Genomic DNA, 113,190 nt, shown 5'->3' with positions numbered 1-113,190 from the left:
GGCCGAGGTGGCGACCGCTGAGGGGACGGGCCGCGGGTCGTTCTGGACGGAGCCCTGGACGGCGGCCCGGACCGGAGACCCGGTGGCACGCGGTACCGCGGAGCGGCGCGGAGCCGCACGCTCCCTGGACACCTTGGGACGGCTCCTGGCCGTGGCGGGCTGGGATCGGATGTCCGCCCAGGCCCGGTGGCTGCGGGACGACCTGCTGGCCGACCACCCGTCGGAGCGGCTCACCGCACGATTCGAACGGCTGTCGGACTCCGTCGGACGTTCCCGGACGCTGCGCTGGATGCTGCGCGACCTGGGGCCGGTAACCGCGCCGCCCGCCCGGCTCGCAGGAGACGCCGCGGACCGGTTGCACGCGCTGCTCGCGGAGGCCGGAACGGCCATGGGGCTGCTCGACGATCCCACTCCCCTGGACCCGGGCAACGAGGCACATGATGCGCCGGACACGGCGCCGGTGTCGCTGCTGCCGGACCTGCTGGCGGGCGCCGATCTGGGTGCGGCCCGGCTGATCGTGGCGAGTCTGGACCCTGATCTCGACCGACCCGCGGCGTCGGCGACCCATGGGTGAGCCGGGGGCGGTGTGGGCGGTCGCCGTGCTGCCGCCGGTGGTGGCCGGGCTGGCGCTGGGGGCGGCCGGGTGGGATTCCGTTCTGGCCGCGCGGGACGCCGGTCGCGGCCGTGCGCTGCGGGCCGCCGCCGATCCGCTGCGGGAGGCGGCACGGCTGCTGCTGCGTCCCCCGCGCACCGTGGCGGCCGCCGACCGGCTGCTGCTGAGAGCAGGTGTGGTGCTGCTTCCGGCCGTCGCGCTGCTGGCCGCCATGGTGGTGCCGCTCGGGAACGCGATGGTGATGGATCCGGCGGTCGGCGTGGTGTGGTTCAACGCCGTGGAGGTGGCCGTCTGGGCGGCGGTGTGGCTGGTCGGCTGGGGTTCGAACTCGGCGTTCGGCCTGGTCGGCGGGTACCGGTTCCTGGCGCAGGGGCTGGCGTACGAACTGCCGCACATGTTCGCGCTCACCACCGTGGGGCTGGGCGCGCAGTCGTTGCGGGTCGGCGAGATCGTGCAGGCGCAGCAGGGGTTGTGGTTCGTGGTGTGGATGCCGGTGGCCTTCGCCGTCTACCTGCTGTCGGTGCTGGCCATGGCGTTCTGGGGGCCGCTGGCCCATCCCGTCGCGGACGACGCCGCGGGCGGCGCGGCGGTGGAGCTGTCGGGGCCGGACCGGCTGTTCTTCCTGGCCGGACGGTACGCGCTGCTGGCGGTGGCGGCGGCGTTCGCGGTGCCGCTCTTCCTGGGCGGCGGTGCCGGTCCGCTGCTGCCCGCCTGGGCGTGGTCGCTGGTCAAGACGGCCGTGGTGCTGGGCGGGCTGGTCTGGGCGGGCCGCCGTTTCCCGGTGGTGCGGATGGACAGGTTCGCCGAGGCGGCGTGGACGGTGCTGATCCCCGCCGTGCTGGTGCAGATGCTCGTGGTGGGGATCGCCGTTCTGTGAGGAGCCGCCGGTGGGCGTCGTGGTGTTCTGGGTGCTGGCGGCGGGTGCCGTGGCGGGCGGGATCGCGGTGTTCGCCGTCGATTCCATGGCCCGCGCCACCTTCGCGCTGCTGCTGTCGTTCCTGTGCGTCGGCGCGGAACTGCTGCTGATCGGCCTGCCCTACCTGGGCCTGCTGGTGGTGCTGATGATGATCATGGAGATGCTGATCATGGCGGTGTTCATGGTCATGTACATGATGAACCCGGCGGGGCTGATGCCGATGACGATGGTGCACAACCGCCGCGGCTCGGCGGCCGTCTCCGCCGCGGTCTTCGCCGCGCTGGCCGCCGGGGCGCTCCTGACGCCCTGGCCGGAGCGCAGGGGGGTCCCCGCGCACGACACGACCTTCGCCCTCGGCGAGGCGGTCATGGGGCCGAAGATGGCGGTGATGATGCTGGTCGGCGTCGCCATCCTGGCCACCATGATCACCTCGGTCGTGCTCGCGACCGGCCGGGGCCGCTACGACCGCCACGGCGACCGGCTGGACGCGCGCCGCCCCGCCGATCCCGGCAGGGGTGCGCCGTGACCCTGCAGGCGTTCCTCCTGACCGCCTCCGCGCTGTTCGCGACCGGCCTGTACGGGGCGCTGTCCCAGCAGTCGATCGTGATGGTGATGATGGGCCTGGAGCTCATGGTCAACGCGATCGTGCTGGCGGGCGCGGCGTTCTGGTACCACGTGACGCCCGGAACCGCCGACGGGCAGGTCCTCGTCCTGGTGGCGATCACCGTGATGGCGCTGGAGATGGCGACGGGCTTCGCCGTCGTCACCGCTTTGTTCCGCGCCCAGGAGGTCGACATGACCGAGGGCGCGGGAGAACTGAAGGAGTGAGCGGCGCGCTGGGGTGGGCCCTTCCCGCACTGCCGACGGTGGCGGGCGGGCTGCTGGCGGTGGGCGGGAGACGGGCCGACCGCCCGGCTCCCGCGGTGGCGGTGGCGGTGGCCGCCGTCACGGCGGGGCTGGCGGTCGCGGCGGCGCTGCTGCGGCCCTCGGTCGAGGCTCCGATGCTCGCCGGGCTGCCGGTCGGCATGGCCGTGGACGGGATGTCGTCGGTGCTGGTGGTGACGGTGTCGGCGGTGACCCTGGCCGTCCTGGTCTTCGCCGCCGGGGAGATGCCGCCGAGCGCCCGCTTCCACGGTCTGATGCTGGTGTTCTCCGGCGCGATGCTGGTCACCGTCACCGCGACCGACCTGCTGCTGCTCCTCATGGCCTGGGAGGTCATGGGCGCGATGTCGTACGCGCTGATCGGCTTCTGGTGGCGCGAGGACGGCAGGGTGCGCTCGGCGGACACCGCGTTCCTCACCACCCGGACCGGGGATCTCGGCCTGTACCTGGCCGCGGGCGCCGCCTTCGCCGGAGCCGGGACGCTGTCTCTCGACGGGCTGGAAGCGACCGCCGGGCCCTGGCGGAACGTGGTGGCCGCGGGCCTGCTCGCAGCTGCGCTCGGCAAGTCGGCGCAGCTGCCGTTCTCGTTCTGGTTGTCGCGCGCGATGGCGGGCCCCAGCCCGGTCTCCGCGCTGCTGCACTCGGCGACCATGGTCGCCGCCGGTGCCTACCTCCTGCTGCGGACGCAGCCTCTGCTCGCCGCCACGGGATGGGCGGCGCCGGCGGCCGCCTGGGCGGGGGCGGCCACGGCACTGCTGCTGGGCACCGTGGCCCTGGCCCAGTCCGACCTCAAGCAGCTGCTGGCGGCCTCGACCTCGGCGCAGCTCGGTTTCATGGTGCTGGCGGCGGGGACCGGCGCGGTGGCCGGAGGCACGGCGCACCTGGTCGCGCACGCGGCGGTCAAGAGCCTGCTGTTCCTGGTGGCAGGGGCGTGGCTGGCCGCGCTCGGCACCAAGGACCTGGGCAGGCTGCACGGCGTCGCCCGCCGGCATCCCTTCGTCGGCGCCATGTTCACGGTGGGGGCGCTGGCCCTGGCCGGAATTCCGCCGCTGTCCCTGTGGATCACCAAGGACACCGTGCTGGACGCCGCCCTCCGCACCTCATGGCCGCTGTACGCGGTCGGCCTGGCGGCCACGGTGCTGTCGGCGGCGTACGCGGCCAAGGCGATGCTCCTCGTCTGGCTGCCCGCCGACGACGAGACCTCCGCCACCACGCGTGCCATCTCACCGCTGGAGAAGGCACCGCTGCCCCCGCTCGCCCTGGTCGCCGCGGGTTTCGGGCTGGTCGTGGTGTTCTGGACGCCCTGGCACCGGCTGGTCGGCGGCCCGCCCGAACCCCCGCCGGCGCTGACGGGGCTCGCCGCCTCGGCCGTCCTGGTGCTCATGACGTTCTCCTGGGCGGTGCGCCGCTACGTTCGCGGGTCCCTCCAGCCCGTCGTCATGACGGGTCCGCGGTGGGCGTCATCGACCGCCGTGAACTGGCTGCACCTGGAACGGGCGGTGTCGGCCGTGATCGTGCGGCCCGTCCTGGCGCTGGCCGGAGCGCTCGCCCGTTTCGACGACCGGATCGTCGACGGCGCCGTCCGGGCGTCGGCCGCGGCCGCGCTGCGCGCCTCCTCCCCCGTCGCCCGGCGGATCGAGGCCGGGGTGGACGGCGCGGTGCACGCGATCGCCGCCTCGGGGATCCGGGCGGCCGCGTTCAGCGTGCGCCGGGCGGAGAGCCCGGTCGACTCCGTGGTGCGGGGCGTCGGCTCGGCGGCCAGGCGGCTCGGCCGGCTGGCGCGCCGCCCGCAGACCGGGCAGGTGCACATCTACTACGTCCAGGCCGTCGTCCTGCTGTTCGCGCTGGCCGCCGTCCTCGTCCTGCTGGGGTGACCGTGCTGAACCTGGTGATCTTCCTGCCGCTGGCCGGCACGCTGGCCCTGCTCGTCCTGCCCCGCCTGGGCGAGCGCGCCGCCGGCGCGTTCTGGATCACGGTCACCGCCCTCGACCTGGCGCTGGTCCTGGTGTTGTGGGCCACCTACGGCGGCGGCATGGACCACGAGACGCGAGTGCGCTGGATCCCCTCGGTCAACGCCTCCTACCATGTGGGCGTCGACGGGCTGTCGCTGCCGATGCTGGCGCTCACCTCCCTGCTGTTCCTGGTCTGCGCCGTCTACTCCCTCGGCCGCGGAAGGGCGTTCGCCGCGCTGTTCCTCTTCCTGCAGAGCGTCTGCCTGGGCCTGTTCTCGGCGCTCGACCTGCTGCTGTTCTTCGTCTTCTTCGACCTGTCGATCGTCGGCATGTACTTCGTCATCGCGGGCTGGGGGCACGGCGACCGGCTGCGGTCGGCGCTGAAGTTCTTCCTCTACACCTTCCTCGGCTCACTGGCCCTGCTGCTGGGCTTCATCGGCCTCTACCTGGGATCCGAGCCGCACACCTTCGACATCGTCGACCTGACGGCCGAGCCGCCGCTGAAGGACTCGCCCGGCACCGCAGCGCTGGTGCTGCTGGCGGTCGGGATCGGGCTGGCCGTCAAGACGCCCACCGTGCCGGTGCACACCTGGCTGCCGCCCGCGCACACCGACGCCCCCGCGGCGGGCTCGGCGATCCTGGCCGGTGTCCTGCTGAAGATGGGCGTCTACGGCATGCTGCGCATCGCGATGCCGATGCTGCCGGAGGCCTGGCGCCGCTACGCGGGGGTGATCCTCGTGATCGGCCTGGTCGGCGCCGTCTACGGGGCGCTGGTGGCGCTCGCCCAGGAGAACGTCAAACGGATGATCGCCTACACCTCGGTCAGCCACATGGGCTACATCGTGCTCGGCCTGGGCGCCGCCGGGATGGCGGGCGACGCCGCCGCCCACCGGCTGGCGGTGGCGGGCGGCGTGACCCAGATGGTCAGCCACGGGCTGCTCACCGGTGCGCTGTTCCTGCTGTCCGGGGTGTTCTACGACCGCGCCGGCGCCTACGACATGGGCCGCTACGGAGGGATCGCCCGCAACGCCCCGGTGTTCGCGGGCCTCACCGCGATCGCCGCGTTCGGCGCCTTCGGGCTGCCCGGCCTGTCGGGCTTCATCGCCGAGTTCCAGATCTTCACCGGCACGATCGGCGGCGGCGGTACGGCGACCGCGGTCGCCGGGGCGCTGGCGCTGCCGGGCATCCTGCTCACCGCCGCCCTGTTCCTGCGGATGCTGCACCGCACGATGCTCGGCGGTCCCGGCCCGGACACCGGCAGGGTCACCGACCTGCGCGCCGCCGAGACCACCGCGGTCGTGCCGCTGCTGGCGCTCTCCCTGCTCATCGGCATCGCCCCCCGGTTCCTGCTGGACGTGATCGAGCCCGCCTCCGCCGTCCTGGTGTCGCTGGTGTCGCGATGATGCGGGAGAACCCGGCCGACCTGCTGCCCGAGCTGCTCTTCCTGGGCGCCGCGGTGTGCGGGCTCGTGGCGGGGCTCTGGCTGCCGCGCGACCGGCAGCGGATCGTCGCCGCCGTCTGCGCCGCCGGGCTGGCGGGAGCGCTGGCCGCCACGGCGCTGGCGGCGCGCGGCCCGGAGATGACGGCGTTCGAGGCCTTCGCGCTCGACCCGGTCACCCACGCCGTACGCGCCGTCGTGGCGGTCTCGGCGCTGCTGGTGCTCGGCCTGGCCGGGCCGCTGCGCGGGCACCCCCGGGAGACCGAGCTGTACGTGCTGGTGCTGCTGGCCTCGCTGGGATCGGTCATGATGGCCGCCGCCTCGGACCTGCTGGTCCTGATGGCCGCCTACCTGCTGGCGAGCATCCCCGGGTACGCCCTCGCCGGGTTCGCCAAGGACGCCCGCGGCACCGAGGCCGCGCTGAAGTACTTCCTGATGGGTGCGCTGCTGGGCATCTCGATGCTGACCGGGATGACGATGCTGTACGGCGCCGGGCGCGGCACCGCCTACCCGGTGCTGGCCGACGGCCTGGCCGCCGCACCGGGGGGCGTGGTGGCCGCCGGGACCGTGGCGCTGCTCGCCGGGCTCCTGTTCAAGGCCGGAGCGGTGCCCGCCCAGTACTGGGTGCCCGACGTGACCGAGGGCGCGCCTCCCGTCGTCGCGGCGTTCGTCACCACCGTTCCCAAGATCGGCGGGCTCGCCGCCGTGTTCCGGCTGGCCTCGGAGGTGCTGGACCGCACGGCGGCCGACTGGCGGGTCCTGGTCGCGGTGCTGGCCGCCGCCACCATGACGCTGGGCAACCTCGCCGCCTTCGGGCAGGACAACGTGCGGAGGCTGCTGGCGTACTCGACGGTCAGCCAGGCCGGCTACCTGCTGGTGCCGGTCGTGGTGGCGGGCGACAGCGGCCTGGCCGAACCCGCGCTGCTGTTCTACCTGGCCGCCTACGCCGTCACGAACCTCGGCGCCTTCGCCGTGGTCATCGCCTGGGGCGCCGACGACCTGACCGGCTACACCGGCCTGGCCCGCCGCGCCCCCTGGCTGGCCCTCTCCCTGGTGGTCTGCCTGCTCGGGCTGATCGGCACCCCGCCCACCGCCGTGTTCGTCGGCAAGCTCCTGGTCTTCGGAGCGGCCCTGGACGGCGGCTACGCCTGGCTCGCCGTGGTCATGGCCGTCAACACCGTCGCCAGCGTCTTCTACTACCTGCGCTGGGTCGTCCCCCTCTACCGCGCGCGGTCCCCCTTCCCCCGTACTCCGCACCGCACAGCCACATCACTCGCCATCACGGCCGCGGGACTCTCCCTCGCCCTGGGCGTCGCCAGCGGAGCCGCGCTCGCCCTGTGACGGTGCGGCGGCGCCGTCCTGGCCGAGGCCCTCCAGGAACCGCCGCTGGTCTTCCAGGAATCCGTCAGCGAAGAGCCGGCGAGGCGAGAAGAGCGCGGTGAGCACGGTCCTGACGTCCGACCGCTCGATGGACCACCTGAGCAGCGAGTGCGCCGCGTCCGGGTAGCGTTCGACCTTCAACGGGCCTTCCCCGGCCAGCACCTCGCGGTAGACGCGCTCGGTGTCGGCCGTGTCCACGTTCATGTCGTGGCCCGCGAGGGCGAGCAGCACCGGTACGCCGCGCAGCTCGCGAAGGTCCCGCGTCGCGTCCGCGGTGTGGTTCTTGGAGATGAAATTCCAGCGGGCGGAGGTCATGCCGTCCGTGTCGCCGTCCATGGCCTCGACGTACTCCTCGAAGGTCGCGCGGCGTTCCAGCAGCCGGCGGATGGCGTCGCTCTTCGCGGTCTCGGTCTTGATGCGTGCCGGGGAGGCGCCGTCGGCGCGCAGCTCGGCGAGGAGGTTGTAGCGGCCCTGCCGGAGCCAGTTGACCGCGGGCGAGACGGCGATGGCGAAGCGCACGGGCGTCCTTGCCGCGATCTTCGGCAGGACCCAGCCCGCCTGGCTGGCGCCCCAGAGCCCGATCCGGTCCCCGTCGATGTCGGGGCGGGCGCGGGCCCAGGCGATGGCGGCGGCCGCCTCGTCCGCCCGGTCGTCCATGGACTGGTCGAGCCAGTCGCCGGGAGCGCCCGCGACGCCGGGCTTGTCCCAGGACAGGGAGGCGTACCCGGCCCTGGCGTTCGCCTCCCACAGGGGCCGGTAGCCGCCTTCGTGAGCGGCGTCGACGGGACCGTCACCGTGGACGTACACGACCAGGCCGTGGCGTGCGCGGCCGTCCTCGGGGACGGTCAGCACGCCGTTGAGCGTGTGGCCGCCGTGGCGGATCGAGACGCGCCGCTCGTCCATGTCGTAGGTGTTCTGCCACAGCACCACGCCGCCGAGACCGCAGACCGCGGCCAGGACCGTGATGAGCGGCCGCACGGCGACGCGGAGCCCGCGACGCCGGGTCCCTGCCTGTTCCGGCTCGGTGCCGGGTGCCTCTGGACGGGTTCGCATGGCGGCGAAACTATCATTGGATGTACGATCGTGTGCAATACGATAGTTTTGGACTTGAGAGCTGGCGAAAGGTCACGGCATGGGAGGCGACACGGCGGACCTCGGACCGGTCGTGGTCCGGCGGGGTGTTCCGGCGGGATCCGAACGGCGGGCGGCCGAGCTGTACTGGGAGGCCTTCGGCCGCAAACTCGGACCCGCTCTGAACCCGCCGGACAAGGCGGTGCCCTTCATCGCCGCCCATCTCCACGCCGACCGCGCGGTCTGCGCGCTTCTCGGCGGACGGCTCGTCGGTCTCGCCGGATACCAGCTCGACGGCCGGTCGCTGACCGGCGGATCGGCCTCCGCCGTGCTGCGCGCGTACGGCCGCGTGCGAGGGCTGCACCGGCTCCTGATCCTCGCCCTGTTCGAACGCCGCCCGGCGCCCCGGCAGCTCGTCATGGACGGCATCGCCGTGGACCCGGACATGCGCGGCCGCGGCGTCGGCGGCCTGCTCCTCGAAGAGGTGGCGGCCCTCGCGGCGGAGCGGAGCTGCCGTGAGGTGAGGCTGGACGTGATCGACACCAACCCGCGGGCCAGGGCCCTGTACGAGCGGCGCGGCTTCACGGCCGTACGGACCGAGCAGACGCCCTGCCTGCGCGGGCTGCTGGGCTTCGGCGCGGTGACCACCATGCGCCGCGCCGTCGCGGCGAGCGGGCGGTGAACGCCGTGACCGACCGGGTCGAGGTCCCCACCCGCATGCTCGTCCACGCGCTCATCCGCGAGGACGGCACGGTCGACGCCGACGAGCTCTACACCGTCGCCGCCACCCTGGGCATGAGCGACCAGCAGGTGCGGCTCTGCGTCAAACGCCTGGTCGCCGAGGGCCGCTTCACCCATGAGGGCCGCGGCCGCAAAGCGCTGCTGCACGCCACCGAGGCCACCACGCGGGCCCTCGTTCCCAACGCGGACTTCCTCCGGCACGCGTTCCGCCAGGACGCCGGGCACTCCCCCTGGGACGGCGTCTGGCACCTGGCGGCCTTCGCGGTGCCCGAATCGGCGCGCACCACCCGGGACGCCCTGCGCGAGACCCTCGTCCGCCTCGGCGGCTCCGCGCTCCAAGGCGGCCTGTACGTCTGCGCCAACGCCTGGGAGCCGTACGTCGAGGACGCGGCCCGCCGCCTCGACGCCCACGGCTCGCTCGCCCTCCTCACCACGACGGACCTGCGCAGAGGCGACACCCGCGACCCCGTCGAGCTCGCCCGCGACCTGTGGCCCCTGCCGGAGATCGCCGCCCGCTACAACCGCCTCGTCCACGTCGCCCGCCACCGCCTCGACCGGCTCACCGCCCCCGACGGCCTCGCCCCGTCCGAACGGCTCACCATCGCCGTGGAGCTGGCCGCCGAACTCACCCGCGCCATGGAACCCGACCCGCTGCTGCCGCCCCAGCTCCTCCCCCGGCCCTGGCCCGGCTCCCTGGCACGGGAGCTCGCCGCCCGGTGCTGGACGGCGCTGCACGAACGAGAACACGGCGAGACCCACCCGGCCGTCTTCCGCATCTACGCCGACATCACCCGCGAAGCGGCGGACCAGGCCGGACCCTGAAGGCAGAGCGGACGGCGCAGTTCATACGCCGGTCCGCGCGAGAGGCGGCCTGGACCACCCGTGTCCCAGGCCGCTTCTCCCGCTCAGCTCACCAGGCCTTGCCGGCCTGCTCCCGGTTCGTGTGGTTGATCCGGTTGAAGAAGTTGGTCAGCGCGATGTTCAGGGTGATCGCGCCCAGCTGCCTCTCGTCGAAGCAGGCGGAGGCGGCGTCCCAGATCTCGTCGGTCACGCCCGGAGCGCCGTCCTGGATGCGAGTGGCGGCCTCGGTCAGGGCGAGCGCCGCCCGCTCCCCCTCGGTGAAGAAGGGGGTCTCCCGCCAGGCGACCACGTTGTGCAGCCGCTCGTCGGTCTCGCCGTGCTTCCGAGCCGCGGCGGCCCCGGCGAACACACACGGGCTGCAGCCGTTGATCTGGCTGGCCCGCAGGTGGACCAGGTCCAGCACGAGCGGGTCGACGCCACCGGCGTACATCACCTTGTAGAGCTGCTGGATCGCGGTGAGCACCTCGGGACTCGCCGGGCTCTTCATACGTGCTTCCATCGGTTCTGCTCCTTCGTCGGTTACCTGCGCCCTTCCGGGCCCGTCATCACCCATGACGGAGCAGAACCGAGGAAGGTAACAACATGTCCGACACCGACCAGACCGATCCGATGGCCGAGGCGTTCGAGGGCCAGCGCGGGCGGTTGCGCGCGGTCGCCTACCGCATGCTCGGATCGCACGCCGACGCCGAGGACGTGGTCCAGGAGGCCTGGCTGCGGCTCTCCCGCCAGGACACGGCGGCCATCCACAACCTTTCCGGCTGGCTGACCACGGTCGTCGGCCGGATCAGCCTCGACGTCCTGCGGTCGCGCCAGACCCGCCCCGAGGCGTCCTACGACGACCGGCTGCCCGAGTTCGTGGTGACGGCCGACGACGGCCCCGCGCCGGAGGACGACGTGGCGCTCGCCGACTCGGTCGGGCTCGCGCTCCTCGTCGTCCTGGACTCGCTCAAGCCGGGCGAACGGCTGGCGTTCGTGCTGCACGACCTGTTCGCGGTGCCGTTCGACGAGATCGGCCGGATCCTCGGCAGGTCCGCCGACGCCGCCAAGATGCTCGCCAGCCGCGCCCGCAGGAAGGTGCGGGCGGCCGAGCGGCCCTCGTCCGCCGGACGGGAGCAGCGGCAGGTGGTCCAGGCCTTCCTGGCGGCGGCCCGCCACGGCGACTTCGAAGGGCTGCTGCGCGTGCTCGACCCCGAGGTGAGGCTGACCGTCGAGGCGCCCGACGGCGTCGCCGTCGCCCTCGGCGCCACCAAGGTCGCCGCCGGAGCACGGCTGTCCGCCGGAGCGGCCGCCCAGGGACGAGCGGTGCTCGTCAACGGCCTCCCCGGAATCCTCTCCTGGCACGAGGACGGCACCCCGCTCTCGGTCATCGCGTTCACCGTCGCCGACGACCGGATCACCGACATCACGATCGTGATCGACCCCGCCAAACTCGCATCGATGGACCTGCCGTCCCCCGACCGCATCACCACCGCGACGAGCACACGGCCCCCATCGGCCGACCGGCCGCGCTGAAGCCGACGGGCGTCACGCAGAACCTCGGACTTTGCAAGGATCCCGCCCATGAGTTCTCCAGCCTGGAGCACGCACGGAATCGTGTCGTCCTCCCGCAGCGTGACCAAACGTTTCCCGGAAGGCGGACGGGAGGCGTGTGAGCGGGAGTGGCGAGCCCTGGAGCTACTGGCCACCCACGCACCGGGGCTGGCCCCCGAACCCCTGCGCCTGGACCTGGCGGCCGAGCAGCCGACCGTGGTGATGTCACGGCTGCCCGGCGAACCGCTGCGCGGTGCTCCATTGACCGAGCAGAAGGTCAAGGCGCTGGCGGCGGCGGTGCGCAGGTTGCACGGCGCGGTGCCGCCGGACGTCCTGGCCGGTCTTCCGCTGCGGCCCGGCCACCAACGGGAGATCCTGGCATGGCTCCGAGACCGGGCGTCCGCGGCCTCCGGCGTCTCTCTTCCCGGCACCGTGCGACGGGCCCTGGATCGCGGGCTGGCGTGGTTGGACCGTTCGGGCCTGCGGGCCGCGGAAGTGCCGGACGTCGCACCGGTCTTCGGGCCCGGAGACGGCAACATCGCCAACTACCTGTGGGACGGGCGCCGCGTCCAGGTGGTGGACTTCGAGGAATCCGGCCGCAGCGACCGGGCCTTCGAGCTGGCCGAGATCACCGAGCACGTGGCCGCCTGGGTGGAGCACCCCTTGGACGTCCCGCTCTTCCTGGCGCAGTTCGACCTCACACCGGCCGAGACCGCCCGGCTGCGGGACTGCCGCAGGCTCCTGGCACTCGTCTGGCTGCTCCTGCTCGCCTTCGACCAGGGGAGGAACCCCGCCGGCACCGCCGAACGCCAGGCCGAACGCCTGACCCGGCTGCTCGCCTGAGCCGACCGCCTGCGAGGGGCCGACCCCGGTCCGGGCGCCGACGCGCTCCTGAGCCGCGAGATGCCGCAGGCCGTGCCGCTGCGGGGGATCAACGAGATAACGTACGGCGGCATGGGCACGACTGTGGAGAAACGCCTCGAGTCCGGATTGCCGGACGTACGGCGGCGGCGGCTCGCGGGTCTGGGCGCGCTGGTGGCGGGTCTCGTGGTCGCGGCGGTGATGTCGCTGGCCGTCGGTACGCGCGCGCTGAGTCCCGCCGAGGTGTGGCATGGATTGTTCGCCGCACCGGACCCCGACCAGCGGCTCACCGAGATCCGGCTCATCGTGCAGACGGTGCGGGTGCCGCGGACCGTGCTCGCCATCGTGGCGGGCATCGCCCTGGGGGTCAGCGGGGCGCTGATCCAGGGGCACACGCGCAACCCGATCGCCGACACGGGGCTGCTGGGGATCAACACCGGCGCCTCGTTCGCCGTGGTGTCGGTGATCGCCCTCTTCGGGTTCACCGACCCGTTCCAGTACGTCTGGTTCGCCTTCCTCGGCGCGGCGGGCGCCGGTGCCGTGGTGTTCGGGCTGGCGAGCATCGGCCGGGGGGCGGGCAACCCGCTGACGCTCGCGCTGGCCGGGCAGGGGGTCACGGTGTTCCTGCTCGCGATGACCACGGCGGTCGCGCTGTCGGACCAGGCGTCCCTGAACGCGCTGCGGTTCTGGAACGCGGGCTCGGTGGCCGGAGCGGGGTTCGACGTCATCTGGCCGGTGACGGGGTTCATCGTGGTCGGGCTGGTGCTGGCACTGGCCACGCTGCCCGCCGTCAACCTGCTCAACCTGGGCGACGACGTGGCCCGGGGGCTGGGCGTGAACATCGCGCTGAGCCGGACCGTCGGCATCGCCGCCATCACCCTGCTGGCCGGCGCGGCGACGGCGGCGTGCGGCCCCATCGCGTTCCTGGGGCTCATGGTGGCCCACGTGTCACGGTCCATCACCGGGCCGGACTACCGCTGGTCGGTGCCGTACGCGGGTCTGCTCGGCGCCCTCATCCTGCTGGCCTGCGACATCCTCGGGCGCGTGGTGGCGCGGCCGGGCGAGCTGCAGTCCGGCATCGTCGTCGCCCTCGTCGGCGCCCCGTTCTTCGCGGTGCTGGTGTGGCGCGGGAAGTTGAAGAAGGCATGAGCGGGACAACTGTGAAGAGGCCGGTCGCACCGGGAGTGCGGCTCGGCCCCGTGTCGTTCGTGTGGCGCCCCTGGATGGTCTCCTCCGTGCTGCTGCTGTCGGCGGCGACCTTCCTGGTGTTCTGCGTGTCCATCGGCGTCGGGGACTTCCCCATCGGACTGCCCCAGGTGATCGCCACGATCTTCGGGCGGGGCGAGCAGGTCGACGAGTTCGTGATCATGGATCTGCGGATGCCGCGCGCCCTGGTCGGGCTCATCGTGGGCGTCGCGCTGGGGATGTCCGGGGCGATCACGCAGTCCATCGCGCGCAACCCCCTGGCCAGCCCGGACATCCTGGGGATCATCCCGGGCTCGAGCGCGGCCGCGGTGTTCCTGGTGACGGCGTCGGGCGGGGCCGCCGCGGCGATCGCCGGCTCGGTGAGCCTGACCGCGGCGGCGCTCGCGGGCGGGCTCGGCACCGGGCTGCTGGTGTACTTCCTGGCGTGGCGGCGCGGGATCGACGGCTTCCGCCTCATCCTCATCGGCATCTCGGTGAGCGCGGTGATGGAGGCGATCACGACCTGGCTGCTGGTCAGGGCCGACATCCATGACGTGACCCGGGCGCAGGTGTGGCTGGTCGGCTCGCTGGACGCCCGTTCGTGGAGCGAGGTCTGGATGGCGCTGTGGGGCACGCTCGCCCTGCTGGCCGTCATGGCGTACGTCGCGTTCCAGCTCAGGCCGATGCACTTCGGCGACGAGATAGCGGCGGGCCTGGGCGTGCGGTACTCGCCGGTGCGGGCGGTCCTGCTGCTGTGCGCGGTGCTGCTGGCCGGGGTGGCGGTGAGCACGGCGGGCCCCATCCCGTTCGTCGCGCTGGTGGCCCCGCAGGTGGCGATGCGCCTGACGAGGTATCCGACACCGCCGCTGGTGGCCTCCGGGCTGGTGGGCGCGCTGCTGCTGATCGGCGCGGACCTGGTGGCGCGCACGGCGCTTCCGGTGGCCCTGCCCGTCGGCATCGTCACCGCCGCGGTCGGCGGCCCCTTCCTGGTCTACCTGCTGGTACGGGCGAACCTCAGGAAAGGGATGTGAAGGGTAGGCTAGCCTAAGTAAAGTAGATCTCGTGACCCCTCAGCGCAGCACCACCGAGGTCGAACTCGGGCTCAAGGACGTCTCGCGGCTTTCGGCCAGGGGCGTCACCGTCGGATACGGCGGCCGTGTCGTCATCGACGACCTCGACGTGGCGATCCCGCCAGGGGTGATCACCACGATCATCGGCCCCAACGGCTGTGGGAAGTCCACCCTGCTGCGGACCTTGTCGCGGCTGCTCAAACCGGCCAGGGGAACGGTCGTGCTGGACGGCGAGGACATCGCCCGGCTCAGGACCAGGGACGTGGCCAAGAAGCTCGGCCTGCTGCCGCAGGCCCCCGTCGCGCCGGAGGGGCTGACGGTGGCCGACCTGGTCGCCCGGGGCCGCCATCCGCACCAGAGCTGGCTGCGGCAGTGGTCGTCGGACGACGCCGACGTCGTGGAGCGCGCGCTGGCGATGACCGGGGTGTCCGACCTGGCCGACCGCCCGGTCGACGCGTTGTCCGGCGGGCAGCGCCAGCGCGTCTGGATCTCGATGACGCTGGCCCAGGGCACCGACCTGCTGCTGCTGGACGAGCCGACCACCTACCTCGACCTGGCGCACGCGCTCGACGTGATCGACCTGGTGGACGACCTGCACGAGTCGGGGTGCACCGTGGTCATGGTGCTGCACGACCTCAACCTCGCCGTCCGCTACAGCGACAACCTGATCGTGATGAAGTCGGGCGCGATCCTGGCGCAGGGCCACCCGCGAGAGGTGGTCACCGCCGAGCTGCTGCACGAGGCGTTCGGGCTGCGTGCCCGGGTGATCGACGACCCGGTGAGCGACCGTCCGCTCATCGTGCCGATCGGCCGCGCCCACGTTCACGCCCCCCTCGACAAAAAGTAAGGTTAGCCTTGCCTAATCTCTGCGTGTTAGGGTTTGCCTGCCCTGGGGGCTGGGCTGCCAAATGAACAGGACGAGAGCAAGGGATTCCGCATGTTTCTGCAGAGAAAGACAATGACGACGACCTTGCGAAGGGTCGCGGCGGCGTTGTCGGCGGCCACCCTCAGCGTCGGCCTCCTCGCCGGATGCGGTTCCGACTCGACGGACAAGACCGCCGAGAGCGCTCCGACCGCCACCGGCGGCACGTTCCCCGTCACCGTGGAGCACGCGTTCGGGTCCACGGAGGTCACCAAGGAGCCCCAGCGGGTCGTCTCCGTCGGCTACACCGACGACCAGAACATCCTGGCGTTCGGCATCAAGCCGGTCGGCATGGTCGACCAGTACCCGAACCCGGCGGGCCAGTCCCCCGACATCAACACCCAGTGGCCCTGGGTGAAGGACAAGTGGGGCGACACCCGCCCCGAGGTCATCATGAACAACGGCGACCCCGGCCCGAACTACGAGAAGATCGCCGCCCTGCGTCCCGACCTGATCATCGCGGTCTACTCCGAGATCGACCAGGCCGCCTACGACAAGCTCTCCAAGATCGCCCCGACGGTGGGCCGCACCAAGGGCGAGGCCGAGCCGTTCAGCGCGCCGTGGCAGGACAACACGGTGCACATCGCCAAGGCGCTCGGCCGGGAGGCCGAGGGCGCCAAGCTGGTGCAGGGCATCCAGGACAAGCTCGACGCGGTCCGCAAGGAGCACCCGGAGTTCGCCGACCAGACCGCCGTCGCGCTGTCGTGGTACAAGAACGCCATCTCGCCGTTCACCACCACCGACGTCCGCGGGCAGATGCTGACGGGCATGGGCTTCAAGGGCGCGACGGAGATCGACGAGATCGCGGGCGGCAGCTTCTCCACCACGCTGTCCCCCGAGCGCATCGACCTGATCGACGTGGACCGCATCTTCGTCATCAACGACCAGGCGGACCAGGACGCGCTGAAGAAGTTCGAGCTGTTCGCCAACCTGTCCGCGGTCAAGGACGGCAAGGTGTCGTACCTGCTGGACAGCGAGGGGCCGGCGATCGGCGCGGCCGTGTCGCAGAGCACCCTGCTGTCCCTTCCGTACGCGATCGACGAGATCGTCAAGTCGGTCGGCTAGAGAGGTCCGTGACGTGTCCCATCCCCGAAACCCCGCGGTCCGAGCGTGAACGGCACCGCGACACGCGAGGCGCCGGCCATCCTGCGCACGGCGACCGGACGCGAGGCCACCCGGTGGGTGGCGGCGCACTGCCGCGAAAGGCCTGGGCTGACGGCCTCCACCGTGCTCACCACGGTGGCCGGGGCGGCGCTCCAGGTGCTGCCGGTGCTCCTGCTCGGCCGGGTGGTCGACGGGGTGGTCGGGGGCGAGTCACGTTCGATCCTGGTCACGGTCGGGGTCCTGATGGTGGCCGCCGCGCTGCTCGGCGCGGCGGCCACCGCCGCTTCCACGTACCTGATCGGACGGCTCGGCGCGGACCTGCTCGCACGGCTGCGCGAAGGCGCCGTCCGGGCGGTGCTGGGCATGCCGAGCGCGCGGATCGAGCAGGTCGGCCGGGGCGACGTGCTGTCCCGGGTCGGCGACGACGTGGCGGTCATCTCCAAGGGCATCCGGACGGCCGTCCCCACGGTGTTCTCGGCCGGGGTGCTGGTCGCCATCGCCACGGTCGGCATGTTCGGGCTGGACTGGCGGCTCGGCCTGGCCGGCGCCGGCGCGCTGCCCGCGTACGCGCTGGCCCTGCGCTGGTACCTCCCCCGGTCCGCCCCGCTGTACCAGCGGCAGCGGGAGGCACAGGCCGACCGCGCGCAGGCGCTGATCAGCGGCCTGAACGGCATCGACACGGTCCGCGCCTACCGCCTCGAGGACTCCTTCCGCGAGAAGGTCACCACCGAGTCGTGGCGGGTGCGCGACCTCGGCATCGAGGTGTTCCGGTTCTTCGGCCGGTTCGTCGGCAGGGAGAACCGCGCCGAGTTCATCGGCCTCGTCCTGATCATCGTGACGGGGTACTTCCTGCTGGAGGCCGACGCCGCCACGCTGGGCGACGTGTCGGCGGCCCCGCTGCTGTTCCACCGGCTGTTCACGCCGCTGGGCTCCATCATGTTCACCTTCGACGAGGCGCAGAAGTCGGGCGCGAGCCTGACCCGGCTGGTCGGTGTGCTGGGCGAGGCCACGGAGGAACGGCTGGTGGGCGACGCCGCCGTCGCTCCGGCCGCGGCAGGGGCGTACCCGGTGACGGTGGAGGGGCTGACGTTCGGCTACCCCGGCTCCGAGGAGCCGGTCCTGCGGAACGTCGACCTGGCGATCCCGGCGGGCGGTTCGCTCGCGCTGGTGGGCGCGACGGGCGCGGGCAAGTCGACGCTGGCCGCGCTGATCGCGGGCATCGGCACTCCGCAGGCCGGGTCGGTGCGCATCGGGCGGACCGACCTCGCCGGGCTGGACGAGGCCGAGGCGCGGGCGCTGGTGAGCATCCTGACGCAGGAGACGCACGTGTTCTCCGGCCCGCTCGCCGACGACCTGCGGCTGGCCGCGCCGGAGGCGACCGACGCCGAGCTGATGGACGCGTTGCACACCGTCGGCGCCGGCACGTGGGTCGCGGAGCTGCCCGACGGGCTGGACACCGTGGTCGGCGAGGGCGGCGAGCGCCTGGACGGCACCAAGGTCGCCCAGATCGCGCTGGCCCGGCTGGTGCTGGGCCGGTCGCCGGTGGTGGTGCTGGACGAGTCGACCGCGGAGGCCGGCAGCCAGGGCGCCGCCGAGCTGGAGCGGGCCGTGCTGGCCGCGTGCCGGGGCCGCACCACGCTGTTCGTGGCGCACCGGCTGACCCAGGCGATGGCGGCGGACCGCATCGCCGTGCTCGACGCGGGACGCGTCGTGGAGCAGGGGACGCACGAGGAGCTGGTGGCGCTGGAGGGCGGGTACGCCCGGCTGTGGAGCGCGTGGCGAGAGGGTAGTGCGGAAAGGTCAACTTAGGTTAGGCTAACCTTCATTACTTGAAGGGTGGTTGAGTCTTCGATGGTGGAACCGAGCGCTCGTCTCCTGCGGCTCTCCCCCTCGCGCCTGGCCGGCGCGCGCCGGCGGACCGGCGGCCACTCCGACGGGACCGTCCTCGCAGCGTGCGCCGTCGGACTGGCGTACTGGGCGACGGGCCGCGGCCCCGAGGGCCTGGACCTCACCCCCGACACCCGCTTCGCCGACGTCCTCGACTGGATCGACGGCGGCGGACGCGGGGTCGCCGGCTGGGAGGCCCACCGGACCGGCGGAGCCGGGTGGGGCGTCACCGTCCCCGAGGGCGTCGACCTGGCCGAGGCGCGGCTCGCGCTGGACGACCTCGCCGACTTCCCGGACCGGCCCGTGGGCACCATCGGCCCGTCCAGCGTGGCGGCGCGGCTGGAGGCACTGGCCGGATGGCACGGCGACGAGGTCGACCGGGCCCGCCCGACCATCATGGAGATGTTCCGCGAACAGGCGCGGACCAGGCCGGACGCCGTCGCCATCGTCGACGAGCACCGCTCTCTGACCTACCGCGAGGCGGCCGAGCTGTCCGGCCAGCTGGCCCACCACCTGATCGAGCGGGGGCTCACCGCCGAACAGGTGGTCGGCGTCTCGCTGGACCGCTCCGCCGAGATGGTGATCGGCCTGCTCGGCGTGCTCCAGGCGGGGTGCGCCTTCGTGCCTCTCGATCCGCAGTGGCCCGCCGCGCGCCGTGCCGTCGTCATCGACGACGCCCGGGTCGTGCTCCAGCTCAACGGCTCCGGTGAACACGACCCGGACGAACCGGAAGCCGTGGCCGTCGACCTCGGCGACTGGCGGTTCGGCTCCTACCCCCGGCAGGGCCCCGACGTCGCCGTCCCCGGCCCCGCCCTGGCGTACGTGATCTTCACGTCCGGTTCGACCGGGCGGCCCAAGGGCGCGATGATCCGGCACGAGGCGATCAGCGAGCGCCTGCTGTGGCAGGTGAACGAGATCCTGGGCTTCGGCCACGACGACGCGTCGCTGTTCAAGGCACCGCTGTCGTTCGACATCTCCATCAACGAGATCTTCCTGCCGCTGGTGTGCGGCGGCAGGCTGGTCATCCTGCGGCCCGGCGGCGAACGCGACCCGCACCATCTGCTGGGCGTCATCGCCGAGCAGCGCGTCACCTTCGCCTACCTGGTGTCGTCCATGCTGGACGTGCTGCTGGAGATCGCGGGCGACTCCGGGCGGCTGGACAGCCTGCGGCACGTGTGGTGCGGTGGGGAGGTGCTGACCCCGGAGCTGTACGAACGGTTCCGCGCCCGGCTCGACATCCCCCTGTACCACGGATACGGCCCGGCCGAGACGACGATCGGCGTCTCCCACGTCATCTACCGGGGGGCGGCGGAGCGCCTGTCGACGTCGATCGGCAGGGCGAACCCCAACACCCAGCTGTACGTGCTGGACGAGGAGCTGCGCCCCGTCCCAGTCGGTGTCGGCGGCGAGCTGTACGTGGGCGGGTTCCTGCTGGGACGCGGGTACGTCAACGCGCCCGGCCTGACGGCGTCCCGCTTCGTGGCGAACCCCTTCGCCGGGGACGGCTCGCGGCTGTACCGCACCGGCGACCTCGCGCGGTTCGCCCCCGACGGGACGCTGGACTTCCTCGGCCGTGCCGACAACCAGATCAAGATCCGCGGTATGCGGCTGGAGATCGAGGACGTCGAGGTCGGCCTCGCCGAGCACCCCGGGGTCCGGCACACCTGCGCCGTCGCGAAGAAGAACGCGGCGGGCGGCACGTACCTGGTGGGGTACGTGATCCCGGCGGCCGGGAGCGAGGACCTGCGCGCGGACGAGGTCAAGGACTGGGCCTCCCGGCACATGGTCGAGTACATGGTGCCCGCGCACATCGTGGTGATGAAGGAGTTCCCGCTCACCCCGAACGGCAAGCTGGACCGGCGCGCGCTGCCGGAGCCGGAGATCGGGACGGGCGCGTTCGTCCCGCCCGCCACCGAGGACGAGCGCGCGGTGTGCGCGGCGGTCGCGTCGGTGCTGCGGCTGGACGAGGTCGGCGTCGACCAGAACTTCTTCGCCCTCGGCGGAGACAGCATCCTGGCGATCTCGCTGCTGAGCGCGCTGCGCGACACGGGCCTCTACGTCACGGCCAGGCAGATCTTCGCCAGCGACACCGTGGGGGCTCTGGCGGCGGTGGCGAGCCGCGACGACATCTCCACCGTGGACCACGGCGACGCCGCGACCGGTTCCGTCGCGGGTTCGCCCATCGTGCAGTGGCTCGGCGAGACCACGGACGCGATCGACGGCTTCGTGCAGTCCGTGGTGCTGAACACCCCTGAGGAACTGACCGCCGACGCCCTCGACGAGATGCTCACCGCCGTGGTCAGGCGGCACGACATGCTGCGCGCCAGGCTGGTGCGCGGCGACCGCTGGGGCTTCGACATCCCGGAGGCGGACGGAGCCGTCGCGGAATGGCAGGAGAGCGACCTGCCGCTCGACGAGTGCGTCGCGCTCGCCGCCGGCGGGCTGGACCCGGACGGCGGCGTGATGTTGCGCGCCGTCTGGCGGCGCGAGGCACGGCAGCTGGTCGTGGTCGTCCACCACGTGGTGATCGACGGCGTGTCGTGGCGGATCCTGACGGAGGACCTGGCCACGGCCTGGCGGCAGCTCACCTCGGGCGCACCGGTCGAGCCGCCCCCGGTGGGCACGTCGTTCCGGCGCTGGACGCAGTTGCTGGAGCGCGCGGCACTCGACGCGGACCCCGCCTACTTCCAGCGCCCTCTCCCGGAGGCGGACGGACCGGTGGGCAGACGCCCGCTGACCGAAGCCGACACCGTCGCGCGGGAGAAGGTCCGGACCGTCTCCGTCGGCCCCGAGGCCACGGCCGCCCTGCTGGGAGAGATCCCCGCAAAGTTCCACGCGGGCGTCAACGACGTGCTGCTGACCGCGCTCGCCGTCGCCCTCGCCCGGTGGCGCCGCGACCTCGGCCAAAAGCAGACGTTCGCGCACATCGAACTCGAAGGCCACGGCCGCGAAGGGCGGTTCGTCGCGGACACCGCCGGTTTCGAGCCGGAGCTGTCGCGGACGGTGGGCTGGTTCACCACCCTGTTCCCGGTGGTCGTGGACCCCGGCGCGACTGCCGATTTCACCGCCCCCGGCTACCTGTCCGCCGCGCTCAAGGCGGTCAAGGAGGACCTCGCCCGGGTGCCGGACAACGGCGTGTCCTACGGCGCCCTGCGCTACCTGGCCGGCACCGGGTTCGACGCGCCCGCGCCGCAGGTGCTCTTCAACTACCTGGGCCGCTTCGACGCGGGTACGTCCGGGGACTGGCGGCTCGCGGGCACCACGGGGCAGCTGGGCGAGAAGCGCGACCCGAGGATGCGCCTGCCGCGCGCCCTGGAGTTCAACGCCATCGCCGAACCGGGCACGAGCGGCGAGTACGAGCTGGTCACCACCATCTCGTGGCCGGACGGGGTGTTCACCGACGACGACATCGCGACGATCGGCGGCTACTTCCAAGCGGCCCTGACGGGGCTGGCGGCCCTCGAGCGAGGCGGCCACTCCCCCAGCGACTTCGGACTGCTCTCCCTCACCCAGGACGACGTCGACGCCCTGGACGGTCCCGCACTGCGTGACATCCTGCCGCTGACCCCGCTGCAGGAGGGCCTGTACTTCCACTCGGTCTTCGACGACGACGCGGCGGGCAGCTACGTCGAGCAGCAGCTCCTGACGCTGGACGGCGACGTGGACGCCGACAGGCTCGCGGCGGCGGCCACCCGGCTGCTCGCGCTGCACCCGAACCTGGCCGCGCGGTTCACCGCGCTCGCCGACGGCCGCGTCGTCTCGGTGCTGGAGAGCGGGGCGGCGGCGCCGTTCACCACACTGGACCGTCCGGGAATCACCGACGAGGAGATCCGCGACCACGCCGAGCGGGACCGGCGCGCCGGATTCGACCTGGCCACCGGACCGCTGATGCGGTACACGCTCATCCGCGCGGGTTCCGGCCGGAACGTCCTGGTGCAGACCGTGCACCACATCATCGCCGACGGCTGGTCGGTGCCGCCGATGCTGCGCGCGCTGCTGGCCGAGTACCACGCGCCGGGGAGCGTGTACCCGCGCGGCGGCTTCTCCGACTACGTGCGCTGGCTCGCCGGACGCGACGACGACGAGAGCGACCGGGTGTGGCGCGGGCAGCTCGCCGGGCTGCCCGGCCCCTCGCTGGTCGCCGAGGGGCACACCCCCTCCGACCGGTTCGCCGACACCGCCGCCGAGCCGGACGGGGACGTCGACGCGGCCGCGCGGTCGGCGGGCGTCCCGCTGAGCGTGGCCGTGCACAGCGCGTGGGCGGCGACGCTGGGCGGCATCCTGCACTCCGGGGACGTGGTGTTCGGTTCCACGGTGTCCGGACGTGACGCGGACGTGTCCGGTATCGAGGACATGGTGGGCCTGTTCATCAACACGATCCCCGTGCGCGCCCGCTGGGACGGCACCACCACGGCGCGCGGCCTGCTCGCCTCGATGCGGGAGCACCAGAGCGCGGTGCTCGCCCACCAGCACGTCTCGCTGGCCCGGATCGGCCGCCAGGCCGGTGTGGGCAACCTGTTCGACACCCTGGTGGTCTTCGACGTCGCGACCGACGTCGAGAGCCTGCGGGGACCGGACGACGAGTTCGCCGTCACCGGCATCGTGAACGAGGGCGCCCCGCACTACCCGCTGACCCTCGTGGTGGAGCGCTCGCTCGACGGGCGTCCGCGCTTCAACCTGATCTACGACGGCGAGCTGCTGCGGGAGGCGGGCGCCCAGGCGATCCTGCGCACGTTCACCCGGGCCCTGTCCAGGCTGCTCGCCGGGCCGCAAGACCTGGTCCGCGACATCGTCGACCAGGCGCCCGACGGTGCCCGCAGCCCCGCTCGGATCGTCCCGACGACCTTGGGCGAGCTGTTCGACGCCGCCGCGCACCGCGACCCGGCCGCCACCGCCGTCACTCAGTGCGGCCTCGACGGCGGCACCCGTTCACTGACCTACGGCGAACTGGCGGACGCGAAGGACACGCTCGCCTCGATGCTGCGCGCGGCCGGTGTCGGGCGGGGCAAGCGGGTCGCCGTCGCCGTCCCGCGCTCCCTCGAACAGGTCGTCGCCCTGGTCGCGATCGTCACCGCGGGCGGCGCGTACGTGCCGCTGGACCTGGCGTACCCGGACGAACGGCTGGAGTACGTCCTCGCCGACGCCGCCCCGCAGGTCGTCCTCGTGGACCGGGACCAGCGGGAGCGCTTCACGGAGCTGCTGGCCAGGGCGGGCGTGCCGGCCCGCGTGCTCGTGCAGGGGGACGGAGCGCCGCCGGACGGCACCGCGCCCGGCGCGTCCGCGGCCGACGTCTCCGCGGCGGGCTGGCACGACCCGGCGTACGTGATCTACACGTCCGGCTCGACCGGCAGGCCCAAGGGCGTCGTCGTCCCGCACTCCAGCGTGGTGGCCCTGCTCGCCAACACCCGGCCCGACATGGACTTCGGCCCGCACGACGTGTGGGTCCAGTTCCACTCCTACTCGTTCGACTTCGCGGTGTGGGAGTTGTGGGGCGCGCTGGCGCACGGCGGTGAGCTGCTGGTGCCGGAGTACGGGCTGACCCGCTCCCCGGTCGACTTCCACCGGCTGGTCCGCGAGCGCGGCGTGACCGTGCTCAACCAGACCCCGTCGGCGTTCCACCGGTTCATCGAGGCCGACCGGCACGCCGGGGAGCCGGTGACCTCGCTGCGCCGGATCATCTTCGGCGGCGAGGCGCTGGACCTCGAGCGGCTGCGCGGCTGGGTGGAGCGGCACGGCACCGCCTCGCCCGAGCTGGTCAACATGTACGGCATCACCGAGACCACCGTCCACGTCACGCACCGGGTGCTGACCGGCGAGGACTTCTCCTCCGGCGCCGCCGGACCGATCGGCGGCCCGATCCCCGGCCTGTCCGTCCACCTGCTCGACGACCGGCTCCGGCCGGTGCCGCCGGGCCGGGTGGGCGCCATCTACGTCGCCGGGGACCAGGTGTCGCTCGGCTACCTGGGCAGGCCGGGGCTCACCGCGTCCCGCTTCGTGGCCGACCCGTTCGCGGCCGACGGCTCCCGCATGTACCACACGGGCGACCTCGCCCGCCGCACGCTCGACGGCGGGCTGGAGTTCGTCGGGCGCGCCGACGACCAGGTGCAGCTCAAGGGCTTCCGCATCGAGCTCGGCGAGGTCGAGTCGGCGATCCGGGAGCTCGACGGCGTGGTGGACGCGGCCGTCACCGTGGCGGGTGACGGCGACCACCTGGTCGCGCACGTCGTGGGCCGCGTGCCCGGCGACCTCACCGGCCTCCTGTCGGCGAAGCTGCCCGTGCACATGGTGCCGGCCCGGGTGCTGGCGGTCGACGCCCTGCCGCTGACGGTCAACGGCAAGCTGGACCGCAAGGCCCTGGCCGAGCGCGCCGCGCGGGACGACGCGCCGGTGGCCGCCGCGGAGGGCTCCTCGCTCGCCGCGCTGGTCGCCCTCTTCGCCGAGACGCTGCCCGGCGCCGACGTGGACGGCGACACCGACTTCTTCAGGGCCGGGGGCGACAGCATCGTCGCCATCTCCCTGATCAACCGGGCGAGGGCGCGCGGCCTGCCGATCGTCCCCCGGGACGTCTTCCTGTTCCGGACCCCGCGCGCGCTCGCCGAACACCTGGGAACGCACGCTCCCCAGGCCCCCGCGCCCGCCCGCCGCGAGGACGGTCCGCTGGCGCCGACGCCGATCATCCTGCGCCAGCGGGACCTGGGCGGATCCCTCGACCGGTTCGCCCAGGCCAGGACGCTGGCGGCGCCCGAGGGCGCCGGATTCGCCGACGCCGAGCGCGCCGCGAACGCCGTCGTGGCCGCACATCCGGCCCTCAGGCTGCGGCTGCGCGTCGAGCGCGGGGTGTGGGCGCTGCGCACCGAGCCCGCCCGCGAGGTCACCGTCCTCCGGGCCGACGCGACGGACGCTACGGCGGTGGCGAACGAGGCCGCCGGACGGCTCGACCCCGAGGCCGGGGAGGTGATCGCGTTCGCGTGGCTGGAGGCGAGCCGCACCCTGGTGGTCACCGCGCACCACCTGGCCGTCGACGCGGTGTCCTGGCTGATCCTGCTGGACGATCTGGCCGCCGCGATGCGCGGAGAGCCCCTGGCGCCGCCGACCACGTCCTACACCGAGTACGCCGACGCGCTGGCGGCCGGGTCCGCCCACGCGATCGACGACCTCGGCCGCTGGGTCACCGCGCTCGAGGCGCCCCCGCTGCTGCCCGCGGTCGCGGGTCTGCGCGAGGCCACCGTGGACATCGCGCCCGACGTGACCGACCGCGTGGTGCGCACCGCGCCCGCCGCGCTCGGAGTCGGCCTCACCGAGTTGTTGTGCGGCGCGCTGCGGACCGCGCTGACGCACGTCCAGCCGTCGCCCTCCGATCTCGCGATCGAACTGGAGCGGCACGGCAGGGTCCCGGTGCTCGAGCACCACGACTACACCCGCACGGTCGGCTGGTTCACCTCCATCGCGCCCGTGCGGCTCACGGCGCACACCGATCCCGTCGCGGCGGCGCGCGAGGTCGCCGAACGCCAGCCGGACGAGCAAGGGCATGTCGCCTACGGCCGGCTCAGATACCTCAACCCGCAGACGGCCCCGCTGCTGAACGCGCGCCCGCAGGTCCTGTTCAACTACCTCGGCCGCGGCAGCGAGTCCCAGTCACTGCACATCACCGGCGGCGACCAGGGCAGCCCGTACGCCGTCGAGGTCAACGCGTGGATCGACACGGCCACCGGAAGCCTGCGCGCGGCCTTCACCCTCGCCGAGGGCGTCCCCGACGAGATCACCGGACACTGGCGGAACGCGCTGGAGCACATCGCGGACGCCGCCGCGACGGCCGAGCGGACGGCGCCGGTCACCCCGCTCCAGCGGGGCCTGTTCTTCCAGGCCCAGATGGCGGGCCCGGCCGGACACTACGTCGCGCAGAGCTACTTCGCCTTCGACCGGCGCCTGGACGCCGACGCCCTGGCGGAGGCGATGGCCCATGTGATCGCGCGGCACCCGGTCGTGGGCGCCGGTTTCACCACCGACGAGGCCGGAAACCCGGTCCAGGTCCTCAAGGCGGGCCGGCGGGCCGGCGTCCGCACGGTCGAACTGGCGACGGACGCGCAGGTCGAGGCCCTGCGCGCCGAGGACCGCAACACGGGCTTCGACCCCGACGAGCCGCCGCTGATCCGGTTGACCGTGGTGCGGCTGCCCGGCGGCCGCGACGGCCTGCTGCTGAGCTACCACCTGATGTTGTGGGACGGCTGGTCGCGCGAGATCGTGCTGCGCGACCTGTTCGACGCCTACGAGGCCGTCCTCGCGGGCGAGCGGCTCGATCCCGTCCCGGCCGCGCCGGGTTTCGAGGACTACGCCCGAGCGCTCGACGCCAGGGACTCCGCCGCCTCGGAGCGCTTCTGGGCCGAGCACCTGGCCGGTCTCCCCGGCCCGACGCTGCTCGCCGGACCGTCGCCGTCGCTCTCGGACGACCTGCCGCTCATGCTCGTGCACACCCTGTCCGCCGAGCGGTCGGAACTGCTGCGGGAAGCGGCCAGGACGCACGGCGTCACGCTGAACTCGATGCTGACCGGCGCGTTCGGCCTGCTGCTGGGCGCGCACACGGGCCGGGCCGACGCCGTGTTCGGCGTAACGGTCTCCGGCCGGGAGGGCGAGGGCCTGGCCGATGTCGTCGGCGTGCTGCTCAACACCGTGCCCATGTGGACGCGGGCACGGCCGGACGACACGGCGCGGGAGTACCTGTCGGCCGTGCAGGCGGCCCGGGTCGAGGCGATGGAGCACGAGCACCTGGGGCTCGGCGAGATCCAGCGGGCCGGCGGGCACGACACCCTGTTCGACAACCTCTTCGTGCTCCAGAACTTCCTGGACCTGGACGCGTTCGCCGAGATGAACGCCAGGCACGGCATCACCTCGGTGCAGGCCGACGACTCCACGCACTACCCGTTCACCTGGGTCGTCACGCCCGGCGAGCGGCTCACGGTCAAGCTGGAGTACCGCGACGGCGACACGGAGAACGCCCGCCGCCTCCTGGACGACTACCTGCGCGTGCTCGAAGACCTGGCCCGGTCGACCGGGCCGCTGGGCGCGCTGCCGGGCGCGGGGCCGCGGCCCGAGCCCGCCGGGCGCACGGAGATCGGCACGGACACGGTCGTCGACCGGTTCGACCGGGCGGCGGACCGCGACCCGCAGCGGGTCGCGCTCGTCGCCCACGGCCGGACCATGACGTTCGCCGGACTCCGGGACCGCAGCCGCGCGGTGGCGGGCGTGCTCGCCCGGCGCGGCGTGGGACCCGAGACGACCGTGGGCCTGGCGGTCCCGCGCTCCCTCGACTCGATCGTGGCGCTGTTCGCCGTGCTGCGCGTCGGCGCCGCCTACGTGCCGCTGGAGCTGGACCACCCGGACGAGCGGATCGCCGCGATCGTCGCGGACGCCCGCCCCGACGTCATCCTCACCGTGAGCTCCGTGTCGCCGCGGCTGTCCGGCGACCTGATCGAGCTGGACCGCCCCCTGCCCGAGGCCGAGCCGTTCACCACGTTCGCGCCGGACGACCCGGACCGCCTGCGGCACCCCGCGTACACGATCTACACCTCCGGATCGACCGGGAAGCCCAAGGGCGTGGTGACCGAGTACGCCGGGCTCACCAACATGCTGATCAACCACCGGCGCCGGATCTTCGAGCCGGTGCTGGCGGAGCACGGCCACCGGGTCTTCCGGATCGCGCACACCGTGTCGTTCGCGTTCGACATGTCGTGGGAGGAGCTGCTGTGGCTCGCCGACGGCCACGAGGTGCACATCTGCGACGAGGAGCTGCGCCGCGACGCGCCCCGTCTCGTCGAGTACTGCCTCGAGCACGGGATCGACGTCATCAACGTGACCCCCACCTACGCGCAGCAGCTGGTGGCCGAGGGACTGCTCGACGATCCCGCACGGCGGCCCGCGCTGGTGCTGCTGGGCGGTGAGGCGGTCACCCCGAAGTTGTGGCAGCAGCTCGCCGAGACCGAGGGGACGGTCGGCTACAACCTTTACGGGCCCACCGAGTACACCATCAACACCCTCGGCGTCGGCACCTTCGAATGCCAGGACCCGGTGGTGGGCGTGGCGATCGACAACACCGACGTGTACGTCCTGGACCCGTGGCTGCGGCCCGTGCCGGACGGGGTGCCCGGCGAGCTGTACGTGTCGGGCGTCGGCATCGCGCGCGGCTACCTCGGGCAGCCGGCCCAGACCGCGCACCGGTTCGTCGCGTGCCCGTTCGGCGGGCCCGGCGAGCGCATGTACCGCACCGGGGACCTCGTGGTCCGGCGGCCCGACGGGAACCTGATGTACCTGGGCCGCACCGACCAGCAAGTCAAGATCCGGGGGCACCGGGTCGAGCCGGGCGAGGTCGAGGCCGCGTTCGCCGCGCACCCCGCGGTGCGGTTCGCCGCCGCGGTCGCCCAGCCGGACCCGCAGGTCGACGGCGCGTACCGGCTGGCCGCCTACCTCGTGCTGGACGGCGCCGACCTGGCCGCGGTCGCCGCCGAGGTGGGGGCCGGGCTGCCGGACTACCTGCGCCCCTCCCACTACGCCGAGGTCGACGCCATCCCGCTGACGGTGAACGGCAAGGCCGACACCAGGGCGCTGCCGGAGGCCAGGCCGCTGGGCGCGCTGACCACCTCGGGCGAGCGCGGCCCGGCGACCGAGACCGAGGCCGTGGTGTGCGAGTACTTCGCCGAGGCACTGGACCTGGATGATGATGAGGTGAGCGCGGTGAGCGATTTCCTGTCCCTCGGGGGACACTCCATGCTGGCGGTGCGGCTGAACGGGCTGCTCCGCCGTGAATACGGTCCCGTGATCACAGTCCGTGATCTGCTCACCCTACGAACCCCGGAAGCGATTGCCCGCCATCTCGATGAAAACATCTGACACGCAGCGGCCCCGCACGGGGTCCGACATCCTCCGGACCGCGCTGCGGCGCAACGCGGGCGCCATGACCGGCGGCACCGTCCTCATGGGCATGTACCAGGCGGGCGAAACCGCCTTCCCCATCGCGCTCGGCCTGATCGTCGAGCACACGATGCGCGGGCGCGGCCTCGAGGCGCTCGGCCTGTCGATCGCCGCGCTGGCCGTGATCATCACGGTCGTGTCGTACTCGTGGCGGTTCGGGATGCGCATCCTGCAGAAGGCCAACACGACCGAGGCGCACCGCTGGCGGGTGCGGGTCGCGGCCTGCGGCCTGCAGCCGGTGGCCAGGGACGTCGACCTCAGGTCCGGCGAGGTCCTGACCATCGCCACCGAGGACGCCGACCAGACCGCCGACATCATCGAGGTGGTGCCGCTGCTGATCAGCTCGCTGGTCGCGGTGCTCATCGCGGCGGTCGCGCTGGGCATGGCCGACCTGCGGCTCGGCCTGCTGGTGATCGCGGGGACCGTCGCGATCCTGTCGATCCTCAGCGTGATGTCCAGGCGCATCGGCGCCAGCACCAAGGAGCAGCAGGCCCGGGTGGCGCGGGCCGGCGCGAAGGTCGCCGACCTGATCACCGGCCTGCGCCCGCTGCACGGCTTCGGCGGCAACCAGGCGGCGTTCCGGTCCTACCGGAGGGTCAGCACCGAGGCGAGGAGCCAGGCGGTCACCGTCGCCAGGGCGAACGGCGTGTACGCGGGGACCGCGCTGGCGCTCAACGCGGTGCTCGCCGCCGCGGTGACCCTGACCGCGGGCTGGCTGGCGTTCGACGGCCGGATCACCATCGGCGAGCTCGTCATGGCCGTGGGTCTGGCGCAGTTCATCATGGAACCGCTCAGGCTGTTCTCGGAGATGCCGAAGTACGTGATGATCGCGCGTGCGTCGGCCGAGCGGATGGCGCTGGTGCTGGCCGCGCCGCCGGTGATGACGCCGGGGTCGGAGCGCCCGTCCGCGGGCGGCGACCTGGAGGTCGACGGCGTCCGGCACGGTGCCCTGCGCGAGGTGAAGTTCCACGTGACCGCCGGGGAGTTCGTGGCGATCGCCGCCTACCAGCCGCGCGCGGCGGCCGACCTCGCGTCGATCCTGGCCGTGCACGTCCCGCCCGGCTCGTACGAGGGCGTGGTGCGCATCAGCGGGCGGGAGGCGGCGGAGCTGTCCGTCGAGGCGGTCCGCGAGCACATGCTGGTGAACCCGTACGACGGGGAGATCTTCGCGGGCACCCTGCGCACCAACATCGACCCGTCGGGCACCAGCCGGACGGTCTCCGAGGCCGTCGAGGCCTCCATGCTGACCGACGTCGTGGCCCTCCACCGCGAAGGGCTCGACCACGCGGTCCGCGACCGCGGCGCGAACCTCTCCGGCGGGCAGCGCCAGCGGCTGTCCCTGGCACGCGCCCTCGCCGCCGACACCGACGTCCTGGTGCTGCACGACCCGACGACGGCCGTCGACGCGGTCACCGAGCAGCTCATCGCGCGCAACGTCGCGAAGCTCCGCCGGGACCGCACCACCATCGTGATCACCAGCAGCCCCGCCTTCCTGGACGCCGCCGACCGCGTCCTCGTCCTGGACGACGGCGTCATCACCGCCGAGGACACCCACCGCAACCTCCTCACCACCGACGAGGACTACCGGCTGGCCGTGGCCCGGTGATCCCGGCGCGGCCCGGCGGCCTCAGGACAGCAGCCAGGCCACGTCCCTGAGCAGGGCGTGCCGCCAGCCCGCCCGGTCGTGGTGCGCGGCCGAACGGGAGACCCGAACGGCCGCGCCCGCCCGTTCGGCCAGGGTCTCGACCAGCTCGCAGTGCGGCAGCATGCGCGTCTCGTGCTCCCCCACGTCGAACGCGGCCCGCAGGCCGGACAGGTCGCGGCGCTCCTCGCGCAGGCGCGCGGCGACGGCGCCGCCGACCGTGCCGCCCAGGGGGTCCGGCAGGTCCGCGGCGCCGGGCTCCCACCAGAACGAAGCCGACTGGCAGGCGATGCCGGACACCAGGTCCGGGAACTCCAGTGCCGCGTACATCGCGCTCAGCCCGCCGAGGCTCTGCCCGGCGACCACCAGCCGGTCCGGGTCGGCGGGGACGCCGCTGCCGGCCACCAGCGGCAGCAGCTCGTCCCGGACCGCCTCCCACAGCTCGGGCCTGCACCCGAACTCGGCCTCCCTGTCCCGGGCGGGCAGGAAGACGAGCGTGGCCGCGGGCATCTCGCCCTGGGCGGCGGCCGAGTCGAACGCGGCCATGGCCGGGTGCAGGTACAGCCAGTCGTCCCCGTCGAGCAGCAGGACCACCGGCCCCCCGCCGCCCACCGGGTGGACGCGCACGGTGCGCCGTCCGCCGAGCCGTTCGCTGGTCCAGCGCAGGCGGGTGCGCGGGAGGGGCAGGACGTCGGCGGCGCCGACGGCGGGCCAGTGCGGCTGGGCGGGGGCGTCCGGGGTCGCGGCGATGGACCGGTCGCCGCCCGCGCCGACCGGGTTGAACGGGTCGGCGTACGCCGACCCGTCGTCCGTGCGGAACCAGTAGGTCACCCTCAGCCGCGCGGGCATGGCCACCTCGGCGTACCAGCAGTCCGTGTCGCCCCACCGGCTCAGCGGCACCGGCTCCGACCAGCTCTCGAAGTCGATGCTCGCCGGGGACCCGCGCCACAGGAACAGGGCCGTCCAGCCGCCGTCGCCTGCGGGCACCGACGCGGGTGCCCCCGCCGCCGCCCAGAACCCGTCGGTACCGGGTTCACCGGGCAGCCCGAACTCGGCGAAGGTGTTCTTCATTGACGTACCACTCCGTTCTTCTCCATCGGCCGGCGGCTGAGGCCGTCTCAGACGAGGCCGTCGATCGGGTCGGGTTCCCGGCCGCCGCCGGCCAGCCGCCCGGCCACCGACTCGGCGATCTCCCCGGCCCGCACCGCGGTGTTGGACAGCAGCGTCGAGGTCAGGCCGTGGGTGTGCTCGGTGGCCCCCTGCACGTAGATGCCGCAGCGCAGGGACGCCGAGGTGGCGATCCGGTAGTCGCGCTCGATGCGCAGGGCGCCCGTGGGCAGCCGCTTGCAGTACTCGCCCGCGGCGCCCAGCAGGGACAGCGGGTCGCCGGGCCGGTAACCGGTGGCGTAGACGAGCACGTCGGCCTCCAGGACGGCCCGTTCCCCGGTGGGCAGGAACTGGACGGTGGCGCGCACGTTCCCGGGGCCCCGGGCGACTTCGACGACCCTGGAGGCGTTGAGGATGCGCAGCCTCTGCCTGCCCTGCACCTTCTCCTGGTAGTGCCTGCGGTACAGCTCGTCGATGAGGTCGAGGTCGACCACGGAGTAGTTGGTGGAGGCGTGGTAGGAGCGCAGGCTCTCCTTGACCGCCTCGGGCGCGTCGAAGTACTGGTCGACCGCGGAGGGGTCGAAGATGCGGTTGGCGAAGGAGCTGTCGTCGGCCGGGGTGTAGCCGTACTTGGCGAACACCGCGCACACCTCGGCGTCGGGGAAGCGGCCGTGCAGGTGGTCGGTCACCTCGGCGGCGCTCTGGCCCGCGCCGATCACCACGAACCGGCGGGGGTCCGTCACCGAGGGGAGCCGGTCCAGCAGCTCCTCGCTGTGCCAGACGCGTTCGTCGCAGGCCACCCCGTCGGGCAGCACCGGGTCCAGGCCGACGGCGACGACCAAATTGCGGGCGCGGCGGGTGCTCAGCCCGCCCCCGCTCCCGCGGGCCACCACGTCGAGGTACTCCACCGCGCCGTCGACGGTGACGGGGGTGACCGCGACGACCTCCGAGCCGTATTCGACCTGGTCGGCGAAGGGGGCCGCCGCCCATTCCAGGTAGTCGTGGAATTCCATGCGGGAGGGGAACATCGTCTTGTGGTTGATGAAATCGACCATCCGGCCGCGCTCTTTCAGGTAGCACAGGAAACTGAACTCGCTGGCGGGATTTCGCATGGTGACCAGGTCCTTGAGAAAGGAGACCTGCATCGTGGTGCCCTCCAGGAGCATGCCGCGATGCCATCCGAAAGAGGGCTGCCTTTCCAGGAACACCGCGTCGATCCGCTCGCCCGTGCGCGCCCGGCGCTCGCGCAGCGCGATGGCCAGAGCGAGGTTGGAGGGTCCGAAACCGATGCCGACGAGGTCGTGGACGTGCTGCTCGGCAGTGCGCATGGAAAGCCTTTCGAGAGAACGGTCCGGGACGGGGTCCGGGGGTGGAACCGGAGCTGGTCTTAGGTTAGGCTCGCCTAATTAGGTGAGCCTAACCTCCATGCCGTCCCCCCACAAGGAGAGCTTCGATGCGGGTCGTGATGTTCGGCTACCAGACCTGGGGACACCGCACCCTCCAGGCCCTACTGGATTCAGGACACGACGTCGTCCTTGCGGTCACCCACCCCCAGAGCGAGCACGCCTACGAGAAGATCTGGAGCGACTCGGTGGCCGAACTGGCCCGGGACCACGGCGTCCCGGTCCTGCTGCGCGACCGCCCCGACGACGACCTCCTCCTGGCCCTCAAGGAGGCCGAACCCGATCTCATCGTCGCCAACAACTGGCGCACCTGGATCCCGCCCCAGTTCCTCACCCTCCCCCGGCACGGCATCCTCAACGTGCACGACTCGCTGCTGCCGTCCTACGCCGGCTTCTCCCCGCTCATCTGGGCGCTCATCAACGGCGAGAAGGAGGTCGGCGTCACCGCCCACATGATGGACGCCGAACTCGACGCCGGCGACATCGTGGTGCAGCGCGCCGTCCCGGTCGGCCCGCACGACACCGCCACCGACCTCTTCCACCGCACCGTCGACCTCATCGCCCCCATCGTCACCGAGGCCCTGGAGCTCATCGCCTCCGGCCGCACCGAGTGGACGCCCCAGGACCGCTCCAAGGCCAGCTTCTTCCACAAGCGCTCGGTCGAGGACGGCAACATCGACTGGACCTGGACCGCCGAGGAGATCGAACGGCTGGTGCGCGCCCAGTCCGACCCGTACCCCAACGCCTTCACCTACTACAAGGGCGAGCGCGTCCGCGTCCTGAAGGCCTCGGTCTCCCAGGGGATCTACGGCGGCACCCCCGGCCGCGTCTTCATCCGCGAGGGCGACGGCATCGTCATCGTCGCCGGCGCCGAGGCCCGCCGCGGCCGCAGCCACGGCCTGGTCATCGAGCGGGTCCGCACCGAGGACGGCACCGACCTCCCGGCCGGCGAGGTGTTCAAGACGATGGGCGGCTACCTGTCACGCCACCCGTGAGCCGCCCCTCCGCCCTGCCCGCCCCGGCCGCGGCGCTCGCCGGGCAGGCCGACGCCATGACCGGCCTGCTCGCCGAACTCGTGCGCATCCCCAGCGTGGGGGGCTCCCCCGGCGAGCACGCCGTCCAGGAGCACCTGGCCGGCTGGCTGCGCGGGCAGGGACTGGAGGTCGACCGCTGGCCCCTCGACCTGGACCTGCTGCGCGCCTCCCCGGGCTTCCCGGGCATGGAGGCGCCCCGGGAGCGGGCGTGGGGCCTGGTCGCCCGGCTGCCCGGCACCGGCGGCGGCCGCTCCCTGATGTTCAACGGGCACGTGGACGTCGTGCCGCCCGGCGACCCGGGGGCCTGGAGCGACCCGCCCTTCAGCGCCCGGGTCCGCGACGGGCGCCTGTACGGCCGCGGCGCCTGCGACATGAAGGGCGGCCTGGTCGCCCAGCTGTTCGCGTTGCGCGCGCTGCGCGAGGCGAACCTGCGCGGAGACGTCCTGCTGGCCTGCGTGGTCGGCGAGGAGGACGGGGGCGTGGGCACCTACGGGCTGCTGGAACGCGGCTGGCGCGCCGACGCGTGCGTCGTCGCCGAGCCGACCGGCCTGGACGTCGTTCCCGCCAACGCCGGAGCGCTCACCTTCCGGCTGCACGTCACCGGCCGCGCCGCCCACGCCGCGCGCCGTGAGACCGGGGTGAGCGCGGTGGAGAAGTTCTGGCCGGTCTTCTCCGCCCTGCGCTCCCTGGAAGCCCGCCGCAACACCGACGTCGATCCGCTGATGCGCCGCTGGCCCCTGCCCTACGCCATCGAAGTGGGCATGGTGCGCAGCGGGGACTGGTCCTCCTCCGTGCCCGGGGAACTGGTCGCCGAAGGCAGGATCGGCGTCGCCCTGGACGAGGACCCCGCGCGGGCCCGCCGCGCCCTGGAGGAGTCCGTCGCCGCCGCGTGCGCCGCGGACCCCTGGCTGTCCGCCCACCCCGTCCGGGTGCAGTGGTGGGGCGGCCAGTACGCCGCCGGCCGCCTGCCGTCCCGCGACGCCGGCCTGCTGCACCGCCTCACCCGCGCGCACGCCGCGGTCACCGGCCGCACCCCCGCCCGCTGGGGCGCCCCGTTCGGCAGCGACCTGCGCCTGCTGACCGGCCTGGGCGGCATCCCCACCGTCCAGTACGGCCCCGGCGACATCGAACGCGCACACGGCCCCGACGAGTTCGTCCCCCTCGCCGAAGTGGTGACCGCCGCCCAGACCCTCACCACCCTCGCCCTGACCCACTGCGCCTGACCGCGGCAGCGCCCGCCAGGCCGCCGAACAGCTACACATCAGCAGGCCCTGATAACATCACCGCATGCTGACATCAGTTCATAATGATCTCATGCGGGTGCTGGCCGACCCGCTGCGGTTGCAGATCATCAGCCTGCTGGCGCGCGAGACGTTGTGCACCACGCACCTGGTCGACGAGACCGGGGCGCGGCAGACGAACCTGTCCAACCACCTGCGCGTCCTGCGCGAGGCCGGGGTGGTGGAGACCGAGCCGTGCGGGCGGTACACCTACTACCGGCTGCGGCCGGAGGTCATCTCCCAGCTCGCCGGAGCGCTGGGCGACCTCGCCGAGACCGCTCGCGCCACAGCCGAGACCGGACGCAAGAGGGCCTGCTGATGACCTCCATAGACGCTCCCGCTCCCGGCGGGCAGAATTCCGTCGTCGCCAAGCTCTCCACGCTCGACCGGTTCCTGGCGGTGTGGATCCTCCTCGCCATGGCCGCCGGCCTCGGCCTTGGACGACTCGTACCCGGCCTCGACGATGTGCTGACCGCGGTCGAGCTCGGTGGGATCTCCCTGCCCATCGCGCTCGGCCTGCTGATCATGATGTACCCGGTGCTGGCCAAGGTCCGCTACGACAAGCTCGACGCCGTCACCGGCGACCGCCGCCTCATGGCCTCCTCCCTGGTGATCAACTGGATCATCGGCCCGGCGGTGATGTTCGCCCTCGCCTGGCTGTTCCTGCCCGACCTGCCCGAATACCGCACCGGTCTGATCATCGTCGGCCTCGCCCGCTGCATCGCGATGGTCATCATCTGGAACGACCTCGCCTGCGGAGACCGCGAAGCCGCCGCCGTCCTGGTCGCGCTCAACTCCGTCTTCCAGGTACTGGCCTTCGGGCTGCTCGGCTGGTTCTACCTCGACCTGCTCCCCGGCTGGCTGGGCCTGGGCGAAGGCGAGAACCTCGACATCTCCATGTGGGAGATCGCCCTCAACGTCGTGGTCTTCCTCGGCGTGCCGCTCGTCGCCGGATTCCTCACCCGCCGCCTGGGCGAGAAGAAGCTCGGACGCGAACGCTACGAGAACGCCTTCCTGCCCAAGATCGGACCCTGGGCGCTGTACGGGCTGCTGTTCACCATCGTGATCCTCTTCGCCCTCCAAGGCGAGACCATCACCTCCCAGCCGCTGGACGTCGTGCGCATCGCCCTGCCCCTGCTCGTCTACTTCGCCCTCATGTGGTTCGGCACCTTCGCCCTCGGCAAGGCCATCGGCCTGCCCTACGACCGCACCGCGACCCTGGCGTTCACCGCGGCGGGCAACAACTTCGAACTCGCCATCGCCGTCGCCGTCGCCACCTTCGGCGTCACCTCCGGCCAGGCCCTCGCAGGCGTCGTCGGCCCCCTCATCGAAGTCCCCGTCCTGGTCGCCCTCGTGTACGTCTCCCTGGCCTGGCGCCGCAAGTTCTCCGTGGACAAGTAGGGTGCGCCGCATCGACGGGCGCGTCCGCGAACTGCTCAACGAACCGACCGAGACGACGCCGGGCCTCCGGCAGAACTGAAGGAGCCTTCCATGTCCGACAAGCCCAGCGTCCTGTTCGTCTGCGTCCACAACGCCGGACGCTCCCAGATGGCCGCAGGATTCCTCTCCCACCTGGCCGGAGACAAGGTCGAAGTCCGCTCCGCAGGGTCCGCCCCCGCCGACTCCGTCAACCCGGCGGTGGTGGAGGCCATGGCCGAGGTCGGCATCGACATCACCGACCAGCAGCCCAAGATCCTCACCCCCGACGCCGTCGAGGCCTCCGACGTGTGCATCACCATGGGCTGCGGCGACGTCTGCCCCGTCTTCCCCGGCAAGCGCTACCTCGACTGGACCCTGCCCGACCCCGCCGGTCGGGGCGTCGAGGCCGTCCGCCCCATCCGGGACGAGATCAAGACCCGTGTCCAGGGCCTCATCGCCGAACTCGGCGTCTGATCGGCCGGAAGATCCCGACGTGCCCTTTCGGCTGGAATGGTCCTCGTTCAGGCCATGAGGCCGCTCGTCGTGCGTCGCCGCTCCTGCGCGAGAACACCGGTACGTCCCGCGTCCGGCCGTCCGGGGAGTCCGGGTCGAGGATGCGGATTCAGGACCGTGGGGGCGGCACGACGCGGGGCGCGAGCCGGTCGCGCAGGGTGGCGGCGAAGTCCTCGGCGTGGGCCAGCTGGGTGCGCAGGGCCGTGATGCGCTCGTCGGCGGCGGTGGCGTAGGCGTCCAGCCGCCCGGTGAGGGCTCGGCGCTCGGCCTCGGGCAGGCCCGGGGTCTCCAGCCGGTCGGCGACGTCCAGGAGGTCGCGCATCTGCTCCAGGGTGAAGCCCAGGGGCTTCATCCGGCGGATCAGCAGGAGCCGGTCGACGTCGGCGCGGGTGTAGAGGCGGAAGCCGCCGGGCGAGCGGCCGGAGGGGGCGACCAGGCCGGCCTCGTCGTAGTGGCGGATGGTCCGCAGCGACAGGCCGGTCGTCTCGGCGACCTCACCGATCTGCATCCTGTCCACCGCGGCCGTCCCGTCCGTGTCGTCCGTCCTCGTTGCGCGAGGTGAGCGCCGCCACACCCCTTCCCCGTCATCTCTACTCTAACGTGAGGGTAGAGTTGCCCGGGTCGGTAAGCGATCTACCGATCCGTCCCGCCCCCCGGCTCCGTCCGTGCCGGAGGATCCTTCAGACCGGGAAGCCGCGCTTCCACCCGCATCCACGCGAGGAGAACGACGCCGTGCGCATGCCGTTGCCGCCGTCCGCGTCGATTCCGCCGTGATGGACCCGTCCGCGGACCCCGCCTTACCCGCCTGTGACGGGAAGCGCGGTCCGCGTGCCCGGCTCTCGCCCCGGCGTCCGTCCGCCGTGAGGGCCCTGCGCGGACGCCCGTCCCGGGGCCGCGCCTTCTCGTCGCGCGGCCTCGTCCGGTTCTGCCGTGGGTCGCGCCTCACCGTGAGGTATCCGTCTGTGCCGACGTCGTCCGCGTCACTGCCACGCCCGTCCCGTCCGGCCTGGATCTCGCCGAAGGTGCTGCGCACCGAGGTGCTGTCCGGGCTGGTCGTCGCGCTCGCGCTGATCCCGGAGGCGATCTCGTTCTCCATCATCGCCGGCGTCGACCCCTCGATCGGGCTGTTCGCCTCGTTCACCATGGCCGTCACCATCGCGGTCGTCGGCGGCCGCCCCGCGATGATCTCGGCCGCGACCGGCGCGGTCGCGCTGGTCATCGCCCCCCTCAACAACGAGCACGGACTCGGCCACCTGATCGCCGCCGTGATCCTGGGCGGGGTGTTCCAGATCGTGCTGGGCGCGCTCGGGGTGGCGCGGCTGATGAGGTTCGTGCCGCGCAGCGTGATGGTCGGGTTCGTCAACGCCCTCGCCATCCTGATCTTCCTGGCGCAGCTGCCCGAGCTGCGGGACGTGCCGTGGGCGGTCTACCCGCTGATGCTCGGCGGCCTGGCGCTCATCCTGCTGCTGCCGCGCCTGACCACGGCCGTGCCCGCCCCCCTGGTGTCGATCATCGCGCTGACCGCCCTGACGGTCGGGGCGGGGATCGCGGTGCCGACCGTCGGCGACCGGGGCGACCTGCCCTCCACCCTGCCCGTCCCGGGCCTGCCGGACGTGCCGTTCACCCTCGAGACCCTGCAGACCATCGCCCCCTACGCGCTCGCCCTGGCGCTGGTGGGGCTGATGGAGTCGCTGATGACCGCCAAGCTCGTCGACGACCTCACCGACACCCGCTCGAACAAGACCCGCGAGTCCATCGGCCAGGGCATCGCCAACATCGTCACCGGGTTCTTCGGCGGCATGGGCGGCTGCGCCATGATCGGCCAGACGATGATCAACGTGAGGAACGGAGCGCGCACCCGCCTCTCCACCTTCCTGGCCGGGGCGTTCCTGATGGTGCTGTGCATCGCCTTCGGCCCGATCGTCTCCGACATCCCGATGGCCGCGCTGGTGGCGGTGATGGTGTTCGTGTCGCTCGCGACCTTCGACTGGCACTCCATCGCCCCCAGGACGTTGCGGCGCATGCCCGCCGGTGAGCTGACCGTCATGGTCGTCACCGTCGCCGTCGTGGTCGCCACCCACAACCTGGCGATCGGGGTGGTGGTCGGCTCCCTGACCGCCATGGTCGTCTTCGCCCGGCGCGTCGCGCACCTGGTCGACGTCACCTCCGTGACCGACCCCGACGGCGGGCGCGTGGTCTACGCCGTCACCGGCGAGCTGTTCTTCGCCTCCAGCAACGACCTCGTCCACCGGTTCGACTACGCGGGCGACCCCGACCACGTCACGATCGACCTGACCGACGCCCACATCTGGGACGCCTCCACCGTCGCCGCCCTGGACGCCGTCGAGACCAAGTACGCCCAGCGCGGCAAGACCGTCGAGATCGTCGGCCTCAACCCGCCCAGCGCCAAGATGCATGGAACCCTCAGCGGCGAGCTGTCCGGCGGCCACTGACCACCGGCTCCGTCCCACGGCGAGGCCTGCGGACGCTCGGCACGCGCCTGTCGGAGGGCTATCGCGTGTCGGAGAACGGCAACGGGCAGCACGACTGCTCCGCGCAGGAGACCAGGTCGTCGCAGCCCGCGTCGAGGGCCTCCTGGAGTGTGGTGCGGACGGTCTGCAGGTCGGCGATGCGCCGCTCCACCTCAAGCAGTTTCGCCCGTGCCCGTTCCTGCAGGCCGGCGTCATGCCGTCCGTGCCGGTGGCGGGAGGTCTCCAGCAGGTCGGCGACCTCTTCCAGGGTGAACCCGAGCCGCTGGGCGGTCTTGATCACCCGCAGGACGGTGACCGCTTCGGCCGGGTACAGGCGGTGCCCGCCCAGGGTGCGCCGCGGTTCGGCCAGCAGCCCGCGACGTTCGTAGTAACGCAGGGTCTGGGGGTTCACTCCGGCCGCCTCGGCGACCTGGCCGGAGCGCAGTCCCTCGTACCGGCCGTTCACCGGATCCTGCCCTGCGCGGCGGTGTGCAGCGCGTCCAGGACGGCGGCCCGCCCTTCGGGGACCTCCACCTCCAGCGTCGTGCCTTCACCGGTGATGGTGAGAGCGAAGGCGAAGAACGAGCAGCAGCCGCTCTCACGGGCCGCCAGCTCGGCGGCCCGGACGGCGATGGCCGGACCGGCGTCCAGGCCGAGCCGCAGCCGTGTGGGGAGCGGACGGTCGAGGGTGCGCACGGCCTGGGCGAAGAACCCGTCGAACTCCGCGACCCGCAGCGGCCGCTCCGCGTCGGGCAGGGTGCAGGCCGAGGGCACCCAGGCGGGATTCACCGTGATCTCTCGTTCGGTCATGTTCCGACGGTAGGCCTGTACCCCGGTACCGGATGCAACTCCGCCGTCCGAGACGACGGGCGCAGGTGCTCAGCAGCAGAACTTCAGGTAGTCCTGCAGGTCGGCCAGGGCTCGGGCGGCGCGCTCCTTGTCACCGCGGTACAGCACGGCCTTGCCGTCGCGGCGGGAGGCGACGATACCGCCGCGACGCAGCAGGGCCAGCTGCTGGGAGGCGGTGGACTGGCCGATCCCGGCGCGCTCGGCGATCTCGTTCACCGACAGTTCGGCGCCGTGGGCGAACAGCAGCATGATCTGCTGCCGGGTCGGACTGGCCAGCGCCTTGAGGAAATCGTGCGTGGCCTCCGACAGCTCGGGTACCGCGCCGCAGTCCCCCGCCGCGCCGCAGCCCGGCGCGGTCGCCTCCGCACCCGATGGGCCGGGGAACGCCTCAGTCATGAGAACACCTCCTGGGACGGCAGCCTAAGCTCCACATCATCATATTGACATATTACGAAATGAAGATACGTTTTACATGCCACAGCGAACTCACCTGCAGGAGCACGGAAGATGACCCGGCACTTCGATCTGATCATCATCGGCGCTGGTCAGGCCGGGCTGGCCACCGCGCACGCCGCCCGCGACGCAGGGCTCTCCGCCGTCGTGCTGGAGGCCTCGCAGCAGGCTGCAGGATCATGGCCGCGCTACTACGACAGCCTCACCCTGTTCTCCCCCGCCCGCCGCAGCGCCCTGCCCGGCCTGCCGTTCCCCGCGGACCCCGGCCACTACCCCGCCCGCGACGAGGTGGTGGCCTACCTGGGCGACTACGCCGCACGGCTGGGCGCCGACATCCGCACCGGCCACCGCGTCTCGAAGGTGGCCTCGAACGGCTCGGACACGTTCGAGGTCGCCGCCGACGGAGCCGAGAGCCTCACCGCGCCGATGGTGATCGCCGCGACAGGGGCTTTCAGCCGCCCGCACCTGCCCGAACTGCCGGGGATCGAGTCGTTCACCGGCACCGTCCTGCACTCCTCGGACTACCGGCGGCCCGAGCCGTCGGCCGGTCAGCGCGTCGTGGTGGTCGGCGGGGGCAACTCCGCCGTCCAGATCGCCATCGAACTCGCCGAGCACGCGCACGTCACCCTGGCCACCCGGCATCCGCTGCGGTTCATGCCGCAGCGGCTGCTGGGGCACGACGTGCACCGGTGGCTCGCCTGGAGCGGACTGGACGGCGCCGGCTGGGCCCGCCCGCTGCTGACCGGCGGCAAGGGCACCCCCGTCTTCGACACCGGCACCTACCGCCAGGCCATCGCGGCGGGCCGTCCCGACCGCCGCCCGATGTTCACCCGCCTGGACGGCGACCAGGTGTTCTGGAGCGATGGGACACGCGAGCGCATCGACACGGTACTCCTGGCCACCGGATACCGTCCCGGCGTGGACTACCTGTCCGGCACCGGGGCGCTGGACGACGACGGGCGGCCGCTGCATCGCGGCGGCGTCTCGTCCGCCTGCCCCGGGCTGGGGTTCGTCGGGCTGGAATGGCAGCGCTCCTTCGCCTCGGCGACGCTGCGCGGCGTCGGCCCCGACGCCCGCCACGTCCTGGGACGGTTGCTCGAACACCGGGCCCGCACGCGAACTCGCCGGTGAACCCGGGCCCGGCGGTGAGTTCCCGAGGCGACGTCCGTGAACCTGGTGAGCCGGTGTTCGGGCGTGCCCGTGGCCGACCTGCCGTTCGACCGTCCGGGGCGGGCTTCGTCAGATGAGGAGGCCTCCGGTCGCGCGCAGATTCTGACCGGTGATCCAACCGGCGTCCGGCCCGGCCAGGAAGGCCACGACCGCCGCGATGTCCGCGGGCTCGCCGATCCGTCCCAGGGCCGTGAACGATGTGGTCTGCTCCAGAACCTCCGGTGGGTTGGTGGCGCGCAGCAGATCGGTGTCCGTCGCTCCCGGCGAGACCGTGTTCACCGTGATGCCCCGGCCGCCGAACTCGCGGGAGGCCACTGCGGTGAACTGCTCGAGCGCCGCCTTGCTCGCCGCGTAGAGGGCGATTCCGGGCGCAGGCATCGCGGTGTTGAGCGTCGAGATGTTGATGATGCGCCCGCCGTCGCGCAGCAGAGTCGCCGCCCGTTGCATCGCCAGCAGCGGGAACCTGGCGTTCACCGCCATCACCCGGTCGAAGTCCGCGGCCGTGAGCTCGCTGATCGGGCAGGGCGGATTGACCGCCGCGTTGTTGACCAGGATGTCGAGCCCGTCGCCGACCGGCGCGAAGAGCGCGTCCACGCTTCCCGGATCGGCCAGGTCCGCCTGCACGGCCACGACACCGTCCAGTTCCCGCGTCAGCGCCTCGGCCGCGGCGCGGTCCTGCCGGTATCCGAAGACGACCCGCGCCCCGTCCGCGGCCAGCCGCCGTACGATGGCCCGCCCGATGCCCCGCGAGCCCCCGGTCACCAACGCCGTTTTCCCAGTGAGTGCCATACCGCCGGACGTTAGCCAGCCGGACGGCCCCTGTCTTGAACGAATGCGAACAGCTCACCCGGCGTGATCCCGCTGAGTGCCCGCACCTCGCGGGTGAGGTGCGGCTGGTCGGCGTACCCGCATTCCACCGCCGTCCCCAGTCCGGCCGACGGCACCGCCAGCGCCCGGACGGCCCGCTGGAACCGGGCGATCCGCGCCACCTGCTTCGGCGGCAGCCCGATCTCCCGTCGGAAGCCGACCTCCAGGGTCCGCCGCCCCACTCCCAGCTCGTCGGCCAGCGTTGCGACCCTGATCCGCCCCGCCGTCTCCTGCAGCCGCCACCAGGCCCGGACGGTACGCCCGCCGCTCCCGGACGGCGGCTCCAGCCATTGCGTCAACTGCTCGTCCAGCAGGGCGAACCGCTCATCCCAGGTCCGCGCGCCGCCCAGCCGCTCCCCCAGGAAAGCCGACCGCCGGCCGAACACGGCGTCCAGCGGCACGATCTCCCCGACCAGTTCGCGCATCGGCATCCCCAGCAGCGCGCACACGCCGACCGGCGTCAGGCCGATCGTCATCCCGTGCAGCCATCCGGCACCGTCCCGGACGAACGGACCACCCCGCGCCCCCGTGACGTAGCCCCCGCCGTCGAACTCCACGATCAGGGTCGTCACGTTCAGCGCCAGCACCCGGCGCCGCGCATCACGGGCACCGCTCGAAGACCGGTATCCCGAATACCCGACCACGTAGGGCCGCAACCACGCCCCCGGCAGCCGGACGACCGCTTCGCACCCCGCCGCCCCGGCGTCCGTGAACGAATGAAGCTGCCACACCCCGCCATCATCGCCCAGACATCGGGCTGCGGAGAAGGTCGTTTGAAGGTTTCACCCCATGATCACACGCATACCGGGAGAAGGCCTCAACCGAAGGTTCAACGATACCGTTGAAGACATGGTCACCCGTGCCGAAGGACGCCGCCATGGCGGATGACTCCACGACGATCGAACTCAGCCTGTCCGAACTCCGCGAGGTCGCGAGCTACGCGGTGGCGTGCGCACGACCCGCACTGGCGGTCTTCGAACAAGAACGCCCTGACGACCAGCGCCCCCGAGCCGCGATCGAAGCCGCGCAGGCGTTCGCGGACGGAGCCAAGCGGACCAAGGCACTACGCGACAACGCGTGGGCGGCATGGCGCGCGGCCCAGGAGGCCCACGAGGCGGGACAAACCGCCGCGAGCGACGCCGCACGCGCAGCCGTCGGCGCGGCCAGCGCCGCGTTCCTCCACCCCCTGGCAAAAGCCACCCAGGTCAAACACATCCTCGGAGCCGCCGCCCACACCGCACGCGCACTCGAACTCTGCGCCGGAGACGACCCCGCCATCGGAGCCACCCACATCACCCGCTCCCAAGCCCTCGCCCCTCCCGTCGTAGTAGACGTCCTAAGGCGCTACCCGACCGCCCCCAACGGCGGCGGCCGAGTCGGAGAACTACTCCGCCAACTGGACGCCTCCCTCCGGCGATCCTCGACGGCCGAATCCCACCGACCATGAGCAGCGGCGAACAAACCGCTCTGACTTCGTGACCCACGGATACGCTGGCCGGACACGCGGACGAGTGGGGTGTGGATGAGCGCTTCCGACTACATCACCGAACTGCGAGCACTGGTCGGGACGCGCCCGCTGATCCTCCCCGGCAGCTCCGTCGTGCTCGTGGACGAGTCCGGCCGGCTCCTGCTGATCGAGCGGGCCGACACCGGCGGGTGGGGCCTGCCCGGAGGGTTCATGGAACCGGGAGAATCCTTCGAGGACGCCGCCCGCCGCGAAGTCCGCGAAGAGCTCGGCATCGAGATAGCCGGCCTCTCCCTCTTGGGCGTGTTCTCCGGCCCCGAGTGCTACTACCGCTATCCCAACGGCGACGAGGTCTTCAACGTCACGGCCGCCTTCCTGGCCGACGCGCCCGCCGATGCCGTCTTCCGGCCCGACCCCGGCGAAGTCCGCTCCTTCCGCTTCTTCGACCCCGAACACCTGCCACCAGATCTCCTCGTCCCAGAACGACCGATCGCCAACGCCTACACCGCCCTGCAAAGACGACCCCGATGACCGAACGACCGGCGACACCCACCAGGCACAGCCGCGCGACCCCCACTCCCTGAAACGAACAGGCGATGCGCTCCCGCATTGCACCTCCACGGGCATCGTCCATGATCACAGCCCGTGGCGCTTTGTCTCCTTGGATCCGTCGACGATTCTCGTTGTGCGAGGCTGATCTTCATGTCGAACGAACGAGCGCTTCGCACTTCGCTGGAGATCCGTGACCATCTCATCGAACAGCTCAATCTGACGCTTCGCAGGCCGGGCATGTACGGGGGCGAGACGGCTGTTCGGATCATGTTCGATCACCTGGCGTATGTCGAAGGCCGGGAAGAGGCGTGGGCCTGCGGGCTTGAAGCGATGCGAAAGCGCACCGCGTTCACCTCGACCGGGGTCTCCGGGGCGTTCGCCTCGCTCGTTCCGGACGAGTACCCCTATGACTCGGGCATGGCCTCCGTCTACGCGGAATCCGCCCGTGATCAGGGGTGGTTGCGAGCCGAACGGATGCTGTCGGAAGGCGACCATTCCGCGATGGTCGACGCCATCGGCAGATGGGTGGCGCAGGACCGTATGTTGTCCGACGTTCTCGAGGCCTTCGGGCCGCCGTCGATCCTCTTCGGCGGCAGTAATCCCCGCTATGGAAAGACGCTCGGCTACCTGTCCGAGAGCGCCACGGACCCGATGATCTCCTTTCATCTCTGGAACGGGGACGATCCCGCGACCGGGACTCCCTGGCCGGCTTTCGAAGAACCCGTCCTCCTCGCCGTCCGCCACGGAACCGGTCGCTTCGACCGGACCTTCGCCTTCACTCCCCGAGGCCGACAGATGGTTCGGCTCGCTCGTACCTCCGCGGAAGCCCTCGAAGAGATCTGATCGGAGGACTGCCGTGGAGACTTTCCACGGGCTCGGCGTCGTCAGGGTAGGAGGCCTCGGTTGTAGGCGGTGGCGACGGCTGAGGCTCGGTCGGAGACGCCCAGTTTCGTGTAGATGTGGGCCAGGTGGGTTTTCACTGTCGTCTCGCTGATGAACAGGGCCGCGGCCGCCTCCTTGTTGGTGGAGCCCTGTGCGACCAGGGCGAGGACGGTTCGTTCGCGTTCGCTCAGTTCGGCGGGGGCGGGGGTGCGGACGCGGTTGAGGACTCGGGCGGCCACGGCCGGGGACAGCACCGTCTCCCCCACCGCCGCCGCGCGCACGGCGCGGAAGACCTCCTCGCGCGGGGAGTCCTTGAGCAGGTAGCCGATCGCGCCCGCGGTGAGGGCGGGCAGCACGTCGTCGTCGCCGTCGTAGGTGGTCAGGACCAGCACGCGGGCCGACGGCACCCGTCGCGCCAGCAGCGCGATGAACTCCGCTCCCCCGAGGCCGGGCATGCGCAGGTCGGTCAGCACGACGTCGGGGCGCTCCCGCGCGACCACGGCGAGTCCGCGCTCCCCGTCCTCCGCCTCGCCCACGACCTCGATGTCGGCCTGCTCGACGAACATGCCGCGCAGGCCGTCGCGCACGACGGGGTGGTCGTCCACGATCACCAGCCGTACGTTCACCCCTCCTCCCGTTCGGCGGCGGCGGGGATCGCCGGGATCGTCACGCTGATCGCGGTGCCCTGGCCGGGCGCGGACTCCACCTCGACGTTCCCGGCGAGCCTGACGACCCGCTGCCGCATGGCGGTGAGCCCGAAGCCCGCGCCGTCCGGCGCGGAGGGGGTGAATCCCACCCCGTCGTCTCGAATGTCGACCACCACTACATCCTCCATGTACGACAGGGTGACGCCTGTCTTGTCGGCTTCGGCGTGCCGTGCCACGTTGGCCAGCGCCTCCTGCACGGCCCGGTACACCGCGACCTCGACCTCGGGGTGCAGGAGCCGGGCGGTGCCGGTGACGGTCAGCGTGGCGGGCGTCTCGTTCGTCGCGCTCCAACCGGACACCAGCTCCGACAGCGCCTCCGGCAGCCGCGTCCCCGTCAGCGGCCCGGGGCGCAGGTCGTCCAGGGAGCGGCGGACCTCGACCAGGCTCTCCCTGGCCAGGCTCCGCGCGACGGCCAGGCGGCGCCGTACGGCCTCGGCGTCGTTCGCGGCCTCCTCGGCGGCCTCGAGCTGGGTGACGATGCCCGCCAGGCCCTGGGCGACGGTGTCGTGGATCTCCCTCGCCAGTCTGCCGCGCTCCCCTGCGACACCGGTCTCGCGAGCCGCGGCCAGCAGCCTGCCCTGCAGTTCGGCGTTCTCCTCACCGAGCTGGGCGAGGCGGAGGTTCGCGCTCTCCAGTTCCCGGTTGGTGTCCTCCAACGTCCGGTTGGCGGCGTGCCGGCGTTCGACCTCGGCCTCCAGGGCCCGGATGCTCCAGCCGATGAACGCCGCCAGTACCGCTCCGGTGATCGCCGACGCGATCGGCCAGGAGCTGTCGGCGTCCAGCAGGGCGGACGGGCCGCCCACGACGACGACCGCCGTGGCGGCCACCCCGAGGTAGGAGTAGCCGCCGGGAAGCGTCGCGAAGGCCGCGGGGAAGCAGGCGAGCGCCAGGAGCCCGTACGCCGGGTGGCGTGCGGCCAGTACCCCCGCCAGCAGGACGAGCCCGGTGTAGTAGACCGCCATCGGCGCCAGCGCGCGCTCCGGCCAGGCGGGGTGCGCCAGCACCATCCACCAGTGCCACACCGCCGCGACGGCGGCCAGCGCGGTCATGACGGCCTGGTCCCGCGCCGGCACCGACGTGTCGGCCAGCGCGATCAGGACCGCCGCTCCGAGAAAGCCCAGCGGCAGCGCGCGCCATGCCCTGTCCCAGCCACTGACCTGCACGTCGCCCTCGCTCTCACCCGTGCCGGTAGGACAGGCGCCGCAGCAGCGTCTCGGCCGGTCCGCGCACCCCGGCCCTGCGCATGAGCTCGGCGGCGACGACCGTCGCGGCCCACGTGCCGACGGCCAGCGCGACCGTGGCGACGGAGCTCAACCGCCCCCCGAGTCCGATCGTATAAGGGGGCAGAAGCGCCACGAACACCACAGACTGGAGAAGGTAACACGTCAGCGAGCGCTGGCCGCAGGCCGCCAGAGCGGTCACCAGCGGGCCGCGCCGCGTCCCGATCCGCTGCGCGAGCAGGGCGATCAAAGCCGCGTATCCCAGGCCGGCGGCGATGCCCGACACCGCGTGGACGGCGTTGAGCGCCATCACCGCACCGGATCCGGCCACGTCGAAGGTTCCGACCGCGGCCAGGCCCAGGGGCAGCCCGCCCAGCACCCCGATGAGCGGCCCCCACACCGCGGCCCGCCGCACCAGCGCGTCCGGCGCGGACAGGAGGTCCCGCCGCGCCGCCCAGACGCCCACGAGCGCGGCGGTGAACACGCCCGTCATCCCGACCGGGGTCATCAGCCACTCGACCGACCGCAGCGCCATCGCCTTCAGCGGGTCCTCCTCGGCGAACGACCAGAAGATCGTCCGTTCCTCCGTGGCCTGGGGGGTGCTGTAGGCCAGGGCGGACAGCAGGGCGACGAAGACGAGCCAGACTCCGGCGATGACCAGCAGGGTACGGTCGCGCGCCTTGAGCAGCCCGCATATCACGAGCCCGAGCAGCCCGTAGACCCCGAGCACGTCCCCGGAGAACAGCAGCACGGCGTGGACCGCCCCGAACAGGATCAGCCACGCGCTCCGGCGCTTCAGGACCCGCTTCCCCTCGGCGTCGTCCCGCCGCCGGTTCCAGATCTGCACCATGCCGTAGCCGAACAGCGCGGCGAACATCGGGTAGGCCCGCCCGTCCACGAACGTCATGCTCAGCGCCGCCGACACCCGGTTCGGCAGTTCGTGCTCGACGATGTGCTGGCGGATCCCGTACGGGCGGTCGTACAGGTAGATGGCGGAGTTGGCCACGGCGATCAGCGCCAGCATGACCCCTCTGGCGAGGTCGGGGGCGAGCCGGCGCTCGCCTTCCCCGACCGGCCGCAACCCCAGGGTGGCAACCATGTTCTCTCCTCGGTTCGATGAGTTCTCACCGAGTGTGCGAGAAGGGCCCTGGTCACCGAATCGTGCGACCGTGCGCAGATCGTCGGCGGACGGACGACCTCCGCCATCCTCCATTCGGAGGATGGCGGAGGCCGGCGAGGCCGGTGATCAGGAGGTGTAGGCGGCCGTTTCGGCTTCCACGATGCGGATGAGGTCGCCCAGGACGATGTTGACGTCCAGAAGGTGGAGGCCCCAGTCGGGCGTGGGGGAGGCGTACAGCTTTCGGGCGTCGCCCTGCGGGGTGACCTGGAGGACGTGTGCGCCGTTGGCGTGCACGCACTGGACGGTGTAGCGGTCGGCGGGGATCAGCCAGGGAGTGGCGGCCGCGGGCGGCGCGCCCCCATAGGTGATCTTCGAGGCGATGCCCAGGAGGCCGACGAGCGGCTCGGACCGCAGGATCGTGCTCGCGGTGCCGGGACGGCCGGTGTCCAGGGACGTCGGGTTGGTGCATGCGGCCTCGTAGTCGGGCCCGGCGGGCGAGCCGTCGGTGGCCGACTCCGGCACCCTGCCGAAGCGCGCGTTGTCCGGCGGCGTCTTTCCGAAGGCCGCCCAGGCGAGGACGCAGCCCGTCTGGCTTTCGGCGCGGCACAGCGGGATGTTCTGGAAGTCGCCGCCCCTGTCGCTTCCCTTGCGGACGACGACGTTGCCGCCGAGCAGGATCGCCGAGACGAGCCTGGCGCGCGCCGACGGCTCTGGGTCGATCTCCTCGCGCACCAGACGCCGCAGCATGCCCGTGCCCTGGGAGTGGCCGATGAGGACGACTCCCCTGCCCTTGTTGTAGGTGGACAGGTACGCCTTCCATGCCTGGAGGACGTCGGAGTAGGCGATCCGCGCGAATTCGGCACGCTGGGCGTCGCTGTAGAGGTTTCCGGTGAGCAGCGCCGTGAGAGTGCGCTGCCGGTACACCGGGGCGTACACGTCGCAGACGTCGGAGAAGCGCGCGGCCTGGTGCTGGGCGATCCCGACGAGCTGCGCGGTGGACTTCAGGCTCGCGTTCGGGGTGAGCTCCTGGGAGACCGTCGGATACACGTAGAAGCAGTCGATCTTCTTGCCGCCGGCCGGCGCTCCGGCCACCGTGCCGCCGCTCGCGGCATCGGTCGTGGCGAGCCCGCCCCGGCAGGGGTCGTCGGCCAGACCCGGCCGGCACAACCAGCGCACTCCGTCGTCCGCCGCCGCCCCACCGGCGGTCAGCAGGACCGCGCCCAGCACGGCGGCGGCCAGAGCGGCCAGCACACGATGCGATATCCCTTGTCCCATTTTCGACTTTCTCCTCATGTGCCGCGCATTACGTGTCACCTTCAACCCGAGAGCGGCACATGTGCAAGATCCCCTGGGACTCAAAAATCCGACCGCATGCGGACCGCCCACCCGAAAAGGCGCGCGCCCGAAGACCGCCGGGCGTGTGGCGCGGAGAGTGCCGTCCCGGTCTGCCGAGGTGTCCGGCTGCGGAGCCGTTCAGCTCTCCTCGGCGGGGATGGGGTGGCCTGCAGCGGCCAGGGTGCTCACCAGGATGTCGATCGCGAGGTCGCGAACGGCCGCCCGGCCGGTGCCGGGGGTGCGCAGCCAGGAGGCGGTGATCCCTTCGACGAAGGCCAGCCAGCCGTCCAGCGCGATCCGCAGGAGCGGAGGCGGGTCGGGGGTGCCGACGAGTGTTCGGGACATGGTGGTCAGCAGCCGGCTGCGGACCGTGGTGTAGACGGCGGCGACCTCGGTGTCCACGCCGATGCCGCCGCTGGTGATGGTGTGGAAGGCCGAGCGGTGGGTGTCGGCCCACCACAGGTAGCCGTCCAGGGTGCGGATGAGGCGTTCGGCGGGTGAGACGTCGCCGTACTCCTCGGCGAGGGAGTTCAGCGACTCCGCGGCGTCCTTGATCAGGGCGAGGAAAAGGCCGCGCTTGCTGTTGAAGTAGTAGTAGATGAGCCCCTTGGACAGGCCTGCTTCGGCGGCGATGTCGTCGCAGGACACCAGGTCGTAGGCGCGTTCGCCGAACAGCGTGCTCGCCGCGGCCAGGAGCGCGGAGCGCGCCTCGCCGCGGTCGGTGGGCTTGGCGGCGCCGGCGTTCCGGCCGTTGCGTGCCCGCGGCGCTGTCGTCATGTGCGGTCGGTCTTCCTGCGCGGTTCCTCGGTCGAGACGCGGTCTCCCACGATATTAGACACCTTTTCCAGTCCGTGCCGGGCCATGGCGTGTTCCGCTCCGTGGCGCCGCACCTACGGAGCGAGGTCTTGACTTTCGTTCAAACCCCGGCTCATATTGGACGCCTCATCCGATTAGCGGCGGGCACGGACCGTCCGGAGGCGTGGAGCGTGGCGATGGAAGCCGATCTCGAACGGCATCGGGAGGTGCAGGCGCTGGCCTACCGGTGCGCCGAGGAGGTCGCGGCCGGACTCGAGCCGGGCGTGACGGAGAAGGAGGCGGCGCGGCGCATGCGCCGCCGGCTGGTGGACCACGGCGTCGACGACTGGTTCCACGTCCCGTTCGCCTGGTTCGGCGACCGGACGGCCTTCCGCGGCGTGCGGCTGCCGCACCAGTTCCTGCCCACCGGCAGGAGGCTGGCCGAGGGCATGCCCTACGTCCTGGACGCGGCGCCGATCGTGGACGGCTACACCGCCGACATCGGCTACTCGGGCTGCCTGGGCGACAACCCCGCCTGGAGAGAGCTGGTGGCCGGCCTGGCCGCCTACCGGACGCTGATCGTCGGTCTGGTCCGCGAACGGCGCACCTTCGCCGACATCTACGCCGAGGTCGACCGGCGGATCGAACGCGACGGCTACGAGAACCGCCACCGCAAGTACCCCGGCAGGGTCATCGGCCACCAGGTGGGCAGGCTGGAGAGCCGCCTCCCCCGCAACCTCGTCATCGGCGCCTTCGGAGCGCGGACCCTGCAGACCGTCGGCCGAGACCTGATCAAGGAGCGGCTGGCGGGGCGCTCCCCGCTCTGGAACGGCGGCAGCCGGTCGCGGCACGCGCCGACCCCCGGGCTGTGGGCGGTGGAGCCGCATCTCGGCCTCCGCGACGTGGGGGCCAAGTTCGAGGAGCTGCTGGTGGTCACCGAGGACGACGCGTACTGGCTCGACGACGACCTCCCGCACGTCCGCCGCTGGGCGGAGGCCTGCCATGAGTGACTTCACCACCCGGACGGTCCAGGCGAACGGGGTCAGGCTCGCCGTCCGCGAATACGGCGCCGGAGGCCGGGCGACGGTCGTCCTGGTGCACGGCTACCCCGACACCCAGGAGGTCTGGGAGCCGGTGGCCGGGCTGCTGGCCGCGGAGTTCCACGTGGTGACCTACGACGTGCGCGGTGCGGGCGGCTCGTCCCGGCCACGCCGGACGAAGGCGTACGTGATGGAGAACCTCGCCGACGACCTGCGCGCCGTGGCGGACGCGGTCTCCCCGGACCGCCCGGTGCACCTGGTCGGGCACGACTGGGGGTCGGTGCAGGGCTGGGGAGCCGTCACCGGGGGCCGGCTCCCCGGCCGCATCGCCTCGTTCACCTCGATCTCGGGTCCGTGCATCGAGCACTTCGGCCAGTGGGTGCGCGACCGGCTGCGCCGCCCCACCCCCCGGCACCTGCGGCAGCTCCTCGGGCAGTTCGCCCGGTCCTGGTACCTGCTGGCGGGCGCGATCCCGGGGGTCGGCGGGCTGGTGTGGCGGTTGGGCGGCGTCCGGTTGTTCCCCGTGCTCATCGAGCGCCTGGAAGGCGTCCGGCGCAGGCCCGCCCCCACCTTCTCCCAGGACGCGCTGCACGGGATGAAGCTGTACAAGGCCAACGGCCTCCGCTTCCTGCGGCCGGGCCGTCCGGTCACCACCGACGTACCCGTCCAGGTGATCGCCCCGACCCGCGACCTGTTCGTCTCACCCGAGCAGTCCAAGGACCTGGCCCGCTACACCGGCCGCCTGTGGCGACGCGAGCTGGCCGCCGGGCACTGGAGTTCGATCCGCGCCCGGACGCGGGCCGTCGCCGCGGCGGTCACCGAACTGGTCGACCACGTCGAGGGCGGCGCCGAATCCGCGGCGCTCCGGCAGGCGAGGGTCTCCGAGCTCTCGAGGGCCGCCTCATGAACAAGTCGTACAAGGGCAAGCTGGTCGTGGTGACCGGTGCCGGAAGCGGCATCGGACGTGCCACCGCGCTGGCCTTCGCCGCACGCGGAGCCCGGATCGTGGCTGCCGACATCGATGAGGAGGCGGCGGAGCGCACCGCCGGGCTGGCCAGGACGCCCGGGACTCTCTCACTGGCCGTGGACGTGGCGGACGAGGACTCGATGGCCGGTTTCGCCGCCGAGGTCGCGGACAGAGCCGGTGTCCCCCACGTCGTGGTCAACAACGCGGGGATCGGGATGGCGGGCTCGCTGCTGGAAACCGAGCCCGATGCCTGGGAGCGGATCGTGCAGATCAATCTGGGCGGGGTGGCTCGAGGCTGCCGGCTGTTCGGGCGCCAGATGGTCGAGCGGGGCCATGGCGGCCACCTCGTCAACGTCGCGTCGGCCGCCGCGTTCACTCCCCACCGGGCGATGGCCGCCTATGCGTCGACCAAGGCGGCGGTGCTGATGCTGAGCCAGTGCCTGCGCGCCGACCTGGCCGAGCACCGCATAGGCGTCAGCGCGATCTGCCCCGGGTTCGTCAACACCGGGATCTCCCGCTCCACCGAGTACGCCGGACTGGACGCCGACGCGCAGGAACGGGCGCGCCGGGCCGCGAGCCGGCTGTACGCGCTGCGCAACTACCCGCCGGAGAAGGTCGCCGAGAGGATCCTGCACGCGGTCGACCGCAACACCGCGGTCGCACCTGTGACCGCGGAAGCACGGATCAACCAGGCCCTCTCCCGGCTGTCCCCGGGAGCGATGCGGCTGATGGCCCGCATCGACCCCACCGCCAGATGGAACAGCGAAGCCACCCGGAGAAGTTCATGAGCGAATCTCCCGACGCCGTCCGGCTCGACGAACGGCACCCGCACATCACTCCCCGGCGCGTGAAGTTCGACTGGACCCGCACACCGCTGCACTGGATCCCGGGAGAGCCCGTCGCCACCCACTTCATCAACACCCTGCACCTGCTGCTGCCCGCCGGGGAACGGTGGTTCGTGCACGTCTACAAGCAGGCGCTGCCGCTGATCGCCGAAGACCAGGAGCAACTACGCAGAGAAGTCAGGGGCTTCATGGGCCAGGAGGCCGTGCACGCCTACTCCCACCAGGGCGTCCTCGACCACCAGATGCTCGAGCAGGGGCTCGATCCCCGTCCCCTCACCCGCAGGATCGAGTGGATGTTCACCGTCCTCCTCGGCGACCGCCCGCCGCTGCCGGTCTTCACCCGCCGCCGCTGGCTGGACTTCCGGATCGGCATCATCTCCGGGATCGAGCACTACACCGCCGTCCTGGGCCAGTGGATCCTGGACGCCCGCGCTCTCGACGAGGCGGGCGCCGACCCCACCATGATGGACCTGCTGCGCTGGCACGGCGCCGAGGAGGTCGAACACCGCTCCGTCGCCTTCGACGTCTACCAGCATCTGAGCGGCGTCTACTGGCGCCGCTTCATCGCCTTCTTCATCGGCGCCGTCGCCATGCCCCTGGCCGTCTACGTCGGCGCCGCCTACCTGTGCGCCAAGGACCCCGCCCTCCACGGCGTCCGCCCCCGCCTCCGCGACTACCGCAGAGCCGTCCGCCGGGGCATCTTCCCCAGCAACCGCTTCATGCTCACCGCCGCACGCACCTACCTGCGCCGCGACTACCACCCCTCCGCCGAATGCTCCACCCGAAAGGCCCTGGACTACCTCGCCACCTCCCCCGCCGCCCTGGCCGCCGCCCGTACCCGCCCTCCGTCCCCTGACCGGTAAGGGCGCAGGCCGAAGGCCCCGCAGGCACCAGGTACCCCCGACGACCTCGCCGAGGAGCAGACCATGGCCACGACCGGCAGAGTGATCAGCCGAGGCCTGACTCTGGGCGATCAGGCGCTCGAACGGACGGGCGAGCTGTTCGCCACGCTGCTGGAAGGACTGCGCCGCAGCTGGGACGTCCGGCAGTGGTGGCGCGAGTTCGTCGAGCAGTGCTGGTTCATCGCCAAGGTCACCGCCTGGCCGGTGTTCCTCGTCGCGCTCCCGCTCGGCGCGACCATCGCCCTGCACGTCGGCGACATCTCCCGGCAGATCGGCGCGCAGTCCGCGACCGGTTCCGCGGTCGTCTTCGGGCTGGTGCGCGAGGTCGCCCCGCTGGCCTCGGCGCTGCTCATCTCCGGCGCGGCCGGCTCGGCGATGGCCGCGGACATGGGCGCCCGGCGCATCCGCGAGGAACTGGACGCGCTGGAGGTCATGGGCATCAACCCGGTGCACCGGCTGGTCACCCCCCGGTTGTGGGCGGGGGCGCTCGTCGGCGTCCTGCTGGTCTCCCTGATCATCCTGGCCGGGGTCGCGGGCGGCTTCTACTTCAACGTCATCCGGCAGGGCGTGAGCCCGGGCGCCTACTTCGACGGCGCCACGCTGCTGCTCCAGCCGACCGACCTGCTCGTCACCCTGTTCAAGGCCGGGCTGTTCGGCATGATCGCCGCGATCGTCGCCTGCTACATCGGCATGACCTGCGAGCGGGGCCCGACGGGCGTCGGCCGCGCGGTCAACGTCTCGGTCGTCGTGGCGACACTGCTGATCTTCACCGCCAACTACGTCATCACCACGCTGTATCTGGTGCTCGTCCCCCCGAGGATCTGAATGGTCGCCATCCATCCCCTGCGCGTGTTCGCGGGGAGGGTCTCCAGGCCTTCCCTCAAGCTACGCTTCCCGATCTTCGTCGGGCGCGTCCTCACCTTCCTCCTGCTGGACCTGGTGCTGCGGCGCAAGTACTTCCCGCAGATCCTGCGGCAGGTCAGCGACCTGTCCATCGGCGTCGGCGCGGTTGTCGTCGGCAGCGGCATGGTCTTCGTCATGCTGTTCATGTCCATGGCCACCGGCGCGCAGGTCGGCCTCCAGGGCTTCCCCGGCCTGCAGCGCCTGGGCGTGGAGTCCTTCACCGGGCTGGTCGTCAGCTTCTCCAGCGTGCGCGAGGTGTCCCCGGTCATCGCCGCGATCGCGCTCGTCGCGCAGGTCGGCTCGGCGTTCACCGCCGAGATCGGGGCCATGCGCATCTCCGAGGAGATCGACGCCCTGGACGTCATGGGGATCAACTCCCTGAGCCATCTGGTGTGCACCCGGATCGCGGCCGTGCTCATCACACTGATCCCGCTCTACCTCATCGCCCTGTACGGGACGTTCTTCGCGGCCGAGTTCATCACCACCTGGTTCTTCGGCCTGTCCGAGGGCGTCTACGACTACTACTTCCACCTGTTCCTGCCGACCCGCGACATCCTCTACAGCGTCATCAAGATCGCTGTGTTCGCCGTCATCGTGATGCTCATCCACGGATACCGCGGCTACTTCGCCACCGGAGGTCCGGTCGGCGTGGGCCTGGCGACCGGCCGTGCCATCCGCGAGTCGATGGTCGCGATCGTGATGGTGAACCTCGCGCTGTCCTTCGTCTTCTGGGGCCAGGGCGGAACGATGAGGTTGACCGGATGAACCAGGACCATCTCTCCCGCCCGACCCGGGCGCTCTTCGCCGCGGTGGGCATCGCGCTGATGAGCGGCGCCGTGCTGGCCGCAGGTCTCGCGGCGGTTCCCGGACACGAGGGCTCCCACCGGCTGAAGGCCGCTTTCGACCAGGCCGGCCAGGGCCTGGACACCCATTCCGAGGTCAAGATCCGCGGAGTCGAGGTCGGCCGGGTGACCTCGGTCGACCTGGCCCCGGACGGCCGCGCCGTCGTGGGGCTGCGCATCGACGACGGGGTCAGGATCCCGGTGAGCGCGGAGGCGACCGTGGAGGCGGTCTCCGTCTTCGGCCCCAAGGACGTCGTCATCGAACCCGGCGAAGGCGAGGGAATCGGCCCCTTCCTGGACGACGGCATGTCCATCGCCAGGACCGTCGAGCCGATCGACCCGGCCGACACCGCCCGCCCCGCCTACGAACTGGCGAACGCCTTCGACCCGGCCGAGTTCGGCGCCCTGCTCGACACGTTCTCCCAGGCCGTGTCCGGCAGGGGCGAGCAGCTCGGCCGCACGGTGGACAACTCGGCCGAGGTCCTGGACGTCATGGCCGGGAGCACCGACGTCACGCGCGGTCTCCTCCAAGACGCCGGAGACCTCGCCGAGACCTTCGGCGACCGGGGAGAGAGCCTCGCCTCGACCGCGGCGGACGCCGATGCGCTGCTGGCGACCGCGGGCACCCGCCCCGAGCGCTACACCGCCCTGCTCGACCAGGCGATCGAGGCGAGCGACGAGGTCACCGCCTTCCTTCGTGACAACCGGGAGAACACCCGCCATGTCGTGGACGCCGGAACCCGTGCGGCGGCCGTCCTGAACGCCCAGCTGAAGAACCTGCCGGTGCTCGTCGACGGGCTGGCCGACTTCTTCGGCCTGGTCGGCGGGATCATGCGCGAGAAGGCGCCCCACGACACCCTGATGGGTTCGGCCGACATCGTGCTGCCCACGGACGTCTGCCAGATCGTCCTCGACCTCTGCCCCGCCCGGGGAGGCCGGCGATGACCCTTCCCACGCAGGCGATGTCCAGGTTCGGGCTGTTCTTCCTGGTCACCGGCACGCTCACCCTCTATATCGCGGCCCAGATCCTCCAGATCGACTTCGGGGACCGATACCGGATCACGGGAGTCTTCGACGACGTCACCGGTCTGCTCGAAGGCGACCAGGTGAAGATCGCCGGAGCTCCGGTCGGCAGGGTCGACGGCATCGGGGTCGAGGACGGCCGCGCGGTGGTCACACTGCGGATCGACGACGGCATCAGGGTCCCCGAGGACTCGGAGATCTCCATCCGCTGGCGCAACGCGATCGGCCAGCGCATGGTCTACCTCGAGCCGGGCGACAGCCGGAAGATGCTCGCCGACGGGGCCCGAGTCACCCGCACCCGCTCGGTGGTCGACCTCAGCACCGTGGTGAACGGCCTCGGACCGCTCACCCGCAGCCTCGACCCCGCCCAGATCAACAGGCTGCTCACCGCCTTCTCCCAGGCCATCGACGGCAACCAGGGCAACATCGCGCGGATCGCCGACGACCTGGACACGCTGCTGGCGGCCTTCGCCTCCCGTCAGGGGACCATCGGGCAGATGGTGAAGGACTACCGCACCGTCTTCGAGGCCCTCGGCCGCCGCGACCGGCAGATCGCGCAGGTCGTCGACGACCTGGCGACCCTCACGCAGGCGTTCGCCGACTCGCGCGGGGTGCTCGACGAGGCCCTCGTCGAGGTCTCGCGGACCGCCCGCGACCTCGACGTGGTGCTGGGCGGCGACGAGAGACGCGTCGGACGGCTGATCGACAACGCGGCGGAACTGGCCGAGACGGCCCGCCTCAACGTGGACTCGCTGACCAAGGTGCTCGACGGACTTCCCCCCGCGCTGCGCGCCCTCTTCAGCGCCACCGACGAAGGCGATTACATCCGGCTGACCGCGCCCTGCATCAAGTTCGACGACGGCCCATGCCCGTACGACCCCGTCCTGCCACCGGCACGGGACCTCCGCTCGATGATGCTGGGAGGCGAGTGATGCGGATCAGAGCACCATGGCCGCGAAAGGCCGGCCTGAGGTCCTTCCGCGACATGCACAAGAAGCGCCTCGCGCTCACCTCGCTCGGCGTGATCGGCCTGACGGTCCTGCTCGCCTTCGCCGCGGGCACCCTGCGGATCTTCGAACGCGGCTATCTCATGAGCGGATCCTTCGCCGACAGCGGCGGCGTCAAGCGCGGCGACGACGTACGGCTGGCCGGGGTCCCCGTCGGGCGGGTGACGAGCGTGGAGCCGGACTACGACCAAGGCGAGGTCGTCATCGCCTGGAAGGTCGACCACGGCGTGCGGCTGGGCCGCCGGACCCGCGCCGACATCCAGCTGACCACCCTCCTGGGCGGCCGCTACATCAAGCTCTCCGGCCCCGTCGCCTCGCCCTACCTGCACTCCCTGCCCGAAACGGAGCGGCACGTCCCCGCCGATCGCACGAGCGCGCCGTTCACCGTCACCGACGCGGTGTCGCAGTCCACGCGGATCGCCGAGAAGATCGACACGAAGTTGGTCGAGAAGCTGCTCGACCAGGCCGTGGAGATCGACTACCCCGACCGGAAGAAGATCCGGCGCATGCTCACCGACCTCGGCGCCCTCACCACGACCCTCAACGAGCACACTCCGGATTTCGTACGGCTGATGGAGGACGGCGAGAAGCTGACCGGCGCCCTGGCGGCCAAGGACCAGCAGCTCGTCCAGCTCCTGGAATCCAGTCGGCTCATCCTGCGGGAGCTGGTCGAACGGCGCGCCGAACTCTCCGCCGTACTCGGCGAGGGCAGCCAGACCGTCGGCACCCTGTCCCGGCTCATCGCCACCCGGCAGCAGAGCATCACCGGCCTGCTCGACGACCTGCACCTGGCCGGGACCACCCTGGGCGGTGGCATCGAGGACCTCAACACCGGCCTCGCACTACTCGCGCCGACCTTCCAGGGGCTGACCAGGGCGGGGAGATCCGGCCCCTGGATCGACGTCGGCCCGGTCGGGGCGGTCGTCCTCAATCCCGGCTTCATCGGAGGCGGCCCTTGAAACGCCTCTCCGGCCTCGTCGCCGTCCTGGGCCTGACGCTCTCCGGCTGCTCCGCGGCTCCCGACAACGTCACCAACCGGTTCGCCGACAGCTACCGGCTCACCGCCTACTTCGACCGGACCATCGCCTTCTACGAGGGATCTCCCGTCAAGGTGATGGGCCTGGACGTCGGCAGGGTCGAGGAGATCATCATCGTCGGCGCGCAGGTGAAGGTCGACTTCTCCGTCCGAGAGGACACCCCGCTTCCGGCCGACGTCCACGCGGGGATCGTCCCGCTCAACCTGGTCGGCGAGCGCAACCTCGTGCTCTTCCCGCCCTGGCGCAAAGGGGCTCCCAGGGCCCGCGACGGCGCGGTGATCCCCAGGGAGCGGACCGAACTGCCCGTCGAGGTGGACGACGCGCTGCAGGCGTTCACCGACCTCAACAACGCCTTCGACCCCGACGTGCTCAGCGCGGGAGTGTCCCGGGCCGCTGCGGCCTTCAAGGGCAACGGCGAGCAGTTCAACCAGGTGATCCAGCAGTCGGCGGAGATGACCCGCACCCTGGCCGGGCAGAGCGACCGGCTGCTGAAGGTCGCCGGTGACCTCAACACCCTCACCGGAGTCGTCAAAGACCGGGAGAAGACTCTCGACCGGCTGCTGAAGGATTTCGGAACCGTCAGCGACCTCTTGTCCGAGGAGCGCAGGAACATTCAGAAACTGGTCCGCGCGCTCGTCGACCTCATCAAGCGGGGCGACGTCCTCATCAAGGCCTACCGGGAACGGCTCCCCGGTGACCTGGCGAACTTCACCGAGATCGCGCTGACGCTGAAGGCCAACAGCAAGGCGGTCGCCGACCTGCTGGAAACCCTGCCGGAGATCGGCGGCGTACTCGTGGACGCCTGGGACGAGAAACACCACTCGCTGACGCTGCGGATCGGCACCGACGCGTTCATCCGGGCCTGGATGAAACCCATCTTCCAGCAGCTCGGCCTCAAAGAACCGGTGCCCTGCCTGCCGGAGCCGTTCGCGAACTGCCCCTGGCAGGAGGACTGATGCCCCGACGCGCCACGTTCCCGGCGTTCATGCTCTGCCTCGTGGTCCTGCTGGGCGGCTGTTCGATCCGCACGGCGGGCTCTCCCCGGGGGGAGGTGTCGCTGAAGGCGACCTTCGACGATGTGCAGACCCTCGTGGAGGGGCACGGCGTCCAGATGGCCGACGTCCGGATCGGGACGGTCACCGAGGTGAGGCTCGTCGGCTACCGGGCCGAGGTCACCATGTCCATCGCCGACGAGCACCGCATACCGGTCGGCACCACGGCAGAGGTCGCCAAGACCTCGCTGCTGGGCGAGAACTTCATCAGGCTGACCATTCCCGAAGGCGCCGACCTGTCCACCGGGCCTTTCATGCGCGACGGCGCGGCATTCACCTCCACGGGCGTCCAGCCCGATTTCGAACAGGTCGTGGACAAGGCCGGAGCGGTGATCGAAGCGCTCGCCGCCCATGATGTCAGCGGAGTCGTCGACGCCTACACCGAGGCGTTCGCCGACAAGGGCGCCGTGCTCAACAAGATGATCGAGCAGTCGGCCACCCTCGTCGACCTGTTCGCCGACCAGCGCACCGAGCTGACCCGGGCCATCGACGACTTCGCCCGCCTGGGCAGGTCGCTGGCCGAGAACAAGGACGGCTACGCCGACCTGCCCGCGCGGTTGGAGACCGCGAGCCGCGCCCTCGCGAAGGACCGGCAGAAGATCATCAGAAGTGTCGACCGGCTGGCCGGACTCGCCGAGGCCACCAACGACACCGTCCTGGGTGAGCGCACCGACGCCCTCCTGGAGATGCTCGAGCAGCTCGATCCGGTCCTGGCCTCGCTCGGCGGCAGCAGGAGCAGGATCACCAGGTTGATCGACCAGCTGCTGGCCTTCGAGCAGAAGTTCCCGCGCGCGGTCCACGACGGACAGCTGCTGATGTCCGCGACGCTGCGGGTCGTGATGCCGGTGGCCGACGGAGTCCCTCCCGTCCGGGCGGCGGTGCCGCCGGGGTGGAGGACCGGGCGGCCGCAGCGGGACGGAGACACGGAATGAACAACCGCGTCCTGGTCAACCTCCTCGTCTTCGCCGTGTTGACCGCCATCGTGAGCACCTGGGCCGTCTTCGCCCTGCTCAAGGTGCGCCTCACCGACCGGCCCTACCCGGTGACCGTGGAGTTCGCCGCCTCCCCCGGCCTTCGGGAGGGCTTCGACGTGGCCTACCTCGGAGTCAAGGTAGGGACCGTTCGGCAGGTGCGGCTGGGCGACCGCAAGGTCGTGGTCGAGCTGGAACTCGACCACGACAGCCGGGTGCCGGACACCGCCGGCGCCTCGGCACGGCGCAAGTCCGCCGTCGGCGAGCCCTTCGTGGAATTCGAACCGCAGCCAGGGGATCCCGGCGACGGCCCTTATCTGAAGGCCGGCGACGTGGTGCCGGTCGAAAGAACCGAAGAACCGCTGTCCTACTCCGACCTGTTCGGCAGCTCGATGGAACTGCTGAAGCTCCTCTCCCCCGACGACACCCGCTCCCTCGTCCATGAGCTGGCCGTCGGCTGGAACGGACGCGGAGAGTCCCTGGCCGCGCTGATCGACGGCGTCGACCAGCTCTCGTCCGCTTTCGCGGACAACGCCACCGAACTCGACGCCACCTACCGGCGGCTCGCCGACATCACCCGCGTCTTCGCCCGGCGGCGCGGCCAGGTGGGAGCGGGACTGGACGGTCTGGCCGCCACCACCGCGACGCTCAAGGACCTCCGCAAGGAGATCGCCGCCCTGCGCGACCAGGCGCCGGACGCACTCGCACGGATCAACGACCTCCTCGACGCGATGCCGCAGGCGGACTGCCTGTACTCCGCGATCGGCTCGACACTGCCCACGGTGTTCTCCGACGCCCGTGCCAGGGACCTCTCCAGAGCCCTTGCCGTCGCCCCCGACCTGACCGCGGTACTGCAGGACGTGAGCAGCGGTGCGGGCACCCCCGAGCCGTCGCTGCGCACCAACCTCGTGGTGACCCTGCTCGACCCCGCCCCGGCCCTCGAATACAAGGAGCCGTTGAAGCTCCCCGCCGTGCCCGAGATACCCGGCTGCGACGGAGGAACCCGCGAGACCGCGCCCGCCTCCGAGGCCGGAGCGCAGCCGCCGGGGAGCGTCCCGGCCGCGCCGCCGGCCGTACGGCCGGACTCCCGTGCCGCCGACACGGTCCGTCCCGCCGCGGAGCGATCGCCCTTCCGGCCCGAGAACTGGCTGGTCCACCTGCCGCCGATCCTCGCCCTCCTGGTCCTGGTGCGCGTGGCCGGAGGCGCCGTCTTCGTCCTGGCCCGGCGGGTCCGAGACCGAAGGCGCCCATGAAAGCCGACACCGACAAGGAGACGACCATGGCGAAGACCGAGCTCGCGGAAGGCACCGAGCCGATCGAAGCAGACCAGACCACCGAACCCGCCGAGTCCGCCGAGCCCGCCGAAGGCATCGAGGAGAACGGCGAGCAGAGGCGCGGACCGCGCCTCCCGCGGTTCGACCGCCGGATCGCCGGGTGGGCGCCGGTGCTCGCGCTCACCGCCCTGGCCGCCGTCGGCTGCTGGCAGTGGCGGGCCCACGCCGCGGCCGAGGACAGGCGGCAGGAGGTCGACTCCGCCGCCGCGGAGTTCGGCCGCCTCTTCCTCACCTACGACCACCGTGACGTGACCGCCTCCCGCAAGGCGGTGAGCCGGCTGATCACCGGCGACTTCGCCGACTCCTACAGGACCCAGTTCGACTCCGGGGTCGCCCCCACGATCACCCGGCTGGAGGCCGCCTCCACGGCCGAGGTCCGCGCGGTCTACCTCGGAGAGATCAACGGCGACCTGGCCTCGGCCGTCGTCGTGGTCGACAGCGAGATGCGCAGCAAAGTGGGAACGAAATGGACGACCGCCTCCCACCTCTCCCTGAAACTCATCGAGAAGGACGGGGCCTGGCTCGTCAGCGACCTCGCCTCGGCCGGCGCCCTGGAGGAGAAGATGGTCGATCCCGAAGGCAACCCCGTCTCCGCCGGGCGGCGGGACACCGCGGACGACGCCCCACGCTGAGGAAACGGACCTTTGAAGAAAAGCCCCCTACGCCACAAAGACAGACAAATAACCCGATAGTGCAGAGCCTTTGCCGGGTAGGGGGGCGTCATGATGAAACGCGTGGTGTGGCAGGGGCTGGTCGCCGGGGCGGCCGGGGGCATGGTGATGACGTTGGGAGAGAAGGCGGAGCAGCGGTTGACGGGACGACCGGACTCGTACGTTCCGGCGCGGGTGCTGGAGCGGCTGACCGGGATGGCCGAACAGTCCGGGGGCCGGTCCGAGGCGGCGAACTGGGCCATGCACCTGGGGCAGGGAGCCGTGCTGGGAGTGCTGCGTTCGGTGATGGCCCATGCCGGGTTGCGCGGCCCCTGGTCCTCGGCGAAGTTCACCGTGGTCCGGCTCACCAACGACCAGATACTGGAGAACGCCACCGGGGTGGGCGCACCGCCCGAATCATGGCCCCGCCGCGAACTGGCGGTGGATCTGCTGCACAAGGCGGTCTACGCCTTCACCACCGGTGTCGTGGCCGACGCCCTGGCCGCCCGTTCCGGGCCGGGTCCCGGGCAGCGGCACGCGGCCATGCGTCCGGGCCGGCACGCCGGTGTCGGGCCGCTGCCGCGCAGGAGGTCCGCCGAGAGCCGCGCACCGGGTTCGGCCTGGTCGTCCCCGGTTCCCCCGCGGTAACCCGGTGCCTTTGAAGTGCCTGCTTCCGCGGCTTTCCCGGCTCCCGCAGGCTTCTTCTGTCACCGAGCAGAAGCAGAGGAAGCAGGGAAGCCGAGGAGTTCCACCGTCAAGTCCTTCGCAGAGATCGAGATGGACCTGCGCAGCCGCATGTGGACGGTGCCGGGTCAGCCCGCCGCTCCGGCGTGAGCCGGACCGGGGTCGCCGGTCCGCACGGGAACGCGCTGCCGGGGGAAGACGAGGGCCGCGAGGATGCCCGGCAGCGTCAGCGCCGCGGACAGGAAGACGGCGGCGCGCAGCCCGTCGGCGGTGGCCGCGCGCAGCGTCTCACCGGCCAGGCCTTCCAGGCCCGAGCCCGCGACCCCGACGAGTACGGCCAGTCCCGCGCCCACTCCCAGCTGCATGGCGGTGTTGGCCATGCCGCCCGCGATGCCCTGCTCCTGCGAAGCCACTCCGGTGCCGGCGGCCGCGAACTGGGTGGGGTAGATGGTGCCCATGCCGAGGCCGTAGACCAGGATCCCGGCGAGCACGGTGAGGTACGAGCCGCCGGAGGTCATTCCCACGGCCAGCAGGGCGCTCCCGGCCGCTCCGAGCACCAGCGCCACGACCAGGGTGGCGCGGACGCCGACGCGGACCATCAGCCGTCCGGCGGCGAAGTTGGCCAGCGCGATCACCGCGGACAGGCTGAGGAACGCCAGCCCTGCGCGCAGCGCCGAATAGCCCAGCACATCCTGGAAGTACAGGGTGAGGAAGTAGACGACGTTCTGCATGGTGGCACCGAAGACGAAGATCACCATCAGGGCGGAGACGAGGTTGCGGTTGCGCAGCAGCCGCGGCGGCATCAGCGGGTCGCGGCTGCGCGCCTCGATGCCGAAGAAGGCGGCCAGCAGCACGAGCGCCGACGTGAGGGCGGCGATGGTCGTGGACGTCCAGCCCGCCTCGGGGATCTCGGCGATCGCGTACACCAGGAGCGTCGCGCCCGCCGTACCGGTCAGCACGCCGGGCAGGTCGTAGCTCCTGCCGCGCTCCACCGGCCCGTCCGCGTCCAGCAGCACGAACGCCGCCGCCGCGGCGGCGATCACCAGCGGCACGTTCACCAGGAAGACCGCCTCCCAGCCGAACCCGTGCGTCAGCACGCCGCCGAGCAGCGCGCCGAGGCTCAGCCCTCCCGCGCCGGCCATCGCCCACACGGACAGCGCCCGGACGCGTTCACGTCCTTCGGCGAACATGGTGTTGACCAGCGACAGGGTCGCCGGGAACGCCAGGGCGGCCCCCACGCCCTGGACCGCCCGCGCGGTGACCAGCGCGCCGGGCGTGGTCGCCAACCCGCCGAGCAGGGACGCGCCGCCGAACAGGACCATGCCCAGGACGAACATGCGGCGGCGTCCCAGCAGGTCGGCCGACCGCCCGCCGAGGAGCAGGAAGCCGCCGAAGAAGACGGCGTAGGCGCTGACGACCCATTGCGCCGAGTGGCCGGAGAACCCGACCTCCCGCACGATGTCGGGCAGCGCGACGTACACGATGGTGAAGTCGAGCGAGGTGATGAGGCAGGAGAAGGCCAGCAGGGCCAGACTCCAGCCTTTCGAGGTCACGGAGGTCATCGGAATCCCCTTCGGAGGTTCACAGGTCGTAGGGACGTGCGGTGCGGGCGTCGCGGAGGGCGCGGGCCCACCAGGCGAGCTGGTCGAGCAGGCCCTTGGCGGCCGCGTCGCAGCCCGCCGCGTCGACGGGCCGGCCCGCGTCGTCGAACTTCTCCCGGCAGGAGTGGAAGCTGACGGTGTCGCGGACGGTCACGGCGTGCAGTTCGGAGAAGACCAGCCGGAGCTGCTCGACCGCGCGCAGGCCGCCCGACATCCCCCCGTACGAGACGAAGCCGACGGGCTTGGCCCGCCATTCGTCCACGAACCAGTCGACGGCGGTCTTGAGGGGCGCCGGGAAGCTGTGGTTGTACTCGGGCGTGACGATCACGAACGCGTCGGCCGCCGCCAGGCGCGGGGCCAGGGCCCGCACCGGCCCCGGAACGTCGTCGCCCTCGTCGATGAGCGTGTCAGGCAGCCCCGCCGTGCCCAGGTCGATGACGTCGAGGGCCATGTCGGTGCGCTGCCCGGCCAGTCCGGCGAACCAGCGGGCGACTGTGGGGCCGAAGCGTCCTCTGCGGGTGCTGCCGATGAGCATCGCCGTCCGCAGCGGGCCGGTGCGGGGCGTCGCCGGTGTCATGGGTGCTCCTTCCATGTCGTCGGTGTACCGGCCCGACTCTGCTGCTCCGCGCTTACCGCCCGCTTTCCGATCGCTTTCCAGTGCCGATCAGCGGGTTTCGACCGGGTTATCGTGATCACATGCGATTCGGAGTGCTGGGTCCGCTGGAGGTGCGGACCGCCGACGGCACCCCGGTCACGATCCGGAGGCCGACGGTCCGGGCACTGCTGGCCGACCTGCTCGTTCAGGAGGGGCGGCCGCTGTCGGCGGACCGGCTGATCGACGACCTGTGGGGGGCCGGGCCGCCCCGCGACCCCGCGGGCGCGCTCCAGGTCAAGGTGTCCCAGCTGCGCCGGGCCCTGGAGGACGCCGAGCCCGGCGGCCGGGAACTGCTGGTGTTCCGGCCGCCGGGATACGCGCTGCGCGTCGGCCCCGACGCGCTCGACGCGGGCAGGTTCGCCGCGCTGCTGCAGCGGGCCGGGAGCACGGACGATCCCCGTACCAAGGCGGCGCTGCTGGCCGACGCGCTGGCGTTGTGGCGGGGCCCCGCGTACGCCGACTTCGCCGACGAGGAGTTCACCCGGACCGCGATCACGCGCCTGGAGGAGCAGCGGCTGACCGCGGTGGAGGACCTCGCCGAGGCGCGGCTCGCCCTCGGCGAGCACGGCCCGCTGGCCGGTGAGCTGGGCGACCTGGTGGTCCGCCACCCGCTGCGGGAGCGGCTGCGCGCCGCGCACATGCGCGCCCTCTACCGGTCCGGACGGCAGAGCGAGGCGTTGGAGAGCTTCGCCGGGCTGCGCGACCGGCTGCGCGAGGAGACGGGCCTGGACCCCGGTCCCGAACTGGTCGCCCTCTACGAGGCGATCCTCCACCAGGACCCCGCCCTGAGCCCGGCGCCCGGACGGTTCCGCACGAACCTGCCCGCCCAGCCCACCGAGCTGATCGGCAGGGCCGAGGCGCTCACCGAGGTGCGCGCGCTGCTCTCCTCCTCCCGGCTGGTCACGCTCACCGGACCGGGCGGTGTGGGCAAGACCCGCCTCGCCCTGGAAACGGCGGCACGGCTGCTCGACACCGTTCCCGACGGTGTGTGGCTCGTCGAACTGGCAGGGCTCGACCAGCCGGAAGCGGTGGTGGACGCGGTGGCCGCCGTGCTGGGGATTCGCGACGACGTCGCGCCCGCCCCCTCCCCCGCCGGGCCTGCCGACCGCATCACCCGCGCGCTGCGCGACAGGCGGATGCTGCTCGTGCTCGACAACTGCGAACATGTCATCGCGCCCGCCGCCGAACTGGTCCACCGGCTGCTGGCCGCCGCCCCCGAGCTGCGGATCCTGGCGACCAGCCGGGAGACGCTAGGGGTCGGCGGGGAGGCGGTCTGGGCGGTGCCGCCGCTGGAACCCCCGTACGCGGCGACGGAGACCGGTCCCGCGACCCTGCAGAGGTTCAGCGCCGTACGGCTGTTCACGGCGCGCGCGGCCGCCGCGGCGCCGGGCTTCGCCCTCACCGCGGACAACGCCCGCGCCGTCGCGTCGATCTGCCGCCGTCTGGACGGCATACCGCTGGCGCTGGAACTGGCGGCCAACCGGGTACGGGCGCTCGGCGCGCACGAGCTGGCGGCGCGGCTCGACGACCGCTTCCGCCTGCTGTCGGCGGGGCGGCGGGACGTCCCCCGGCGGCAGCGAACGCTGCGAGCCGTGATCGACTGGAGCTGGGAGCTGCTGACCGTTCCCGAGCGCACCGTACTGCGCCGCCTGGCCGTGCACGCCGACGGCTGCTCCCTGGAGGCCGCCGAGGCGGTCTGCGCCGGGGACGGCGTGCCCGGCGAGGACGTCGCGGACCTGCTGGCCCGCCTGGTCGACCGGTCCATGGTCGTCGTGGCCGGTGACGTGCACGGCTCCCGCTACCGGCTGCTGGAATCCGTGGCCGCTTACTGCGCCGAGCGGCTGCAGGAGGCGGGCGAGTCCGAACGCGTCCTGGCCCGGCGCGACCGCTACTACACCGAGCTCGCCGAACGGGCCGAACCGCTGCTGCGCGGCCCTGAGCAGCGGCGATGGCTGGAGCGCCTGGATCTGGAGCACGCCAACCTGCGCGCCGCCGTCGAGGGCTCGGTGCGGCGCGGCCGCCCGGACCTCGCGCTGCGGCTGGCCGACGCCATGGCGTGGTACTGGTTCCTGCGCGGCCGGCTCAGTGAGGGCCGCCGGCTGCTGGGCCTGGCGCTGGACGCCGGCGGTCCGGCCGATTCCGCGCCTCGGGCGGCGGTCGCAGCCTGGCGGACGGGCATGGAACTGCTGGGACGCCATGGCGTCGACCGAACGGACCGGGTCCTCGCCGCGCTCGAGCCGTACGAGCACCTCGACGATCCGCGCGGGCAGGCCAGAGCCGCGTGGTTCCTCGGCGAGATCCTGCTCGGCGGCGGTGCCTCGACGACGGGAGAAGAACTGGCGGGACGGGCTCTGGCGGACTTCCGTCGCCTCGAGGACCGCTGGGGCACGGCCGCCGCGCTGACCACCATGGCCCACTACGCCCTCCTGCGCGGGGACCTCTCCTCATGCGCCCGGCACGCCGGGCAGGGCGCGGCGCTCTTCGACGACCTCGGGGACCGCTGGGGGCGGCTGCGGGCCACCGACCTCCTCGCCAGGATGGCCGAGATCAGAGGTGACCACCGGGAGGCTTTCGACCTTCTCCAGCAGGGTCTGCGCATGGCCGAAGAGCTCGGATCGTGGATGCAGTCCTCCTACATGCTGTCCGGGCTCGGCAGGATCGCGCTGCTGGACGGTGACAACGCCGAGGCTCGGCGCCTCCACGAACAGGCGCTCCGCCGGGCCGCCGAACAGGGCTACCGGCCCGGCGAGGTGTTCGCGGAGATCGGGTTGGCGCTCGTCGCGCGACGCGAGGGCAGACTGGACGCCGCCGAGAAGCTGTTGCGCGACGTGCTCGACTGGCAGCGGCAGGTGGACTTCGAACCCGGCGTCGCGCTGGCCCTGGTCGAACTCGGTTTCGTCGCCGAGCAGCGCGGCGACGCGCAGGCGGCCCGCGACCTGCACCTCCAGGGCCTGGCCGCCGCGCGCCGCACCGCCGACCCCCGGGCCGTGGCCTTCGCGCTGGAAGGGATGGCCGGCGCCCGAGCGCTGGCGGGCGACCACGCGTACGCCGCCCGGCTGCTGGGCGCGGCGGCCGCGGCCAGGGAATCGGCTGGAGCGCTCCTGCCGCGCGCCGCCCGTCTCGACGTGGACCGCATCACCGCGGTGGTCCGCGCCGCCCTCGACGAGCAGGCCCTGGAGGCCGAACTCCACCGCGGCCGCACCACCGATACCGCCGAACTCCTCGACCTGTGAGCCGAGGGGCCTGCCGTATGGCCCGACGCCGTCCGCCCGGCCTCCTGCGGATCTTCACCGTGGCCGGACGGCTCAGCGGACCTCCTGGATGCGGATCATGTTGCCCGCGGGGTCGCGGAAGGCGCAGTCGCGGATGCCGTACGGCTGCTCGGTCGGCTCCTGGACGACCTCGGCGTCGCCGGCCTGCAGCTTCTCGAAGGTGGCGTCGAGATCGGCGGTGGCCAGGATGATGCTGGCGTAGGTGCCCTTGGCCATCATCTCGCCGATGGTGCGGCGCTCGTCGTCGGTGATGCCGGGATCGGCGGCCGGCGGATGCAGGACGATCGACGTGCCGGGGCGCCCGGCGGGGCCGACCGTGATCCAGCGCATCCCTTCGTATCCGACGTCGTTGCGGACCTCGAAACCGAGGGTGTCGCGGTAGAAGGCCAGAGAGGCGTCCGGGTCGTCATGCGGGAGAAAGGTCTGGTGAACCGTGATGTCCATGACGAGCACGTTATTCGCGGCCCGGTGCCCGGTGCTTCTCGATTCCTGATCGATCCCGATCCGGCTCACCGCGACCCGCCGACCGCATCAGCGGCAACCCCGGCTCTCAGCGGCTGGCGACCGGCGTGAGCGGGGCGGGCGGAGGCGGCGAAGCCCGGCGGCCCTGGGCCCCCGGCCTCATGTGCCGGGGTCGGGGTCGGCGGGGCGGTCGTAGGTGAGGAAGGCGGCGCCGCTGTCGAGCACGGTGTGCTCGGTGAGCTTCCAGGCGCGGGGGTCGAAGGCGGCCGTGCGGGAGAACAGCGGGATGCCCGTTCCGAGGGTCAGCGAGCCGACCTTGAGGATCAGCCGGTCGATCTCGCGGTACAGCGAGCCGGCCAGCTCGGCGCCGCCGAGCAGCCAGATGTCCTTGCCCTCCTGGCGCTTGAGCTCGCGCACCGTCCCCGCGGGGTCCGTCGCGACCAGCTCGACGGCGGGGGCGGGGCTTTCGGTGAGGGTCCGGGAGAAGACGAGGTGGCGAAGGTGCGGGAAGGCGTCGGCGATCCCGGCCTTCAGCCCGATCTCGTAGCTGCGGCGCCCCTCCAGGACGGTGTCGAAGCGGGTGCCTTCGGCGGTGACCGACAGGGCGGCGCGGGCGGGGGCGGGCAGCGTCTCGGGGTAGTGGTCCGCGATGTGCCGGATGTAGTCGGCGGGAAGGGGCCAGAAGCCGTCCGGGCCGGTGGGGTCGGCGCCGTCCGGACCGGCGATGAAACCGTCGAGGGTGGTGGCGATGTAGTACACGAGCTTGCGCAAGAAGGGCTCTCTTTCGTGGCGTTCCCGTCCTGGGGCCGGTCGGGGGCGATCGCGGGAGGGAGGGGGCTCAGACGGTGTCCGGAGCCGCCCATTCGACGAACTGGACGATCACCCCGTTGGGGTCGGTGACCTGGAACAGGCGCTCACCCCAGGGCTCCTCGCGCAGCGGCATGGTGATGCGGACTCCGGCGTCGTGCAGCCGCTTCTGCTGGTCCTCCAGGCCCGCGGCGAGCGTGAAGGCGAGGATCACACCGCCGGCGTGCCGGTCGCGCTGCTCGGGCGGCAGCACCTGGGTGCCGCGGGCGAGCAGGACGATGTCGACCGCGTCGGGGCGCGACAGGGACGCGAAGCCGTCGGCGGCCTGCTGAACGGTGTAGCCCAGGTGGGCGGTGAGGAACTCCTGGGACGCGGTGACGTCGTCGACGGTCAGCGAAACGGTGGAAGCGGCGAACTGCACGGGTCTCCTCAATGCGGCGGGGGGCGTCCCTCGCACTCGACGTATCTCCGTCGCAAACTTGCGACGGACGTAAACTTACACAGACCGCTAAATAGTGTCAACATAAATATGCTACGAGTGTAAGATTGCTCCCATGGACACCCAGACATCCGGCCCGGCCACCGGGCTGCGCGAGACGAAGAAGCAGGAGACCCGGCAGCTCATCTCCGACCACGCGACCCGGCTGTTCATCGCCCAGGGCTTCGAACGGACGACCATCGCCGAGATCGCGGTAGCCGCCCGCGTCGCCAAGAAGACCGTCACCAACTACTTCCCCCGCAAAGAGGACCTGGCCCTGGACCACCAGGACCAGTTCGCCGCCTCCCTGGCCGGCGCCGTCGCCGCCCGGTACCCGGGGGAATCGGCGCTGGCCGCGCTGCGCCGCGCCTTCGCCGACGCCGTCGCCGCCCAGGACCCGGTCGCCGGGTTCTCCGGCCGGGAGTTCGCCCGCATGATCGCCGACAGCCCCACCCTGAGCACGTGCCTGCGCGGCCTGCACGACCGGCGCGAACACCACCTCGCGCGGGCGCTCGCCGAGGCCACCGGCGCCCGGCCCGACGACATCACCGTCCAGACCGCCGCCGGACTGCTGGGCGCCGTCCACCGCGTGCTGTTCCAGCGCATCCAGACCCTCACCCTCGCCGGACGCCCCGACGACCTGATCGCCCGGTCCGTCGCCGCCGAAGCCACCTGCGCCTTCGACCTGCTGGAGCCCGCCCTGTCCGGCTACGCCACCGCCTGAGGGCAGCCCCTCCGCCCGCGGGAGAACGGTCGGCCGAGGAACGTCCGCACCGTAGGCGCGTCGGACCGGCTCAGCCCTGGTGGAGCACCGCCTCCAGAGGGACCGCCTCGATGCCGACGGCTTGGCCGACCGGGGCGTTGGTGAGGCGGCCGCCGTGGGTGTTCAGGCCCAGGGCGAGGCTGCGGTCCTCGTTCGAGGCCCGGCGCCAGCCCTTGTCGGCCAGCGCCACGACGTACGGCAGGGTGGCGTTGGTCAGCGCGTAGGTCGAGGTGTTCGGCACCGCCCCCGGCATGTTGGCCACGCAGTAGAAGGTCGAACCGTGCACCTGGTAGGTCGGGTCGGCGTGCGTGGTGGGGCGCGTGTCCTCGAAGCAGCCTCCCTGGTCGACGGCGATGTCGACGAGCACGGAGCCGGGCTTCATCTGGGAGACCAGCTCGTTGGTGACCAGTTTCGGGGCGGCGGCGCCGGGGATGAGGACCGCTCCGATGACCAGGTCGGCCTGGCGGACCTGCTCCTCGATCGCGAGGGTGGAGGAGGCCAGGCCGCGGACCCGGTTGTTGTAGCGCCAGAACGACATGCGCAGCTTGTCCAGGTCGGTGTCCAGCAGCGTGACGTCGGCGCCCATGCCGAGCGCGATGTTGGCGGCGTTCTGGCCCGCCACGCCCGCGCCGATCACGACGACCTTGGCGTTGGCCACCCCGCCGACGCCGCCGAGCAGCACTCCCCTGCCGCCCTGCGCCTTGAGCAGCGCATGCGCTCCCACCTGCGGCGCGAGGCATCCGGCGACCTCTGACATCGGGTAGAGCAGCGGCAGCCCGCCGGAGGGAAGCTGGACGGTCTCATAGGCGATGCCGGTGACCTTCGCGGCCAGCAGCCGCTCGGTCAGCGGCTTGTCGGCGGCCAGGTGCAGGTAGGTGAACAGCGTCAGGTCCTCGCGCAGGCGGTGGTACTCCTCCGCGACCGGTTCCTTGACCTTCAGCACCAGGTCCGCCGTGCCCCACACGTCGTCGGCGCCGTCCAGCAGGGTGGCACCGGCCGCGACGTACTGCTCGTCACCGATGGAGGAGCCGGCACCGGCGCCGCGCTCGAGGCAGACCTCGTGGCCGCGGGACGTGAGCTCCCGTACGCCGATCGGCGTGATCGCCACCCGGTACTCGTGGTTCTTGACTTCCTTCGGAACACCGATCTTCATGATGATGCACCCTTTCAACAGGTCAAAGGAGGGTCGCGGCCTCGGTGAGAACCGCGCGCAGGATCTGTTCCATCTCGTCGAAGTGCCGCTGGTCGCAGATCAGCGGCGGCGCGACCTGGACCACCGGGTCGCCGCGGTCGTCGGCCCGGCAGTACAGACCGGCGTCGAGGAGGGCCCCGGACAGGAAGCCGCGCAGCAGCCGCTCGCATTCGGCCGCGTTGAAAGTCTCCTTGGTGGCCTTGTCCTTGACGAGTTCGATGCCGTAGAAGTAGCCGTCGCCGCGCACGTCGCCGACGATCGGCAGGTCGAGCAGCTTCTCCAGCGTCGCCCGGAACGCCCCTTCGCCGGCACGTACGTGCTCGAAGATGCGTTCATCTTCGAAGATCTGCAGGTTGTGCAGGGCGACGGCCGCGGCCACGGGGTGGCCGCCGAAGGTGTAGCCGTGGGCGAAGGACTCGGTGCCCTGCCAGAACGGCTCGGCGATACGGTCGCTTGCGATCATCGCGCCCAGGGGCGCGTAGCCGGAGGTGATGCCCTTCGCACTGGTGATGATGTCGGGCTGGTACCCGTAGCGCTCGGCCGCGAACATGTGTCCGAGGCGACCGAAGGCGCAGATGACCTCGTCGGAGACCAGCAGGACGTCGTAGGCGTCGCAGATCTCCCGCACACGCTGGAAGTAGCCCGGCGGGGGCGGGAAGCAGCCGCCGGAGTTCTGCACCGGCTCCAGGAAGATCGCCGCGACCGTCTCGGGGCCCTCGTTCTCGATCGCCACGGCGATCTGGTCGGCGGCCCAGCGGCCGAACGCCTCCGCGTCCGACCCGTCGAGCAGGCCGCCGGTGATCTCGGCCGCGCGGTAGGCGTTGGTGTTGGGCACCCGGAACGTCGAGGGGACCAGGGGTTCGAACTGCTGCTTGAGGGCGGGCAGGCCGGTGACCGACAGGGCGCCCTGGGTGGTGCCGTGGTAGGCGATCCTGCGGCTGATCACCTTGTGCTTCAACGGCTTGCCGACCAGTTTGAAGTAGTTCTTCGCCAGCTTCCACGCCGACTCGACGGCCTCGGAGCCGCCGGAGGTGAAGAACACCCGGTTCAAATCACCGGGCGCATAGGAAGCCACCTTCTCCGCCAGCTCGATCGCGGCCGGGTGGGCGTAGGACCACAGCGGCATGAAAGCCAGCTTCCGGGCCTGCTCCGCGGCGGTCTCCGCCAGATCGGCGCGGCCGTGCCCGAGCTGCGAGACGAACAACCCGGCCAGGCCGTCGAGGTAGCGGCGGCCGCGCTCGTCGTAGAGGTAGGCGCCTTCGCCGCGGACGATCACCGGCATCTCGCCGGTCTCATACGCGCCCATGCGGCTGAAATGCAGCCACAGGTGGTCACGAGCGGCCTTCTGCCGGCGGCCGATCGCATCCGAAACCGTTGCGTCCGGCGATCCCAGAGGAGATGTGCTGATCACAGATATCGTGTCCTTCGATGGTGATGAGATTGCGCCGCGGGGTCAGTCATTGCGGGGGAAGCCCAACTGCAGTCCGCCGGCCGGCCTTCTGGCGGGGTCGATCCAGCGGGTCGTGACGACCTTGCCCCGGGTGAAGAAGTGCACCCCTTCGACTCCGTGGGCGTGCGTGTCCCCGAACAGGGAGCGCTTCCACCCGCCGAACGAGTAGTAGGCCACCGGGACCGGAACCGGGACGTTGACGCCGACCATGCCCGCCTCGACGTCCTCTTCGAACCGGCGGGCCGCACCGCCGTCGTTGGTGAAGACGGCGACGCCGTTGCCGTAGGGGTTGGCGTTGATCAGCCGCAGGGCCTCGTCGTACGACGCCACGCGGACGACGGACAGGACCGGCCCGAAGATCTCCTCGCGGTAGATCTCCATGTCGGGCGTCACGTGGTCGAACAGCGTCGGGCCGAGCCAGAAGCCGGAGTCCTCGCCGCGGACCGCGGCTCGGCGCCCGTCGACCACCAGTGCGGCTCCGGCTGCCTCGCCTGAGTCGACGAAAGAGGCGACCCTGTCCCGGTGGGCCCGGGTGACGAGCGGCCCCATGTCGGCTTCGCGGTCCGGCCCGGCCGCGCCGTCGCCGACCACGAGCGAGCGCGTCCGCTCGGCGATCCGCGCCACCAGGTCGTCGGCGACGGCCTCGACGGCGACGAGCACGCTGATGGCCATGCACCGCTCCCCCGCGCTGCCGTATCCGGCGCTGACCGCGGCGTCGGCGGCGAGGTCGAGATCGGCGTCGGGCAGGACGAGCATGTGGTTCTTCGCGCCGCCGAGCGCCTGCACGCGCTTGCCCCGCCGGCTGGCCTCCTCATAGACGTACTCCGCGACCGGTGTCGAGCCGACGAAGCTGATCGCCGCCACGTCGGGGCTCTGGAGCAGCGCGTCCACGGCCGTCTTGTCACCCTGCAGCACGTTGAACACGCCGTCGGGCAGACCGGCCTCGGTCCACAGGCGGGCGATCCACAGGGCCGCCGACGGGTCCTTCTCGCTCGGCTTGAGCACCACCGTGTTGCCGGCGGCGATCGCGATGGGAAAGAACCACATCGGCACCATGGCCGGGAAGTTGAACGGGCTGATGACGGCCACCACGCCCAGGGGCTGGCGCACGCTGTGCACGTCGACGCCGGTCGAGACGTTCGGCGACTGCGATCCCTTGAGCAGGTGGGCGATCCCGCAGGCGAACTCCACGACCTCCTGGCCGCGGGACACCTCGCCCAGGGCGTCGGAGTGCACCTTGCCGTGCTCGGCGGTGATGATCGAGGCGAGCTCGTCCTTGCGCGCGTTGAGGAGCTCGCGGAAGCGGAAGACGATCTGAGTGCGCCTGGCCAGGGACAGCGACCGCCATGCCGCCGCGGCGCGGGAGGCGGACGCGATCACGTGGTCCGCGTCGTCCTTCGAGGCGAGGGCGACGGAGCCGGTGACGCGCCCGTGGGCGGGGTCGGCGACGTCGGCGGTGCGGCCGGACGTCCCCGCGTAGGGCGCGCCTTCGGCCCAGTGCGTGATCAGGGTGGTCATGGGTTTCCTCCAGCGGGTGTTTCCTCTCCCATGCTGGGGGCGGCCACGGGTACCGAACAGCTGCAGATTGTCCGACTAGACACCTTTTCCCGACGATCTGTAAGGTGACCATCGATGATTCGGCTCACCCTTAATGACATTCTGAATATGCCCGTAATTCGCGCCGCCGATCCCGAGGTCGTCTCCGCGCACGCCCGCCTCGACCGGAGGGTGCGCTGGGTGCACGCCACCGAGCTCGCGGACATCGCACCGCTGCTCCGCGGCGGCGACCTCGTCCTCACCACCGGCATCGCGCTGCCCGACGGCGATGACGCGCTCGCCGGCTTCGCCCGGAGCCTCGCCGCGGTCGAAGCGGCCGGCCTGATGGTCGAGCTGGGACGGCGCTGGCAGGGCGCCGTGCCCGGCGCGCTGGCCAGGGCATGCGAGGTCCACGGCCTCCCGCTGCTGGTCCTGCGGCGCGAAGCGAAGTTCGCCGCGATCATCCAGGCGGTGGGCGAGCGGATCGTCGACGAGCAGCTGGCCGAGTTGCGCAAGGCCGAACGGGTGCACGAGACGTTCACCGAGCTCAGCCTCGCCGAGGCGGGTTCCCGGGACATCCTGGCGGCCGTGCAGCGCCTCTCGGGGGCGGCCGTGGTGCTCGAGAACGACCGGCACCAGGTCCTCGACTACCTGTCGGGACCGGAGAACGCCACCGACTTCCTCAGCGACTGGTCCCCCAGGTCGCGCCGTATCCGGACCTCCGGCCGGACGCATTGGGACCCGGCGAACGGCTGGCTGATCACGCGGCTGGGAGCCCGGGACCGCAGCTGGGGCCGGCTGATCGTCCACGCGCCCGTGTCCCCGACGCACACGCTCGTGGCCATCGCCGAGCGGGCGGCGGGCGTCCTGACCATGCACCGGCTGCACGACCGGCACCGCGACGGCCTCGTGCGCCGCGCGCACCACGAGCTGCTCACCGGTCTGCTGAACGACCCGACCGCCCCGGACCTGCTGCGGCGCTGCGAGCTCGCCGGTCTCCCGCTCGGCCGCCGGCGGTTCGTCGGGCTCGCCGTGCGCCCGCTCGCCTCGGAGACGCGAGCGGGCGGCGCTGCGGGACCGGCGGCGCGCCCGGCGCTGGAGGAGGTCCTCGCCACCACCGTCCACGTGCTGCGCGATCAGGACGTGGCCGCGCTGGTGAGCCAGATGGGCGCGGAGGTGCGCGCGGTGGTCTCGGTCCCGGCGGCCGCGCCGGCGGACGCGACGGTCGACCGCCTGGCCGAGAGGATCGCGGCACGGCACCGCGTCGTGATCGGCGCCGGACGCGCCGTGGACACGACCGCTCACCTCGACCGGACGCTGCGCGAAGCCCAGCAGGTCGTCGACGCGGTGCGGCACGAGGGGACCGGCCCCGTGGTGCACCGGCTCGAGGACGTCCACATCCGCGGGCTCCTCACCCTCCTGGCCGACGACGACAGGCTGCAGCTGTTCGTCTCGCGCGAGCTCGACACCCTGCGCAGGCATGACGAACAGCACGGCGACGACCTGATTCCGGCGTTGCGCGCACTGCTGCAGAATCCAGGCGGCAAGTCCGACGCCGCCGCCAGCCTCCACCTGTCGCGCCCGGCGTTCTACGCCCGGCTCGCCAAGATCGAGCGACTGCTGGGCGCCGTCCTCGACGATCCGGATCTGCGCGTGTCACTGCACGTGGCGCTGCTGGCCGACGAACTGCAGGGGGAACGTCACCGCTCCGCGTGACCTCCGCCGGTGAACACGGTGCGGTGCCACGCCTTTCGCGGCTCCGCGGTCAGTTCGGCCATCACGTGCTTGACCTGGGTGTACTCCTCGAAGGTGTAGGCGGACATGTCCTTGCCGTAGCCCGATGCCTTCCGGCCGCCGTGCGGCATCTCGCTGATGATCGGGATGTGGTCGTTGATCCATACGGTGCCGGCCTGGAGGACGCGCGCCGCCGTCTGGGCGCGGTAGACGTCGCGCGTCCAGGCCGATGCGGCCAGGCCGAAGGCCGTGTCGTTGGCCAGGGCGAAGGCCTCCTCGTCCGTGCGGAAGGGAAGCGCGGCCAGCACGGGTCCGAAGACCTCCTGCTGGACGATGGCGCTGCCCTGGGAGGCGCCGACGAGCAGGGTCGGCTCGTAGTAGGCACCGCGTGAAAGCTCTCCCCCGGGCGCCCTGCCTCCCGTGACGGCCCGCGCCCCTTCGGCGACGGCGGCATCCACCATCGCCGCCACGCGGTCGCGCTGCCGGAACGACACCAGCGGGCCGAGATCGGTGGCGGAATCGGCGGGCGGCCCGAGCCGCACGGTGCGCATCAGGTCCGCGACGCCCGCGGTGAACGCCTCGAACAGCGACTCGTGGACGTAGGCGCGGGTCGCCGCCGTGCAGTCCTGGCCGGTGTTGACGAGAGAGGCCGCGACGGCCCCGTGCACCGCGGCTTCGAGGTCGGCGTCGTCGAAGACGACGAACGGGGCCTTTCCGCCCAGTTCCAGATGCAGCCGGGTGCCGTTGCGGGCGGCGACGGCGGCCACACGGCGGCCGACCTCGGTGGAGCCGGTGAACGAGGTCATCGCCAGCCGGGGGTCTGCCACCAGAGCCTCCCCGGTCAGCGCGCCCGGACCGTTGACGATGTTGAGCACCCCGTCCGGCAGGCCCGCGCGTTCGGCGGCCTCGGCCAGCATGGACGCGGTGACCGGCGTGTTCTCGGCCGGCTTGAGGACGATCGTGTTGCCCGCCGCGATCGCCGGCAGGACCTTCCACACCGCCATCTGCAAGGGGTAGTTCCACGGCGCGATCGACCCGACGACGCCGAGCGGCTCGCGCCGGATGGAGGAGGTGTGGTCCGCCGAGTACTCACCGGCGGCGCGCCCCTCCAGATGGCGGGCCGCACCGGCGAAGAAGGCGACGTTGTCGATCGAGCCCGGCACGTCGAACCGCGTGGTCAACCTGATCGGCTTGCCCGTCTGGCGGGTCTCGGCCGCCGCCAGGTCGTCGGCGACCGACTCCAGTTCGGCGGCCAGCCGGACGAGTACCGCAGCGCGTTCGCCCGGCGTCGCGCCCGACCACTCGGCGTACGCCTCGGCCGCGCCGCCGACCGCGGCGGCGACCTGGGACGGCGTGCTCGCGGCGTACTCGGCGGCCTTCTCACCGGTGGACGGGTCGGTGACGACGAGCGGCTCGCCTTCACCGTCACCCCACCGGCCGCCGACGAGCCTGGAAGGGAATTTCATCTCGGTCATGGGTCTTCCTTCACGGGGCCTTGAAGCGGGGACGTTCAGCCGGTCAGGCCGAGGATGCGGGCGGCGTTGTCCTTGAGGATGAGGGGGCGGGCCTCGGGCCTGACGTCGAGGTCCGCGAAGTCGGCGAGCCAGCGGTCGGGGGTGATGACCGGGAAGTCGGAGCCGAAGAGGACCTTGTGGCGCAGCTGCCGGGAGGCGGCCCGGACGAGCTGGGGCGGGAAGTACTTCGGGGACCAGCCCGAGAGGTCGATGTACACGTTGGCCTTGTGGGTGGCGATGGAGATGGCCTCGTCCTGCCAGGGCACCGAGGGGTGGGCGAGGATGATCGTGAGGCCGGGGAAGTCGGCGGCGACGTCGTCGATGAGCATGGGGTCGGAGTAGCGGAGCTTGATGCCGCGCCCGCCGGGCAGTCCGGCGCCGATGCCGGTCTGCCCGGTGTGGAAGAGGGCGGGGACGCCGAGTTCCTCCAGCGCCTCGTACAGCGGGTAGTGCCGCGGGTCGTCGGGGGCGAAGCCCTGGAGGCTGGGGTGGAACTTGAAGCCGCGTACTGCGTGGTCGGCGACCAGGCGGCGGGCCCTGGCGACGGCCTCCGCCCCGGTGCGGGGGTCGACGGAGCCGAAAGGGATGAGCACGTCGGGGTGGGCGGCGGCGGCTTCGGCGATCTCCTCGCTGGACAGGGCGGGGTGGTTCAGGGCGGTGGTGGCGTCGACGGTGAAGATGACGGCTGCCATCTTGCGTTCCCGGTAGTGGCCGGCGATGTCCTCCACCGTGGGCGTGCGGTTCTGGTCGGCGCGGAAGTAGGCGGCGGAGGCGTCCAGGAGCTCGCCGTCCAGGGAGAAGTGCCCGTGGGCGTCCTGTTCGACGTGGACGTGGAAGTCGATGGCGGTCAGTTCGGAGAGGTTCACGGGGTGCTTCCTCGCAGGGTGGAGGTGGCGGCTTTGGCGGTGATGAGGAGCTGGAGGAGTTCGTCCCGCTCGGCCACGAGCTCGGCGGGGTCGATGCCGTGGAGTTCGTCGTCGACGCCGGTGACGATGGTGCGGATGAGTTCGGGAGTGAGGCGGGGGTCGCCGAGGTCGTCCCAGATGTCCTCGGTGGGCGGGCCGAGGTGCTCCAGGATGTGGGCGATGCCGCCGGGGCCGCCGGAGAGGTGCTGGTTGACGAAGGGCCCGAGCAGCGCCCAGCGCAGGCCGGGGCCGTGGGCGATGACGGCGTCGAGGTCGGCGACGCTCGCCGCGCCGCTCGCGACGAGCGAGTACGCCTCCCGCCACAGCGCCGCCTGCAACCGGTTGGCCAGGTGGCCGGGCAGCTCCCGGCGCACCCGCACGGGCCGGCGGCCGAGTGAGGAGTAGACCTCCATGACCGCCCGGACGGACGCCTCGTCCGTCGCTCCGCCCGGCACCACCTCCACCAGCGGTATGAGATGCGGCGGGTTGAACGGGTGCCCGACCAGGACGCGTTCGGGATGCCGCCCGCAGGCCTGCTGGATGCGCGTAGGGGTGATGCCCGAGGAACTGCTGGCCAGTACCGTCCGGGGCGGGGCCGCCTCGTCCAGCAGCGCGAACAGGGCGTCCTTGACCTCGGTGCGCTCCGGGCCGTTCTCCTGCACGAACTCCGCGCCGCGGACGGCCTCGCCCGCGGCGGCGGTGAAGGACAACCGGTCCTGCGAGGCGCCCGACCGCAGTCCGGCCCGCTCCAAGGCGGGCCAGTGCGCCGCGACGGCCGTGCGCAGCGCCTCCTCCGCTCCGGGCGACGGATCGGTGGCGATCACGTCGTGCCCGTGGGCGAGGAAGAGCGCGGCCCAGCTCGCGCCGATGACGCCGGTGCCGACGACCGCGACCCTCATGACCGCCGCCAGGTGGTGAAGACGTCCAGGGAGTCCGGCCGGGCCAGGACGTCGCGGCTGGCGACGTCTTCGGGCCTGGCGCCGAGCAGGATGCGTTTGGCCGGGACTTCCAGTTTCTTGCCGGTGCGGTTGCGGGGAATGGCGGGGACCTGCTCGATCCGGTCGGGCACGTGCCGGGGCGACAACTGCGTGCGCAGGGCCGTCTTGATCCGGCCGCGCAGGCCGTCGTCGAGGTCCACGCCGGTGGTCTGGACGAACAGCAGCAGCTCGCCCGGTCCGCCTTCGGCGTCTTCCAGGTGCACGATGAGGCTGTCCTCGATCTCGGGGAGCTCCTCCGTCACGCCGTAGAAGTCGGCGGTGCCCAGCCGTACGCCGCCCCGGTTGAGGGTGGCGTCGGAGCGTCCGGCGACCACGCAGTGGCCTTCGGGCGCGAAGCGGACCCAGTCGCCGTGCCGCCACACGCCGGGGAAGACGGTGAAGTAGGCGGCCTCGTAGCGGCTGCCGTCGGTGTCTCCCCAGAACCCGACGGGCATCGAGGGCATCGGCTCGGTGATCACCAGTTCGCCGAGTTCCCCGATGACGGGCCTGCCGTCCGGGTCGAAGGCCTGCGCCGCCACGCCCAGGCAGGGGCCGGAGATCTCGCCTTCCCACACCGGCTGCCAGGGGCTTCCCTGGAGCATGCCGGTGCACACGTCGGTGCCGCCGGAGCCGACGTTGAGCAGCACGCGGTCGCCGAACTGCTCGTGGACCCACGCGTAGCCCTCGGCGGCCAGCGGGCTGCCCGCAGCGCCGAGCTGCCGCAGCCTGGGCAGGACGAACTCCTCACCGGGGCGGATCCCGGCCTTGCGGCAGGCCATGAGGTAGCCGGGGCTGGTGCCCATCAGCGTCGCACCGGTCTCCTCTGCCAGCCGCCACTGCTCGCGCAGGTCCGGATAGGCCGGATCGCCGTCGATCATCACGATGGACGCGCGCACCAGCAGTGAGGAGACCAGCGCGTTCCACAACATCCACGCGGTGGTGCTGAACCACAACATCCGGTCGCCGGGGCCCAGGTCCCAGCTCAGGGCGTGGTTCTTCAGATGCTCGACGAGGATGCCGCCGTGCCCGTGCATGATGGCCTTGGGCCTGCCGGTGGTGCCGGAGGTGAACAGCACGAACAGCGGGTGGTCGAAGGGGACCGGCTCGAACCCCTCCTCCGCCGGACCGGCCAGCAGTTCGTCCCAGAGCAGTGCGCCGTCCACGGTGAACGGCCCGTAGGGGACGCCGACGGTCCGCTCGAGCGTGGGGAGCCCGGCCGTGATCTCGGCGACCTCCGCCGTGCGGTCCACGTCCCGCTCGCCGTAGCGGTAGCCGCCCACGGCGAGCAGCACCTTGGGCTCGAGCTGCCCGAACCGGTCGACCACACTGCGCGCCCCGAACTCCGGCGCGCAGGAGGCGAAGACCGCGCCCAGGCTCGCCGCGGCCAGGAACGCCACGAGGGTCTCGGGGATGTTCGGCAGGTAGGCCACCACCCGGTCGCCCTCGCCGACCCCGAGCCGCTTCAGCCCTGCCCTCGCCCGCGCGACCTGCTCCCGCAGCTCCCCGAAGGTCAGCTCGAAGCCGGGGCGGGTCTGCGAGCGCGCCACGACGGCCACCTCGCCGGCGTCCTCCGGCAGGCCGAGCGCGTGTTCGGCGTAGTTGAGGGTCGATCCCGGGAACCACTGCGCGCCGGGCATCTCGCGACGGCCCAGCACCGCGGTCGGCGGCGTGTGGGCGCGGACGCCGGAGTACTCCCAGATGGACGACCAGAAGCCTTCCAGGTCCTCGACGGACCAGCGGTGCAGCGCCGTGTAGTCGGCGAACTCCAGGTTCCGTTCGGCCTTCAGCCAGCGCAGGTAGCGGCCGATCCCGCTGTTCTCCCAGGCCTTTCGGCTCGGCGTGCTCAGCGGCGTGTTCATCGGCCCACCTTTCCCGCGCGGCCCTCCAGGAAGGCGCGCAGCCTTCCCTTGGCCTCCTCGCTGCCGGCGCTCACCGCCGACATCAGCGACTCCATGAGGTAGCCCTGCGCGGGCGCCGCCTCGGCGATCCGCGGCAGCGCGGTCAGGACCGCGAAATTCGACAGCGGCGCGTTGCCCGCGATCTTCTCGGCGAGCTCCAGTGCCCTGGCCAGGCCCTCGCCCGCGCCGGTCAGGTAGTGCGAAAGGCCGACGGCCTGGCCTTCGGCCGCGTCGTAGACCCGGCCGGTGAGCATCATGTCGGCCATCCGGTGCGCGCCGATCAGCCGCGGCACCCGCACCGAACCGCCGCCGCCCACGAACAGGCCCCGCTGCCCCTCGGGCAGCGCGTAGAACGCCGACGGCTCGGCGACCCGCACATGGGCCGAGACCGCCAGTTCCAGCCCGCCGCCGATCACCGCTCCGCGCAGGACGGCCACGACCGGCAGCGGTCCCGCCTCGATCCGGTCGAACACCCGGTGCCACAGCAGCGAGTGCTCCACCGCCTCCCACGTGGAGCGCTCGGTCAGCTCCGACAGGTCGAGCCCGGCGCAGAAGTGCTCGCCCTCGGCGTCCAGCACCACCGCGCCGATCTCCCCGGGCGGATCCAGGAAGAACCGCTCGATCTCCAGGATCGTCGCGTCGTCCAGCGCGTTGCGCTTGGCCGGGCGGGCGAGGCGCAGCACGGCCACCCGGTCCCGCAGTTCCACGGACGTCGTCGCCATCATCCCTCCAATCATCAGGAACCCTGATATCAGGAAGCCTGATGATTGCAGGTGGGCGCCGAGGTTGTAAACGGGGTACCGTTGTCGCGTTCGACAGGTTTCCTGACACGTCTGCGAAGGGGTGAGCCCGTGGCCGATCCCCTGCTGCTGTACTCGATCAAGCAGGTCGAGCTGGCCACCCGCGCCCGCCTCGACGAGCTGCTCCGCCCGTCGGGCGTCACGACCCTGCAGTACACGGCGCTGACGGTGCTGGAGCGCAGGAACGGGCTGTCGGGCGCGGAGCTGGCCCGCAACTCCTTCGTCACCCCGCAGGCGATGGCCGACGTCATCGGCGCCATCGAGCGCCGCGGCCTCATCAGCCGGACCGTCGATCCCGCCAACCGCCGCCGCCACCTCCTGCGCCTCACCGACGCCGGCCACGCCCTCCTGGCGGAGTGCGCCGGGCCCGTCGCCGCCCTGGAGGAGCAGATGCTCCAGGACTTCCGGCCCGAGGAGCGCGCCGCCTTCCGCGACTACCTCAACCGGGCCAGAACCGCCCTCCTGAAGTAGCACCCCGCCCGCCCTCCCCCGGCGACCGGCCGGGGAGGACGCCGCCGCATGCACACGTTCCTTCGCCGCCGGAGCCACGCGCCCAATATAAAACACCGTTGTGCATCAGCGTTATATAACGTAGTCTCCTCACACCGGACACGCCCTTGATCACGATCCGACGCAGGTCGGCGGGCGTGTCAGCCGAAAAGCCCGCCCCGTTTCCGGGCGCCTGAAGAGGCGACCCGCGGTCCCGGCGGCCGCCCATGGCCTTTCTCCGAGGTACAGATGAGCACTGAGCCCTACCCGAACGAGCCCGCCGCCGCGCTGAGCGAGGCGGAACAAGTACCCCTCTGGCTCGATGACCCCGGCCGCCCCGCCCCGAGGCCCTCCTTCAACGGCGAGCTGTCAGCGGACCTGGTGGTCGTCGGAGGCGGCTTCACCGGCCTCTGGACCGCCCTGCGAGCCAAGGAACGCGACCCGGACCGCGACGTCCTCCTGCTCGAAGGGGATCGCCTCGCCGAACACGCGAGCGGCCGCAACGGCGGCTTCTGCAGCGCCAGCCTCACCCACGGCGAGGCGAACGGCCGGGAACGCTGGCCCGAGGAGTACGAGACCCTCCACCGGCTCGGCCGCAGGAATCTCGATGAGATCGCCGAGACCGTCGAGCGGTACGGCATCGAGTGCGACTTCACGCGCGGCGGTGCGCTCATCGTCGCCACCCACGCGCACGAGATCGCCGGGCTCAAGCCGGACTCGCCCGGTTTCCTCGACCGGGAGGCCGTCCGCCGGCTCGTCGACTCCCCCACCTACCTCGCCGGGCGCCTGGAGGACGACACCGCCCTGGTGAACCCCGCGCGCCTGGCTTGGGAGCTGGCCAGGGTCGCCGAAGGGCTCGGCGTGCGCATCGCGGAACGGACCCCGGTCGTCCGGATGGACGATCGCGGAGACGCGGTCGAGCTGCACACGCCGCAGGCGCGGGTGCGCGCCAGGCAGGTCGTCCTGGCGACGAACGCGTTCACTTCCCTGCTCGGCATGCGGAAGTACTCCGTCGTCCCCGTCTACGACTACGTGCTCGCCACTCAGCCGCTGACACCGGCGCAGCTCCAGTCGATCGGATGGGAGCAGCCCTTCGGCATCTCCGACTGCGGCAACCAGTTCCACTACTACCGCCGCACTCCCGACAACCGCATCCTGTGGGGCGGCTACGACGCCATCTACCACTACGGGCGCTCGATCAAGCCCGAGCACGAGCACCGCCCCAGCACCTACCACCTCCTGGCCCGGCACTTCTACGAGACGTTCCCGCAGCTGAGCGGGATCGGCTTCACCCACCGCTGGGCCGGAGTCATCGACACCAGCACGCGCTTCTGCGCCTTCTACGGCCTGGCCCGCAAGGGCCGGGTCGCCTACACCGCGGGCTTCACCGGACTGGGAGTGGGCGCTTCCCGCTTCGCGGCCGACGTCATGCTCGACCTGTTGTCGGGAGAATCCACGGACCTCACGCGGCTGCGCATGGTGCGGCAGAAAGGAATCCCGTTCCCCCCGGAGCCGCTGACCTGGACCGGCATCCAGCTCACCCGCTGGTCGATGGCCCGGGAGGACAGAACGGGACGGCGCAACCTCTGGCTGCGCACGCTGGACCGGCTCGGCCTCGGCTTCGACTCCTGAGCCGACGCCGGAAACCGATATGCCCTCGCCCGGCTCCCGGGCGAGGGCATTCGCATGGCCCGTTCACCGATGAAACGGCCGTCGTTCCCACCCATGGAATGGGAACGACGGCCGCCGTCTTCTCTTCGTACCGCCTTCTACGGCCGGGTGCCGCGGCGGAGGTCCTCGGGTTGCCATCTGCCGATGCGCAGGCAGGACGGGCGCGCGCCGCCGAGCGTCAACCCGCGGGCGGCCGGTTCTCCGGGAAGGCTCGTCCACGGGTCGGAGCCATGCGGGCATTCAGGGATGTACTCGGGAAAGTCGCTGCTCATGATGTCGAGGGCGAGACGGTGGCCCGCGCGTAGCCGGTAGGCGATGTTCTGCAGGTCCACGACGGCCTCCTCGCCGGACAGCGGCACGTCGAGGTGTGCCTGCCCCTTGACGATCAGGAACGCCTCGCCCTCGGGCGCCACGTCCAGGAGCCGCACGTGGACGTTGGCGCCCGCGGGCGCCGAGAGCCGGAGCTGCAGCGTCACGGTGCCGACCAGATCGAGGTCCTCCCCGGCGGCGGATCCGGTGAAGCGGAGTACGTCCGGACGTTCTCCGATGGCGCTCAGATCCGACCTGTCGAACAGTGCGGCGAAGGGGTTCACCCCCGCCGAGGGGACGAGGTCCGACGGGTCGTGGATCCACTCCACCACGCTCTCCGCCTGCGGGATCTCGGCGGTCAGGCACGGCGTGGGCGACGCGGACAGGTGGTACTCCAGGTCGGAGGACCGCTCCGGCGGCCAGACGGTGCTCTCCCTCCATTCGCCGTGGCAGACCTCGTAGCGCACACGGGGCGGCACCGCGTCTGAACGGCCGAGGACGGCGTCGAAGAACTCGACGGCCGGGTCCAGATACCTGGGCAGCAGGCGGTCTTTGGCTGCGGAGTCCTCGGTGTGGTCGTCATGCGGGGCGACGGGCGCCTGGACGAGCCGGTAGTTCTCGTGGTCGATGGCCTCCAGGCGCAGGTAGAGGTGGTCGGCCCAGCCCGGGGTCCGGGCCAGCGCCCGCACGTCGTTCCAGGACCAGATGGCGCAGTTGTCGAACCAGCCGATCGTGTAGAGGGCCGGCACGGGAGGGCTGTCCAGGAGCGCCTTCACCGGGGGATGCACGAACCTCGGTTCGCCCTCGAACTCGTCGTCGAAGTTCGCCGAGCGCCTGCCGAGCTCGGCGAAGAACCCCTCGAAGGTCGCGCGGAGCGGGCGCGCGCTCCAGTCCATCTCCCACTCGTAGGTGTTCTGCTCGACGTAGTGGGTGGCGAAGTAGACCTTGCGGCTGGTCTGCTCGACGTCGCGGGTGCCGTCGCCGTACTCGAGCACCCGAGAGAGCTGGGATCCGGTGAGGCGAGGGGAGATGGCCCGCAGTGCCGGGTGGCCGCTGATCGCGGCGGCGATGGAGGTGTAGCCGAAGTAGGAGTCCCCCCACATGACGACGTTCCCGTCGCACCACGGCTGCTCGGTGATCCACTGGATCGTGTCGTACCCGTCCTCGACCTCGTGGACGGCGAACTCGGTCTCGCCCTCCGAGCGGAACTTGCCGCGGACGTCCTGGACGACGACGGTGTAGCCGCGGGACAGGAAGTACCGGCTGAGGACGGGCATGAAGCAGTAGGGGCCGTCCTTGTCGTACGGGAGGCGGATCAGGATGACGGCGTTCGGATCCGGAGAGCCGGACCGGTAGACGTCGGCCGCCAGCCGCACTCCGTCCCGCATCGGGACCATGACCTGCCGGGCGTCTTCCGGTACCGGGGCAGGCTCGACCCGCTTGATGGTGGGCATGGTGATGTGACTCCGTGTTCCGTGTTCGATCGTGTGAAGGGGCCGCTCAGCGCGCGTCGAGCGCGCGGCGGTCGCGTGCCACCCGCTCGAGGTCCCAGTCCGGGGAGGGGATCGAGTCGAGCAGCAGACGGGTGTAGGGGTGCTGGGGACTGCGCAGGATCTGCTCGGTCCCGCCCCGCTCGACGATGCGGCCGTGCCGCATGACGACGGCCGTGTCGGTGATGTAGCGCACGACCGCCAGGTCGTGGCTGACGAAGACGTAGGAGATGCCGGTCTCCCTGCGCAGCTCGTCGAGCAGGGTGAGGATCTGCGCCTGGATGGAGACGTCGAGCGCCGCGACCGCCTCGTCCAGCACCAGGACGCGCGGCGCGATGCCGAGCGCGCGGGCGATGGCGGCGCGCTGCCGCTGCCCGCCCGACAGGTCGCGCGGCAGCGCCTCGCCCGCGCGGGTGCTGAGCCCCACCTGGTCCAGCAGCTCGGCGACCCGGGCCCGGTGCCGTTCGGCCGGTCCCGGCGCGTGCAGCCGCAGGGGCTCGGCGATGGACTGGGCGATGGTCCGGCGCGGGTCGAACGAGCCGTAGGGGTCCTGGAAGATCATCTGGAGCCGGCCCGCCTGCCAGAGCCGGTCGCGGCGCGAGCGCCCGCCGACCGCCCTGCCCTCCAGCGTGACGGTCCCGGAGGTCGGCCGCTCCAGCCCGGCCAGGATGCGGGCGGTGGTCGTCTTGCCCGAACCCGACTCCCCGACGATCCCGAGCGAGGTGCCCGGCATGAGCTCGAAGCTCACGTCGTCGACGGCGGTGAAGGAGCCGAACCGCTTGACCAGCGAGGAGACGGCGAGCACGGGCTGCGGCTGGTTCACGGGGCCACCTCTTCGGGCCGGAGGCACGCGACCGTGGAGGCCCCGTGCGCGCGGTAGGGGGGAACGCCCTCGGCGCAGGACTCCTCCGCCAGCGGGCACCGGTCGCGGAAGGAGCAGCCCGACGGCGCCTCGGCGAGCGCCAGCGGGCGTCCCCTGATGGCCTTGACCACGGCCTTCTCGCCGTGGACGGACGGGCTGGCCTCCAGCAGCGCCCTGGTGTAGGGGTGCGCGGGCGAGCGGAAGAGCGAGGCGCCGGTGGCCTCCTCCACGATGCGTCCGGCGTACATGACGTAGATCCGGTCGCAGATGGCGGCGGCCAGGTCCAGGTCGTGCGTCACGAAGAGCATGCCGGTGCCGTGCGCCTCCTGCATGGTCTTCAGCAGCCCGACCACCTCGGCCTGCGTGGTGACGTCCAGGGCGGTGGTGGGCTCGTCGGCCAGGAGCAGTTCGGGCTCGGTGGACAGCGCTCCGGCGATCATGACACGCTGGAGCATGCCGCCGGAGAACTCGTGCGGGAAGCGCCGCAGCGCGCCCCGCGGGTCGCGGATGCCCACCTGGTCGAGCAGGTCCGGCGCCCGTTCGGCCGCCTCGCGCGAGGACACGCCGCGGGCGCGCAGCCCCTCGGTGAGGTAGTCGCCGACGCGCCGCACCGGGTTGATCGAGGCCCGCGGGTCCTGGAAGATCATCGACACCCGGGTGCGCCGCAGCTCGCGCAGCGTCCTGCGGTCGGCGCCCAGCACGTCGACGCCCGAGACCGTGACGCCGCCGGTGGTCCGGGCGCCGCGGGGCAGCATGCCCAGCGCGCTGCGGGAGGTCAGCGACTTGCCCGAGCCGGACTCGCCGACCAGGCCCACGGTCTCCCCGCGCGCCACCCGGACGCTGACGCCGGCCAGCAGCGGGACGTCCGTCCCGCTCCGGGAGACGGCGAGACTCAGCCCGGAGATGTCCAGGGCGTCGCGCCGCGCCGTCTCCGCCTCTTTCTTCTGGAGCACCTTCACGTCTCCTCACTCCGCTTCCCGCTGATGGACCCGCCGAGGTGCTCGCCCAGCAGGTTGACGCAGACGACGGTCAGCAGGACCGCGATCCCGGGCATCAGCCCGCTCCAGGGCGAGCCCTGGAGGATGGCGCTCTGCGCCTGGCTGATCATCGAGCCCCAGTCGGCGTCCGGCGGGCGGACGCCCAGGCCCAGGTAGGACAGGGACGCCAGATCCACCAGCGCGTAGCCGAAGGACAGGGCGCTCTGGGCGATGATGACGGGCAGCACGTTCGGCAGGAGATGCCGCAGCGTCACCCGCAGCTCGCCGAAGCCCATGACGCGGTAGCTCTCCAGGTAGGGGCGCGCCCCTTCCTGGATCGCCACGCTGCGCACGACCCTGCCGATGAACGGCGTGTAGGCGATGGCCAGGACGCAGATGGGCGCGGTCAGGCCGGGGCCGAACACCGCCACGGAAAGGATCACCAGCAGGAGGCTGGGGAAGGCGAAGACGATGTCCATGCCGCGGGACAGGACGGCGTCCACCCAGCCGCCCGCGCGGGCGGCCAGCAGGCCGATCGCGGTGCCCAGGACCAGGGAGAGCAGGACCACGCCCAGGGGCGCGAGCAGCGACAGCCTGGCCCCGTGCATGACGCGCGACAGCACGTCGCGGCCGGTGGAGTCGGTGCCCAGCCAGTGCCCTTCGGTGCCGGGGGGAGCCAGCGCGTTCAGCAGGCTCGTCTCGTCCGGGGAGTGCGGCGCCAGCACGGGGGCCAGCAGGCCCATGGCGGCGACGAGCACCAGGAACGCGGTCGCGAGGACCAGCGTGAGCGGACGGCGCCGGCGCCCGCGCGCCGCCTTCGCCCGGAGTCGGGGGATGGTCAGGGTCATGGCGCGGCCTTCCTTCCCGCCGCCGCCCTCGGGTCGACGAGCGGCAGCACCAGATCGACCAGGGTGTTGACGATGACGAACAGGACGACCGCGATCAGGGCGATGCCCTGCACCACGGGGAAGTCCCGCCGGGAGACCGAGCTGATGAGCAGCGAGCCGACGCCGTCCAGCCCGAACGCGGTCTCCACGACCGCGGTGCCGGCGAACAGGCTCACCAGGAGCACGCCGATGACCGTGACCAGCGGGGCGAGCGCGTTGCGCACCACGTGCCGCGTGATCAGGGCGGCGCCGCCGACCCCGCGGCTGCGCGCCACCTCCACGTGCTCGCGGCGCAGCTCCTCGGTGAACGCCGCGTGCCCGACCCGGGACAGCACGCCGAAGGAGACGAGCGCCATGGCGATCGCGGGCAGCGTCAGGTGCCACAGGCGGTCGGCCGGGCCGCCGTCGCCGGCGCCCGTGGAGGGGAACCAGCCCAGGCCGACCGCGAAGACGGCCAGCAGCACGATCGCCGAGACGAACGGCGGCGTCGCCGTGGCGGTGCTCGCCACCACGGCCATGGCGCGGTTGACCCGGCCGCCCTTGACCGCCGACAGCAGGGCCAGGCCCAGCCCGAACAGCAGCGCCAGGGAGGCCGCGTAGGCGATGAGCGGCGCCGAGACGTCCAGCCTGCTCGTGATGAGCGCCCCGACGTCGCTCTGGTAGGTCAGCGACGTCCCGAAGTCCAGGTGGAGGACGCCGCCGGCCCAGTCGAGGTAGCCCTGCGCGAAGCTCCGGTCGAACCCGTAGGCGTGGCGCAGTGCCTCGATCTGCTCGGGGGTCAGGCGCCTGCCGCCCGTCAGCGCCAGCACCGGGTCTCCCGGCATCAGGAAGAGCGACCCGTAGACGAGCAGGGAGGCGAGCAGGATGGTGACGGCGGCGCCGAGGGCGCGCAGGCCGAGCCTGGTCGCGAAGGTCCGTGCCATGGTCATCTGCCGCCCAGCTCCACGGCCCAGGGGGTGTAGACGTAGTTCTGGCGCGGGACGAGCCCGGCCAGCCCGGGGCCGTAGTAGACGTTGACGTGCTGCGTGGCGATCGGGATGTTCACCAGGTCCTGGGCCATGGTCGCCTGGGCCTTGGCGACCTCGCGGGCACGGGCGGCGGGATCCTCGAGGCCCAGTGCGGTGCTGACGGCGGCGTCGTACGCCTTGTTGCTGTATCCGGCGAAGTTGTAGAAGGAGCCGGTGAGGAAGTAGACGTAGTACGTCAGCGGCTCGGGGAAGTCCAGGTAGCCGTCCACCAGGAAGACGTCCAGGGCGGCGCGGGCCTCGGGCGAGGCGAAGATCGCGCCGTAGTCCTGCGAGTTGAGCGGCCTGAGCTCGATGTTCAGGCCCGCCTGCTCGCCGGAGTCGGCGATCGCCGCGGCGATCTTGGTGTGCTCCTCGCTGGTGGTCGGGTAGGCCAGGACGATCTTCTCCTTGGCCTTGGCGGACTGCGCGACCAGCTTCTCGGCCTTCTCCAGGTCCTGGGCCGGCTCGGGCAGCCTGTCGTACTCGGCCTGGAAGACGTCCTCGGCGTAGCCCCAGGCCGACGGCGGGACCAGGGCCCGCAGCGGCTGGGCCGTGCCCTGGTAGACCGACTTGATGATGCCCTGGTAGTCGATCACCGCCTGGAGCGCCTGGCGCAGGGCCGGGTCGCCGAGCGCGCCGTCCTGCTTGAGCACGCCCAGGAACGTGGTGGACAGGCTCTGGCCGAACAGCAGGTTCCCCTTGTCGGCGAGCTGCCCGTGGGCGGCGCGCGGGACGGCGAACTGGCCGTCGAGGTCGCCTCCGGCCAGGGCGGCGGCCTGCGCGGCCGGGTCGGTGACGAACTTGAAGGTCAGGTTCTCGACCTTGGGCTCGACCTCGGTGTTCCACCAGGAGTCGTTGCGGGTGAGGGTGATGCTCTGCCCCTGCTCCCAGCCGCCGAACTTGTAGGGGCCGGTGCACATCACGCCGCCCTCGGCGGTGCCGAGGTCCTTGCCGGCGGCCTCGGCGAACTCCTTCTGCACGACGTAGAACGCGGGCGAGGCGAAGTAGTTCGGCACGAGGACGTCGGGCTTCTTCAGCTTGACGGTGATCTCGGCGTCGCCGGTGGCGGAGATGCCCTTCACGTTGGCGGCCCAGCCGATCAGGGCCGAACCCAGCTCGGGGTCGAGGATGCGCTGGGCGCTGTAGACGACGTCCTCGGCGGTGACCGGCTCGCCGTCCCAGAACTCGACGCCCTCGCGCAGGGTGATCACGTAGGTGAGCGGGTCGGGGTGGTCGACGGAGGTGGCCAGGGCCGGCTTGCGCTCGTAGTCGTGGCCGAAGGTGAAGAGCCCCTCGCACATGTTGCTGACGACGGTGCTGACGGGTTCGGTGGTGGACTGCGCGGGGTCCAGGGTGGGCGGCTCCCCGGTGGGGATGTTCCAGGTGACGGTCTCGACCTCCTTGGTGGGGGCCGGGACGGACGTGGTGAGCTTCGCGGGGCTCGCCTCGGGGTCCGAGCCGCCGCCGGAGCAGGCGGCGAGCGAGCAGAGGCCGAGGAGGAGCGCGGCGGGTGCGGTCCAGCGGGCACGTGGCATGGGAGAAGACCCTTCATGGTGCTGGTACGGCTGAGGCGATCTGCGCGGCCGGGTCGATCGGCCGGTGCCGGGGCGCGGCCTGCGCGGGGCGGCCGGCGGAGGCGTCGCGGTGAGGGTGGGGGGACCCGATCCAGGTCTGGGCCTTGAGCATGGTTGCCCACCGATAGATTGTCAATAGTGCAAAACTAAGGCGTCTCTGGAAAGTTCCTTCGGTGAACGGACGCCCCTCGCCCAAGAGGCGGACACCGGCCTGGCCGGACATCAAAGGGCCCGCTGTGCACCTGATTCCGAGGCGGCGGATCGCAGGGCGTCCAGCCCCCGCCACAGGGGCGCGGTGTTACGCTACGGTCACCATTGATTTTCGAAAATGGAAAACAAAAGAGCTGGGGGTGGCAGGTGGGCAGGCCGAGCCTCGCCGATCGGCGGCGTGCGGAAATCCTGAGGGCCGCGGCGCGGACGGTGGCCGAGCACGGTTTGGCGGGGAGCACCCAGGAGCGGATCGCGGCCGCGGCGGGCATGAGCCGGTCGCATGTCCGGCACTACGTGGGCAACCGCGACGAGCTCATCCACGCCCTGTGGGAGCACGTCATGACCCCCTACTTCACGGAGTTGCGGGAGGTCATGGCCGGCCCCCCCGCCGAGGCGCGGATGCACGCGCTCGTGGATCATCTTTTCGGGCCGCAGATGGCGCACAACGAGGACAATCTGGTCATCGACGCACTCATCAACGGCGCGATGCACGACGTACGGCTCCGCGGGCGGATCTACGAGAGCTACAGCCGGCTGGAGCAGGAGATCGCGCGCGCGATCCGCGAGGCCTCCCCCGGCTGCGACCACGGGGAGAGCCGCCAGCTGGCCTACGCCCTCATCTGCATGGCGTTCGGCTATTCCACCCTTGCGGCACTGCCTTTTCCCGCCACGCGCCAGAAGGGGATGAAGAACCTGGCGCTGCGGTTGGTCGCCACGCTCGACGAGCGCGCCGCGCCCGCCGCCGACCTGCCGGGGGAAGACTGACACCGCCGACGGCGCCTCTCGACGGCGGGAAGGTCATCCAGTGGTCAGCATGCGCACGAGCCGTTCGACGAGCGGGGTCACCCGCTCGCTGCTCCAGCGCTCGGGGTCCTCGAGACTGGCCACGTAGAAGCCGCGCATGACCAGCTGCAGGACCTCGGCGGCGAAGTCGGCGTCGGGGGCCCCGGCCGCCGCGGCGGCTTCGGTCAGCAGGTCGAGGCCCTGCCGCGAGTCCTCCCTCACCACTTGCAGGGCCTCCGAGCCGGGTTCCTCGCGGCCGAGCAGCTCCATGAGCAGGCGGCGCAGCACCTGATCGTCGCCGGTGGTCGAGCAGGACCACCGGGCAACCGCCGCCAACCGCTCGTGGTCCGCCGTATCCTGGAGAACGAGCTCCAGATCCTCGCCCCAGTCCTGGGTGGCGTGCTCCAAGGCATTGCGGAGCAGGGCCGCCCGGGTGGGCAGGTAGTTGGTGACGAGCGTCGTCGAACCACCGATCCGCTGGGCCACCGCTCGTATGGTCACTCCCTCGACGCCCTCCGCCGCGACGATCTTCAAGGTCGCGTCGGCGATGGAGGCGAGGCGTTGGTCGACATCGATTTCTACCGGCATGACGGCAGCGTAACGGGCGTGCGAACGAGATACAACATCATTGTATATCGGCGTTGCATCACGTACTCTTCTCCGCACCGCCGCGGGAGCGCCTCCCGCCCCCCTCATGATCCCTAGGAGTGGACATGGAGCTCTGGCAGTGGCCGGCGACCCGGCTCGCCGCGGGAATCCGCGACCGGGAGATCTCCTCGGTCGAAGTCGCGGAGTCCTGCCTGGCCAGGATCGAGGCCGTCAACCCGGCCCTGAACGCCCTCGTCGACGTCCGTCCCGAGGAGACGCTGGCCGACGCGCGCCGTGCCGACGAGGCGGTGGCCGCCGGCGAACCCCTGGGTCCGCTGCACGGCGTGCCCGTCTCGACGAAGATCAACACCGCGGAGCGGGGGCGCCTCCTCACCCTGGGCCTGTCGGCCATGGCCGAGGTGACCGTTCCGGAGGACGAGTCGTGCGTCGCGGCCCTGCGCGCCGCCGGTTCCGTCTTCCTCGGACGCAGCAACGTCCCGGCCTTCTCGCTGCGCTGGTTCACCTCCAACGACCCGCACGGGCGGACCCTCAACCCCTGGAGCGCGGCGCACACTCCCGGAGGTTCCAGCGGGGGCGCCTCCAGCAGTGTCGCCGCCGGAATGACGCCGCTGGCGCAGGGCAACGACATCGGCGGGTCGATCCGCTTCCCCGCGGCCTGCTGCGGCGTGGTCGGCGTCCGCCCGACGGTCGGCCTGGTCTCCAACTGGATGCCGCCCGGCCCGGAGGTGGAGATGCCGCTCACCGTCCAGGCCTGGTCCGTGCAGGGACCGCTGGCACGGAACGTGGCAGACGCGCGCCTGGCCCTGCGCGCGATGGCCTCCGCCGACCTGCGCGACCCGTTCGGCGTCCCGGCCCTGCCGCAGGCCGCGCCGCACCGGGGACCGGTCCGGGTCGGGGTCGTGCGCGACGTGGGGATGGCCAAGTCGCATCCGGCCGTCGAGGAGGCGGTGGACCGCGCCGCGGGCTGGCTGGCCGAGGCGGGCCATCATGTGGAGGAGATGGAGCTGCCCGCCCTGGCCGAGGCGGCGCGGTTGTGGTCGCTGCTGCTGTACGAGGACACGCGCCTCCTGCTGCCCCAGATCGAGGCGATGGGCGACGACGCCATCCGCACGAGCATGGCCTACGGCTACGAGGCCGTCGCGGAGATGTGGGGTGAGAAGCCTGACATTTCCGACTACATCCAGGGCTGGGCCCGCCGGGCCACGCTGATCACCCGGCTCCAGGAACTCCTCGGCGCGGACACGGTCCTGCTGACCCCCGTCTCCGCCGAACCTCCCTTCGAGCAGGACGCGGACATCCTCGACGGGGCGCGCTCGCGGAGCCTGTTCGCGGCCCAGTGGCCGATGACCGCCGTCCCCGTCCTCGGCTTCCCCGCCGTCTCCGTCCCCACCGGCCTGTCGGACGGCCTCCCGATCGGCGTCCAGCTCATCGGCGGCCGCTTCACCGAGGACCTCCTCCTCGACACCGCCCAGGCCATCGAGGACCGGGGGCCGCGGCTCACCCCCCTTCCCCTCGGCTGACGGCACCAGGAATCCCCCCGCACCCCTGCACCCCCGCACCCCCAAGGAACGACATGCCCGATATCCAGACCCCCGCGTTGACCTTCGCGTTCGAGATCCGCGCCCTCCTCACCCCCAGCCTGCACGTCGGACACGGCGACGGCGAGAGGCTCGAGTTCACCCCCATCGTCGGCGGCACGGTCGACGGCCCGCTCCTGCGCGGGACCGTCCTGCCCGGCGGCGGCGACTGGTCGAGCACGCGCGGCCGCGTCTGCGAGCTGGACGCCCGCTACCTCATCCAGGCGGAGGACGGAGCGGTCATCGACATCATCAACCGTGGCTACTACCGCGAAGGCGCCGAAAGCCCCGACCAGTACGACGGCGACCTCCAGGTGGCCTCCGCCGGCGTCTACTACCGCACCTCGCCCGTCTTCCGCACCGACGCGCCGGCGCACCGCTGGCTCGCCGAGACCGTCTTCGTCGGCCTGGCCCGCGGGATACAGGAAGACACCGTCGCCATCCGCATGTACGCCCTGGCCTGAACGCGCCCCGGCGCACCGCCGAAGACCTCATGCCGGCCCCGTGACCGGACGTCGACGCCGACGTCCGTGTCCTCCTGCTCGCCCGAGGGCGGACCCGCATCACGGCGGCCCGGTCAGGCGCCGAGCCCCTCGCCGAGGGCGGCGATGGGCTCCGGTCCGTGGCCGGCCGCGGTGAGCGGGGCGCGGACGTCGCGTTCGAGATCGGGCAGGTAGCCCAGCAGGACGTCGGCAGGGCCGGCGATCTCCAGGCGGCCGAGGGCCGCGGGAAGGAGCAGGGTCTGCGCGCGGCCGAGTTCCTCGACGGCGCCGCCGCACACCACGGTGACGGGGGCGCCGACATTCAGGGGACCGTTGGTGACGGTCCCGCCGTCGCCGTCGACGTCGCTGACCTCCCAGGTCTCCGCGATGCTCCAGTCGGGCAGCCCGGTGCGCCCCAGGTGCCGGGCGATGGCGTGACCGCCGAACACCAGGGGCCTGGCCGGGCCGCTCAGCCGCAGCGGGTACCACGGTGCCGGTGCGGCGGTCACAGGATCGGCTGCCCTCCGGTGACGGCCACCCGCGCGCCGGAGATGTAGCTCGCCTCGTCCGAGGCCAGCAGTACGTACAGGGCGGCGAGTTCGGCGGGCTGGCCGGGCCGTTTCAGCGGCACCTGCTGTCCGAAGTCCTCCACCTGCTCCTCCGGCATGGTCGAGGGGATCAGCGGCGTCCAGATCGGGCCGGGCGCGACGCTGTTGGCGCGGATCCCCCGGTCGGCGAGCAGCTGCGACAGCGAGCCGACCATGTTCGCTATACCGGCCTTGGTCACGTTGTACGGCAGCAGCGAGGGGGGCGGCATATCGGAGTTCACCGATGTCGTCCCAATGATGGATGATCCGGGTGCCATGTGCGGCACGGCGGCTTTCACCAGGTGGAAGAACGCGGACAGGTTGATCGCCAGAATGCGGTCCCACTCCTCGTCCGGGATCTCCTCGATGGAGTCGCGGGTCATCTGGTGGGCGGCGTTGCTGACCAGGATGTCGACCCTGCCGAACTCGTCGACCGCCTTGGCCACCACGGCCCGGCAGTGCGCGGGGTCGGCGAGGTCGCCGGGGACCATCACCGCCTTGCGGCCGGCCTGCTCCACCCATCTCCTCGTCTCCCGGGCGTCCTCTTCCTCCACGTCCAGGTAGGTGAACAGCACGTCCGCGCCCTCCCTCGCGTAGGCGATCGCCACCGCGCGGCCGATGCCGCTGTCCGCGCCGGTGATGACGGCCGCCTTGCCCGTCAGGCGCTCCGAACCGCGATAGCCGTCCTCGCCGTGGTCCGGCCTGGGGTCCATCCTGCCGGTGAGGCCCGGCGGTTCCTGATGTTGCGGAGCCTGTGCCATGAATTCCTCCGGAAAACGGGATCATGATGGCGGGGCGGACGGAACCGGCGGGTCCGCCGGGGCCGTTCCTACCCGGGCGATGTGCGAGAACACCGACTTTGCCGGGTTAGGCACCTTTTATAGGCAAAGGCGAAAGTGGAACAACGTGCCGAACACCCCGGGGTCAGCCGTTCAGGCCCCTGAACCGGCGGCGGTACCGTCCCGGGGTCGTGGCGTAGCGGGCGCTGAAGTTCTGCCGGAGGGTGACCTCGCTGCCGAAGCCGCAGTGCGCGGCGATGCGGTCGACGCCCCAGGAGGTGGTCTCGAGGAGTTCCCGCGCCTTGTCGAGACGCCGGTCGAGCACCCATTTCGCCGGGGTCGACCCCGTGGCCTCGCGGAAGCGGCGCACGAAGCCGCGCCGGCTGAGGCAGGCACGCTCGGCCAGGGCGTCGATGTGCAGGGGGGCGGCGAGATCACCGAGGGCCCAGGCCATGACCTCCGCGATGGGCGCGTCGGACTCGGCCCGCGAGACCGGGCGTTCGATGTACTGCGCCTGCCCGCCCTCGCGGTGCGGGGCGACCACCAGGGTGCGCGCCAGGCGGTTGGCGGCGGCGGCTCCGAGGTGCTTGCGGACGATGTGCAGGCAGGCGTCGAGGCCGGAGGCCGTGCCCGCGGACGTCATCACGTCGCCGTGATCGATGTAGAGCACCGAGGTGTCCACGGCGACATCGGGGTGCCGTGCCGAGAACCGCTCCATCGCCGCCCAGTGCGTCACCGCGGAGCGTCCCGCCAGCAGGCCGGTGTCCGCGACCGCGAACGCGCCCAGGCAGAGCCCGACGATCTCCGCTCCCCGGGCGTGCGCCCGGCGCAGGTGCCCGACCAGGTCCGCGTCCGCCTCGGGGAGCCGCTCGGGCCACGAAGGGATGATCAGCATGTCCGCGGTGTCGAGGACGTCCGGGCCCTCGACGGGGCCGAGGACGTGCCCTTCGGCCGTCGTGACGGTCTCCCCGGCGGTCGACCAGAGGACGGTCGTCCACTCCGGGGCGGCCTCGAGCCGGCCGACCTCGGCGAAGACGAGCTGGGGCACGGCGAGATGGAACATCGTGACGCCGTCGAAGGCGTGGATGGCGATCTTCACCCTTACTCCAGATTTGGCCCGATTTCATCACTATTGTGCATGTGAGCCACTCATGGTTCCGCCACCGGTCGGCGAGGATCGCCGGTGCGGGTCCGCGCGTCCGGTGCCGGGTCCGCTCCCCCACCCGCCGAACAGGAGGACGACATGACCGCTCCGCGCCGCGCGCTCATCGTGATCGACGCCCAGCAGGAGTACTTCGACGGGCCGCTGGCCATCCGGTACCCGTCCCGGGAGGCGACGGTGGCCGCCGTCGTGGAGGCCGTGAACGCCGCCGTCGCGGCCGGCATCCCCGTGGTCGCGGTGCAGCACACCGGACCGGACGGATCGCCCGTGTTCGCCGCCGGGTCCGCCGGCTGGCGGCTGCACCCCGACGTCGAGGACGCCGTCCGGGACGCCAAGAAGATCGAGAAGCGGTTCAGCAGCGTCTTCCCCCAGACCGGCCTCGCCGAGTGGCTGCGCGACCAGGGCGTCGACACCGTCACGTTCGCGGGCTACATGACGAACAACTGCGACCTCGCGAGCGTCGTCGACGCCGAGGCCCTCGGCTTCGGCGCCGAGGTCCTGTCCGACGCGACGGGCGCGATCCACCTGGCCAACGCGGCGGGCAGCGTCTCGGCCGAGGACCTGCACCGCACGCTGATGGTCCTGTTCCAGTCCAACCTGGCGGCCGTGGCCACCACCGGGGAATGGCGCAAGGCCCTCGCCTCGGGTGCCGCACTCGAGAAGGACAACCTGGTCGCCTCCGCCCTCGAAGGACTCCAGCGCAACTCCTGAAGGACCGGCCCGAAACGAAGGTCCGCTCCGTGTCGCCATCGGCCGGCCGCCCTCCGGGAGGGTGCCTCTCCTCCCCCCGGCCGCCGGGTGGCGGCCGGGTCCGGCGCCCCGGTGTTTTCGGTGCCGGGTGCGTCGGGGCCGATGGACTACGATTGCGGCGCTATGCACAAGATCTGGCTCAGTGCCCCCTTCGCCGGTCCGTTCGCCTCCGGGGGCGTCGTATGACGGCCGGTACGCCGGCCGCGCCGCTGACGTTCGGCCGCGGTCCCGCCTGGGCGAACCGGTTCGCGGTCGCGCCGCTCACCAACCTGCAGAGCCATCCGGACGGGACGCTCTCCGACGACGAGTACGCGTGGCTCGTACGGCGGGCGCAGGGCGGCTTCGGGATGGTCATGACCTGCGCGTCGCATGTCTCGCGGGCGGGGCAGGCCTTTCCCGGGCAGCTCGCCGCGTGGGACGACCGCTTCCTGCCGGGGCTGACCCGGCTCGCAGGCGGGATCCGGGACGCCGGGGGCGTGGCCGCGCTCCAGCTGCACCACGGCGGGCGGCGTGCCGACGCCGCGCTGTCGGGCGTGCCCGTGGTCGCGCCCTGGGACGACCCGGCCAAGAGCGCCCGCGCGCTCACCACGGCGGAGGTCGAACAGGTCGTGGCGGACTTCACGGCGGCCGCCGTGCGCGCCGAACGCGCCGGGTTCCACGGAGTGGAGGTGCACGGCGCGCACGGCTACCTCGTCTGCCAGTTCCTCAATCCCCGCAACGACCGTGCCGACCGCTACGGCGGCTCCTTCGAGAACCGGACGCGGATGGTGTGGGAGATCCTCCACGGCATCCGGGCGGCGACCGGGCCCGACTTCCAGGTCGGGCTCCGGCTCACCCCCGAGCGCAGCGGGATCCCCCTCGCCGAGGCCCGCGCCCTGGCCGCCGACGTCCTGGTCTCCGGGCTGCTCGACTACCTCGACATGTCGTTGTGGGACGCCTTCAAGGAGACCCACGAAGAGGCCCACCGGGACCGGCTCCTCATCGACCACTTCACCGGCCTGCCGCGCGGCGGCACCCGGCTGGGCGTGGCGGGCAAGATCGGTTCCGCCCCGGACGCGGCCTGGTGCCTCGACCGCGGCGCCGACTTCGTGCTCGTCGGCGCGGGCGCCGTCCTCCACCACGACTTCCCGGTCCGCGCCCTGGCGGACGCGGGCTTCCGCCTCGTGCAGCCGCGGCCGCGCGAGCACTTCGTCCGCGAGTCCGTCGGCCCGGCCTTCCTCCACTACCTCGCCACCAACTGGGACGACTTCGTCGCCTGACCGTTCCGCGGCCTTCAGGCGGGCCCCTCGCCGTGCCTGCGCGCCCTCGCCCTACGGCAGGAGTCTGGTGAGAAGGACGCGGAGCTCTTGTGCGCCGTCTTGGCCGAGGATGTCGTCGATGTCGCGCTCGATGCTCTCCATGGCCTCGCGCACCACGGGGACGCGGGCGCGGCCGAGGTCGGTGAGCCGCAGGGCGTAGCGGCGCCGGTCGTGCGGGTCCCGGCCGCGGGACACGACGCCGGCCGTCACCAGTTCCTCGACGAGCGACGCGGTGGCCGGCTCGGTGAGGTCGAGGTACCGGGCCAGCTGCTCCTGCGGGCAGGGGCCGAGCAGGTCCAGGGCGGGCAGCAGGGCGAAGTGGCGGGTGCGCAGGCCGTACGCCTCGAGCCGGTGGTCCCCGACGCGGCGCAGCCGGTAGTGGGCCTGGGCGATCAGGTGCTCGACGCTGCGGATGGCCGACGGCCCCTCGTCGGCGACGAGCCTGGTCAGCAGCTCGGTGAGGCGCCGCCGTTCGGGTGCGGTGAGGGCGCCGGTGAGCCGGGCGTCGCGAGCGGCGACGGCGTGGCGCATGCCGTCCAGCGCGGCACGGCCCGCCTCGGTCAGCGACAGCACGTGGGTGCGGCGGTTGGCCGGGTTGCGGGTGCGGGTGACGTGGCCCGCCTCCTGGAGCCGGTCGAGCAGCCTGACCATGATCGTACGGTTGATGCCGAGCCGGTGGGCGAGGTCCTGCTGCGAGGGGGCGTCCTCGTCGGCGAGGACGTCGAGCACCACGAACTCGCGCGACCGCGGCCCGTCCTGCACGGCGTCGGCGGTGACGGCGGTGAACACGCGGCGCAGCAGGTGGCCGGTGGACGCGTGCAGCGATCCGGACCCGCCGTCGACGGCGTCCTTCTCCCGTCCGGGCACGGGCCCCACCTCCCGACGCGATGCTAGCAGCCTGTTGATTGCATCAATGACGGTTGCACAGTAATTAGTTGGGATGTTGACAGTTGGGAAGGTGCGAATCTAGAGTCCGGCACGACGCCCACCGCCATCCCCCGGAGTCAAGAACATGATCAAGCCGTTCCGCATCGACGTCCCCCAGGCCGACCTCGACGACCTGGCCGACCGGCTCTCCCGCACCCGCTGGCCCAACGAGGTCGCCGACGCCGGGTGGGACTACGGCTTCCCGCTGGCGCGGCTCAAGGGGCTGGCCGAACACTGGCGCACCGGCTACGACTGGCGCGAGCACGAGGCCGAGCTCAACGAGCTCCCCCACTTCACCACCGAGATCGAGGGACAGAACATCCACTTCGTCCACGTCCGGTCCCCGAAGCCGGACGCGCTCGCGCTGATCCTCACCCACGGCTGGCCCGGGTCGTTCCTGGAGTTCCTCGACGTGATCGAGCCGCTGTCACGCGACTTCCACCTCGTGATCCCGTCCCTCCCGGGTTACGGCTTCTCCGGGCCGACCCGCGAACGCGGCTGGGACCTCACCCGGATCGCGCGGGCCTGGGCCGAGCTCATGCGCCGCCTGGGGTACGAGCGCTACGGCGCGCAGGGCGGCGACTTCGGCTCGGGCGTCTCGACGGCGCTCGGCGCGGTCGCGCCCGAGCACGTCGTCGGAGTGCACGTCAACTACCTGCCGACCCGGCCGGACCCGGACGCCGGCGTCGAGCTGTCCGAGGCCGAGGAGGTCCGGCTGGACAAGATCCGGCGGCTGATGGCGAACCGCCCGCCGTACCAGACCCTGCAGGCCCTCACCCCGCAGACCATCGGCTACGCGCTGACCGACTCGCCGGTCGGCCAGCTGGTCTGGATCGCCGAGCGCTTCGCGCAGTGGACGGACCCCCGCACGCCGGTCAGCGACGAGCGGATGCTCACCGACGTCTCGCTGTACTGGCTGACCGCCACCGCGGCCTCCTCGGCGCGGCTGCACCACGACGCGCCGCGGGGGACCGAGCCGTGCCCGGTGCCGCTCGGCGTGGCGGTGTTCGCGCACGACATCACGCAGTCGGTGCGTCCGCTGGCCGAGCGGCTGTACGACATCCGGCACTGGTCGGAATTCGAGCGCGGCGGCCACTTCGCCGCGATGGAGGTGCCGGAGCTGCTCGCCGAGGACATCCGGGAGTTCTTCCTCGCCCGCGTCGAGCACGGCTGACCGTGGTGCCGGCGGGCTCGGAGCCGGGCGGGCGCGGTCCGCCCGGCGCGCTCACCGGCCGGGTCGTCCGCCGTCGAGCCTCGCCTGCCCCTTGCGGACGGTGATCGGCTCGGCGAGGCGCTGCTCGTCGCAGACGCGCTGGAGCTCGTCGATCGTCTCGGCGAGTCCGGGACCCAGCCGTTCCCCTGGGGTGAAGGTCGCCGGCAGGTGCTTCATGCCGTTGATGACGCCGATCGTGTCGTAGTGCACCGCGCCGCCCGGGACGCAGCGGAAGTCCGGCATGCGGTCCAGCACCGCGGTGAGCATGATCTTGAAGAGCACCCGCGCCACGTTCGAGCCGATGCACCGGTGGATGCCCAGCCCGAAGCTGTTGTGCCGGTTGCCCTCACGGTCGAGGAGGACGGTGTGCGGATCCTCAAAGACCGTTTCGTCCCGGTTGGCCATCGCCCACGACAACCACAGCCGTTCGCCTTCCTTGAACTCCGTACCGTTGATCACGCAGTCCCGGGAGACCGTGCGGCCGTCACCTTGCGCCGGGGTGAAGAACCGCAGGAACTCCTCCGTCGCGCTGTCGAGCAGCGCCTCCCGCTCCCGGCTCAACCGCTCACGCTGGTCGGGATTCTCCGACAGCCATTCCAGGGAATGCGCGGTCAGCGCGGTGGTCGTGTCGAAACCGCCGCCGATGAGCAGCATGAGAACGCCGAAGATCTCCATGTCGTCGGGTCGCGAACCGTTGATCTCGACGGTGACCAGCTCTTCGACCAGGCCGGGACGGGGGGCGGTCCGCGCGTCCCGGATGGTCTGCATCATGTGCGCGCCCATACGGAACTGGAGTTCGCGCACCTGCAGGTACTCCGGTGAGTCCATCGGGGTGTAGACCGCGGCGTGGGACGGCTCGCAGTAGACCTCCCAGTCCTTCAGCGGCATGCCGAGCAACGCCATGGTGAGCACCGCGGGCACGATGTTGGCCAGGTCGTCGACGAAGTCGATCCGGCCGCTCTCGATCACCTCGTCCAGGCAGGCCCGGGTCAGCTCCTCGACGACCGGCCTCCACCGCGCGACCGCGGCGGGCGACAGGTAGGGGTTCAGGGCCTGGCGGTAGTACCGCTGCTCCGGCGGGTCCATCTCCAGGAACCCGCCCTGCACCCGGGGCCCCTCCGGAGGCGGGATGGTGATCCCGGTGTACCCCCGCCGGTCGCCGTTGACGTCGTTGTCGTTGGACAGCACGTCGGCGCGCCGGGCGAGGTCGAACAACTCCTTGTTCCCGCTGACGTACCAGTGGCCGCCGTGCGCGTCGTTCCAGGCGACGGGGCACCTGGCGTGCAGGTCGTCCGTGATCTGCTCGAACTCGGTGCGGTACGGCGTGGAGTGCCGGTCCAGGCTGATGGCGGGTTTCCGGTCCTCGCTCACGGTGCTCTCCTCCCGCGGCCGCGTGACGGCATGCCGCCACCGCCGCGCACGACCACGTGTGTTTTTGAGAGGGACGTTACCGGTAATTGAAATTATCATTTCAGAGAACGCGGCGGTACCCGTGCCGCGGCATGCGCGGGGCCGACCGCCACCGCGGAGAGGAACTCGACGTTCGTGTCCGCGGTGGCGCCGTCGCCCGCTCGGTTCGTCACCCGGGCGTCACCGGGAGGCCGGCTCCCCGCTCAGCTCCCGGCGGGAGCGGACGGCATGACGAGGACCGGCTTGATCACCTTGCCGGCGTTCGTGTCCGCCTCGGCCTGGTCGATCTCCTCCAGCGGGTACTCCTTGATCAGCCGGTCGAACGGGAACAGGCCGCGCTTCCACAGGCCGATCAGGCGGGGGATGAACACCCGGGGCACCGCGTCGCCCTCGTAGACGTAGGTCACGGTCTTGCCGGCGAGGGACGCCGGGTGCACGGTGAGCACGTCCATGCCCGCGCCGACGAGGATGCACGCGCCGGGCCTGGCCAGCACCTCCACCGCGGTGGCCATCACCGAGGCGACGCCGGTGGTGTCGAAGGTGACGTCCATGCCGGGACCCCCGGCGCGGATCTCGTCCGCCAGCGCCGGGTCCGCCCCGTCGACGGCCCGCGTGGCTCCCAGCTCCAGCGCCGTCTCGCGCCGCGCGGGGTTCAGGTCCACCGCGACGATCTCCCCCGCGCCGGACGCCTTCGCCGCCATGACCGCGGCCAGGCCCACCGCGCCCGTGCCGAACACCGCGATGGACTGGCCGGGCGCCAGCTTCGCGGTGTTGAGCACCGCGCCCGCCCCGGTCTGGATCCCGCAGCCGAGCGGGCCGAGGACCGCCAGCGGAACGTCCTTTCCGACCTTGACCATGTTGCGTTCGGTGGCGAGCGTGAACTGCCCGAAGGACGACTGCCCGAACCACCGGCTGGTCACCGGGGCGCCGGAGGCGTCCGTGGCGCACCCGCTGCCGTCGGGCCGGTTGCCGGTGAGGTTGTTCAGCTCGAACAGCGCGCAGTTCGCCGGCGCTCCGGTCAGGCACGCCGGGCACGTCCCGCAGGAGTCGAAGGTCAGCACGACGTGGTCGCCCGGCGCGACCGAGGTGACCCCGGGCCCGACCGCCTCGACGACGCCCGCGCCCTCGTGCCCGAGGATCGCGGGAAGGAACGCCTCCCCGAACACGCCCAGGCGGCCGAGCTGGTCGGTGTGGCACATGCCGGTGGCCGCCACCCGCACCAGCGCCTCGCCGGGACCGGGATCGGCGATGGTGACGGTCTCAATGGAATATGGACCGGTGAGGTCGCGAAGGACGGCGCTACGGGATTCGGTCATGGGGGGTCCTCTCTGGCGGTCGGGACGGGGCCGGTCTACGCGGAACACGGCCCCGTTGGTGAACCTGCACCGATCACCCTGTCCCCGACCGGCCCCCCGTGTCCATGGTGCGAAGGCGACACGCCCCTGACGCCGTCCCGGCCTCACTCACGCACCAGGAACACCAAGCCTCCCCGAACGGTCCGGCCGGTGTCCGGGGTGAGCGCGACGAGTGTGGTCAGCACACCGCACAGCCGGTCGGAGAGTTCGGGATCGAGCTCCTCCACGCCTTCTCCTGCCAGGAGGGACAGGAGGGACGTGGCCGCATGACCAGGCGCTTCTGGGGTCCGCTGAGTCCGGTGGCTACCGCGGCGTTCGGGCTCTGCGGATGCTGCGGGTGGCGGCTGGTGCGGCGTGGCCGAGGCGGAGGACCAGGGCCACGGCCTCGGTGGCGGGGACCGTCAGCAGCTTCAGGAAACGTTCCCGAAGTTCCGTCACCTCGCTTTCGAAGCCCGGGGTGGCCGCGCCGATCTCGTCGCGGGTGTTCGCGTACAGGAAGACCGGGGACATGGGCTGGACGGCCAGGCCGTGGCGGTCGGCCTCGATCCAGACGCGCTGGACGGCGGCACCGGCCTTCGCGTAGTCGATCAGGGTGGGTTCGGCGCCTTCGAAGCCGAAGCAGACCGCCAGGAGGGCGGAGGAGGAGCGGACCCGGTCCCGGGAGTATTCGCCGAGCGCGACGCCGCCGCCGAAGGCGCGGATCCGGGCCATCACGTCGGGGCGGCGGGCGATGGCGAGCTTGGCGAGTTCGTCCGGTGCCAGTTCCATGGTGCGCAGGTCGAGCCCGCTGTCCAGGTCGTCCTGCGGCCAGCGGAGTTCCGCGAACATCTCGGCGTGCAGGACGGGGGTCAGGTAGCGGATCCGGTCGGAGGCGGCCAGCAGGGTGGCCGCGGTTTCCAGCGCGTCCGGTTCGGTGATCGCGCGGACCGTGCCGCCGGCCGGGTGCGCCGCTCGCACCAGGGACTCCAGGACGCCCGGGTCGAGTGCCGCGCCGGTGCCCGGGCGCCGGTTCGTGTGGCGGGTCGTCACACCCGGGAGGTCGCGGGCCAGGTCGTGGTCCGTTCCGGTGCCCCAGCGCAGGGTGGCGGTCAGCTTGGCCGGGGCCTCGGTGATCTCGGCGTCGCCGAGGACGCCGTACGCGGCCGCGGCGACCCGCGCGTTGTACAGCGCGGCGCCGACGGCGACGGCACTGCCGCGGTAGCCGATGTCCATGCCGGTACTGGCCGCCGGGTCCAGCTCGATCCGGATCCCGTCCGCGGCGTCCGACGTGATGCTCCAGGGCTGGACGTTTCCCCCGGACGGGGCCAGGCCCGCGCAGACGGCGACGGCTTCGGCGACCGGCAGGGCGGACAGGTCGGCCACGGACGGAGGTCCGGGCGCGGTGACGCCGCTCCAGTCCGGTTCCGCCGCGGCGACCGGCGGTGCCAGCTCGTCCAGGCACCGCTGGACGTCGACGCGCGTCCGGCCCGAGGGCAGCGGGAGGCCCAGGCCGATGCGCCGCACCGCGGCGGCGACGGTCGCGCCGCCGAGCTGGACGTCGCCGCCGAGCTGCGGCCAGCTCGAAAGCGTCTGGTCGATCTCGACCAGGCTCGCGGCGAAGTCGGTCGACAGGCCCTGCGCGTCGAGGATCCGGATGACGTACGGCGCCTTGTCCCGCGTCGACAGCCCGCGCAGGTCGGCCCGGCCGGCACCGTTCAGCATGCCGTGGAACGGCGGGCGGCCCGGCTCCAGGTCGTAGCGTTCGACGTCCAGCAGGCCCCGGTCGCTCGTTTCCATCAGCAGCGGGACCCGGTACCGCTGCGCGGCCTCGCGGACCGCCAGTTTGACGTCGAGCGAGTCGCATTCCTCCACGACGACCGACAGGCCGTCGAAGAACTCGTCGATCACCTCGTCCGTGATGCCCATCGGGTAGACGGTCACCGGCAGGTAGGGGTCGAGTTCGGCGATCCGCCGCGCGGTGATCACGGCTTTGTTGAGGCCGATGTCGAACACCGAGGCCGGAATGCGGTTGAGGTTCGCCAGCTCCAGGCTGTCGAAGTCGGCCAGCCGCAGCTCGGCGCAGACGCCTTCCAGCGCGAGCGTGTGGGCGATGGCATGGCCGACGCTCTGGCCGACGACACCCACGACCAGGGACCCGAGCCGGTCCTGCTCCTCGCGGGTCAGCTTGTTGCGGTTGCGGTCGAGCCGGACCAGGCGCATGGTGCGCGGACCCGGCAGCCCCACGGCGCGGCGCAACCACGGATAGTGCACCCACCGGTCGCACTCCGGCCCCTCACCGGTGTCCGGGAGGTCGAGGATGTCCGCCAGCTCGGCCCGGATCGGCTCCCGCAGATCGAGGAACGCGACGTCCCCCCGCGAGCGCAGGCCCTCGAGCACCGCGGCGTCACCGTCCTGAGCCGGATCGAGCACCAGGGGCCGGTACTCCCGCCCGTCCGCTGTTCCGACGTTCATCCGCGACCGCCTCGTCTCGTCCGTCCTGCCCTTGCTCCCGGGCCGCGGTCCGCACCATCTGGGCGCGCTCGTCGCCGATCAGCACCGCCTGCGCAGGGTCGGCTCCCCTGCGGTGGGAATACGCGCCCCGCCACGATCCCGAGACGCCGCCTCGATGAACCGGCTTCCGCCCGACAGCAAGACAACCTTATCTATATGCAACAAAGGATCAATACCGGTCCGTAACCGACGTACGGCGGCAACTCCACCGACGGGTGAACAAGGACTTCCGGGCTGAGCATGTCGTGGACGCAGCGGCGCAGCCCTTCCTCCCCCAACTCGCCTTTGGCGTCCTTCAGGATCGCGCTCATGACCGTACGCATGTCGTGTTCTGTGCCGCTTCGACCCAAGGACTTCACGTCGTAGATCAGGTAATGATGCCGGATGCCAGGCCAGAAGAGCCTCATCCGGTGTTTCGCGGGCTTCGCCTTGGGCGAGCCGGATGGGGGCCGGCAGCGGAGAGACCGGATGGGCCGGTCTCTCCGGGCAGGGGGTTCTGGGGTCAGACGCGTCTGTAGTGGTGGACGGAGGTGATGGTGGTCCGGGGGCCGTCGGCCTCCAGGACGAGCTTCAGGGTCTTGGACGTGCAGGTGTACTGGCCGAAGTCGGGGATGAACGGATCTTTCAGACCGGCGCGGTAGTTCTTGGCGAGCTCGGCCGTGCCGGTGGACTGGTCGCCGAGGAAGCTGGAGATGGTCGCGGCGCCGGTGGCGGTCTTGGGCTTGAGGGTGAGGCTGCCCGTCTTCTTCTTGCCGACGAGGGTGGACTTGAAGGCCAGCTTCTTCTTGAAGACGTCGGTCACGGTGTAGGGGTCGCCTTCCGCGACGCCCCTGGTGACGACCTTCTTGGCGCGGGAGAAGTCGTAGGAGGCCGACTTCCTGGTGATGGTCAGCCGGGTGCCCTCACCGCCCTTGGCGTTGGCGGTGACCTCTTCGATGTGGCTCTTCAGCGTGTACTTGGTGAGCTTCCAGGTGCCTACGGCGCAGGGGCCGGGCGCGGCGGAGGCCGGTGACGCGACGGTGACGGCGAGGCCGGCGGTCAGGGCGGCGGCCGTGAGCAGCCGGAGGGGGGCGGTGGACAAGTCGGTACTCCTTCAGAATGACCAGCGGCGGGGCACTGGTCATTCAGATGGCCGCCGCAGGCGAAAAGATCGGACGACTTCACGTCGCTACTTCCCGTGCGGGTCGGCGGCGTTGAGGGTCGCGACGACCTGGTCGTAGTCGCCGCGCGCCTCGCCGTAACGGAGGAACTTCACGCGCTCAACCTGGATCTCCCTGGCGTCGGGACGGGTCTCGATCAGCTCGACGACCTCCGCCACGAACTCCTCGAGCGGCATCGCGAAGTCGCTGCTCTCCTGGCCGGGCAGCAGCGCGGTGCGGACGGACGGCGGCTCGAGTTCCATGACCTTCACGTTCGTGTCGGCGAACTGCAGCCGGATCGACTCGCTGAGCATGTGGATCGCGGCCTTGGAGGCGTTGTAGCTCGGCGTGGCCCTGAGCGGTGCGAACGCCAGGCCCGAGGAGACGGTGACGATCGTGGCGTCCGGCTGCGCCCGCAGGTGCTCGACGAAGGCCGCGATGAGCCGGATCGGGCCGAGCACGTTGGTCGTCACGACCTCCTCGGCCGAGGCGAGGAACGACTCGGGCCTGTGCCAGTCCTCGACGCGCATGATGCCGGCCATCGTGACGAGGACGTTGAGGTCCGGGTGCCTCGCCAGCACCTGCTCCGCGGCCGAGGCGATGCTCGCGGCGTCCGCCGTGTCGATCCGGACGGTGTCGATGCCGGGGTGCTCGGCGGCGATCCGCTCCAGCAGTTCGGCGCGCCTGCCGCCGACGATGACGGTGTTGCCCTTGGCGTGCAGTTCGAGGGCGAGCGCGAGGCCGATGCCGCTGGTGGAGCCGGGGATGAAGACGGTGTTTCCGGAGATGTCCATGCCTTGATCCTCCCCGTCCGGCCGCCGTACGTGCAGGGACCGCTCATCGGGGGATCGGCGATCCCTGGGTGAGCTCGGGTGGCCACCCGATAATGGAGACATGGACCGTGCAGCACTGGCAGACTTCCTGCGCCGCCGCCGCGAGGCGCTGCGGCCCGAGGACGCGGGGCTCCCCGCGGGCGTGCGCCGCCGGACCCCGGGCCTCAGACGGGAGGAGGTCGCCGCCCTCGCCGTGATGTCGACCGACTACTACACGCGGCTCGAACAGCGGCGCGGCCCGCAGCCGAGCGAGCAGATGCTCGCCTCGCTCGCCCGTGCGCTCCGCCTGACCGGCGACGAGCGCGACTACCTCTTCCGCGTGGCGGGGCACAGCGCCCCGACCACGGTCTCGGCCGCGACGCACGTCGCCCCCGCGCTGCTGCGGGTGCTGGACCGCCTGCACGACGTTCCCGCGCTCATCCTGTCCAACCTGGGCGAGACGCTGGTGCAGAACCGGATGGCCGACGCCCTGTTCGGCGACAGGTCGGCCTGCACCGGCCTCGCCCGAAGCGAGATCTACCGGTGGTTCACCGACCCGCGCGAGCGGCTGCGCTATCCCGAGGACGACCGCGACCGCCAGAGCCGCGCCCAGGTCGCGAACCTGCGCGCCGCCTACGGGTCGATGGGGTCGCGTTCACGGGCGGGCGAACTCGTACGGGCGCTGCAGAAGGCGAGCACGGAGTTCGCCGAACTGTGGGAGCGGCACGAGGTCGCCCAGCGTTTCGCCGACCACAAGACGCTCATCCACCCCGAGATCGGCCCGATCGAGCTGGACTGCCAGGCGCTGTTCACCGAGGACCAGTCGCAGGCGCTGCTCGTTCTCACCGCCCCGCCCCACACCGAGGACGACGAGAAGCTCCGGTTGCTCGCGGTGCTGGGACAGGACCGCTTCGCCGATCGGTGAGCCGGTCACCGGCGGCAGGGCCGCCGCCTTGACACAGTAAGGATCGGAATTCACGCCGCAGGCCGCGGCCCTGTGCTCTCCCCCGCCCCTGAGCGGGCCGTCCCGCCTCGAGATCTCACTGATACCGAACGGCGGCCACGGGTCGCGGCATCGGTTCTTTTCCACGGCCTCCCCTGCCTGACCTGGTGTTTCCGGCCGCGGTGAACGGCAGCCGGACTCCACGCCCCTCTCCGCGAAGGCGGTTTCCGTAGCACCCGCCGGTGCCGGGGTCTTGTCGTGATCTTCGACGTGTGCTCTTATTGGATTCACCGTCCATGATACGGAGATGCAGACCATGTTTCACCGTATCAATCGGTCTTTGCTCGTCGAGGAGGAATGAAAGATGGCAGAACCCAGCAGAAGGAACATCCTGCAGATGGGCGGGGCGCTGGGCGCGCTCGGCGCGATCGGCGCGGC

The 113,190-nt window shown here is 71.9% G+C and carries 101 protein-coding genes (2 of these 101 only partly in view); 55 read left to right on the top strand and 46 right to left on the bottom strand.

Features of this window, described 5'->3' with window-relative positions; translation table 11 throughout:
• The 7 genes in view from C2865_RS24195 to C2865_RS24165 are tightly spaced (at most 10 nt apart) and all read left to right on the top strand, a layout consistent with a single transcriptional unit that may run on beyond the window.
• Window positions 1-574, top strand: the 3' portion of a protein-coding gene (locus C2865_RS24195) for a hypothetical protein (protein ID WP_106400850.1). 506 nt of this gene lie to the left of the window's left edge; only the last 574 of its 1,080 coding nucleotides appear in the window; its start codon lies beyond the left edge, outside the window; its stop codon occupies window positions 572-574.
• Window positions 567-1,490: an NADH-quinone oxidoreductase subunit H gene (locus C2865_RS24190; RefSeq protein WP_106400849.1), complete on the top strand. Its 924-nt coding sequence runs from the start codon at window positions 567-569 to the stop codon at window positions 1,488-1,490. The genes C2865_RS24195 and C2865_RS24190 overlap by 8 nt, the downstream gene beginning before the upstream one ends.
• Before the next feature lie 10 nt (window positions 1,491-1,500).
• The gene (locus tag C2865_RS24185; RefSeq protein WP_106400848.1) at window positions 1,501-2,055 is read left to right on the top strand and encodes an NADH-quinone oxidoreductase subunit J; all 555 of its coding nucleotides are present in this window, start codon (window positions 1,501-1,503) and stop codon (window positions 2,053-2,055) included.
• A complete protein-coding gene (gene nuoK, locus C2865_RS24180) occupies window positions 2,052-2,357 on the top strand; it encodes an NADH-quinone oxidoreductase subunit NuoK (protein ID WP_106400847.1) in 306 nt (101 codons plus the stop codon). Before C2865_RS24185 ends, nuoK begins: the two co-directional genes overlap by 4 nt.
• A complete protein-coding gene (locus tag C2865_RS24175) occupies window positions 2,354-4,285 on the top strand; it encodes an NADH-quinone oxidoreductase subunit 5 family protein (RefSeq protein ID WP_106400846.1) in 1,932 nt (643 codons plus the stop codon). Before nuoK ends, C2865_RS24175 begins: the two co-directional genes overlap by 4 nt.
• On the top strand, window positions 4,282-5,766 hold the full coding sequence (locus tag C2865_RS24170) for a complex I subunit 4 family protein (RefSeq protein WP_232835794.1): 1,485 nt from the start codon (window positions 4,282-4,284) through the stop codon (window positions 5,764-5,766). Before C2865_RS24175 ends, C2865_RS24170 begins: the two co-directional genes overlap by 4 nt.
• Window positions 5,763-7,142, top strand: coding sequence for an NADH-quinone oxidoreductase subunit N (locus tag C2865_RS24165; RefSeq protein WP_232835793.1), 1,380 nt, complete (start codon window positions 5,763-5,765; stop codon window positions 7,140-7,142). The genes C2865_RS24170 and C2865_RS24165 overlap by 4 nt, the downstream gene beginning before the upstream one ends.
• Here the strand turns inward: C2865_RS24165 and C2865_RS24160 are convergent.
• The gene (locus C2865_RS24160; RefSeq protein ID WP_106400844.1) at window positions 7,071-8,234 is read right to left on the bottom strand and encodes an alpha/beta hydrolase family protein; all 1,164 of its coding nucleotides are present in this window, start codon (window positions 8,232-8,234) and stop codon (window positions 7,071-7,073) included. The two genes, C2865_RS24165 and C2865_RS24160, sit on opposite strands and share 72 nt — an antisense overlap.
• A 79-nt stretch (window positions 8,235-8,313) precedes the next feature.
• Here C2865_RS24160 and C2865_RS24155 point away from each other — a divergent pair, with 79 nt between their 5' ends.
• Together C2865_RS24155 and C2865_RS24150 are read left to right on the top strand one after the other, a co-directional pair.
• A complete protein-coding gene (locus C2865_RS24155; protein ID WP_106400843.1) occupies window positions 8,314-8,934 on the top strand; it encodes a GNAT family N-acetyltransferase in 621 nt (206 codons plus the stop codon).
• Window positions 8,931-9,815 (top strand): PaaX family transcriptional regulator C-terminal domain-containing protein, encoded by an 885-nt coding sequence (locus tag C2865_RS24150; RefSeq protein WP_232835792.1) that lies wholly within the window; start codon window positions 8,931-8,933, stop codon window positions 9,813-9,815. Before C2865_RS24155 ends, C2865_RS24150 begins: the two co-directional genes overlap by 4 nt.
• 88 nt (window positions 9,816-9,903) lie before the next feature.
• Here the strand turns inward: C2865_RS24150 and C2865_RS24145 are convergent, their stop codons facing one another.
• Entirely contained in the window at window positions 9,904-10,353 is a 450-nt protein-coding gene (locus C2865_RS24145; protein ID WP_106400842.1) for a carboxymuconolactone decarboxylase family protein, read from the bottom strand.
• Between the two features lie 83 nt (window positions 10,354-10,436).
• Here C2865_RS24145 and C2865_RS24140 point away from each other — a divergent pair, with 83 nt between their 5' ends.
• The 9 genes from C2865_RS24140 (at window position 10,437) to C2865_RS24100 (ending at window position 30,981) form a co-directional block, all read left to right on the top strand.
• Window positions 10,437-11,366, top strand: a complete 930-nt coding sequence (locus C2865_RS24140; RefSeq protein ID WP_106400841.1) for a sigma-70 family RNA polymerase sigma factor — start codon at window positions 10,437-10,439, stop codon at window positions 11,364-11,366.
• A 48-nt stretch (window positions 11,367-11,414) separates the two neighbouring features.
• Window positions 11,415-12,227, top strand: coding sequence for a phosphotransferase family protein (locus C2865_RS24135; RefSeq protein ID WP_106400840.1), 813 nt, complete (start codon window positions 11,415-11,417; stop codon window positions 12,225-12,227).
• A gap of 111 nt (window positions 12,228-12,338) precedes the next feature.
• Window positions 12,339-13,394 (top strand): FecCD family ABC transporter permease, encoded by a 1,056-nt coding sequence (locus C2865_RS24130; RefSeq protein ID WP_106401299.1) that lies wholly within the window; start codon window positions 12,339-12,341, stop codon window positions 13,392-13,394.
• Entirely contained in the window at window positions 13,391-14,461 is a 1,071-nt protein-coding gene (locus C2865_RS24125; RefSeq protein ID WP_106400839.1) for a FecCD family ABC transporter permease, read from the top strand. The genes C2865_RS24130 and C2865_RS24125 overlap by 4 nt, the downstream gene beginning before the upstream one ends.
• Before the next feature lie 31 nt (window positions 14,462-14,492).
• Window positions 14,493-15,347 carry an ABC transporter ATP-binding protein gene (locus tag C2865_RS24120; RefSeq protein WP_106400838.1) on the top strand — a complete coding sequence of 285 codons (855 nt, stop codon included), beginning with the start codon at window positions 14,493-14,495 and terminating at the stop codon, window positions 15,345-15,347.
• Window positions 15,348-15,458: 111 nt separating this feature from the next.
• Window positions 15,459-16,487: an iron-siderophore ABC transporter substrate-binding protein gene (locus tag C2865_RS24115; protein ID WP_232835791.1), complete on the top strand. Its 1,029-nt coding sequence runs from the start codon at window positions 15,459-15,461 to the stop codon at window positions 16,485-16,487.
• A 45-nt stretch (window positions 16,488-16,532) separates the two neighbouring features.
• Complete coding sequence (locus C2865_RS24110; RefSeq protein ID WP_106400836.1) at window positions 16,533-18,335, top strand: ABC transporter ATP-binding protein; 1,803 nt, start codon at window positions 16,533-16,535, stop codon at window positions 18,333-18,335.
• 42 nt (window positions 18,336-18,377) lie between these two features.
• Window positions 18,378-29,294, top strand: a complete 10,917-nt coding sequence (locus C2865_RS24105; protein ID WP_106400835.1) for a non-ribosomal peptide synthetase — start codon at window positions 18,378-18,380, stop codon at window positions 29,292-29,294.
• Window positions 29,281-30,981 carry an ABC transporter ATP-binding protein gene (locus C2865_RS24100; RefSeq protein ID WP_106400834.1) on the top strand — a complete coding sequence of 567 codons (1,701 nt, stop codon included), beginning with the start codon at window positions 29,281-29,283 and terminating at the stop codon, window positions 30,979-30,981. Before C2865_RS24105 ends, C2865_RS24100 begins: the two co-directional genes overlap by 14 nt.
• Before the next feature lie 21 nt (window positions 30,982-31,002).
• Here the strand turns inward: C2865_RS24100 and C2865_RS24095 are convergent, their stop codons facing one another.
• Both C2865_RS24095 and C2865_RS24090 read right to left on the bottom strand, forming a co-directional pair.
• Window positions 31,003-32,088: an alpha/beta hydrolase-fold protein gene (locus C2865_RS24095; RefSeq protein WP_106400833.1), complete on the bottom strand. Its 1,086-nt coding sequence runs from the start codon at window positions 32,086-32,088 to the stop codon at window positions 31,003-31,005.
• 47 nt (window positions 32,089-32,135) lie between these two features.
• The gene (locus C2865_RS24090; RefSeq protein WP_106400832.1) at window positions 32,136-33,452 is read right to left on the bottom strand and encodes a lysine N(6)-hydroxylase/L-ornithine N(5)-oxygenase family protein; all 1,317 of its coding nucleotides are present in this window, start codon (window positions 33,450-33,452) and stop codon (window positions 32,136-32,138) included.
• A 125-nt stretch (window positions 33,453-33,577) separates the two neighbouring features.
• Between C2865_RS24090 and C2865_RS24085 the strand changes: the two genes are divergently transcribed.
• The 5 genes from C2865_RS24085 to C2865_RS24065 all read left to right on the top strand — a co-directional run bounded on the left by C2865_RS24085 (window position 33,578) and on the right by C2865_RS24065 (window position 37,734).
• Window positions 33,578-34,522: a methionyl-tRNA formyltransferase gene (locus C2865_RS24085; protein ID WP_106400831.1), complete on the top strand. Its 945-nt coding sequence runs from the start codon at window positions 33,578-33,580 to the stop codon at window positions 34,520-34,522.
• Entirely contained in the window at window positions 34,519-35,784 is a 1,266-nt protein-coding gene (locus tag C2865_RS24080) for an ArgE/DapE family deacylase (RefSeq protein ID WP_232835790.1), read from the top strand. The genes C2865_RS24085 and C2865_RS24080 overlap by 4 nt, the downstream gene beginning before the upstream one ends.
• A 91-nt stretch (window positions 35,785-35,875) precedes the next feature.
• Window positions 35,876-36,160 carry an ArsR/SmtB family transcription factor gene (locus tag C2865_RS24075; protein ID WP_198653614.1) on the top strand — a complete coding sequence of 95 codons (285 nt, stop codon included), beginning with the start codon at window positions 35,876-35,878 and terminating at the stop codon, window positions 36,158-36,160.
• Entirely contained in the window at window positions 36,160-37,242 is a 1,083-nt protein-coding gene (gene arsB, locus C2865_RS24070; protein ID WP_106400829.1) for an ACR3 family arsenite efflux transporter, read from the top strand. The genes C2865_RS24075 and arsB overlap by 1 nt, the downstream gene beginning before the upstream one ends.
• 90 nt (window positions 37,243-37,332) lie before the next feature.
• Window positions 37,333-37,734, top strand: a complete 402-nt coding sequence (locus C2865_RS24065; protein ID WP_106400828.1) for an arsenate reductase ArsC — start codon at window positions 37,333-37,335, stop codon at window positions 37,732-37,734.
• 148 nt (window positions 37,735-37,882) lie between these two features.
• Here the strand turns inward: C2865_RS24065 and C2865_RS24060 are convergent, their stop codons facing one another.
• Window positions 37,883-38,281 (bottom strand): MerR family transcriptional regulator, encoded by a 399-nt coding sequence (locus C2865_RS24060; protein WP_106401297.1) that lies wholly within the window; start codon window positions 38,279-38,281, stop codon window positions 37,883-37,885.
• A 475-nt stretch (window positions 38,282-38,756) separates the two neighbouring features.
• Here C2865_RS24060 and C2865_RS24055 point away from each other — a divergent pair, with 475 nt between their 5' ends.
• Entirely contained in the window at window positions 38,757-40,226 is a 1,470-nt protein-coding gene (locus C2865_RS24055) for a SulP family inorganic anion transporter (RefSeq protein ID WP_106401296.1), read from the top strand.
• Between the two features lie 58 nt (window positions 40,227-40,284).
• On the opposite strand, the gene C2865_RS24050 is transcribed toward C2865_RS24055, so the two are convergent.
• The 3 genes from C2865_RS24050 to C2865_RS24040 all read right to left on the bottom strand — a co-directional run bounded on the left by C2865_RS24050 (window position 40,285) and on the right by C2865_RS24040 (window position 41,489).
• Window positions 40,285-40,710, bottom strand: coding sequence for a MerR family transcriptional regulator (locus tag C2865_RS24050; RefSeq protein ID WP_232835789.1), 426 nt, complete (start codon window positions 40,708-40,710; stop codon window positions 40,285-40,287).
• Window positions 40,707-41,054 (bottom strand): hypothetical protein, encoded by a 348-nt coding sequence (locus tag C2865_RS24045; RefSeq protein WP_106400827.1) that lies wholly within the window; start codon window positions 41,052-41,054, stop codon window positions 40,707-40,709. The genes C2865_RS24050 and C2865_RS24045 overlap by 4 nt, the downstream gene beginning before the upstream one ends.
• Before the next feature lie 69 nt (window positions 41,055-41,123).
• Complete coding sequence (locus C2865_RS24040) at window positions 41,124-41,489, bottom strand: ArsR/SmtB family transcription factor (RefSeq protein WP_106400826.1); 366 nt, start codon at window positions 41,487-41,489, stop codon at window positions 41,124-41,126.
• Window positions 41,490-41,600: 111 nt separating this feature from the next.
• On the opposite strand from C2865_RS24040, the gene C2865_RS24035 reads away from it, so the two are divergent.
• Window positions 41,601-42,677 (top strand): flavin-containing monooxygenase, encoded by a 1,077-nt coding sequence (locus C2865_RS24035; RefSeq protein ID WP_106400825.1) that lies wholly within the window; start codon window positions 41,601-41,603, stop codon window positions 42,675-42,677.
• A 108-nt stretch (window positions 42,678-42,785) separates the two neighbouring features.
• On the opposite strand, the gene C2865_RS24030 is transcribed toward C2865_RS24035, so the two are convergent.
• The gene (locus tag C2865_RS24030; RefSeq protein WP_106400824.1) at window positions 42,786-43,505 is read right to left on the bottom strand and encodes an SDR family oxidoreductase; all 720 of its coding nucleotides are present in this window, start codon (window positions 43,503-43,505) and stop codon (window positions 42,786-42,788) included.
• Window positions 43,506-43,516: 11 nt separating this feature from the next.
• Window positions 43,517-44,314, bottom strand: coding sequence for a helix-turn-helix domain-containing protein (locus tag C2865_RS24025; protein WP_106400823.1), 798 nt, complete (start codon window positions 44,312-44,314; stop codon window positions 43,517-43,519).
• A 146-nt stretch (window positions 44,315-44,460) separates the two neighbouring features.
• Between C2865_RS24025 and C2865_RS24020 the strand changes: the two genes are divergently transcribed.
• The 3 genes from C2865_RS24020 to C2865_RS24010 all read left to right on the top strand — a co-directional run bounded on the left by C2865_RS24020 (window position 44,461) and on the right by C2865_RS24010 (window position 46,443).
• Entirely contained in the window at window positions 44,461-45,030 is a 570-nt protein-coding gene (locus C2865_RS24020) for a putative immunity protein (protein WP_106400822.1), read from the top strand.
• A gap of 75 nt (window positions 45,031-45,105) precedes the next feature.
• A complete protein-coding gene (locus tag C2865_RS24015; protein ID WP_106400821.1) occupies window positions 45,106-45,579 on the top strand; it encodes an NUDIX hydrolase in 474 nt (157 codons plus the stop codon).
• Window positions 45,580-45,750: 171 nt separating this feature from the next.
• The gene (locus C2865_RS24010; protein ID WP_106401294.1) at window positions 45,751-46,443 is read left to right on the top strand and encodes a hypothetical protein; all 693 of its coding nucleotides are present in this window, start codon (window positions 45,751-45,753) and stop codon (window positions 46,441-46,443) included.
• Between the two features lie 41 nt (window positions 46,444-46,484).
• On the opposite strand, the gene C2865_RS24005 is transcribed toward C2865_RS24010, so the two are convergent.
• From C2865_RS24005 to C2865_RS23985, 5 genes are all read right to left on the bottom strand, one after another.
• Window positions 46,485-47,108 carry a response regulator gene (locus C2865_RS24005; RefSeq protein WP_106400820.1) on the bottom strand — a complete coding sequence of 208 codons (624 nt, stop codon included), beginning with the start codon at window positions 47,106-47,108 and terminating at the stop codon, window positions 46,485-46,487.
• Complete coding sequence (locus tag C2865_RS24000; protein ID WP_106400819.1) at window positions 47,105-48,352, bottom strand: sensor histidine kinase; 1,248 nt, start codon at window positions 48,350-48,352, stop codon at window positions 47,105-47,107. Before C2865_RS24000 ends, C2865_RS24005 begins: the two co-directional genes overlap by 4 nt.
• Window positions 48,353-48,365: 13 nt before the next feature.
• Window positions 48,366-49,508 carry a DUF418 domain-containing protein gene (locus tag C2865_RS23995; protein ID WP_106400818.1) on the bottom strand — a complete coding sequence of 381 codons (1,143 nt, stop codon included), beginning with the start codon at window positions 49,506-49,508 and terminating at the stop codon, window positions 48,366-48,368.
• A gap of 147 nt (window positions 49,509-49,655) precedes the next feature.
• Window positions 49,656-50,804: a DUF3089 domain-containing protein gene (locus C2865_RS23990; protein WP_106400817.1), complete on the bottom strand. Its 1,149-nt coding sequence runs from the start codon at window positions 50,802-50,804 to the stop codon at window positions 49,656-49,658.
• A gap of 198 nt (window positions 50,805-51,002) precedes the next feature.
• Window positions 51,003-51,641, bottom strand: coding sequence for a TetR/AcrR family transcriptional regulator (locus C2865_RS23985; RefSeq protein WP_106400816.1), 639 nt, complete (start codon window positions 51,639-51,641; stop codon window positions 51,003-51,005).
• A gap of 215 nt (window positions 51,642-51,856) precedes the next feature.
• On the opposite strand from C2865_RS23985, the gene C2865_RS23980 reads away from it, so the two are divergent.
• From C2865_RS23980 to C2865_RS23920, 14 genes are all read left to right on the top strand, one after another.
• Window positions 51,857-52,669, top strand: coding sequence for a M24 family metallopeptidase (locus C2865_RS23980; RefSeq protein ID WP_106400815.1), 813 nt, complete (start codon window positions 51,857-51,859; stop codon window positions 52,667-52,669).
• Complete coding sequence (locus tag C2865_RS40195) at window positions 52,662-53,606, top strand: alpha/beta fold hydrolase (RefSeq protein WP_232835788.1); 945 nt, start codon at window positions 52,662-52,664, stop codon at window positions 53,604-53,606. Before C2865_RS23980 ends, C2865_RS40195 begins: the two co-directional genes overlap by 8 nt.
• The gene (locus C2865_RS40190) at window positions 53,603-54,454 is read left to right on the top strand and encodes an SDR family NAD(P)-dependent oxidoreductase (protein WP_198653564.1); all 852 of its coding nucleotides are present in this window, start codon (window positions 53,603-53,605) and stop codon (window positions 54,452-54,454) included. The genes C2865_RS40195 and C2865_RS40190 overlap by 4 nt, the downstream gene beginning before the upstream one ends.
• Window positions 54,451-55,374, top strand: a complete 924-nt coding sequence (locus C2865_RS23970; RefSeq protein WP_106400814.1) for a metal-dependent hydrolase — start codon at window positions 54,451-54,453, stop codon at window positions 55,372-55,374. The genes C2865_RS40190 and C2865_RS23970 overlap by 4 nt, the downstream gene beginning before the upstream one ends.
• A gap of 63 nt (window positions 55,375-55,437) precedes the next feature.
• A complete protein-coding gene (locus tag C2865_RS23965) occupies window positions 55,438-56,238 on the top strand; it encodes an MlaE family ABC transporter permease (protein ID WP_106400813.1) in 801 nt (266 codons plus the stop codon).
• Window positions 56,239-57,081, top strand: coding sequence for an ABC transporter permease (locus tag C2865_RS23960; RefSeq protein WP_106400812.1), 843 nt, complete (start codon window positions 56,239-56,241; stop codon window positions 57,079-57,081). It begins immediately after the preceding gene.
• Window positions 57,078-58,103: an MCE family protein gene (locus C2865_RS23955; protein WP_106400811.1), complete on the top strand. Its 1,026-nt coding sequence runs from the start codon at window positions 57,078-57,080 to the stop codon at window positions 58,101-58,103. Before C2865_RS23960 ends, C2865_RS23955 begins: the two co-directional genes overlap by 4 nt.
• Window positions 58,100-59,113, top strand: coding sequence for an MCE family protein (locus C2865_RS23950; protein WP_106400810.1), 1,014 nt, complete (start codon window positions 58,100-58,102; stop codon window positions 59,111-59,113). Before C2865_RS23955 ends, C2865_RS23950 begins: the two co-directional genes overlap by 4 nt.
• A gap of 53 nt (window positions 59,114-59,166) precedes the next feature.
• Window positions 59,167-60,147, top strand: a complete 981-nt coding sequence (locus C2865_RS23945; protein WP_157963900.1) for an MlaD family protein — start codon at window positions 59,167-59,169, stop codon at window positions 60,145-60,147.
• The gene (locus C2865_RS23940; protein ID WP_157963899.1) at window positions 60,144-61,181 is read left to right on the top strand and encodes an MCE family protein; all 1,038 of its coding nucleotides are present in this window, start codon (window positions 60,144-60,146) and stop codon (window positions 61,179-61,181) included. Before C2865_RS23945 ends, C2865_RS23940 begins: the two co-directional genes overlap by 4 nt.
• Window positions 61,181-62,209, top strand: a complete 1,029-nt coding sequence (locus C2865_RS23935) for an MlaD family protein (RefSeq protein ID WP_106400808.1) — start codon at window positions 61,181-61,183, stop codon at window positions 62,207-62,209. Before C2865_RS23940 ends, C2865_RS23935 begins: the two co-directional genes overlap by 1 nt.
• On the top strand, window positions 62,206-63,501 hold the full coding sequence (locus C2865_RS23930; protein ID WP_106400807.1) for an MCE family protein: 1,296 nt from the start codon (window positions 62,206-62,208) through the stop codon (window positions 63,499-63,501). The genes C2865_RS23935 and C2865_RS23930 overlap by 4 nt, the downstream gene beginning before the upstream one ends.
• A 26-nt stretch (window positions 63,502-63,527) precedes the next feature.
• Complete coding sequence (locus C2865_RS23925) at window positions 63,528-64,214, top strand: hypothetical protein (protein ID WP_157963898.1); 687 nt, start codon at window positions 63,528-63,530, stop codon at window positions 64,212-64,214.
• Window positions 64,215-64,304: 90 nt separating this feature from the next.
• Window positions 64,305-64,880, top strand: a complete 576-nt coding sequence (locus C2865_RS23920) for a hypothetical protein (protein ID WP_106400805.1) — start codon at window positions 64,305-64,307, stop codon at window positions 64,878-64,880.
• A gap of 164 nt (window positions 64,881-65,044) precedes the next feature.
• On the opposite strand, the gene C2865_RS23915 is transcribed toward C2865_RS23920, so the two are convergent.
• Both C2865_RS23915 and C2865_RS23910 read right to left on the bottom strand, forming a co-directional pair.
• Complete coding sequence (locus tag C2865_RS23915; protein ID WP_106400804.1) at window positions 65,045-66,478, bottom strand: MFS transporter; 1,434 nt, start codon at window positions 66,476-66,478, stop codon at window positions 65,045-65,047.
• A gap of 19 nt (window positions 66,479-66,497) precedes the next feature.
• Complete coding sequence (locus C2865_RS23910; RefSeq protein WP_106400803.1) at window positions 66,498-67,094, bottom strand: NADPH-dependent FMN reductase; 597 nt, start codon at window positions 67,092-67,094, stop codon at window positions 66,498-66,500.
• Between the two features lie 119 nt (window positions 67,095-67,213).
• On the opposite strand from C2865_RS23910, the gene C2865_RS23905 reads away from it, so the two are divergent.
• Complete coding sequence (locus C2865_RS23905) at window positions 67,214-70,405, top strand: AfsR/SARP family transcriptional regulator (RefSeq protein ID WP_106400802.1); 3,192 nt, start codon at window positions 67,214-67,216, stop codon at window positions 70,403-70,405.
• A gap of 72 nt (window positions 70,406-70,477) precedes the next feature.
• Here the strand turns inward: C2865_RS23905 and C2865_RS23900 are convergent, their stop codons facing one another.
• From C2865_RS23900 to C2865_RS23890, 3 genes are all read right to left on the bottom strand, one after another.
• Window positions 70,478-70,888: a VOC family protein gene (locus C2865_RS23900; protein ID WP_106401292.1), complete on the bottom strand. Its 411-nt coding sequence runs from the start codon at window positions 70,886-70,888 to the stop codon at window positions 70,478-70,480.
• Window positions 70,889-71,065: 177 nt separating this feature from the next.
• Complete coding sequence (locus tag C2865_RS23895; protein WP_106400801.1) at window positions 71,066-71,677, bottom strand: dihydrofolate reductase family protein; 612 nt, start codon at window positions 71,675-71,677, stop codon at window positions 71,066-71,068.
• A 67-nt stretch (window positions 71,678-71,744) separates the two neighbouring features.
• Window positions 71,745-72,134, bottom strand: coding sequence for a VOC family protein (locus C2865_RS23890; protein ID WP_106400800.1), 390 nt, complete (start codon window positions 72,132-72,134; stop codon window positions 71,745-71,747).
• 133 nt (window positions 72,135-72,267) lie between these two features.
• Between C2865_RS23890 and C2865_RS23885 the strand changes: the two genes are divergently transcribed.
• Window positions 72,268-72,915 carry a TetR/AcrR family transcriptional regulator gene (locus tag C2865_RS23885; RefSeq protein WP_106400799.1) on the top strand — a complete coding sequence of 216 codons (648 nt, stop codon included), beginning with the start codon at window positions 72,268-72,270 and terminating at the stop codon, window positions 72,913-72,915.
• Between the two features lie 70 nt (window positions 72,916-72,985).
• Here C2865_RS23885 and ald read toward each other — a convergent pair whose 3' ends face one another.
• The 3 genes from ald to C2865_RS23870 form a co-directional block, all read right to left on the bottom strand.
• Window positions 72,986-74,107, bottom strand: a complete 1,122-nt coding sequence (gene ald, locus C2865_RS23880; RefSeq protein ID WP_106400798.1) for an alanine dehydrogenase — start codon at window positions 74,105-74,107, stop codon at window positions 72,986-72,988.
• Window positions 74,108-74,129: 22 nt separating this feature from the next.
• A complete protein-coding gene (locus tag C2865_RS23875) occupies window positions 74,130-75,506 on the bottom strand; it encodes an aspartate aminotransferase family protein (RefSeq protein WP_332873389.1) in 1,377 nt (458 codons plus the stop codon).
• 93 nt (window positions 75,507-75,599) lie between these two features.
• A complete protein-coding gene (locus tag C2865_RS23870) occupies window positions 75,600-77,114 on the bottom strand; it encodes a CoA-acylating methylmalonate-semialdehyde dehydrogenase (RefSeq protein WP_106400797.1) in 1,515 nt (504 codons plus the stop codon).
• 147 nt (window positions 77,115-77,261) lie between these two features.
• Between C2865_RS23870 and C2865_RS23865 the strand changes: the two genes are divergently transcribed.
• Complete coding sequence (locus C2865_RS23865) at window positions 77,262-78,848, top strand: PucR family transcriptional regulator (RefSeq protein ID WP_232835786.1); 1,587 nt, start codon at window positions 77,262-77,264, stop codon at window positions 78,846-78,848.
• On the opposite strand, the gene C2865_RS23860 is transcribed toward C2865_RS23865, so the two are convergent.
• Genes C2865_RS23860 through C2865_RS23840 form a run of 5 tightly spaced genes read right to left on the bottom strand, consistent with a single transcriptional unit; the run spans window position 78,833 to window position 84,882 of the window.
• Window positions 78,833-80,341 carry an aminobutyraldehyde dehydrogenase gene (locus C2865_RS23860; protein WP_106400795.1) on the bottom strand — a complete coding sequence of 503 codons (1,509 nt, stop codon included), beginning with the start codon at window positions 80,339-80,341 and terminating at the stop codon, window positions 78,833-78,835. The two genes, C2865_RS23865 and C2865_RS23860, sit on opposite strands and share 16 nt — an antisense overlap.
• Window positions 80,342-80,376: 35 nt before the next feature.
• Window positions 80,377-81,246 (bottom strand): amidohydrolase family protein, encoded by an 870-nt coding sequence (locus C2865_RS23855; RefSeq protein WP_106400794.1) that lies wholly within the window; start codon window positions 81,244-81,246, stop codon window positions 80,377-80,379.
• Window positions 81,243-82,184 (bottom strand): 3-hydroxyacyl-CoA dehydrogenase NAD-binding domain-containing protein, encoded by a 942-nt coding sequence (locus C2865_RS23850; protein ID WP_106400793.1) that lies wholly within the window; start codon window positions 82,182-82,184, stop codon window positions 81,243-81,245. Before C2865_RS23850 ends, C2865_RS23855 begins: the two co-directional genes overlap by 4 nt.
• Complete coding sequence (locus C2865_RS23845; RefSeq protein ID WP_106400792.1) at window positions 82,181-84,121, bottom strand: acetoacetate--CoA ligase; 1,941 nt, start codon at window positions 84,119-84,121, stop codon at window positions 82,181-82,183. Before C2865_RS23845 ends, C2865_RS23850 begins: the two co-directional genes overlap by 4 nt.
• Complete coding sequence (locus C2865_RS23840; RefSeq protein WP_198653563.1) at window positions 84,118-84,882, bottom strand: crotonase/enoyl-CoA hydratase family protein; 765 nt, start codon at window positions 84,880-84,882, stop codon at window positions 84,118-84,120. The genes C2865_RS23845 and C2865_RS23840 overlap by 4 nt, the downstream gene beginning before the upstream one ends.
• 129 nt (window positions 84,883-85,011) lie before the next feature.
• Here C2865_RS23840 and C2865_RS23835 point away from each other — a divergent pair, with 129 nt between their 5' ends.
• Complete coding sequence (locus C2865_RS23835) at window positions 85,012-85,431, top strand: MarR family winged helix-turn-helix transcriptional regulator (RefSeq protein ID WP_106400790.1); 420 nt, start codon at window positions 85,012-85,014, stop codon at window positions 85,429-85,431.
• A gap of 267 nt (window positions 85,432-85,698) precedes the next feature.
• Complete coding sequence (locus C2865_RS23830; protein WP_106400789.1) at window positions 85,699-87,081, top strand: NAD(P)/FAD-dependent oxidoreductase; 1,383 nt, start codon at window positions 85,699-85,701, stop codon at window positions 87,079-87,081.
• Window positions 87,082-87,218: 137 nt separating this feature from the next.
• On the opposite strand, the gene C2865_RS23825 is transcribed toward C2865_RS23830, so the two are convergent.
• Genes C2865_RS23825 through C2865_RS23800 form a run of 6 tightly spaced genes read right to left on the bottom strand, consistent with a single transcriptional unit; the run spans window position 87,219 to window position 94,187 of the window.
• Entirely contained in the window at window positions 87,219-88,883 is a 1,665-nt protein-coding gene (locus C2865_RS23825) for a CocE/NonD family hydrolase (protein WP_106400788.1), read from the bottom strand.
• Between the two features lie 46 nt (window positions 88,884-88,929).
• Window positions 88,930-89,742: an ABC transporter ATP-binding protein gene (locus C2865_RS23820; protein WP_232835785.1), complete on the bottom strand. Its 813-nt coding sequence runs from the start codon at window positions 89,740-89,742 to the stop codon at window positions 88,930-88,932.
• Window positions 89,739-90,734, bottom strand: a complete 996-nt coding sequence (locus C2865_RS23815; RefSeq protein WP_232835784.1) for an ABC transporter ATP-binding protein — start codon at window positions 90,732-90,734, stop codon at window positions 89,739-89,741. Before C2865_RS23815 ends, C2865_RS23820 begins: the two co-directional genes overlap by 4 nt.
• Before the next feature lie 2 nt (window positions 90,735-90,736).
• On the bottom strand, window positions 90,737-91,606 hold the full coding sequence (locus C2865_RS23810; protein ID WP_106400786.1) for an ABC transporter permease: 870 nt from the start codon (window positions 91,604-91,606) through the stop codon (window positions 90,737-90,739).
• On the bottom strand, window positions 91,603-92,574 hold the full coding sequence (locus C2865_RS23805) for an ABC transporter permease (RefSeq protein WP_106400785.1): 972 nt from the start codon (window positions 92,572-92,574) through the stop codon (window positions 91,603-91,605). Before C2865_RS23805 ends, C2865_RS23810 begins: the two co-directional genes overlap by 4 nt.
• Window positions 92,571-94,187, bottom strand: coding sequence for an ABC transporter substrate-binding protein (locus C2865_RS23800; protein WP_106400784.1), 1,617 nt, complete (start codon window positions 94,185-94,187; stop codon window positions 92,571-92,573). The genes C2865_RS23805 and C2865_RS23800 overlap by 4 nt, the downstream gene beginning before the upstream one ends.
• A gap of 396 nt (window positions 94,188-94,583) precedes the next feature.
• Between C2865_RS23800 and C2865_RS23795 the strand changes: the two genes are divergently transcribed.
• Entirely contained in the window at window positions 94,584-95,201 is a 618-nt protein-coding gene (locus tag C2865_RS23795) for a TetR/AcrR family transcriptional regulator (protein WP_269802741.1), read from the top strand.
• Between the two features lie 33 nt (window positions 95,202-95,234).
• Here the strand turns inward: C2865_RS23795 and C2865_RS23790 are convergent, their stop codons facing one another.
• A complete protein-coding gene (locus tag C2865_RS23790) occupies window positions 95,235-95,807 on the bottom strand; it encodes a TetR/AcrR family transcriptional regulator (RefSeq protein WP_106400782.1) in 573 nt (190 codons plus the stop codon).
• 125 nt (window positions 95,808-95,932) lie between these two features.
• Here C2865_RS23790 and C2865_RS23785 point away from each other — a divergent pair, with 125 nt between their 5' ends.
• Together C2865_RS23785 and C2865_RS23780 are read left to right on the top strand one after the other, a co-directional pair.
• Window positions 95,933-97,348: an amidase gene (locus C2865_RS23785; protein ID WP_106400781.1), complete on the top strand. Its 1,416-nt coding sequence runs from the start codon at window positions 95,933-95,935 to the stop codon at window positions 97,346-97,348.
• A 53-nt stretch (window positions 97,349-97,401) separates the two neighbouring features.
• Window positions 97,402-97,869, top strand: a complete 468-nt coding sequence (locus C2865_RS23780; protein WP_106400780.1) for a DUF3237 domain-containing protein — start codon at window positions 97,402-97,404, stop codon at window positions 97,867-97,869.
• 113 nt (window positions 97,870-97,982) lie between these two features.
• Here the strand turns inward: C2865_RS23780 and C2865_RS23775 are convergent, their stop codons facing one another.
• The 3 genes from C2865_RS23775 to C2865_RS23765 all read right to left on the bottom strand — a co-directional run bounded on the left by C2865_RS23775 (window position 97,983) and on the right by C2865_RS23765 (window position 100,352).
• Window positions 97,983-98,396, bottom strand: a complete 414-nt coding sequence (locus tag C2865_RS23775; RefSeq protein ID WP_106400779.1) for a hypothetical protein — start codon at window positions 98,394-98,396, stop codon at window positions 97,983-97,985.
• The gene (locus tag C2865_RS23770) at window positions 98,393-99,235 is read right to left on the bottom strand and encodes an SDR family oxidoreductase (protein ID WP_106400778.1); all 843 of its coding nucleotides are present in this window, start codon (window positions 99,233-99,235) and stop codon (window positions 98,393-98,395) included. The genes C2865_RS23775 and C2865_RS23770 overlap by 4 nt, the downstream gene beginning before the upstream one ends.
• A 163-nt stretch (window positions 99,236-99,398) precedes the next feature.
• The gene (locus C2865_RS23765) at window positions 99,399-100,352 is read right to left on the bottom strand and encodes a GlxA family transcriptional regulator (RefSeq protein ID WP_106400777.1); all 954 of its coding nucleotides are present in this window, start codon (window positions 100,350-100,352) and stop codon (window positions 99,399-99,401) included.
• A 144-nt stretch (window positions 100,353-100,496) separates the two neighbouring features.
• Between C2865_RS23765 and C2865_RS23760 the strand changes: the two genes are divergently transcribed.
• Window positions 100,497-101,126 (top strand): isochorismatase family protein, encoded by a 630-nt coding sequence (locus C2865_RS23760; protein ID WP_106400776.1) that lies wholly within the window; start codon window positions 100,497-100,499, stop codon window positions 101,124-101,126.
• Window positions 101,127-101,347: 221 nt separating this feature from the next.
• Window positions 101,348-102,424, top strand: a complete 1,077-nt coding sequence (locus C2865_RS23755; protein ID WP_106400775.1) for an NADH:flavin oxidoreductase — start codon at window positions 101,348-101,350, stop codon at window positions 102,422-102,424.
• Window positions 102,425-102,475: 51 nt separating this feature from the next.
• On the opposite strand, the gene C2865_RS23750 is transcribed toward C2865_RS23755, so the two are convergent.
• Window positions 102,476-103,330, bottom strand: a complete 855-nt coding sequence (locus tag C2865_RS23750) for a MarR family winged helix-turn-helix transcriptional regulator (RefSeq protein WP_232835783.1) — start codon at window positions 103,328-103,330, stop codon at window positions 102,476-102,478.
• 145 nt (window positions 103,331-103,475) lie between these two features.
• Between C2865_RS23750 and C2865_RS23745 the strand changes: the two genes are divergently transcribed.
• Window positions 103,476-104,564 carry an epoxide hydrolase family protein gene (locus C2865_RS23745; protein WP_106400773.1) on the top strand — a complete coding sequence of 363 codons (1,089 nt, stop codon included), beginning with the start codon at window positions 103,476-103,478 and terminating at the stop codon, window positions 104,562-104,564.
• A gap of 51 nt (window positions 104,565-104,615) precedes the next feature.
• On the opposite strand, the gene C2865_RS23740 is transcribed toward C2865_RS23745, so the two are convergent.
• The 7 genes from C2865_RS23740 to C2865_RS23715 form a co-directional block, all read right to left on the bottom strand.
• The gene (locus C2865_RS23740; protein ID WP_198653561.1) at window positions 104,616-105,974 is read right to left on the bottom strand and encodes a cytochrome P450; all 1,359 of its coding nucleotides are present in this window, start codon (window positions 105,972-105,974) and stop codon (window positions 104,616-104,618) included.
• A gap of 242 nt (window positions 105,975-106,216) precedes the next feature.
• On the bottom strand, window positions 106,217-107,329 hold the full coding sequence (locus C2865_RS23735) for an NAD(P)-dependent alcohol dehydrogenase (RefSeq protein WP_106400771.1): 1,113 nt from the start codon (window positions 107,327-107,329) through the stop codon (window positions 106,217-106,219).
• Window positions 107,330-107,472: 143 nt separating this feature from the next.
• Window positions 107,473-107,595 (bottom strand): hypothetical protein, encoded by a 123-nt coding sequence (locus tag C2865_RS41525; RefSeq protein WP_269802740.1) that lies wholly within the window; start codon window positions 107,593-107,595, stop codon window positions 107,473-107,475.
• Between the two features lie 76 nt (window positions 107,596-107,671).
• Window positions 107,672-109,819, bottom strand: coding sequence for an Rv1355c family protein (locus C2865_RS23730; RefSeq protein WP_106400770.1), 2,148 nt, complete (start codon window positions 109,817-109,819; stop codon window positions 107,672-107,674).
• A 191-nt stretch (window positions 109,820-110,010) separates the two neighbouring features.
• Window positions 110,011-110,265, bottom strand: a complete 255-nt coding sequence (locus C2865_RS23725; protein ID WP_106400769.1) for a hypothetical protein — start codon at window positions 110,263-110,265, stop codon at window positions 110,011-110,013.
• 95 nt (window positions 110,266-110,360) lie between these two features.
• Window positions 110,361-110,939, bottom strand: a complete 579-nt coding sequence (locus tag C2865_RS23720) for a hypothetical protein (protein WP_106400768.1) — start codon at window positions 110,937-110,939, stop codon at window positions 110,361-110,363.
• A gap of 87 nt (window positions 110,940-111,026) precedes the next feature.
• Entirely contained in the window at window positions 111,027-111,791 is a 765-nt protein-coding gene (locus C2865_RS23715) for an SDR family oxidoreductase (protein ID WP_106400767.1), read from the bottom strand.
• Window positions 111,792-111,891: 100 nt separating this feature from the next.
• On the opposite strand from C2865_RS23715, the gene C2865_RS23710 reads away from it, so the two are divergent.
• Complete coding sequence (locus C2865_RS23710) at window positions 111,892-112,734, top strand: helix-turn-helix transcriptional regulator (RefSeq protein ID WP_198653560.1); 843 nt, start codon at window positions 111,892-111,894, stop codon at window positions 112,732-112,734.
• A gap of 382 nt (window positions 112,735-113,116) precedes the next feature.
• Window positions 113,117-113,190: the start of an oxygenase MpaB family protein gene (locus C2865_RS23705; RefSeq protein ID WP_106400766.1), read on the top strand. Its footprint extends 1,159 nt past the window's final position; 74 of the gene's 1,233 nt are visible here — the first part of the coding sequence; its start codon is at window positions 113,117-113,119; its stop codon lies beyond the right edge, outside the window.

This window comes from Actinocorallia populi (genome assembly GCF_002995495.1).
In the GTDB taxonomy this organism is placed as follows: Bacteria; Actinomycetota; Actinomycetes; order Streptosporangiales; family Streptosporangiaceae; genus Actinocorallia; species Actinocorallia populi.
This window is presented reverse-complemented; position numbering and strand designations above follow the sequence as displayed.

What these genes read in the sequence shown, in the direction of transcription:
- C2865_RS24190 (WP_106400849.1), top strand. Translation starts at nt 567, where the DNA reads ATGGGTGAGCCGGGGGCGGTGTGGGCGGTCGCCGTGCTGCCGCCGGTG.
- C2865_RS24165 (WP_232835793.1), top strand. Translation starts at nt 5,763, where the DNA reads ATGATGCGGGAGAACCCGGCCGACCTGCTGCCCGAGCTGCTCTTCCTG.
- C2865_RS24160 (WP_106400844.1), bottom strand. Translation starts at nt 8,234, where the DNA reads ATGCGAACCCGTCCAGAGGCACCCGGCACCGAGCCGGAACAGGCAGGG.
- C2865_RS24155 (WP_106400843.1), top strand. Translation starts at nt 8,314, where the DNA reads ATGGGAGGCGACACGGCGGACCTCGGACCGGTCGTGGTCCGGCGGGGT.
- C2865_RS24145 (WP_106400842.1), bottom strand. Translation starts at nt 10,353, where the DNA reads ATGGAAGCACGTATGAAGAGCCCGGCGAGTCCCGAGGTGCTCACCGCG.
- C2865_RS24140 (WP_106400841.1), top strand. Translation starts at nt 10,437, where the DNA reads ATGTCCGACACCGACCAGACCGATCCGATGGCCGAGGCGTTCGAGGGC.
- C2865_RS24135 (WP_106400840.1), top strand. Translation starts at nt 11,415, where the DNA reads ATGAGTTCTCCAGCCTGGAGCACGCACGGAATCGTGTCGTCCTCCCGC.
- C2865_RS24130 (WP_106401299.1), top strand. Translation starts at nt 12,339, where the DNA reads ATGGGCACGACTGTGGAGAAACGCCTCGAGTCCGGATTGCCGGACGTA.
- C2865_RS24125 (WP_106400839.1), top strand. Translation starts at nt 13,391, where the DNA reads ATGAGCGGGACAACTGTGAAGAGGCCGGTCGCACCGGGAGTGCGGCTC.
- C2865_RS24115 (WP_232835791.1), top strand. Translation starts at nt 15,459, where the DNA reads ATGACGACGACCTTGCGAAGGGTCGCGGCGGCGTTGTCGGCGGCCACC.
- C2865_RS24105 (WP_106400835.1), top strand. Translation starts at nt 18,378, where the DNA reads ATGGTGGAACCGAGCGCTCGTCTCCTGCGGCTCTCCCCCTCGCGCCTG.
- C2865_RS24100 (WP_106400834.1), top strand. Translation starts at nt 29,281, where the DNA reads ATGAAAACATCTGACACGCAGCGGCCCCGCACGGGGTCCGACATCCTC.
- C2865_RS24095 (WP_106400833.1), bottom strand. Translation starts at nt 32,088, where the DNA reads ATGAAGAACACCTTCGCCGAGTTCGGGCTGCCCGGTGAACCCGGTACC.
- C2865_RS24090 (WP_106400832.1), bottom strand. Translation starts at nt 33,452, where the DNA reads ATGCGCACTGCCGAGCAGCACGTCCACGACCTCGTCGGCATCGGTTTC.
- C2865_RS24085 (WP_106400831.1), top strand. Translation starts at nt 33,578, where the DNA reads ATGCGGGTCGTGATGTTCGGCTACCAGACCTGGGGACACCGCACCCTC.
- C2865_RS24075 (WP_198653614.1), top strand. Translation starts at nt 35,876, where the DNA reads ATGCGGGTGCTGGCCGACCCGCTGCGGTTGCAGATCATCAGCCTGCTG.
- arsB (WP_106400829.1), top strand. Translation starts at nt 36,160, where the DNA reads ATGACCTCCATAGACGCTCCCGCTCCCGGCGGGCAGAATTCCGTCGTC.
- C2865_RS24065 (WP_106400828.1), top strand. Translation starts at nt 37,333, where the DNA reads ATGTCCGACAAGCCCAGCGTCCTGTTCGTCTGCGTCCACAACGCCGGA.
- C2865_RS24060 (WP_106401297.1), bottom strand. Translation starts at nt 38,281, where the DNA reads ATGCAGATCGGTGAGGTCGCCGAGACGACCGGCCTGTCGCTGCGGACC.
- C2865_RS24045 (WP_106400827.1), bottom strand. Translation starts at nt 41,054, where the DNA reads ATGACCGAACGAGAGATCACGGTGAATCCCGCCTGGGTGCCCTCGGCC.
- C2865_RS24040 (WP_106400826.1), bottom strand. Translation starts at nt 41,489, where the DNA reads ATGACTGAGGCGTTCCCCGGCCCATCGGGTGCGGAGGCGACCGCGCCG.
- C2865_RS24035 (WP_106400825.1), top strand. Translation starts at nt 41,601, where the DNA reads ATGACCCGGCACTTCGATCTGATCATCATCGGCGCTGGTCAGGCCGGG.
- C2865_RS24030 (WP_106400824.1), bottom strand. Translation starts at nt 43,505, where the DNA reads ATGGCACTCACTGGGAAAACGGCGTTGGTGACCGGGGGCTCGCGGGGC.
- C2865_RS24020 (WP_106400822.1), top strand. Translation starts at nt 44,461, where the DNA reads ATGGCGGATGACTCCACGACGATCGAACTCAGCCTGTCCGAACTCCGC.
- C2865_RS24015 (WP_106400821.1), top strand. Translation starts at nt 45,106, where the DNA reads ATGAGCGCTTCCGACTACATCACCGAACTGCGAGCACTGGTCGGGACG.
- C2865_RS24010 (WP_106401294.1), top strand. Translation starts at nt 45,751, where the DNA reads ATGTCGAACGAACGAGCGCTTCGCACTTCGCTGGAGATCCGTGACCAT.
- C2865_RS23995 (WP_106400818.1), bottom strand. Translation starts at nt 49,508, where the DNA reads ATGGTTGCCACCCTGGGGTTGCGGCCGGTCGGGGAAGGCGAGCGCCGG.
- C2865_RS23990 (WP_106400817.1), bottom strand. Translation starts at nt 50,804, where the DNA reads ATGGGACAAGGGATATCGCATCGTGTGCTGGCCGCTCTGGCCGCCGCC.
- C2865_RS23985 (WP_106400816.1), bottom strand. Translation starts at nt 51,641, where the DNA reads ATGACGACAGCGCCGCGGGCACGCAACGGCCGGAACGCCGGCGCCGCC.
- C2865_RS23980 (WP_106400815.1), top strand. Translation starts at nt 51,857, where the DNA reads ATGGAAGCCGATCTCGAACGGCATCGGGAGGTGCAGGCGCTGGCCTAC.
- C2865_RS40195 (WP_232835788.1), top strand. Translation starts at nt 52,662, where the DNA reads ATGAGTGACTTCACCACCCGGACGGTCCAGGCGAACGGGGTCAGGCTC.
- C2865_RS40190 (WP_198653564.1), top strand. Translation starts at nt 53,603, where the DNA reads ATGAACAAGTCGTACAAGGGCAAGCTGGTCGTGGTGACCGGTGCCGGA.
- C2865_RS23970 (WP_106400814.1), top strand. Translation starts at nt 54,451, where the DNA reads ATGAGCGAATCTCCCGACGCCGTCCGGCTCGACGAACGGCACCCGCAC.
- C2865_RS23965 (WP_106400813.1), top strand. Translation starts at nt 55,438, where the DNA reads ATGGCCACGACCGGCAGAGTGATCAGCCGAGGCCTGACTCTGGGCGAT.
- C2865_RS23960 (WP_106400812.1), top strand. Translation starts at nt 56,239, where the DNA reads ATGGTCGCCATCCATCCCCTGCGCGTGTTCGCGGGGAGGGTCTCCAGG.
- C2865_RS23955 (WP_106400811.1), top strand. Translation starts at nt 57,078, where the DNA reads ATGAACCAGGACCATCTCTCCCGCCCGACCCGGGCGCTCTTCGCCGCG.
- C2865_RS23950 (WP_106400810.1), top strand. Translation starts at nt 58,100, where the DNA reads ATGACCCTTCCCACGCAGGCGATGTCCAGGTTCGGGCTGTTCTTCCTG.
- C2865_RS23945 (WP_157963900.1), top strand. Translation starts at nt 59,167, where the DNA reads ATGCACAAGAAGCGCCTCGCGCTCACCTCGCTCGGCGTGATCGGCCTG.
- C2865_RS23935 (WP_106400808.1), top strand. Translation starts at nt 61,181, where the DNA reads ATGCCCCGACGCGCCACGTTCCCGGCGTTCATGCTCTGCCTCGTGGTC.
- C2865_RS23930 (WP_106400807.1), top strand. Translation starts at nt 62,206, where the DNA reads ATGAACAACCGCGTCCTGGTCAACCTCCTCGTCTTCGCCGTGTTGACC.
- C2865_RS23925 (WP_157963898.1), top strand. Translation starts at nt 63,528, where the DNA reads ATGGCGAAGACCGAGCTCGCGGAAGGCACCGAGCCGATCGAAGCAGAC.
- C2865_RS23920 (WP_106400805.1), top strand. Translation starts at nt 64,305, where the DNA reads ATGATGAAACGCGTGGTGTGGCAGGGGCTGGTCGCCGGGGCGGCCGGG.
- C2865_RS23915 (WP_106400804.1), bottom strand. Translation starts at nt 66,478, where the DNA reads ATGACCTCCGTGACCTCGAAAGGCTGGAGTCTGGCCCTGCTGGCCTTC.
- C2865_RS23910 (WP_106400803.1), bottom strand. Translation starts at nt 67,094, where the DNA reads ATGACACCGGCGACGCCCCGCACCGGCCCGCTGCGGACGGCGATGCTC.
- C2865_RS23905 (WP_106400802.1), top strand. Translation starts at nt 67,214, where the DNA reads ATGCGATTCGGAGTGCTGGGTCCGCTGGAGGTGCGGACCGCCGACGGC.
- C2865_RS23900 (WP_106401292.1), bottom strand. Translation starts at nt 70,888, where the DNA reads ATGGACATCACGGTTCACCAGACCTTTCTCCCGCATGACGACCCGGAC.
- C2865_RS23885 (WP_106400799.1), top strand. Translation starts at nt 72,268, where the DNA reads ATGGACACCCAGACATCCGGCCCGGCCACCGGGCTGCGCGAGACGAAG.
- ald (WP_106400798.1), bottom strand. Translation starts at nt 74,107, where the DNA reads ATGAAGATCGGTGTTCCGAAGGAAGTCAAGAACCACGAGTACCGGGTG.
- C2865_RS23870 (WP_106400797.1), bottom strand. Translation starts at nt 77,114, where the DNA reads ATGACCACCCTGATCACGCACTGGGCCGAAGGCGCGCCCTACGCGGGG.
- C2865_RS23865 (WP_232835786.1), top strand. Translation starts at nt 77,262, where the DNA reads ATGCCCGTAATTCGCGCCGCCGATCCCGAGGTCGTCTCCGCGCACGCC.
- C2865_RS23860 (WP_106400795.1), bottom strand. Translation starts at nt 80,341, where the DNA reads ATGACCGAGATGAAATTCCCTTCCAGGCTCGTCGGCGGCCGGTGGGGT.
- C2865_RS23850 (WP_106400793.1), bottom strand. Translation starts at nt 82,184, where the DNA reads ATGAGGGTCGCGGTCGTCGGCACCGGCGTCATCGGCGCGAGCTGGGCC.
- C2865_RS23845 (WP_106400792.1), bottom strand. Translation starts at nt 84,121, where the DNA reads ATGAACACGCCGCTGAGCACGCCGAGCCGAAAGGCCTGGGAGAACAGC.
- C2865_RS23840 (WP_198653563.1), bottom strand. Translation starts at nt 84,882, where the DNA reads ATGGCGACGACGTCCGTGGAACTGCGGGACCGGGTGGCCGTGCTGCGC.
- C2865_RS23830 (WP_106400789.1), top strand. Translation starts at nt 85,699, where the DNA reads ATGAGCACTGAGCCCTACCCGAACGAGCCCGCCGCCGCGCTGAGCGAG.
- C2865_RS23825 (WP_106400788.1), bottom strand. Translation starts at nt 88,883, where the DNA reads ATGCCCACCATCAAGCGGGTCGAGCCTGCCCCGGTACCGGAAGACGCC.
- C2865_RS23810 (WP_106400786.1), bottom strand. Translation starts at nt 91,606, where the DNA reads ATGACCCTGACCATCCCCCGACTCCGGGCGAAGGCGGCGCGCGGGCGC.
- C2865_RS23805 (WP_106400785.1), bottom strand. Translation starts at nt 92,574, where the DNA reads ATGACCATGGCACGGACCTTCGCGACCAGGCTCGGCCTGCGCGCCCTC.
- C2865_RS23800 (WP_106400784.1), bottom strand. Translation starts at nt 94,187, where the DNA reads ATGCCACGTGCCCGCTGGACCGCACCCGCCGCGCTCCTCCTCGGCCTC.
- C2865_RS23790 (WP_106400782.1), bottom strand. Translation starts at nt 95,807, where the DNA reads ATGCCGGTAGAAATCGATGTCGACCAACGCCTCGCCTCCATCGCCGAC.
- C2865_RS23785 (WP_106400781.1), top strand. Translation starts at nt 95,933, where the DNA reads ATGGAGCTCTGGCAGTGGCCGGCGACCCGGCTCGCCGCGGGAATCCGC.
- C2865_RS23780 (WP_106400780.1), top strand. Translation starts at nt 97,402, where the DNA reads ATGCCCGATATCCAGACCCCCGCGTTGACCTTCGCGTTCGAGATCCGC.
- C2865_RS23770 (WP_106400778.1), bottom strand. Translation starts at nt 99,235, where the DNA reads ATGGCACAGGCTCCGCAACATCAGGAACCGCCGGGCCTCACCGGCAGG.
- C2865_RS23760 (WP_106400776.1), top strand. Translation starts at nt 100,497, where the DNA reads ATGACCGCTCCGCGCCGCGCGCTCATCGTGATCGACGCCCAGCAGGAG.
- C2865_RS23755 (WP_106400775.1), top strand. Translation starts at nt 101,348, where the DNA reads ATGACGGCCGGTACGCCGGCCGCGCCGCTGACGTTCGGCCGCGGTCCC.
- C2865_RS23745 (WP_106400773.1), top strand. Translation starts at nt 103,476, where the DNA reads ATGATCAAGCCGTTCCGCATCGACGTCCCCCAGGCCGACCTCGACGAC.
- C2865_RS23735 (WP_106400771.1), bottom strand. Translation starts at nt 107,329, where the DNA reads ATGACCGAATCCCGTAGCGCCGTCCTTCGCGACCTCACCGGTCCATAT.
- C2865_RS23730 (WP_106400770.1), bottom strand. Translation starts at nt 109,819, where the DNA reads ATGAACGTCGGAACAGCGGACGGGCGGGAGTACCGGCCCCTGGTGCTC.
- C2865_RS23725 (WP_106400769.1), bottom strand. Translation starts at nt 110,265, where the DNA reads ATGAGGCTCTTCTGGCCTGGCATCCGGCATCATTACCTGATCTACGAC.
- C2865_RS23715 (WP_106400767.1), bottom strand. Translation starts at nt 111,791, where the DNA reads ATGGACATCTCCGGAAACACCGTCTTCATCCCCGGCTCCACCAGCGGC.
- C2865_RS23710 (WP_198653560.1), top strand. Translation starts at nt 111,892, where the DNA reads ATGGACCGTGCAGCACTGGCAGACTTCCTGCGCCGCCGCCGCGAGGCG.